Below are 115343 nucleotides of genomic sequence, written 5' to 3' on the forward strand. Positions count from 1 at the left end.
TGTCCCCGACACTGGTGATGACACCGGTGCTGATCGAGAAGACTGAGGCGATCCTCCGGGAAAGCATTGAGACCGTTGTGAGCGAGCTCTAGGGCCTCACCATTTTCCCTTCGAATTCGTACGAGAGAAAAAGAATGCATGACACATTCAAAGCCTACGTGATCGAAAAGCATGAAGACGGCCGGTCGCAATCCTCCTCTTGGCGCGAAATGCGCAGTTTGGATCTCATGGAAGGCGATGTGACGGTTCGCGTCCGCAGCACGACCATGAACTACAAGGATGCATTGGCTGTTACCGGAAAAAGCCCAGTGGTCCGCCGTTTTCCAATGATCCCCGGCATCGACTTTGCTGGTGAGGTCATCGCCTCTGCTAGCCCAGATTTTGCTGCTGGTGACCAGGTCATCCTGAACGGGTGGGGAGTCGGCGAAACTCATATGGGCGGCTATTCGGAGATCGCTCGGGTTCGCTCCGACTGGCTGTTGCACAAGCCCGATGGCCTGAGTTGCACCCAGTGCATGGCCATCGGCACCGCCGGCTATACCGCTGCGTTGTGCGTGTTGCGGCTGCAGGAGCATGGTTCTACCCCGGACGAGGGTCCAGTTCTGGTCACCGGTGCGTCGGGCGGTGTCGGCTCATTTGCGATAGCGCTACTGTCGGCGCTCGGCTTCGACGTCATCGCGTCCACAGGCAAAATGTCGGAGGAGGCTTATCTGAAGGGGCTAGGCGCTGGCACTATCGTGGACCGCGCCGAACTTTCGGAAAAGGGCCGCCCTCTGGGCAAGGAACGGTTCGCCGCAGCCGTCGACTCGGTCGGGGGCCAGACGCTGGCAAATGTTCTTGCGTCGGTGAAGTACGGTGGCATTGCCGCGGCCTGCGGGTTGGCACAGAGCTATAATCTGCCGGCTACCGTCATGCCGTTCATCCTGCGGAACGTCACGCTGGCAGGTGTCGATTCCGTAATGGCCAGCAAGGATCAGCGCAAGGCAGCTTGGCAGCTGCTGACCGATCATCTCGACCTCGATCATCTCGCCTCAATCTCGCGGAAAATCTCGCGAGAGGAGATCGAAGACGCTGCTTCCGCAATGCTCGATGGCAAACTTCGCGGACGGGTGGTCATCGACATGAGCTGAAGTTGGTCGTGAGGATGTCCGACACCTGAACTAGCCGCGCGTTCGCGAAGGCCTGAAATAATTACCAGTAGTAAAAAATGGAGAAACTCAATGAACGGTATCGATCTCAAAGCGCTCGGCGAGGCGAGAACAGCGGTGGCGGCAAACCGCCCTGAAGGGATCACCACCTACAGGCTGGCGATGACCTGGATGGGCGGCGTTAAGATGAAGGCCGAAACCACCGGCATGCAAATCGGGTCGCAGAAGATCGACCGCGAATTCAGCTGGATTGTTGACGAACCGAACGAGCTTTTGGGCGAGGCGAGTGCGCCGACCCCGCAGGAATTCCTCATGTCCGGCGTCGGCGCGTGCATCATGGTCGGCTTCGTGGTTAACGCGGCGGCTAAGGGCATTGAGCTGCGGTCGCTGAAGCTGAACATGTCGGGCAGCCTCGACCTTGCCGGTTTCATGAACATTGGCGATGACGCCCAAGTCAAGATGCAGGGGCTCGACTACCAGATCGAAGTCGATTGCGACGGCAATGAATCGGACTTGGAAGAGGTCGCCAAGGCCGCGGTGGAATTCAGCCCGAACGCGATGACCGTCAAGAATGGGATCCCGATCAACGGTGCCCTGAAAATCATCGCCTGAACGTGACCGGACCCGTCCGGCCGTCGCGGTCAGACGGGTTCTAACCTAGGAAAATGAGATGGGCATTCAAAGCACAATGCAGCACGGGAACCTGGGCGTCGCGCAACTCTTGCGACAGGCGCTGAAGTACGGTTGCAACGCCGAGCTGACATATGAGAGCGAAGGTGGAAGACACCGGACGACGGTGCGGGATACCGCAGTCCGGGCCGCGCGGCTCGGGGCCGGTTTAGCCGCGCGCGGGGTCGGTCCGGGTGCGGTTGTCGCCACGCTATGCAATGCAGAGGTCGAACATTTCGAAGCCTATCTCGGTGTGCCGGCGCGCGGCATGGTCCTGCATCCCTTGAATGTCCGCATGCACGACGGTGACCTCGCGGAAGACGTTCGCGAGATCGGTGACAGTGTTCTGATCGTAAGCCGTGGCTATCTAGAGCGGTACGAGCAACTTGCCCCGATGCTGGCAGGCAGTCAGGTGCGTCTTGTCCTGATTACCGGAAAGGGACCGGTCGCTCCCGCCAAAGGCCTACCAGTCGAAACCATGTCCTACGAAGAATTCCTGGCGGATGTACCCATGCCGGCAGCAGATGCGCTGACGGACCCCGAGGAGACGTCTGCGGCGACGATCTGTCAAACCGGAGGTACGACTGGCCGGCCAAAGACCGTTGTTTATTCGCACCGGTCGGTCTGGCTGCAGGCCCTGAGCCTAACCAGCGCCAACTCTCTGGGCCTGTCGCGCCGTGATACCTTGCTACCGGCGGTGCCGTTCTTTCATGTGAACGGTTGGGGCTTGCCATACGCCGCCGTCATGGCTGGCACCAGCCTCGTGCTGCCGGGGTCGGATTTCAGCGCTGCCGCGCTCGACACCTTGATCGAGGACTATGGCGTGACCATCGCTGCTGGCGTTCCGACCATCTGGACTGACCTGTTGCGGCTGCGCGATACGTCCGGGGCCGCGCGATTCAGGTCCCTCTCCAGGTTAGCGACGGGAGGGGCGATCATCCCGGACTCTCTTGTTGCCGGCATGACTGAGAGGCAGATCGAAATCATTCAGGCATGGGGGATGACGGAGACTTCCTCCATGTCGGTTCTGGGGCGCGTGCGCCGTCACACGGCTGATACCGGTGCAAAAAGCCAGCCCCCCGTCGGCTATCCCATGCCCGGGCTGGAACTGCGCGTCGTAACCGCCGATGGCGCAGCTGTGGAACCAGGCAACGGACAAGCGGGGGAAATTCAGATCCGCGGCGCCTGCGTGGCGCGATGCTACCACGGGATCGAGGCCGCAGAGGCATTTGACGGAGAATGGCTGAAAACCGGCGATATCGGAACCATCGACAGGCTTGGGCGCCTGACCCTGACCGACCGGCTGAAGGACGCGATCAAGTCCGGTGGCGAGTGGATCGCGGCCCCGGTGCTCGAAAATGCCCTACGCAACCTAACCGGTATTCTCGACGCTGCCGTGATCGCGATGCCGGATGAGCGTTTCCAAGAACGGCCGCTTGCGGTCGTGGTCTGCAAAAGCGGCGCATCGCCGGATATTGCTGCCTGCCGAAAAGGATTGCGGGAGCTGGTGCCCTCTTGGTGGGTACCTGACTGCTGGGCTGTGGTGCCGTCAATACCTCTTACGGGGCTAGGCAAACCGGACAAGGCCGTTTTGCGCCGGCTGCACGAAACGGGCGCGCTGAATATTCAGCGCGCATCCTCTGAAACCTTGCCGACTCAAATCAACGAACAACCGGAGACGACACATGAAAACTGATGTTTCACAAGACGATATCCTGCTGAGAGAAGTCCGCGACGGCATCGGCTGGATCACGCTTAACCGCCCGAAGAAGATCAACGCCCTCTCTGCCGAACTGGTCGCCGCAGCGCGCGCCCAAGTTGAGGCATTCGAAAAAGACGATGCGGTGAAAGTTATCGTAATCACTGGTGCCAACGGAAATTTCTCGGTCGGCTATGATATCGCTCAAGAGGTCGAGATGGGCCTGTCCCGGCCGGAGGATTGGCACGCGGGGCTGACCAACAATGTCGGACTGTCGATGGCGGTCTGGTCCTCGACCAAACCGACGATCGGGGCAGTAGACGGCTGGTGCCTGGCGGGCGCCTGCGAGTTGGCCATGGCCTGTGACATGATCATTGCAACCGACCGCGCGAAATTCGGTGAGCCGGAAATTCGCTTCGGCTCGGGCCCCGTCACTCTTCTTATGCCCTTCGTCCTCGGCCAGAAAAAGACGATGGAACTGCTTTTGACCGGCGACACGATCGAAGCTGCCGAGGCCGAGCGCGTGGGTATGATCAACCGCGTCGTTGCACTGGGTGAGCTTGAGGAAGTGGTTCAGAAACTGGCACAGAAGATCGCGCTGACACCGATGGTGACTTTGCGTCTGACCAAGACGGCGCTGACCCGCGCCTACGAGGCGATGGGGCTGCGCAATGCGGTAAACGTCAATCTCGACTTGGCGGCAACGCTCAATGCCGCGGAAGCTCCGGAAAAAGCGCAGTTCGTGGAACTGGTCCGCTCCGAGGGACTGCGCAAGGCACTGGACTACCGCGACAAGCGCTATGGTGCGCTGACTTAATGCTGAATAGCAGCGGGAGGACGAGACCAATGCATGCGAAGAAGTTCTATATCGATGGGGCTTGGGTTGCGCCGAGAACAAACGCAACATTGCCGGTAATCAACCCAGCCACCGAAGAGCCGTTCGCCGAGATTGCCATGGGCGGGGCTGAGGATGTCGAGGCCGCGGTCAGCGCTGCGCGCAGGGCGTTTCCCCGCCTTTGCGGCGACGTCGGTGGCCGAACGGCGTGCATTGCTGGAACGTATCATTGCCGAATACGAGCGCCGCAGCGACGATCTGGCGGCGGCGATGTCGCAGGAGATGGGCGCGCCGATTGAGTTTGCGAAGGCACCTCAGGCGCTGATGGGCACGTTGCATTTCAAGCAGATGCTGAAGACGATGGACGGCTATGAGTGGGTGCATGACCGAGCGGGTACGCGGGTGATGCGCGAACCCGTAGGGGTTGTTGCGATGATCACCCCATGGAACTGGCCGATGAACCAGATCGCTTGCAAGGTCGCTCCGGCGATTGCTGCGGGCTGCACAATGGTGCTGAAGCCAAGCGAGGTTTCACCACTATCGGGCCTGATCTTTGCCGAGATTATGGATGCTGCCGGCACGCCGAAAGGTGTCTTCAACCTAATCAATGGTGACGGACCGGAGGTAGGTGCGCCGCTCTCTGCGCATCCCGAGGTTGACATGGTCAGCTTTACCGGGTCCACGCGCGGCCGGTGTACTCGTGGCCCAAGCAGCCGCACCGACAATTAAGCGGGTCCATCAGGAACTGGGTGGAAAATCAGCCAACATCCTGTTGCCGGACGCGGATTTCCCCGACCGCTGTCTCCGAAGGGGTCGCCGCCTGTTTCGGAAATTCCGGTCAGTCATGCAACGCGCCCACCCGCATGTTCATTCCGCAGGCCCGGCGCGACGAGGTCGCCGACCTGGCTATCGCTGCGGCCCGAAACTTCATCGTCGGTTCGCCCGACGATCCGGATACAAACCTCGGACCTGTGGTCAGCGACGTGCAGTTCAACAAGATCCAGTCACTGATTGAAACCGGGATATCCGATGGTGCAACCCTGCTCTTTGGCGGTCCAGGCCGACCCGAAGGTCTTAACTGTGGCTACTACGTGCGTCCGACCGTCTTTGCCGATGTAACCCCGCAGATGACCATCGCGCGCGAGGAAATCTTCGGCCCTGTCCTGTCGATCCTGACTTACGAGACGGAAGAGGAGGCCATCGAGATGGCCAACGATACTCCCTACGGTCTGGCCGGTTATGTACAATCGGCAGATCTCGACAGCGCGCGGCGTGTCGCCGAGCAACTGCGTGCCGGAACGATCTATCTAAACTACCCAGATTGGGACAGTGCAGCGCCTTTCGGGGGCTACAAGCAGTCCGGCAACGGTCGTGAATATGCCGATTTCGCTCTTGATGATTTCACAGAAATCAAAGGCATCGTGGGGTGGACGGCCTGAGGCGTGGATTGCGCTCTAGTATGACCCTCGGGGGGGTATTCCGGCAGGGATTGAGCAGATGATAATCTGATCACAGCAGACCGGTCACTCTAAAGAAATCAGTAGGAACCGGTTCGAAGGGGAGAAAAATGAACACAGACGCACAAATTGCTATCGATGTCCGCGACTCGGTGAAACGCTGCGGCGAACCCATTGCAATAAGCGAAAGAAGCACTGACATGCCAATTGCAATTGATGTTCGCGACGCGGTGAAACGCTACGGCAATTTCACCGCTTTGAAGAAAATTTCCCTTTCGATCAAAGATAACGAGTTCTTCACGCTGCTTGGTCCGTCTGGCTGCGGCAAGACCACGCTCTTGCGAATGATCGCAGGTTTCGAAGAGGTCACAGAAGGAGAGATCTACCTTTTCGGAGACGAGATCGACAACTTGCCACCCGACAAACGTCCGGTGAACACCGTGTTCCAGAACTATGCCTTGTTTCCGCATATGAGCGTTCTGGACAACGTCTGTTTCGGGCTGGAAATGCGAGGCGTCTCGAAGGCGGAAGCCCGCCGCCGGGGTGGTGAAATGCTCGAGCTTGTCCAACTGGCGCAATTTGCATCGCGAAAACCCTCTCGGCTCTCCGGCGGTCAGCAACAGCGTGTCGCCTTGGCGCGGGCTCTCGCGCCTGCACCGAAGGTGCTGCTTCTCGACGAACCGCTTTCCGCGCTGGATCTCAAGCTGAGAAAGGCGATGCAGATCGAGTTGAAGCACCTTCAGCGGGAGACTGGCATCACCTTCATCTTCGTCACCCATGACCAGGAGGAGGCGCTCACCATGTCCGACCGGATCGCAGTGATGTCCGCGGGTGAACTGCAGCAACTGGGCGATGCGCGAGACATCTATGAACGGCCGCGCAACATGTTCGTTGCAGACTTCATCGGCGAGACCAATCTTTTGGAAGTAACGGTCGACCAGATCTTGAATGGGCGGGCCATCTGCCATCTGGATGGCGGCCACGAAATCACCTGCAACGCGGTCGACGAAATCAATCCAGGTTCACGTGTGCATATGTCAATCCGACCCGAACGGCTGTTCACTTCCGACGCGCCCGCGGCGTCGGAAAGCCTGAAAGGAACCGTCAAGGAAAACATCTTTATCGGGACTGACCTGTCGACGATCATTAAGCTTGATCAAGGGCCGGACTTTATCGTGCGCACGTCCAATTCGGAGCGTGGCAACAAGCGGATATTCGAACCGGGTGCATCGGTTTTCGTCAACATGGAGATGGGGGCGGTGCGCCTCCTCGTCGACTGATGGCCGGGGGTGCAACAAGCGGCAGCGGCGTCAAATCCGAAACCTATGCCGGCACGCGTCACTGGCTTCTCGCTCCATCCTGGCTGGTCCTTTTGATCGTGGTCGTCGGTCCGCTGTGTATCATGCTGATCTACTCATTTCTTACAAAGGAGTTTCGCGGCGGTGTCGTTTGGGAATTCAACCTGGCGGCTTACGACAAGTTCTTTTTCGACCGCGGGCTGTTTGGAGATGAAGCGCCACGAATCGAGTGGACGTATATGACCATTTACGGGCGTTCGATCCTGCAAGCTGCAATCGCCACTGTGATCAGCCTGCTTATCGGTTTTCCGACCGCGTATTTCATCGCCACGCGGCCGCAGAATACCCGTGCGCTCTGGGTGTTTCTGATTACCATTCCCTACTGGGTGAACCTGCTGATCAGAACGGTCTCAATGAAGTTTCTGCTGCGCGACCAAGGGCCTCTGAACGCGTTCCTGATGTCGGCCGGAATCACCGACCAGCCGCTGACCATAGTCAACACGGACATCGCGGTGCAGCTTGGCCTATTCTACAGCTACCTGCCGTTTATGGTGCTGCCGATCTACGCGGCGATTGAACAATACGACCATCGCCTGTCCGAAGCGGCGGCAGATCTGTATGCCAGCCGCTGGGTCGCGCTGCGGCGTGTCATCCTGCCGGTAGTGAAGCCGGGAGTGATGGCGGGATGCATCCTGGTCTTTGTCCCTTCGCTGGGGTCGTTCTTGGCGCCCGATCTACTTGGCGGAGCACGCAACTTCATGATCGGCTCGCTCATTGAAGACCAATTCAAAGGACAGGCCGGCGATTGGCCGTTCGGCGCGGCGGCGTCGATGATCCTGCTGACCATGGTTTTGATTGTGTTGATCGTAGCCGCCCGCCGCCAGGCGCGGGCCAGTGCCGAAGGAGAGGGATGATGAGTTCTGTGAAAAATGATGTCCGGCGCTATCCGGGCTTTCTGAGCATCACTTTGCTTTGCCTTCTGGTGCTTTACGCTCCGTTGGTGATCGTTGGTATCTACTCCTTCAACGCCTCGAGCTCGATCACAAGCTGGGACGGTTTCAGCTTACGCTGGTACGTCGATGTGTTTACCGGGCCGGAATCCGAAAAGTTCAAGGTCGCGGCGTGGAACTCGCTTTCGATCGCCATCATCGCGGCAAGCTGCGCCACGGTCATCGCTTTCCTGGCCGCCATGGCGATCATCCGGAGCGGAGAATACCGGGCGCGCCGGTTTTCCCTCGGCCTCGTCAGCCTGCCGCTAATGGTGCCCGAGATCGTCACCGCTGTCGCAACGCTGATTTTCTTCAACGCAATCGGCTTCAGCCGGGGCCACATGACGATCATCATAGCACATATCGCGTTCTGCATCCCGTTTGCCTACATGCCGATTGCGGCGAGGATGCAGGGTGTGGAGGATAACTTCGAGATGGCAGCGCTGGATCTCTATGCCTCGCGTTTCCAAGCGTTCCGCCGGATCCTCCTTCCACTGATGATGCCGGGTATCATCTCGGGTTTCCTGCTCGCCTTCATCATCTCGATGGATGACTTCCTGATCACTAATTTCGTGAAGGGCGCCGGTGTAGAAACCCTCCCTACGGCAATCTTCGGTGCGGTTAAACAAGGGATTAAGCCAAACATCATGGCGATCTCGACCATGCTGCTAGGCTTCTCGATTGTCCTCGTCTCACTCTCGTACATCTTAAGCAAACTCGACAGCAGCAAATAAATCCATAGGGAGGAAAAATAAGATGAAACAAACGCTTAAACACTGCCTGGCAGTAGCAGCCTTGACCGGCGCTGTCAGCTCGGCGGCCAGCGCCGAGGATCAGGTCGTCCTGTATCACTGGTTCGAATACATTCCGCAAGAATTGCTGGAAAAGTTTACCAGCGAGACCGGGATCAAGGTTGTCATGGATACTTTTGATTCGAACGAGGCACTGCTGGCGTCGCTCAAGGCCGGCGCCATCGGCACCTACGATCTCGCGGTTCCGGGCGACTACATGGTCGAGATCCTCGCGAACCAGGATCTTCTGGACAATTTCACTCCCGATGAGCTGGAAAACTTCGGCAATATCGCCGACAAATGGTTGAATGTCGATTTCGATCAGGGGCGGAAGAGTTCGATCCCTTACCAGTGGGGGACCACAAGCTTTTCAGTCAATCGCGACGTTTTCCAGGGTGATATCGATCAGCTGTCGATACTTTTCGACCCGCCGCAGGAGTTGAGCGGAAAGATCAACATGCTGGATGCACAGAACGATGTGCTGGCTTTGGCGTCGTTCTATCTGGACATTCCGCAGTGCAGCAATGACCGCGAACAGTTGAAAGCGCTCAACGATTTGCTCCAGTCGGCGAAACAGCATTGGGTCTCGTTCAATTCGGACACCACCAAGGATATCCTGGTTTCGGGTGATGTTGCCACCAGCATGATCTGGAACGGATTCGGCGCGCGGGCGCGCATCGAAGGCGCCAATATTGAATATGCATTCCCCGACGATGGCTATATCGTCTGGATGGACAACGTTGTGCTGCTGAAGGATGCGCCAAACCGCGAGAACGCGCTGAAGTTCATGGATTTCTTGCTTTTACCCGAAAACATCGCCGCAGTCAGCGACTATGCGCGTTACGAATCCGGCGTAAAAGGTGCCAAAGAGCATGTCTCGGATGAACTGCGTGAAATGCCGGAACTCAATGCACCGGAAGATGGTGAAGGCCACTTCGTGAAGGTCTGCGACGCCGAGACACAGGCTGTTTATGACCAGATATGGACTAATCTCAGGAAATAACACCATGAAATCGGGGACCGCGGATCAAAGCGGTGCCCGCTACTCGTTACCGGTGGAGTTGGCGAGGAACTAAATTCCTCCGGCAGTCTGTCCGTCTGAAAAGCATGATTTTTCCGATATTGCACGTGCCCTTGGTTCCACCAAGTCCACACGGCGATCTTGTCGGTGTCAGTGGCCGCAAGTGGATCGCTGATAGGTAGCGGTCCAGCGGAAGCTGAATCAACTGCGGCAGGCCGCAACCTGAGCAAAGTACTCCAAGCTCTGGCAGAAGATTACTTGCCAGCCTACGACCACTGCAGACGTTTCCGCCGCACCTGCGCTGTCGCCTTTAGCGGCCCAACAGCCCGTCTATCTTGTGGGCCACTTTGTCCGCAGCTCTTTCTAGAAATCCGGCGTCGAGGTGCGCGTAACGCTCGGTGCTGCCCGGTGACCTGTGGACAAGCAGCTTGTCTGTCATGTGGAGGGTTTCGCCCGACATGATGGCATGCGAAGTGTATGAGTCGCGGAGATCATGCAACCGGATTCCTGCGGGCAAGTCAGCCAGATTCTTAAACGTTTGCCAAGCATGATCGACTGACGTGCGGTTCGGCTTCTTTGTACGCAGGGCCGGGAATATTTAATTTGACCGGCTGTGTTTGCGCAGCCGGTCAAGGTGCTGGATTGCTGCATCGCTCAGGTTGACTACGCGTGGGCCCGTCTTGGTGCGCCGGAGGGCGAGCTTGTCTTTCCGGACTTCGCCTCATCTCAACCGCAGGATTTCGCCTGAGTGGCAGCCAGTTAGCAGCATCAGCCAAATCGCATCCGCAGCGTCACTCTGCCTGGAGGTTGCGGAGTTCAGCACGGCGGCCAGCTGCCGGAGCTGGTTGCTGCTCAGCATGCGCCAGCGCGCCAAGCGCAGGTTGAAACGCATTGGCGCTGCCGGCTTGGGCAAGTCCGCCAGAAGGTGGCCTGCTTCCCGGCCCCAATTCAGAATTGTCGTGAAGTGCCCAAGCGCCTGGTTGGCCCCGCCCGGCCGCGAACGGGAATAGGCATAGAACCATTCGGCTGTGATCCGCGTAATTTTACTCCGGCTAAAAGCGGGCAGAAGCTGCGTATTCAGATAGTAGCCCAGTGAGGAAAGCGTGGAATTGACATAGACCCCGTGCTTGGCATTCAGGGAGGCGGTGCAGAGCGCCGAGAAGGTGAGCGTGTTTCGCTGCTCCGGGGCAGGGGGTCGCTGTCCTGTGCCTCTGTGCGCATGGAAGGCTTCGCGTGCCTCGCAGATTTCCATGTCCTCAAAACGCCCCAAGGTGACACGCCGGGTTTTCCCCGCGTCCTGCTGCCAGCAGACCAGGACTTGGCGCCGCCGGGCTGGACTCGCAGGGCCAGGCCGTCGCACTGTGCATGATGAAGCACGTATTCCTTCTTGCGCGGATAGTGTCCCGGGAAATGGTGTAACTTTGCTCCTCGGCCTTGGCTTGGCCGCAGTTACAGGGCGGCGATAGTCGCCGGGTCCATGGGTGTAGTGTCGCAAATGGCAGCGACGGTTTCCAGTGTCATGTAGCGCCGCGTGATCGCCCACTCATCGTTTTGCTCCAGCATCAGTGCGCCAACCAGGCGCGTGACCGCGGCCTCGTTGGGAAAGATTCCGACCACGTTGGTCCGGCGCTTGATCTCCTTATTCAGGCGTTCGATTGGGTTGGTAACCGGTATGAAGATCCTGGTGCCGATGTTCGGCCCCGATTCTCGGATCAGGGTGTATGCTGCGAGCATCCGGGACAGAGGCACTGGGAGCACGAAGGTGCGGGCAGGCCGTTCTTACAGCATGAGCCGAGAGCTCGAGTTAGTAGCTGGCCGCCTCTGCGACTCGCCCGGTTGCGCCGAGAGCGCGAATCCGTAGTTGTCGTGTCGCCCGCCGCTCCCGCTTTTTTGTCACTGGCAAGGGAGGCACGCATGCGACGCGTGATCGGCATCGATATCCACCGCACCTTTGGGGAGGTGGTTATCTGGGAGAATGGTCTGACCCGGCACGAAGGCCGGGTCGAGATGACACGCACGGCCCTGGAGGGCTTCGGCCGGCAACTGAAGAAGACGGACGAGGTGGTGATCGAGGCGACCGGAAACTGCATGGCGGTGTCCCGGGTTCTATCGCCCCATGTGAAACGGGTGGTGATTGCCAATCCGCTTCAGGTCAAGGCGATCGCCCATGCCCATGTGAAGACCGACAAGGTCGACGCCGGCACGCTGTCCAGCCTGCATGCGGCCGGCTACCTGCCGGAAATCTGGACCCCGGATGCGGCGACGGAACGGATGCGCAGACTGGTGGCGCGCCGCTATCAGGTTGTCCGGCACCGGACCCGGATCAAGAACGAGGTGCATGCCATCCTGCACGCGCATCTGATCCCGAAATGCCCGCATGCCGATCTCTTCAACACGCGCGGCCGCGACTGGCTGACCCGCCAGCCGGTGCCGGAGGACGAACGCGCCGCCATCGCGCGTCATATCCGCGAGCTTGACCGGCTCGAGAAGACCTTGCCCAACTCGACCGCGACATCGCCGAGGACTCCTTGGACGACGAAGAAATTCAGCGCCTCCTGACAATCACCGGGGTCAATCTGGCGGTCGCCGCGGGGCTGATGGCGGCGATCGGCAGCATCGAGCGGTTCAAGTCGCCGCAGAAACTGGTGAGCTATTTCGGGCTGAACCCGCGTGTGCGCCAATCCGGTCTGGGGCCTGCCCACCATGGCCGGATCAGCAAGGCCGGACGCAGCCATGCCCGCGCCATGCTGGTCGAGGCGGCCTGGGCCGCGGCGAAAGCGCCGGGTCCGCTGCGGGCCTATTTCATCCGCATCCGGTCGCGGCGCGGACATCAGATCGCCGCCGTTGCCGTGGCGCGCAAGCTCGCCACGCTGTGCTGGTATATGCTGACGAAAGGCGAGGACTATCGCTGGGCCCGACCCAGCCTGGTCGCCCACAAGTGCCTTGCCATGGAACTGGCGGCCGGTCAGCCGCAGAAGAAGGGCAATCGGCGTGGTGCAACCTATGCCTACAATGTGAAGGAGTTGCGCCACCAGGAAGCCAAGATCGCTGAGCAAGCGGAAAGAGCTATGAGCACTTCGTTGCCGCGTGGCGGACGCGTCCTCCGGAGAGGGCAGAGGTGTGCGGCCGCCTCAAACCGGCAGGGACTGAATAGGCCGCCCGGTGACGCTTCCAGCCGACACGCCACGCTTCGCCCCGAGGTCGACCGCACTGCCGAAGATTAGAGGAATCCGGCAGAAAATGTCTTGTCGATCTCATCCGTGCTGTGGATTTTCGCCCAGTGTTCCTTGGGGAAGCTCTTGTAGGCCAAGACGTCGTCCTCGGCGCGGCGCATCAGCTCGGCGAGCTTGGAATGGCGCGGTTCGAACGCGTCGGTCAATTTGGCCCAGTGCTCTTTCGATGCCGTGAGCGTGTCCTGGTCGAAGGCGGTTTTGAGCGCGGCGGTGACGATCGGGCGGTCCTTCTTGCCGACGCAGGCCAGCGCATTTCGCATGAAATGGACGCGGCAGCGCTGAACGGTGGCACCGAGCACCTTGGCCGCGGCGGCCTTCAGCCCCTTGTGGTCGTCGGCGATGATCAGACGGGTTCCGCGCAGGCCTCGATCGGCGAGAGAACGCAGGAATTCGTCCCAGAAGACCTCCGCCTCGCTGGGCTGGACGGCGATGCCCAGAACTTCGCGGCGGCCGTCCAGGTTGACAGCGACAGCCACTATGGCCGCGACGCTGACGATCCGGCCAGAGCGACGCACCTTGATGTAGGTGGCGTCGAGCCACAGGTAGGGCCATTCGCCTTCCAGCGGACGGGTCAGGAACGCATCAACCTGTTCGTCGATCTCGCCGCACAGGCGGCTGACTTGGCTCTTCGACACCCCGGTCATGCCCATCGCCTTGACCAAGTCGTCCACCGAGCGCGTCGACAGGCCTTGGACATAGGCCTCCTGAATGACCGCCGTCATCGCCTTTTCCGCCGCCCGGCGCGGCTCAAGGAACTCGGGAAAATAGCTGCCCTTGCGCAGCTTCGGGATCTTCACGTCGACCGTCCCGGCGCGCGTCTCCCAGGCTCTGGAGCGGTATCCGTTGCGCCGGTTCACCCGTTCGACGCTGCGTTCGTGCGCCCCGGCGCCGCAGAGCCGATCGACATCCAGCGCCATGAGACGGTCGGCGACGAACCCGAGCATCTCGGCAAGCAGGTTGGTGTCAGATGTCTCAGACAAAAGCGCGCGCAAGGCCGCTGTCTCTGATAGGCTGTCCTTGGTCATGGTTGATCTCCTCGGTCATAGGTCAGGTCGGCAAACCAAACCTTAGCCGAAGAACAACCGTGGCCGCCAAGCGGCCCGCGCGGGCCTCGCTTCGCTACCCAAAGGCTCCGCTCAGCCCGCGCTACCGGCGGGAGTTACACCAACCGTTGGGACACTGCTCTTGCGCGGCTTGAGAGATGACAGGATCAGCGGGGTGAGGAGGGTAACCTGCACCATGAAGGCGCCCTCTTTTGGGGGCGCCAGCTATTTTGAGAGGGCGTTACAGTGCTGGGCGGGCGATTTACTGCAGCGTATCCCGAGAGCACCGCATTGCCTTAGCTGCTTTTGCAAGGCTGACTTCATGGGGTGCGGGCAATTCCCATCTTCACACGCCGGATTGGTATCGAACTCTCGATGTTTGAAACGCCTGAAATCTTGGTCAGCTTCCCTGTCAGGAACGTTTCGAAGGTGGAGAGGCTTCGTGTTGCGATCCGCAGAAGATAGTCGCGGTTGCCGGTCATAAGCCAACAATCCACCACTTCTGGCATCAGTTTCACCGCCGCCTCAAATTCCTCGAGCGCTTTGTCGATCTGTTTGTCCAGTTGAACTGAGACAAACACGGAAACCTCAAAACCGAGCGCGGCTTCGTCGATAAGCGCGGTGTAGCCTGTGATAATTCCCCGTTCTTCAAGATGTCTGATCCGGCGAGCTACAGGAGTCGGGCTAAGGCCTATACCTTCACTGAGCTCCTGAATGGAGATTCGCCCCCTCCCTGCAAAGAATACGGAGGATCTGATCTTCATAGCGGTCAATCTGAGTGGAATCCAATTCACATCCCCTGAAGTGTGGAGGCATCCACTCAATTAAGACCAAAACATGAGCGTAATCGCAAGGTTCCACTCCATGCGCTTGATTATGCTCACCAAGGACTTTTGCGGGAGGAAGGAATGACTACCACACATCTGAAGACCATAGAGCAGCGGCTTCTGTGGCTGTCGCACTGGATGATCCACCACGCCAACCACGTCCGCCCCAAGGCCGACGGGATCAAGACCGGCGGCCACCAGGCCAGCTCCGCTTCGATGGTGTCGATCATGACAGCGCTCTATTTCTCGGCGCTGCGGCCCGAGGACCGGGTGGCGGTGAAACCCCATGCCTCGCCGGTGTTTCACGCAATCCAGTACCTGATGGGCAACCAGACCCGCGAGAAGATGGAGAACTTCCGTGGCTATGGCGGGGTGCAAAGCTACCCGAGCCGCACCAAGGATGTGGACGATGTGGACTTCTCCACTGGCTCGGTCGGGCTTGGCGTGGCCATCACCTCCTTTGCCTCGCTCGTGCAGGACTACATCGCGGCTAAGTCCTGGGGCGATGGCGCGCCGATGGGCCGGATGGTGGCGCTGGTGGGCGACGCCGAACTGGACGAGGGAAACATCTATGAAACCCTGCAGGAAGGCTGGAAAAACGATCTGCGCAATTGCTGGTGGATCATCGACTATAACCGCCAGTCGCTCGACGGTATCGTGCGCGAAGGGCTGTTCGAGCGGATTGAGAAGATCTTTGACGCCTTCGGCTGGGACGTCGTGCGGGTGAAATACGGCGCGCTGCAGCGGGCCGCCTTTGCAGAGCCCGGCGGCGATAAGCTGCGGGGCTGGATCGACGCCTGCCCGAACCAGGAATATTCGGCGCTTACTTTCATGGGCGGCGCGGTCTGGCGCAAGCGTCTGCTGGACGATCTGGGCGACCAGGGTGATGTCTCCGCACTGATCGAGCGGCGCAGCGACGCGGAGCTCGCCGAACTGATGGAAAACCTCGGCGGCAACTGCGTTGAGACCATGGCGGACACCTTTGCGGCTATTGATCACGACCGGCCCGCCTGCTTCCTCGCCTATACGGTCAAGGGCTGGGGCACGCCGATTGCGGGCCACAAGGACAACCACGGCGGTCTGATGAACTCGACCCAGTTTACCGAGTGGCAGGAGCATATGGGGGTGGAAAAGGGTGCGGAATGGGACCCGTTGGCCACCGTTAGCGATGTGTCCGCGCTGAAATCCTTCCTGGCCGAAGCTCCGTTCTTTTCCAAAGGTATCCGCCGCTACTGCGACGATAAGCTGCCGGTGCCCCCGGTCACCTTCAGTTCCGACCGGGAAGTCTCGACCCAGATGGCGTTCGGCAAAATCCTCGACGATCTCGCCAAAGGTAGCAGCGATCTGGCCGCGCGGATCATGACCACCTCGCCGGATGTGACCGGTACCACCAGCCTTGGGCCCTGGGTCAACCGTCGCAAGCTCTTTGCCCGCAAGGAAATGGCGGATGCCTTCATCGAGCACCGCATCCCCTCGACCGCCAAATGGGAGTTCACCCCAACGGTCAGCATGTCGAGCTGGGCATTGCCGAGATGAACCTGTTCCTGCTTCTGGGCGCCGCGGGCCTGTCGCACAGCCTGTTCGGCAAGCGGCTGATCCCCATCGGCACGGTCTACGACCCCTTCGTCTGCCGCGGCCTCGATGCGCTGAACTATGCCTGCTACCAGGATGCGCGCTTCATGATCGTGGGCACGCCCTCGGGCGTGACCCTGGCGCCGGAAGGCGGTGCGCATCAGTCCATCGGGACGCCGCTGATCGGCATGAGCCAGGACGGGCTGGCGGCCTTTGAACCGGCCTTCGCCGATGAGCTGGCGGTGATCATGGAATGGGCCTTTGACTACATGCAGCGCGATGGCGACGGCGACCCGGACGAGCGCACCTGGCTGCGAGATGAGACCGGCGGCTCGGTCTACCTGCGGCTCACCACCAACCCGGTTGAACAGCCCGGCCAGCGCCAAGACGACACCTTCCGCCAAGGCGCCATCGACGGCGCCTACTGGCTGCGCAAGCCAGGACCGAACTGCGAGGTGGTAATCGCCTATCAGGGCGCCGTGGCACCCGAAGCCATCAAGGCCGCCGGGATGATCGGCGAAGGGCGCCGTGACATCGGCGTGCTGGCCGTCACTTCTGCAGACCGGCTGAACGCAGGCTGGACCGCCGCGCAGCGCGCCCGCGCCCGCGGCAATGCGTCGGCCCAATCGCATGTGGAACGGCTGATGCAGGACTTGCCGCCGCATTGCAAGATTGTCACGGTCATCGACGGCCACCCGGCCACCCTGTCCTGGCTCGGCTCGGTGGCCGGCCACCAGACCATCCCGCTGGGTGTCGAGCATTTCGGCCAGACCGGCACCATTGGCGATCTCTACCGGCACTTTGGCATTGAGGCGGAAGCCATAGTGCAAAAAGGTGAATGGCTTGACTGCGGGGCGCACGGTGCCCCATTTCGCAGCCTGAAAACGTGCTGAGCTGACTGGCAGCCCTCTTCTATCGATTAGAGGGCTGCTGCCTTATTATAGTAAGCTTTTCAGTTCAAAGCCACTGTCTGCCACTTGCTCAGGGGCAGGTGAGGAATTCGCCTCGATCAAGCGTTTTCCGATCATGTAATTTCGCGGGTCATTCATGGCATCCACTGCCAGCAGATTTCCATCTCTAAAATACCAATGAGAACACGTGCGTGTCGAAGAACCTCGCCTGACAACGACCTGGTCGTAGCCGGAGTTGAGACCGGCAATCTGAAGTTTAACATCGTACTGGTCTGACCAGAACCACGGTTTCGGAGTGTAGCGTTCCCCCGCACCCATGATATTTGCCGCTATTGTTTCTGCTTGGTCGACAGCGTTCTGCACGCTTTCCAAACGGATGAGGTCGCTGCGGTATTCAAACGTTGTACAGTCACCTGCAGCCCAAATCCTCGGGTCGCTGGTTCGCCCATGGCTGTCAACCAAAATTCCGTTGTCGCAATGAACACCGGCGGCAAAAGCCAGCTGATCATTGGGGATGACGCCAATGCCAGCGATTACGAAATCGACCTCTTTGGTGGAGCCGTTGGTCAGCAAAGCTTCTATAGTCTCTCCGCCAAGAAGGCGCTGCAATCCGACATTTTCGAGTATTGTCACGCCATGCTCCGCATGCAGATTGCGGAAGTATTCCGACGTCTCTCGCGACGCCACTCTCTGAAGTATCCGGTCAGCCGTTTCAATCAGGGTAACGTTCAGTCCCAGTTTGGCGGCCACGGCAGCCGCTTCCAGACCAATGTAGCCGCCGCCTACAATCAGTACCCGCCGGCCGGGTTTGAACTCGGGAGCAATGCGGTCAATATCCCTAAGAGTTCTAATTGCATAGACACCGTCCTGGTCTCCTCCAACCGCTTTGGGAAGAGCTCTGGGCGAGGCCCCGGTTGTCAAGGCGAGCTGGTCGTATGCTAGAGTTTCCCCGTGCAACTCCAGCTTACAGGTTTCGCGATCAATTGCTGAGACATGCTTGCCGCGAACGATCCTGATATCGTTTTCCTTGTAGAACCGTTCAGGGCGCAAATAGAGCCTTTCTAGTTCCATTTCTCCCAGCAGGTATTTTTTGGACAGGGGAGGACGTTGGTACGGCAGCGCGGGTTCATCACCGATCAGTGTGATTTGACCGCCATAGTCAAGATTGCGCAATTTTGCTGCCAGAGAGGCTCCAGCCTGTCCAGCGCCCACAATTACCGTATGTTTCAAGATGAGCTCCCTCCCAATATTCGTTCAAGCCACGAGGTGTGGCGGTTCCCGCCGCTCGAAAAACGCTTCGAGGTTGTCCAAGGCGGTCATGCCCATACTTATTCGTGCCTCTTCCGTGGCGGTTCCAAGGTGAGGCAGCAGGACTGTGTTTTCTAAGGACCGAAGCTCTTCCGGTATCACCGGTTCATGCTCATAGACATCAAGGCCGGCGCCTGCGATTTTTCCGCGTTTCAAAGCCCAGATCAGTGCAGCTTCGGAAACCACCTCTCCTCTGGAGACGTTGATCAGATGCGCTGTTGATTTCATGCGGGCCAGGCGGGCTGGATTTATCAAATGCCGTGTTCTTGCTCCTCCTGGAACTGCAATGACGACAAAATCTGCCGCCTCAAGAACTTCGGCCAGTTTCTTCTGCCGAGCAGGCAGGCCTTCCACGGTCCGCGGCGAGCGGTTGTGGAATATGACGTTCATGCCGAAGCCAAAATGCGCTCTGCGCGCTATTGCCTGGCCGATCCTTCCCATCCCGATGACGCCCAGCGTCTTACCGCAGATGTGCTGTCCAAGCATCTGAACTGGGTGCCATCCTTCCCAGTTTCCGGAGCGTACCAAGCGATCGCCTTCGACCGCTCTGCGCGCACTCATAAGGAGGAGTGCCATAGCAAGATCTGCTGTCGGTTCAGTCACTGCGCCAGGGGTGTTAGTTACGGCTATCCCAGCGGTTTGTGCCGAAGAGAGGCTGATATGATCGGTTCCAGCGCCAAAGTTGGCCAGGATCCGGCACCGGATGTTTGGTGCGTTTGCAAACACATCGCTCGAAAAATCATCCCCTAACGAGGGAATGACTGCATCATAGTCGGATAGTGCCATTTGCAGGAAGCCGCCATCCGTTCGGCCTGTGTCTGCGCGCATGTCAGTGTTGAACAAGCTTCTGGCTCTCTCAAGAACCGCTCTGGGAACGGGGCGTGTGATAAGCAGCCGCGGCCGCATCGGTTCTCCTCCTTTTGTTTCATGTCCCAGCATTCACCCTCGGGCAACGGCGATTCGCCGGTATGAGCGGAGATACAGAGGGAAAACAAGAGTGTTTTAAAGATGTTAAAAAAACTTACCAAATAGTTTGACCGATTGCTATGATTTTGTTCAACTGAAGATGGGAGGAGAGCGCAATGATTGAAACTTTTTGTCCGACCCTGTGCCGCGACAGTCAGAGAGGCCGCAGATGAAGCGATTCTGGGCCGATTACTCCAGCCGGGAGTTTGCAGAACTCGACAGAGAACGCCTGATTGCCGTTCTGCCAATTGGCGCAATCGAACAGCACGGGCCGCATCTTCCGATGTCCGTCGACACCTGTACCGTCAACGGTGTCGTGTCGCGCTTGGCAGCTCGCCTGCCGGACAGCGCGCCGGTTCTGTTCCTGCCGCCTCAAGCCGTCTGCAAGAGCAATGAGCACGTCGATTTCCCGGGAACGCTGACGCTTTCTCCGGAAACGTTGATCAAAGTTCTGGTCGAAACCGGGGCCAGTGTGGCGAGGTCCGGCGTGCGCAAGCTCGTGTTCCTCAATGGGCATGGCGGCAACATTCCGGTGATGGACATTGCCGCGCGCGAGCTAAGGATTCACCACGGCATGATGGCGTTCTCGGCCAATTGGTTCGGGTTTGGAATGCCGGATGGTCTCTATTCGGAGGCCGAGCGGTCACATGGGATCCACGCAGGCGACATGGAAACGTCGGTGATGCTGGCCCTGGATCCGGCAAATGTGAACATGTCCGCTGCGCGGGACTTCCGGTCGAATGGCCAGGAGCTTTCCGAGCGTTTCCGCCATTTGGGATTGAGTCAGGGGGCCAAGCCCGCCTGGAAAACCCAGGACCTCAATAAATCCGGCGCATGCGGCGAGGCTCATTTGGCGACTGCCGAAAAGGGCAAAGCGACACTGGACTACGCGGTTGAGCGCCTCGTCTCGGCCTTTTTTGAAATCGATAGCCTGCCGCTGGCGTGGCTTGATGGCAAGCCGGAGTGGTAACCCATGATGGAACAGAAAATTCTCCCGGAAGCTCCTGTCCAAATTGAGATGTCGAATGTCGACAAACGGTTTGGAAACAACGTCACGGCCGTGAAGGGTATGTCCCTGCAAATCCGGGAAGGCGAATTTGTAAGCTTCCTGGGACCGTCGGGCTGCGGCAAAAGCACGGCTTTGAAGATGATCTCGGGTCTCCTGTCGGTGTCCTCCGGAGCGATCTCGGTCAATGGCCACCCTGCGGGCCAAAGCATTGACGGTAACGACGTCGGCTACGTCTTTCAGGAAGCGACGCTGATGCCCTAGGCAACGGTGTCCGACAATGTCTACCTGCCGCTGAAGCTGCATGGCCTCAGCCGCAACGAGGCGGCGCCGCGTGTGCGTGAAGCGCTGGAGATGGTCGGGCTGGCGAAATTTTCGGAGTCCTACCCGCGGCAATTGTCGGGCGGCATGAAAATGCGGGTGTCGATTGCGCGGGCTATGGTGACGAAGCCCAAACTGCTGCTCATGGATGAGCCTTTTGCGGCTCTGGACGAGATGACCCGGTTCAAGCTGAACAACGATGTGCTGGAACTGTGGAAGTCGCAGGGGCTGACGGTGATTTTTGTGACCCACTCGGTATTCGAGTCTGTCTACCTGTCAAACCGGGTGATTGTGATGGCTGCGCGCCCGGGGCGCGTTGTTCACGATATTCCCCTGCCCGGAGGATATCCGCGGACCGGAGAGTACAGGACCACCGCTGAATATGCCGAGAACTGCCGCTTGGTAAGCAATGCTTTGGAAGGGACCATGGACCATGTCGACATCAACCATTGAGCGGAAGACCCAAGGCGCAAAGGCAGTGAAACCTGCCGATCCGGCCCTTCAGCAGATGCAGCGTGAACGCAACCTGCGCATCATCATGCCAGTTGCCTCCATTCTTGCGGCGCTGGGACTGTGGGAATTCCTGGTCTGGTACAATGATGTGCCGCATTACCTGATACCTGCACCCAGCCTCATTGCCGAAACACTGATCAAGGACTGGGCAACTCTGGCGCAAAGCGCCTGGTTCACGGTCAAGCTGACCCTGCTGTCCTTGTCGCTCGCGATTGCCGGCGGCGTGTTGCTTGGCATGCTGTTCGCGCTGTCCCGGACTGTGGAGATAAGCTTGTTTCCCTTTGCGGTGATCCTTCAGGTTACACCGGTCGTCGCGATTGCGCCGCTTATCCTGATCTATGTGGAGAGCACGTTCTGGGCCTTGCTGATCTGCGCCTGGATCGTCGCCTTCTTCCCGATCCTGTCGAATACGGCGATTGGCCTGCGCAGCGTGGACCACAACCTGCGCGATATGTTCCGCCTCTACCAAGCAACGCCCTGGCAAAGACTCCGCTACCTGCTGATCCCTTCGGCGCTGCCATATTTCATGGCGGCCCTGAAAATCGCAGGAGGATTGGCGCTGATCGGTGCAGTTGTCGCCGAATTCGTTGCGGGCACCGCAGGCCAAAACACAGGGCTGGCGTCGCGCATTCTCGAGTCGAGCTTCCGCAACGAGATTCCCAGGATGTTTGCAGCGCTGTTTCTGGTGTCGGTTCTGGGGATCATCATTTTCCTGGCGACATCCTGGCTGTCGCGTGCGGTGCTTGGGCACTGGCACGAAAGCGAAATCAAGCGGGAACGGTGATGCCGATGCGGGACTATGGGATCAAAACCATCGAAGGCGCAGGGCTGGCAGGGCGTGCCGGGCGCTGGGACCTGTCCATTGCCGGAGGGCGGATAACCACCCTGCGCGCATCGCAGGCCAGCGGTGGTGGAGTGATCCTGCCCTTGCTCGCGGATATTCACACGCATTTGGACAAGACTTTTACATCTTGCCGGATGCCCCAGCGTGCTGAGTCCCTTTTCCATGCGATCGAGATGATGGCTGCCGATACCAGGAATTGGAGCGATGCCGACCTGCGTGAACGGGCCGGAAAGGCGCTTGCCCGCGCCTACGCCAATGGCACCGGGCTGATCCGCAGCCATCTGGATTGGCATGGCACGCAGACGCCGAAAGCGTGGCACGTGCTGACGGAGCTGGCGCAGGACTGGCACGGACGAGTTGACGTAGAGCTTGCTTCACTGACACCGCTTGACGATCTGGTTGTTCATGGAGAATCCATTGCCGCCGCGGTCAAGGCAAGCGGCGGGGTTCTTGGGGCCTTCGTGTACCGCAATGCAGATCTGGCCAGCAAAGTGGCGCAGGTCTTCGATCTGGCCGAACGCTGCGATTTGCACCTGGACTTCCATGTCGACGAGGGGCTTGAACCGGAAGCGTGCGGCATCGATGCGATCATTGCGGAAACCCGCAAGAGAGACATGCAGGGCAGGGTGCTTTGCGGGCATGGCTGCGCCTTGTCGGTCCGCCAGCCTGCTGAAGTAGCGGAGCTTCTATCCCGCGGTGGCGACGCCGGTATCGGGCTGACGGTGCTGCCGGAATGCAATGCCTACCTGCAGGATGTGGAACCGGGCAGAACGCCCCGCCTGCGGGGGCTCGCCCCATTGCATGAAGCGCGCGCGGCCGGGATAAAGGTCATGTTTGGTTCCGACAATGTGCGCGACGCCTTCTACCCCTATGGCGACTACGATTTGTTCGACGTTTTCCGGACTGCGGTGTTGTCCGGCCACCTTGCGCCAGGTGACTGGATTGATGCCATCAGCGAAGCCCCTGCCAATTGGACAGGACGGAGCATGCGCCTGCGTGAAGGCGGTCCCGCAGACTTCATCAGGATTGCCGCGGCAGATTTGGATGACGCGGTCAGCCGTCCTCGCGCTGCGCGCCAAATCTGGCGCGGCGGGCAGATTCTGGCAGAACATCAAGGAGACTTTACATGACCACTTCGCACGACTGGGAGGCCTTCAGGGCTTCGCTCAGCGGCATCCGCTGCCACGATGATGACAAATTCCTGGCGGCCCGGTCCCGCGACTATTTCTGGTACAGCCCGATCCTGAATGAGCAACTGGATGGTGTTACCGGTGATTTGCTGGTGGTTCCACAGAGCGTGGAGGACGTGATTGCAGTCGCTGCCGCCGTTGCGCAATACAAGATTCCGCTTACCCTGCGTGGCGGCGGAACCGGCAACTACGGCCAATGCGTGCCGTTGGAAGGCGGCGTCATCATGGATTTGACGCGCCTGGACAAAGTGCTGGAGATCACTGACGGGCATGTGAAGGTTCAAGCCGGAGCGCGTATTTCGCGGCTTGATGATGCTGCCCGGGAGACCGGGCAAGAACTGCTCATGTATCCTTCCACCCGCCAGATGGCGACCATTGGCGGGTTCATTGCCGGTGGGTCCGGCGGTATTGGTTCCTTGCGCCATGGAATGCTGCGTGACCCTGGCAATGTCACCTATCTGAAAGTGGTTACCGTGGAACCAACCCCTCGGCTTATCGAGCTGACGGGGGATGAAATCCAAAAGGTCCAACACGCATATGGCACAAACGGAATTGTCGTCGAGGTTGGGCTCGCTCTGACGAAATCGACGGATTGGATCCACACCGCAGCTCTGTTCGACGGTTACGGGGAGGCTTTGCGCTTTGCTGCCTCGGCCCAGGAAGAAGGGCTGGATTGTTATCTCCTGACCGCAGTGGAGCGGCGGTTTTCGCCCTACTATACCAAGTTCGGAAAGCTCTTCCCCGCCGACCGCGATGCGGTTTTTGCGATGGTTGCACCTGGCGAAATGCCGCGTTTTACAGCCAAAGCGGAGGAAATGGGCGGCCGGATTTCCTTTGCCAAGACAAAACCCGAAATACGCGCGGCGGGGCTTCAGCCGGCGTATGAGTGCGGATGGAACCACACAACCCTGCAGGCCCTGAAAGTGGATAAAGGCTGGACCTATCTACAGGTTGCCTATCCTCAAACTTTCGACCCTGAGCTGGTGGAACGCCAGATGGCGCGTTACGGCGACGAAATTTTCTGGCACCACGAGATGGCGCGCATGGGCGGGCGGATTCAAATCTTTGCGCTGCCCCTGGTGCGTTACCGCGGCAAGGACGCAATTTACCGGTTGATTGCTGAGCTGGAGGACAAGGACGGGTGTACGATCTTTGATCCGCATGTCGTCACCATCGAAGACGGCGGCATGAAGGAAATTGATACGGCACAGATCGAGTTCAAAAAACTAGCTGATCCATATGGGTTGATGAACCCGGGAAAAACCCGGGGCTGGACTGCGGACATGGCCCGCGTTGACTGAAACCAAACAGGGAAAACCAACATGAAAACCTTCAGAACTGCACTTGCAGCCCTGGCTGCTACTGTCGTCGCAGGAGCGTCATGGGCATCGGACAAAGTGGTCTTCGGAACCAACTGGCTGGCGCAGGGCGGTCACGGTGGCTTTTACCAGGCGCTGGCCGACGGCACCTACGAGAAATATGGCTTGGATGTGGAAATCCGCATGGGCGGGCCGCAAATGAACAACAGGCCGATGCTGGCTGCGGGCCGCCTGGATTTTCTGATGGCGGGTAATCTGCTGCTGTCCTTCGACAATGTCCGCAACGGCATTCCAACCACCGTTGTCGCGGCCTTCTTTCAAAAGGACCCGCAGGCCGTGATGGCGCATCAGGGCCATTACGCTGACTTTGCGGCCCTGACGGAAGCGCCAACCGTCCTGGTGTCGAAAGATGGCCAGTTCAGCTTCTGGCAATGGATGGTTGACGCCCACGGGTTCCGCGATGAGCAGATCCGCCCCTACGGCTTCAACCTGGCCCAGTTTCTGGAAGACAAGGACCTGGTGCAACAGGCCTATGGCACCGCGGAACCGCTGTATGCCGCGGCGCAGGGTGCGGAGGTCGATACCTTCTTGCTTGCCGACCATGGCTGGAACACCTACTCCACCACTATCGAGACCCGGCAGCAGCTGATCGAGGAGGATCCGGAGCTGGTGCAGCGGTTCATCGATGCGTCGATCGAAGGCTGGTACAATTTTCTCTACGGCGACCGGACCGCCGCCTATGAGGCCATCATCGCTGCCAACCCCGAGATGACAGCCGAAAAGCTCGACAAGGAAATCGCGCAGTTTGAAAAACTGGGCATAATCGACACTGGCGACGCGCTGGAAATGGGCATTGGCGCTATGACCGATGCACGCATCAAGGCCTTTCATGACCTTGCTGTGCAAAGCGGGATCATTGAAGAGGGCACTGTGGAGCTGTCGAAAGTGGCCGATACGGGGTTTGTCAACAAAGGGCATGGACTTGACATCAAGTCCCGCCTGACCGGCGGCTGACGGAAGGGGGCGGCGTGAGAGTATTGATTGTGTTCGCTCACCCCAGTGAGGAAAGCTACAGCGCCGCCCTATTGGCCGCTGCAAATGAGGCGTTGGTTCAGAATGGTCATGATGTGCAGGTGATCGATCTGTATCGCGCGAAGTTTGATCCCGTACTCAGCCTTCAGGACTGGAATGATTATGCCTCCGATACCGGCCGGTTGATCGAAAAGGTGTCCCCGCATGTAGAGGCGATGAAATGGGCCGAAGCCCTGGTGTTGGTCTACCCGACCTGGATGTATGGCCCTCCGGCTATTCTGAAAGGGTGGCTGGAACGCGTATGGCTGCCCGGTGTGGCGTTCGACATTCCTGAGGGTTTAAAGAAGCGGGCCCGCGGAAAACTCCAGAATATCAGGAGCTTCACGGTTATCACAACCTCCGGATCGCCATGGTGGTGGTTGAGGCTGATCCGCGACCCAGGCCGTTCGATGCTGGCGCGCGGGTACCGGGTGCTGTTTCACCCGCTCTGCCGCATGCGCTGGCTGCAGTTACATGATATGAACCATCGCTCTGACAGGGATCGGGCGAAATTTCTCAAACGGGTCAGCCGCACGCTGGCGCGTTTGTAGGTAAGGTGAACTGAGAGGAAAGAATGACAGCTGCGGAAAAGAAACGGCGGGAGATGCGTGAAGCGATCCGCGACGCCGCAATTCGGGAATTTGCCCGGAACGGTCTTGCGGGGACATCGACGCAAGCGATTGCGCAGGCGGCAGGAATAACCAAGGCACAGCTGCACTACTACATCTCTTCAAAGGAAGAGCTGTACCAGGATGTGTTGCGCTACATTGTTGAGCAGTGGAGAGAAATATTCTTTCTGGCCGCATCCCCGAATGACCCCGCCACCGCGATTGCGACCTACATCGAGCGCAAGCTGAGGCATGCTTTGGAGTATCCCGACGTATCCAGGTTCTTTGCTCGGGAAATGGCGCGTGGTGCTCCGGAAATGCCGCCTCACTGGCGTGGACTTCGGCAGGCGGTGGGCGAGGCCAGCGCCGTTATCGAGAAATGGATCGAGTGCGGGCAGATTGATCCGGTCGATCCCTTACTGTTTCAGATCAACATGTGGGCTGTCACACAGCATTACGCCGAGTATGAGGCGCAGGTACGGGTGTTGATGGACGTGGAGTCAGAATGCCCGCTCGACGCTGACAGGATAATAAAGGAGGCTACGTCGCTGTTTCTGCTGCGGTGCGGGCTTGAAGAAAGGAGCAAGGTGTCATGAAAGCTCTCAACCCCGCGAGCGTCGCGCCGCCGTTCGGCAATTATTCTCATGGGATCGCGTATGGGAATCTTGTGGTGACCTCGGGTCAACTTGGGCTTTCGGTAAATGGCAATGTTCCGGATACAATTGGCGCACAAGCAGAGATTTGCTTTTCCAACATTCACGCGATTCTTGCGCAAAGCGGTTTGGATTTCTCCAACGTTATGCGTTTCAGCGCTTTTGTGACCAGGCAGAGGGATATGGCGCCTTACATGGCGGTCCGGGACCGGGTGCTTTCCGGGCTGGAGGTGAAACCCGCATCAACTCTGATGATCGTATCCGGGTTCACGCGGCCAGAGTTTCTCGTGGAAGTCGAGGCGATTGCCCTGAGGGCACAATGAACGAGGTCTGAATCCATGGCTATGGTGAAAATCACATTTGTCGAACCTGACGGCAAGGAGAAGCTTATCGAAGCACAGACAGGGATGACGTTAATGGAAACCGCTCGCAATGCAGGGATACGTGGGATTGATGCCGAGTGCGGAGGTGCGTGTTCTTGCTCGACCTGCCACGTTTACGTCTGCGGCGACTGGTTCAAAAGGCTGCCTGCAGCTTCCGACATGGAATATGACATGCTCGACTTCGCCTTTCTGCCTGAACCAAATTCATCAAGGCTATCCTGTCAAATCGCAGTGACAGATGACTTGAATGGGCTGCGTGTGCATCTTCCTTCGCGCCAAAGCTGATCCGTTTCGAAAGCCATCGTTGCTTGCCACAAAAGAAACTGTGAACTCGCGCTGCTGCGTTGCGGGCTAGGTAGCGTGGAATTTGGGCGAAGATGCCGACTGACGGGCAACGACCCGATCGGCCGTCGGTGTGTCGGTTCCAGCTTTCCGTATCATCTTAACTCCGTGACGGTTCAGATGAGCCGTAAGCATGCGGCGAAGACCGCGGTAGCGAATGGGCCGCCAGGCCGGACGGCCATCGTCATAGATTTGCGCGACGTGATCGCCACGTATGGCGAGGTCAATGCCTATGGTTCGGTGTTTCATTGTCGACCCTTTCCAAAACGAGAACCAACGCCGAGACCACAGTCAGGTGTGTCATTCTTGGCCGTCTGTTCATCCTCCATGAGGAACAGTAGCCACTATCATGTTACTCTGGTCCCGTCGGCGCGGCCGGGCCGGGCTGACAGCTTCACGGTCGCGAGACGATCTTCGGATCTCTCAGGGTCTTTGACCCGAACCGGCCTGGTTTGCGTAGACACTTTGATCCGCGATCACGTCGTCGAGGCAGTTCCACATCGACTTCCCTGTGGCATCCGACCCGGCGCGCTATCGATACCTGGGTCTTGCCAGTGCCGCTGGGACCAAGGGCGATGACCTTCTCGCAGCGGTCAATCCATTCACAGCGCGCAAGCTCCAGCACCTGCATCTTGTTGAGACTGGGGATCGCGGTGAAGTCGAAGCTGTCGAGGCTCTTGGTGACCGGGAATTTCGCTGCCTTGATCCGATGTTCGACCATCCGCCGCTCCCGGTCGATGAGTTCCAGCTCGACCAGGCGGGCCATGAACTGGACATGGTCACGACCCTCGGCAGTACAAAGCCGGGCCTGCTTGTCGTATTCCCGCAGAATGGTCGGCAGCTTCAGCTTCTTGAGTTAGTGGTTCAGCAGGATCTGGGGCGCTTCTGGCATGTCGCGCCACCGGTTGTCAGGCACATATAGCTGGCAGGAGATGTCGTCTTCACCGTAGCCCTTGGCAGGAACGGGTTGACATCCAGATCGAGCCTCGGTGGCCGCCGTTCGATCCGGCACAGCACCAGATGCTTAACCGCATCAAAGCTGATGGCACCTATCTGGAGGACGGTTTTCACACCGCCGCTTACAGGTAGATGAAATTGGAGCTGGCGAGTTTGAAGTTCAACCGGTGTTATGTTTCCAACCGATCAAGAAGACCGTTCTGGATCCCTTGAGGAAGTCTCCCTCGGCTGCTCACTCTTTCCGTCTAATTCCGCAGGCGCTCGACGCTTGGAAAGCAGCAGCCAATATTGCCTAATCCGACAGCCTACGCGCCTTTGCCGCCCCACAGGAAGTTAATGTGACAAGGCGGCCAGAGCACCTTTCAGCATTTCGCTGCGCTCGCGAAATTAGTGCGGTCGGCTAAAGGTTTGCGAGCAATTCCCAGATAAATTGGCGACAGAACCCATCAGTCTGCTGGCAAGTAGGCTACTGAGATAATTTCGATGCGCACACCTGACGGCGCGCTAGCCAGCGCGGCCCCGCCGGTGGCGCGGGCGGGTGGATTCTGCGGGTCGACCCAGGCGTCCCAGGCGGTGTTCATGCCGGCGAAATCATCCATGTGATGCAGCCAGATCTGCACCGAGACGAGATCCGACTTGCTGCCGCCCAGCTCGTCTAGAAGCGCGTCGATCTTGGCCAGCGTCTCCGCGGTCTGCTCCTCGATGCCCGCGTCCCGCTGATCCGGGATCTGGCCTGCCAGATACACCATGTCCCCGGCCCGGACCGCCTGGCTCATCCGGTGGTTCGGTTTGTGACGTGTCAGCGTCATGTGTCTTTCCTTGTCTTTTGATTCACAGTTCCGAGCGGCTTTCCCACTCGACCAGTTTCATGCGGCCACTGACGCCAAGGCTGAGGAACGGATCCGGCGGCAGCACCGACGGTTTGCCGCTGACCGCGATGATGTCTTCCAGCGCCTCGGAGTTGCGCCCGGCGGCTAGGTCGACCAGCAACCGCCCTGAACTGGCGCCGCGGGTCATTCCCACGCCGTTGTAGCAGTTGGCCGAAAACACGTTCGGGGCCATCTCGCCAAAGAAGGTGGCGTGGTTGCCCGACAGGCTGACGACACCGCCCCAGGTCGAGGTGATCGGCAGATCGCCCAGGCTGGGGAAGCGCTTTTCCAATCCTTCCTTATGCACCTCAGCCACCTTGGCCAAATAGGCGCCGTCCGCCTTGTACTTGGGCGCGTGACCGTAATGGTTGCGGATCAGCAGCCGCCCGTCCGCGGTCATCCGCAATGTGGTGCCGCCGGCATCCGCCGGGGTCAGGCCCCAGTTCATCTGCCCGGAGTAGCGGCCGCGTTCTGCGGCGGTCAGCGGGCGGGTGATGCTGGCATAGGTGATGGTCGGTAGGATCCGGTTCCGCATATACCCGAACTCGCGGGTATAGGGGTCGGTCGCCAGGATCACCTTGGCTGCGGAGACCGTGCGGGTGTCGCCGCCCGGCAGGCGCAGCTTGGCCTCGGCCCTGCCGCTAGTGCCGGAAAACTCCACCACCGCCGCGTCATCGCGCAGCATCACGTTTTCCGGCAGGTTCCGGGCCAGGCCGCGCACCAGCAGCAGCGGATCAATCAGCACCGAACCTGGCGTGAACACCGCACCGGCATAATACTGCGTGCCCATGATTTCGGCGCAGCCCTGCCGGTCCAGCACCTCATAGCGCTCGCCGATCTTGTCCAGCGCCTCGCAGAACTTGGCCATCATGCCGGTGCCGCGTTTCTTCACCGCCCCCTGCAGCTTGCCCACTTCGGACCAGTCGCAGGCGATGCCGAACTGCTGAACCTGTTCCTTCAGCACCCCGATGGCGCTGCGGTTCAGGGTCATGATCTTGCGGAGCCGCGACGCATCCGGATGGTCAAGATCGAACTTGTGGGGCAGGTCCAGGAGAAAGCCGGAGTTCCGCCCCGATGCCCCCCAGCCAACCGGCCGGGCATCGACCAGCAGAACCTTGTCCTGCGGGGCCACTTCGCCCAGCCGCATGGCCGCCGACAGACCGGTGATCCCGGCGCCGACAATCAGCCAGTCATAGCTGGCCTCGATGCTGCCACTGACATTGACCGGAACCAGTTCGTCCATCGGACGCCATCCGGTCGGCCGGTCCAGCGGCGGCAAGGCGGGGGTATAAGTCGCGCTTTTCATTCTGCCCTCCTTTTAGGGCCTTGGGGTAGGCCCGGCGTCAGTAGACGCCGAGCAAACGCGGGATCGCCAATGAGACGAACGGAACAAAGGTGGTGACCAGCATCACCGGCATCCCGACACAGAGGATCAACCAGACCGCTGGCATCACCGCGTGGTGGATCGAAACCTGGCCGATCCGGCACGCCATATAAAGGATAGGCGCCACCGGCGGGCTGTTGGCGGCAATCACCACCGAACAGGCGACGATCGTGCCGTAGTGCAGCGGATCGACACCGGTGCTGACCACCAGAGGCATCAGCAGGGGCGCAATCACCACGGTCACCGACAGGTCGTCCATGATCATGCCGGCCGCGATCAGGAACAGGTTGACCAGCACCAGGATCAGGATCGGATCCTTGACCAGCGTGGTGATCGCCTCGGTCAGTTCCTGCGGTACGCGCTCGGCGGTCAGGATGCGCCCGATCATGAAGGAGAACAGCAGGATCAGCATGATCGTCCCGGTGGTCTCACCCGCGGCCACAACGCTGTCCTTGAGGTGCTTCAGCGACATTTCCTTGTAGACGAACAGGCCGATCAGGATCGCACAGACCACGGCGATCGACGCCGCTTCGGTCGGGGTGCTTATGCCGCCATAGATGCCGCCCAGGATGATCACCGGCAGCATCAGCGCCGGAACCGCGCTGCGGAACGCCTTGAACCGGGAAACTGGGGTGCCCTCGGTGCCGCTGGCATAGGTTTCTTCGAACTTCCGCCCCACCAGGAAACGGTTATATAGGATCAGCCCGATGATCAGCAGCAGGCCCGGGCCGATCGACGCCGCAAACAGCGCGGTGATCGACTGGCGGGTGACAACGCCAAACAGGATCATGGTGATCGACGGCGGAATCAGGATGCCCAGCAGCGAGGAGATGCCCAGCAGCGCGCTGGCATAGCCGCGCGGATAGCCGCGTTCGGCCAGCGGGGTTATCATGATGGTGCCGATCGAGGCCACCGCGCCGGATGCGGTGCCGGAAATCGCGCCGAAGATGCCCGAGGCCATCACCATCGAGGCGCCAAGTCCGCCGCGGCGGCCCTTGACCATGCCTTCGATGAATTCGACCAGCCGCCGGGCGATGCCGCCGCTTTTCATCAGGTAGCCGGCCAGCACGAACAGCGGCAGAGACAGCAGGATCAGGTGATCAAGGGAGCGGAAGCCCTGCAGCAGCAGCGTGGTGGTGTTCACGTCGAACACATAGACCAGATAGGCCAGCACCACGGCAAAGGACCACGCCACCGGCACGCCGATGGCCATCAGCAGGATTAGCAGCAGAATACCGAGTGCAGCCATCACAATTCCTCCGGCTCTTTAGGATTGTGGCAGGCTTTGCCGGTGACAAGATCGCGGATCGCGTAGGCGAAACAGACGACACTGGCGAGCGCAACCGCGCTCAGCGCGATCAGTTCGGGAATCCCGAGGCCGGGCGTTTCCTGCGGGCGCTTGATGGCAAAGCCCATCATGTCCCAGGCCAGAGAGATAAAGAAGATCGTCGCACCGGTCATGATCAGCGCTACGACCCGCTGATGCAGCTTCAGCAGGCGCGGCGAGGCCAGCCGTTGCGGCAGGAAATCCACGACCAGGTGCTCTGCCCGGCGGCTGGCGACGATGGCGCCCACCATATACAGCCAGATGGCGGCGACCAGCGCGATTTCGTCGATCCCGACGATCGACATTTCGAGCACGTAACGCGCAATGACCAGGAAAAAGACGAGGCCGACGACCATAGCGCTGGTGATCAGCACGAAAATGTCGCTCAGCCGCGCCACGGTCCTGTCGAGAATTGAAAAGAACTGAGTCATTTTCTTCTCCAGATAACTGGGGGCGGGGTGAGGCGCCGCGCCAGGCCCGGCACCTCTTTGCCGGTTACGGCTGGGGGGCGAATTCCTTGACCTGCTCGACGATCTCGGCGCCGAGCTCTTCTTCCATCAGCGGCCAGACCTGCTCGCGCGCGGCGGTGGCAAGAGCGCGGATTTCCTCATCGGTCGGCTCGATGTATTCCATGCCGGACTCGATGGCCTTTTCGACATAGTGCTGGTCGCGGGCGCGGGCGTCCTCGAACTGCTTTTCCATCACCGCCAGCGCCGCATCGGCAACCGCCTGCTGCTGTGCTTCGTTCAGGTCATCCCAGGATTCCTGGTTCATGGACAGAACGCCGGTGGCAAAGGTGTGCTTGGTGCGGACGTAGTAGTCCAGCACGTCGCGGAAGTATTCGTAATCCCAGTAGATCACGTTGCCCGCGTCGCCATCGACCACGCCGGTCTGGATCGAGGTGAAGGTTTCACCCCAGGCAATTGCGCTCGCCTGGTAGCCCATCGCCTGCATGGTCTGCGGGTTTGGAAAGTTCGAAGGCACGCGCACCTTCAGGCCCTTGGCGCCTTCAATGGTGGTGGCATATTCACCGCGGGTGGCAACGCCTCCAAAGCCTTCCGGCCAGGCGCCGAAGAATTTCAAGCCCTGATCATTGTGAACGTCGTCATAGATCTTGTTGAGCCAGCCGCCGGGGCCGTAGGCATCAAACGCCTGCTCCCAAGTGAAGAACATATAGGGCATATTGCGCAGGCCGAGGCGCTTGTCATAAGAAGTCAGCGGCCAGTTCAGCATCATGTCGACTTCGCCGACTACGAAAAGGTCAAACACCTCTTTCTGGTCGCCCAGCTCGTCCTGGTAGAAAACGTCGATCTTGATCTCGTCCTCGGTTCCGGCGGTCTTTTCCTCTACAAGGCGGGCCCACATTTCAATTGCATCGCCAGCGGGTGACCCCTTGGGTCCGGAATCGGTCGCGATCTTCAGTTCCACGGAATCCGCAAAAGCTGCCGTGGTGCAGGCAAAGGCCGTCAGGGCCGCTGCAATGGTTGTACGCAGTTGGATCATTTTTTTCCTCCTCACAGGGTCAAAGGATGTCCGGCCAGCGCCGCGGCGCACCGCGGCTCTTTCGGTTCAGCTTGGTCAATCCGGTGTCTTGCCGGGCTGCTCCCAATAGGTTCCCAGGCGGCGGCTGTTGGCCTCCGTCTGGTTGATCCTTTCCTCTGCCGCGGGTCCCAGCCGCGCCGCCAGCATGCCGATCATGGCTTCCAGCAGCACCATGGTCGGTGCGTAAGACGGAAAGAAATACGGGCTGTCCAAGGACAGAACAAAATATTCATCGGCAAAGGACAGCGCCGGGCAGGTATGGGAATCGGTGATCACAACCACATATACGCCCTTCTCTGATGCCAGCTGCGCCGCTCGGACCGGTTCGGCGGTGAACAGCGACTTGGAGATCAGGATCAGCACATCCCCCTCAGCAGCGGAAGACACCGCCAGCGACAGGGACGTGCTGCGGTCCTCGACCAGCCGCCAGCGGTCGGAAATCCAGCCGACCGTCTCATTGAGGTATTTCGCCACTCCCTGCGAGGTGCTGCCGGCCAGCACCTGAACCTTCCGCGCCTGCGCCAGCCGCTCGACAACGCGCTCGGTCTTGCCGATGTCGATGGTGCTGACCAGCTCCTCGATGTTCTTCACATTGGCCGCCGCCTGCTGAAAGAACAGCGCGCCCAGCCCACTGCCCTTGTCGGCCTGCGACTGCAGCTCCCGGGCCTTCCTGGCAAAGCTCATCCCCTGTGGGGTCAGCGCCAGGCGGCACAAATTACGCACTTCCTCATGGTTTTTCAGCCCCAGGGCGCGGCTCAGCCGTGAGAAAGTGGCCGGAGAAATTCCGCTTGAGGCTGCAATCGATCGAAGGCTCTGCGTCGCCACCTCAATCGGGTTTTCGACAACATAGTCAGCCGCCTGCTGCAGGCCTTGTGTCAGCTCTCTGTACTGAGCGGACACAAGATCCTTGATGGTGGCGGCTGCAGACATCGAATCGGCGTCCCTTAGCAGGTGAAATCTGCAGCTGAATTACATTTGTTTCACGAAGGGTCAACTTGTGAAACGTTTGCGCCACATCGGAAGGGCTCCGTTGCGAACTTGGCGTGGAGTCTGAGGAGCGGCTTTTCGCTTCCAGTCTTCACGCCTTGGTCCGTTGCATTCGCGCGAATTGTCGGCGAGTTTTCGTTTGCATCGAGGCATGGAGGCAAGGACGGCACGTCGTAACCCGTTCAAACGGCGCCAGTTTCCGAAGGACGTCATCCTTCTGGTGGTGCGCTGGTACTGACGGGGATGTCCGCGACAAGCTGGCCGGGCGTGGCATCACGATAGATGCTTCGACGATCCATCTTTGGGCACGCAAATTCGGTGCTGAGATCCGCAAGCGTGTTTGTGGGTCGCATCGCACCCAGTCAGGCCTGCAATGGCATACGGACGAAACCTATGTCCGTGTCGGCAGTCGCTGATGTTATCTGTGGCGCGCCATCGACCAGTTCAGCCAACTGATCGATTTTCGACTGACGGCACGTCGGAACGCCAAAGCGGCAAAGGCTTTCCTGCAGCAGGCGCATGAGACTGTGCGCCTTGGTCAGCCCTCTACAATCGTAACTGGCAAGACACACAGCTATGCCAAGGTCATCGGCAAAATCAACCGGCGGCTCGGGTCAAATTGTGCAATTTGACACGTGACCCGGAAGCACCTGAACAACAGCATCGAGAGCGATCATGACCTGTCTTTCTTGGAGCGGCAATGCCTACGAGAAACCGCGATTTAGGCTGGGTCAACGACGTGGCTTTCGATGCCTTCTGCGAAGCGGGCCCATTAAATCCAGAACCCGCCCAGTCCGGCCTCCTGGATCACGATAACTGGGACAACCTGGCCGGTCCGGCGGCGGACATTTCGTTGCGAATCCGAGAACCGTGCAAGCAGGCCAGGCATGCCACCGGCCTGCACTTGGTACCTCGACATCTTGGATCCTACGGGTCCCGCAAGGGCGGTCAGCAGCCACATAGAGCGAAGGAGTTTCAGGGAAATGAAGATTGAAGCGCATTCAAAGGCCTCAATCGCTTGCGTGGTGGTTAGTCTGGCAGTTTGCATGGCAAAGGCCACCATCAGGAATATCAGCGTCCCGACTCTTCCAGAGCCAAGGGAATGCGTCGCCTCCTCATGGAAACCTAACGAAACAGATCCGGCGGGGGCCATATATGTCCACAAATGACAATCCCGGCAGGGCGGAAACAGCGCCGCCATGCCGGCCTAGGCATGGCGTTCGCCCCGGTAAGTGCAAGGTCGGTAGCAGCGCGAGGCTCAAGCAGCTTTGGCATCCCGCTGCACGACGCTGCCGCTCAGCGGGATGCCGCGCGCGACGGTCATCGCATTAGGGCTGAATTCGACTGCGGCCTTTTCGATTTCCGCAAGCACCGTATCATCAACGTCAGCATCCACCGAAATCTCGTACTTAATTCCAGACATCTCGACTTTGGCATCGTCGCGCAGGTTGAGAAAGCCCGCCAGGTCCAGACCGCCAGTGATCTTGACGTCAAGGCTGTTGATTTTGACGCCTTTGACGCTGGCATTGACGACGAAACCCACCATTATGCAGGCGCCTACGCCCGACATCAGGTATTCCTGCGGCGTTGGCCCGGCACTTTCGCCCAGAAGTTGCGGCGGCTCGTCCACTACCCATGAGAATTCACGGGGGATCTCCTCGCCGCCAAGGGTCATCGGCAGGGTGCTGACATTGGCACGCACGCCGTTCTGCCAGGCAAGATTGACGCCATAGGTGGCGATGCCCGCCGCGGGGGTTTCGCGGATGGCATCGCGCGCGCCGGCGAGAGCCTCTGTATCCACTTTATTCAGCATGTCGTTTCTCCTCTGTTTGACATGAAATCGGGTTTGTTCCGGGCCGGATCGGCTGGACTCCCCTCCGAGCCGGTCGTTTCAATCGGTAAGTGCGCCGTAGCGCGCATCGCGGAAATTGAGCGCCTCACGCAGGCCCTTGGTGCGCACAAGCTCCTGGAATTGCGCCTTTTCTGGGGCTTCGGCTGCGTTCAGCGTCGCGGCAATGTCGAGATTGACGTTAACCGCGTTACGCAGGCCCATCGCCTCGTAGGCGCGAACCAGCGCGGTCTTGGTCAGACGCAGCACTACCAACGGAGTCAGGGCGATCTTTTGTGCCAGCCGCTCAACCGAAGTTTCGAGATCTTCTGGCGGCACCACGCGGTTGACAAGACCGGCGTCCAGCGCTTCTTTAGCGCCGATGGTATCGCCGGTGAGCAGCAGTTCCATGGTCTTTTTCTGACCCAGAATGAAGGGCATCAGAAGCGTCACTGGGCCGGAGCCGAAACGGATTTCCGGCTCTCCGAACTTGGCGCGGTCGGTGGCGATGATCATGTCGCAGGCCATCGCCAGCTCGCAGGCACCGGCAAGGCACCAACCGTCGACCGCGCCGATTGTGGGTTTGGTGCAGGAAAACACCGCCATGCTCAGGCCGACGTTGTTGGTGAGCGCAGCGTGCCAGTCTTCGGGGCGTGATAGGCCCATTTCGACCTCCTGTGCGATGTCGTAGCCGACGGAGAAATTCCCCTCGGCGCCACGCAGGACGATAACCTTCACAGCGTCGTCCTTTTCCATCGTGGCGACCGCCTCATGCGCTGCCGCCACCATTTCGGCGGCTAGCGCGTTGAGCTTGCGGGGCCGGTTCAGCGTGATCCAGCCAATACCGTCTTCAATCTTAGTTTCGACAACGTTCTGTTCGATATTGGTGTCCACTATGTTCATTTTCTTCTCCTTTTTCATGATGTTATGGGCTTGGGGGAGGCGGATGAGGTCAGCGACAGATCCGAGAGCTGCCCTGCGGCCAGCATCGCGCGCAAGCGCACCTTGTCGGGCTTTCCGAGTGTCGTCTGCGGCAGGGTGGAGACCTGGCACCAGTCATCGGGAAGCCACCATGAGGGGACGCGGGCGCGCAGCGTGCTGCACAACTGATCGAGGTCGAAGCGCGCACCGGATTTGAGCACGACAACCGCGAAGGGGCGTTCCTGAAACCGCTCGTGCGGACGGGCGATCACCGCTACGTCCTCGATCCAATCGACAGTGCGGATCGTGTCTTCGAGCGCCGGAGCGGGGATCCATTCGCCGCCCGATTTGATGGCGTCCTTAAGCCGGTCGGTCAGACTGAGGGCACCATCGGCGGAAATCACCCCGATATCGCCGGTCGGCAGCCAGCCCTCCGCGTCGCAGGCCGGGACCTCGCTGTCCAGATAATGCCGGATCACGCAGGGGCCGCGCACCTGTATTTCGCCAGGCATGCCCGGTGCATTTGCGGTTCCCTCCACCGGCGAACGGCGCAGTTCGACTATCGGCCCCGGATGGCCCACCGCGGCGGGTCTGGTGCCGGGGGTGGCGCGGCCAACGACGGACATAGAGGAGGTTTCGGTCATGCCCCAAGCCTGAAGCAGAGCGACGTCTGCGCGCACAATCCGCTCGGCAAGGCGTTCGGGCACCACCGAGCCGCCGGTGGCGATTCGTGTCAGCGTAGTTGGAACTTCGGTGTCATTGGCGTCCAGGTGGCCAAAGTAATCGCCCCAGATCGTGGGCACTCCCGCCGCAAGTGTGACTTTGGATCCGGTCATCAGCCGGTGAAGTACCGCCGGGCGAAAGCTTGCTCCAGGCAGGGCCAGTCCGGCGCCGCACATCACAGCTGCATAAGGCAGGCCCCAGCCGTTCACGTGATAGAAGGGCACCGCCAGCAGCGCTGTATCCGCGCGCGAGAGAGCCAGCGAATCCGCCAGACACAGGCTCAGCGCCTGCAACCAGACCGAACGGTGCGAATAGGCTACTGCCTTGGGTTCTCCGGTCGTACCGCCGGTATGGCAAATCGCGGCGGCGCTTTCCTCGGGGGGATCGGTGAGCGCCATTACGTCGGGCAGGGGTGCCGCTTCGATGAACGTGTTGTAGGAGATCACCTCGATACCCGCGGTCGGGCTTTCCGGCAGAGGCCCCGCCCCGGCCAGCAAAACAAGGTCCAGCATGCTGTGCCTCAAGGCGGGCGCCAGAGCCACAAACCGCTCCCATTGATCGCGGTCGAGGATAAGCACCCGGTCGCCGCAGTCGCAAAGCATCCTCGCGATATCTGCGTCGGCCATCCGCAGATTGAGTGAATGCAGGACGAACCCCCGGGAGGGAACGCCAAGGTAGGCCTCGCAATGTTCCAGCGTCGCGGCACAGAGCGTCGCCACACGGTCGCCAGCGGTTAGGCCGCGTGCGGCTAGCGCTGCCCCAAGCCGCATGGCGCGTTGCGCGGTTCGCTGCATGTCGGTGGTAACGATCGTGTTGCCGTCCCAGACATGGACTGGGCGCGCCGCACCAAACCTTGCAGCACTACGAAGGATGCGGGAGACACCGAGTGCCTCTCGTTGCATTGTACTTTGCATGGGTTTTTCTCTTTCCGGGTCAGTCCACCTTAATCAGAAGCCGACCGCGGATCTGACCATTGAGCAGCTTTGGCGCCAACGTCTCAATTTCCTTAAGTTCGGCCTCTTGGGTGATCTCGTTTAGAGCCGCGCGGTTGAGCTTCTCTGACAAAAGCGCCCAAGCCCGTTCCCGCATCTCGCGCGGCGCCATGACACTATCGACGCCGGCGAGGGTCACACCCTCGGAGGATGAACGGCATGACTGTAGCCGGCAGGTCATGGCCCTGTGCTAGTCCGCAGGCCGCAACTGTACCACCGTATTTCACCTTGGACAGCACGTTCGCCAGCGTTTGGCTGCCGACAGAATCCACCGCCGCTGCATAGGTTTCGCGGTCCAGGGGCCGGCGGCCCTTTTCCGACAGCGTGGCGCGGTCGACGATCTCGCTGGCTCCGAGCGCCTTGAGATAAGCTGCTTCCTCTGGACGCCCGGTCGAAGCCGCGACGCTGTAGCCCAGTGCCGAAAGCAGCGAAATTGCGAATGAGCCAACGCCGCCCGATGCGCCGGTGACTAGCACCGGGCCATCTTCCGGTTTGATGCCCTGCTCCTGAAGCCGCAGAACGCAGAGCGCTGCAGTATAGCCCGCGGTGCCCACCGCCATGCACTCGGCGCTGCTTAACCCGTCAGGCCGGTGCAAGAGCCAGTCGCCTTTGAGTTGCGCCATCGGGGCATAGCCGCCCCAATGCACCTCACCCGCGCCCCATCCATTGAGGACGACTTCGTCGCCGGGCCTGAAACGTGGGTCGGTTGAGGCTGTGACCTCGCCGGCGAGGTCGATGCCGGGCACCATGGGAAACCGGCGTACCACGGGGCTCGTGCCGGTGATAGCCAGCGCGTCCTTGTAGTTCATTGTGGTGTGGAGCACACGGACGGTGACCTCACCTTCCATCAGATCATCAGTCGAAACGGTCTTCCAGCCGCGCGACTGTTCATTTGTGTTCTCGTTGCGTTCGATGACATAGGCTTGAAATTCTGCGCTCATGCTATCTTTTCCTTTATCGGTTGATCTGTTTCGGGTGCGGCGCGCAGGCGGGCGAGCCGTTGCATTGCCTTCACGCCGAGAAGCGGTCCTGCGCCGAAGAGGGCCAGCGTCAGCGGCCAGCCAAGACCGGCTGCCAGGAATGGCGCGGCCTGTACCGTGATCGCGGTGAGTGCGAAGCCAAACGCAGTCTGCAAGGTCAACAGGCTGCCGGCGTGCTCGGCGGGGGCGTGATCGGCGACCAGTGCAGAGAATTGCGCGCTGTCGGGGATCACGCAGATGCCCCAGGCCAGCGCCAGCGTGATGACCAGCACGGGCGGTCCGCCAAAGCTCGCTGCCGTTGCCAGCGCGAGCGCGCCGCTCAGCCCCATTGCGCATCCGGCCACTTGCGCCTTTCCGATGCGGTCGGCCAAGGCCCCTGCCGGCAGGCAGGCCAGCCCGCCAAGACCGATGGCGGCGAAGCTTGTCCAGCGGGCGGCAGTGGCTGGGTCAGCAAGCCCCGCGAGTGTGAAGGAGGCGGTCAGCGCGACGCCGATCCAGGCCCAGAAGGCGTAGAGCTCCCACATGTGGCACAGGTAGCCGGCATAGGCCAGGCGCACCGGGCGCAACCTCCAGGCGAGCCGCAGGGCGTCCCGGTCGAAGCGGGCAGCGCCGGCGTGATGCGGTCCGGCGCGGGTGAGCAGGATCAGCCCGGCGGCGGCGGCGGCTAGAAGGCTTGCCAAGAATACAGTACTGCGCCAGTCCGGCCCGCCGATCAGCGACAGCCCGTGCGGTGCGGCGGAGCCCAGTGTAAGTGCCCCCACAAGCAGCCCGACCACTAGTCCGCGGCGCCGCAGGGTCCAGCCGACGGCGATCTTCATGCCCACCGGATAGACCCCGGCGAGGCATAAGCCGGTCACGCCGCGCAGCAGGATCTGAAGGTCTCCGCCGGGCGGCGTGACGACAAGCGCGGCATTGGACAGGGCCGCGATCGCTGCGGCGGAGGCAAAGACCCGGCGCGGGTCGTAGCGGTCAGAGGTGCCATTCACCGCTAGAACCAGCGCCCCGAGAACGAAACCCACTTGGACCGCACTTGACAAAAGCCCTGCGCGCCATGGCCCGATCCCGGCTTCGCGGGTCAGCTCGGGCAGGATCGCCGACGAAACGAACCACAGCGACATGCCGCCGATCTGGGCCAGCACCAGCAGCGTGAGGTTGCGGCGAATGCCGGGGGCAGGGGATGTCTGCACGGTCATGTGGCAGCGGCGGCGGAGATGCTGCGGCGCAGGGCGGTTCTGTCGGCCTTGCCGGTGGCGCCCAGCGGCAGGGCAGCGGCGAAATGCACCGCATCGGGAAGCTTGAAGCGGTCGATGCGGTCGCGCGCCCAGGCGAGAAGTGCCTCGGCACCCAGCATTGCGCCGTCGCGCGGTACGACAAGCAGATGAATCGCTTCCCCGAAGCGAGGGTCGGGTACGCCAGTGGCCAGCGTGGCGCGCACCGCGGGGTGCTTGGCAAATACGGCCTCTACTTCCAGAGGCGAGACCTTGTTGCCGCCGCGGTTGATCAGCTCTTTGAGTCTTCCGCGCAGAAAAACCTCGCCATCCGGAGCAATCAGGCCGAGGTCGCCGGTGCGGATCCAGCCGTCCTGCAGCGTGTCGCGGGTGAGGTCAGGCCGATCGAGATAGCCTAGCATGGAATAGGGGCTGCGAATGAGCAGTTCCGAGGTCTGCGGATCGGTCGCGACGCCGACCCCGGCGGCGGGGCGTCCGAGGCTATTGCCGGTATTGGTGGTGGACTGGCTTCGATCACTGGCCCGGTCACGCCGGAACAGATCGCAGGTGCCGGTTTCGGTCAGCCCGTAAATGCCATGGATGGTGGCCGCTGGCCAGCGGCTGAACACTGCAGCGCGCAGATCAGCGCTGACCGCTTCTCCGCCGGTCAGAAAGTTCAGAGGGCGGACGCATGGGGTGCCCTTGCCCAGCATGCGCAGCATTGTCGGCACCGCGGCGAAATGGGTGAGCGGGCGGCCGGACAGAAGGCGCTCGGCCCAGTCGGGCGAAAATCGCGCGGTCATGTGCACCCGCCCGCCCAACATCAGCGGCAGGAAAGTGGCCCATTGGCCGAAACTGAACTGCAATTGCAGGGGCACGGCGGTCTCGGGGCCGCCTTCCATACCGATTTCCGCACGAATGGCGGCGAGTTTTGCGGATATACGCGAGCGGGACAGGACGACGCCCTTGGGGGTGCCCGTGGAGCCGGAGGTGAAGGTGATCATCGCCGCGCCGTCCAAAATGTCTCTGGACGTCGGCGGCGCGGAGGCGCGTCGCGTCACTTCGGGCACCGCGCGCCGAGTGGCTTCGGTGGGAACGAAAGCGAGCCTCGCGCCGGTGGCGGTTTCAAGTTGCGCGCGCGTGGCGGGGTGGGTCTTGCAGTGCAGCGGCACGGCGGTGCCGCCGGCTCCGATCACCGCCAGGATCGCGGCAACGTCCTCGGCCCGTCCGCCGACCGGAACCAGAACGGGCTCCTGCGGGATGAGCCCGGCGGAGAGCAGCGCCTGCGTCCCCTCCTGCGCCATCTGCTGCAGACCGTCGAGCCCCAACCAGCCGATGTCATCCGAAACACCGCCGCCTTCAGGCGCTCGCATAATGGCGTCGTGGAAATCCTCGAACGGCTCGGTCATGGCGCGAACCTCCGGTCCCGCCAGTCCAGAGCCACGCGCAGTCCGCCCGACCGCAGGACATCGAGAAAGGCGGCCTTGTCGCGGCTGCCTTCGCCCTCAAGCTCAAGGTCGATTTCGAGCGCCCGCTCAAGCCCGCGGCCCATGCCGGCGCTTTCCATCGTCTCGTTGATCTGCTGTTTGGTGCGCCGGATCACCATCGGGTCGACCACGGCGATCGCCCGCGCCATTTCGAGCGCGGTGGGCAAGAGGTCGTGATCCGCGACGACACGGTTGATCATGCCCATCTCTCGCGCGGCCTTGGCCGGGATGCGGTCCTGCCCGAGAAACGCAATTTCCTTGGCCTTCTTCGGCCCGGCCAACCAGGGCAGGAGCATCACTACGATGCCCGCACCGAATTTCACTTCAGGTTCGCCGAAGGTCGCGGATTGCCCCGCAAGGGTGATGTCGCAGGCCATAGCAAGCTCGCAGCCTCCGGCCAGCGCCGGGCCGTTGACCGCGGCGATCGTGGGCTTGGAGAGCCCATGAAACCGCATCACCGTGTCGAAATCGCGGCGCAGCACCGGGCGCCATTCGTCTATGCCCCGTGGTGTCGCCGCGGCCTGATCCTGCAGGTCGAACCCGGCGGAAAACGCCTTGCCGGCGCCAGTAACCACGATGACGCGGCAAGCATCATCGGCCTCCATCGCGTCACAGGCGGCGGCCATCTCGGCCAGCATCTTCTGGCTCATCGCGTTGAGCCGGTCCGGCCGGTTCAGCCGGAGGAGCCGCACCGGCCCCTGTTCCTCGATGGTGATGGTGTCGAATTTCATAGTATATTGCCCCCGTGAATGGTCACTGCACGTCTTGATCGCTCATTCGGCCCATTGCGCGGATGCCGCCGACGACAAAAGGAATGAGCACCTCCTGATAGGCATCGTATTCGGCCATCCCGCCATCATCCCCGAGCAGCGAATTGATCCGCGTGTCGTTGGTGGTGGCGCCGTAGAGGCTGGCCAGCAGAAACTGAAAAGCGCGCACGGCGGCCTCTTCGGAAAGACCGGGCAACGCAGTCCGCATGGCCGCGATGAAACGCACCGCGGTCGGGTTGAAGGCTTCGGAGATCACCGCTGAAAGCTGCCCGTTCCAGACGTTGCGACCGATGAAGAGCGCATAGCTGCGCCAGCCGGGATCCTCGCCGCGCAGCCGGGCAAAATAGGGGTCGATGAAGGCCCGCACGACCGGTTCGAGCGCCACCGAATCGGCACCGACGAGCTGTTCGTAGGATTGCAGAAGCTGCATCCGCTCGTCGCTGATCACCCCGGCGCGGCGCAGGACCACGTCCCGGATCAGCTCCTCCTTCTGGCCGAAGTGATAGACGATCTGCCCGACATTGGCATCCGCCTCCAGGGCGATTTCCTTCAAGGTCACGGTCTCTATCCCGTTTTCCGCAAAGAGCCTTTCCGCCGCGTCAAGAAGGCGGCCGCGGGTGGCAACGTTGTAGGAGCTGGATCTTTTCGTACTGCTTGCCACCTCAGAATTCCCCATCTCAGAGCTAAATTCGATATAATGTATCTAATTTGGCCGCAAAAAATATGTTTGACAAGTGGTTTATTTTCAAAAATCATTATGGCATTACGAAATTTGTCGCCGAACGGGAGGTCGGTTGTCGAATTTCAGGTCGGGAGGGAACATGCGAATACTGAATTGGATCGACAGCCTCAATCTGTGGATCGGGAGGCTAGTCAGTTATGCGGTCTGGATCGGCGCGGGTGTCCTCGTTTTCGAGGTGGTCTCGCGCTATCTCTTCAATAGTCCGACAGTCTGGGCGCATGGCTATACGCAACGCATCTTCGCCGTCTATTTCATCCTGATCGGCGCCTATACCTTTTTGCGTGCCGGCCATGTGCGCGTCGACCTGCTGCTGCAAAACCGCAGCCCGCGCGCCCGGGCGCTGCTTGATGCGCTGTGCTACCTGCTCTTGATCGTCTGGTGCTTCGGGCTGGCCTGGGAAGGCTGGAATTTCTTCGACGAAGCGCTGCTCTGGCAGGAAAAGGACGACAGCGCGCTGGCCCATCCGCTCTGGCCGGTCAAGTTCGCCTTGTTCGTCGCTGCGGCGCTTTTCGCGCTGCAGGCCCTTGCCGCCTTCATCCGTGCCGCCCTGGCGGTTTTCACACCGGAGAACGGCACCGGCGCAACCTGCGGGAACAACACCTGCAACGCCCCCAGCGGAGACCCTGTCCATGAGTCCTGAGCTTCTCACAATCGGTATGTTTGGCAGCCTCATCATTGCCATTATCCTCGGCGTTTCGCTGTCCTTCGCGATGGGCGGAATCGCGGTGATCTTTACGCTTCTGATGAGCGGCCCGCAGGGTCTTTATTCGGTGGTTTCCAGCACGTTCGGCAACATGTGGTCGATCCTGCTTTCGGCGATTCCGCTGTTCATCGCCATTGGCATCGCGCTTGGCCGTTCCAAGATCGCAGACGACCTCTATCGTGCCTTCTATCTCTGGTCGGGGCGGCTCAACGGCGGGCTTCTGGTAGGGACGTCGGGTTTTGCCGCGGTCCTGTCGGCGATGACCGGCAATTGTTCCGCCTCGACAATCACCACCGGGCTGGTTGGCATTCCGGCCATGAAGCGGCACGGCTACAATGACAGATTCGTGCTGGGCACCATCGGCGCCTCGGGTACGCTGGGCATCCTTATCCCCCCGTCAATCACCCTGATCATTATCGGCATGATGACCGGGCTTTCAGTGGGAAAGCTGTTCTTTGGCGGGCTTATCGCGGGGCTTTTCATCCTCGCAGCCTTCATCCTCTATATAGGGATACGGGCCTATCTGCGCCCCGATCTTGCACCCGCTGCCGAAGTTGCGGCGCCGTTTCGAGAAAGGCTGGCGGCGTTGAAGTCAGTGATCCTGCCGCTTCTGATCGTGCTTTCGGTGCTGGTATCGATTTTCCTCGGCATTGCGACCCCCACCGAAGCCGCGGCCGTGGGCGTGGCGGCGGTGCTGTTTTCGGTCTGGCTGCGCGGCGAGCTGAGTTTCGAATTCCTCCGGCAGGTGAGCCATGACACAGCCTCTGTCACCGGCATGGTGGTCTGGATCATCTTCGGCGCGGGCGCCTTCGTTTCGATCTATTCCAGCGGCGGCGGGATCAGCTTCATGCTCGACTTGCTGCGCGATACAGGCCTGAGCCCCTGGATGGTCATCATCCTGATGCAGGTCGCGGCGCTGGTACTGGGCATGTTCCTCGACCCGGTGGGCATCATCCTGCTGACGCTGCCGATCTTCTTTCCGATCGTGCAGGAGCTGGGCTTTGATCCGGTCTGGTTCTGCGTGATCTTTCAGCTGAACCTGTGTATCGGCTACATCACGCCGCCCTTCGGCTACAACCTGTTTTACCTCAAGAGCCTGAGCCCGGAGACGCCGATCTCGCACATTTACAGCGCGGTGGTGCCATTTCTCGCGATCATGCTGCTGACCGGCGCCTTTCTGATGGCGGTGCCAGGGATCCTGATCAACCTCACGGCCTACATGAACTGATTTCCGGACGGCGACGGCCGCCCGAGACTTGAGCCGCAGCCGCGGTGCCACGAAATCAACAAGGAGGAGACTACCATGACCACCAATACAATTGGCTGGCGCCAGCTACTGAAGGGCAGCGCCGTTGCAATGGGGGCCACGGCGCTTTCGGCACCGGCGGTCCTGGCCCAGGAACAGATCAAGTGGCGCATCCAAAGCCACTGGACGCCGGGTGTGGAATACTACGACTCCATTTATCTGGAATTCGCCCGCTGGGTGACGGAGGCCACCGATGGCGAGATCCAGATCGAGGCGGTGCAGGCCAATACCGTGGCGCCCACCAACGAGGTTCTCGGCGCCCTGCGCCGCGGGCTGCTCGACGCGGCCTTCATCTTTCCCGGCTACTGGATCGGGCGCATTCCCGCCGCGGGGCACCTTAACGGCAACCTCGCCACATGGGAAAACCATGAGGAGATGCAGTTTTTCTTCTATGACATGGGTGCGCTCGACGTGATCCGCGAGGCTTATGCCAAATACGGCATCTATCAGGCCGGGCCGATCTCCTTTGCCGGGCTGGCGGTCTTTTCCAAGAAGCCGATCGAGACCATGGAAGATTTCCAGGGGTTCAAGATCCGCTCTACCGGGACGCCGGGCCGCGTTTTTGAGAAGATGGGCGCAACACCGGTCTTCATCCCGGGCGGCGAGCTTTATCAGAGCCTCCAGACCGGCGTGGTAGACGGCGCGCATTGGGGCTGTGTCGCGACCGGCTGGGGGATGAACCTTCAGGAGGTGACGAGCCATATTGTGACCCCGGATTTCCTCAGCCACTCGAACGGCGAATTCATCGTTGGCATGGAACAGTGGAACCGGCTGGGCGAGGATCACAAGCGTATTGTCAACAGCGCCGTGCGCGCGATGAGCGCCAATGCGAGCGCCCATTTCCGTCATCTCGACTTTTTGCGGATGAAGGAATTCACCGAAGAGATGGGCAAAGATATCGTAACGGTCTCGCCCAGTGTCATGGCCGAACTAAGGGACAAATCGCTCGAAGTTGTCGATGAATATTCGAAAGGAGACCCGGAGTTCTCAGGGCGCATCGGCGAGAAGCTACATGAGTTCATGCGCCTCACTGGTAAGATTTGAGCCGCATTTGTCTAGCGAGCCGACGGCGCGCATGAGTGGCCACCCGCGCCCATATCCGTTCAAGCGGAAGGACATGCGGGGCTGATCTCACTGCTTTGCGGTCTTTGCAAGGCTAGAAATGTCCCGATCCGACCCTAAGCCGCTGACCGGCAAAATAACGTGCCGGTCAGCGGCTCCCTATCTCATTAAAGTCAAGACCAGTCTAGGCGTTCAGTCCCGGCATCTGGCGGATCAGATTTAAGATGAATCTCTGGCTCTGACGTTCAAATTTTGCAGATGTATTCGTATGGCGTGAGGCCACTGAGGGCCTCGAGCCCGCGGGCAAAACTGTAAGCCGCGGTGAAGTCGCCGAGGTGCGTGCGAAGCTGCTGGTGGTTGGTAACCGCCCGATTTGAACCGCCTGCTCGTGTGTCCTGGAGATTGCTAAGAGACGTCCATAAAGACGTCTTTAATGACGTCTCCTACAGGGAGGGAGGCAGCTGTGCGGGGCGAAATTCTTGGCTTGGAGCGTCGGCGCCGCTGGAGTGACGACGAGAAGTTGGCGATTGTGCTTTCGGTCGGGGTGAACGGCGCGACCGTGTCGCAGGTCGCACATCGCCACGAGATCAGGCGGCAGCAGATCTATGCCTGGCGATACGAGCTGAGGAGGAAGGGGCTTCTGACGCCGGACGACGCGACGCTATTCCTGCCCGTCGATATTACGACGCCGCCGGAAGCGTGCGCCCCTGAAGCGAGCTTGGCGTTGATTGAGGTGGTTCTGCGCAATGGTCGCAGCTTGCGGGTCGATGCCCATGTGGATGCTGCGGTGCTGACCCGTTTGATCCAGGCGGTGGAGGCGGCATGATCGGCCCGGGCACCGGCATTCGCGTTTACCTGGCCTGCGGTCACACTGATATGCGCAAAGGTATCGCGGGGCTTTCAGCGATCGCGCAGGATGTCTTGAGGCAGCGGCCATCGAACGGTGCCGTGTTCGCGTTTCGAGGGCGCCGCGGCGACAGGGTGAAGCTTCTGTATTGGGATGGCCAGGGCTTTTGCCTGTATTACAAAGTCCTGGAGAAGGGTCGTTTCCCATGGCCTGCGGCGCCGGATGGCAGCGTGCGTCTGACCGCCGCTCAATTGGCCATGCTCTGGGAGGGGATCGACTGGCGCAGGCCGGATTGGGGCGCGCCACCAGCCCGGACGGGCTGATTTATCTCTCTGGAATCGTTTGTTTTTATGGCGTCCGATCTGGGAGAATGGTATCCACCATCATGTCCGTAGAAGCCACGCCTCTCCCCAATGATCCCGCCGTTCTGAAGGCGATGATCGCCGCGTTGCAGGCGGAAAACCAGAAGATGTCCGCCAGTTTGCGGGCGCATGATCTGCTGGTTCAGGCGCTGCGCGTCCGGATTGCCAGATTGCAGAAGCAGAAATTCGGCTCCAGTTCGGAAAAGATCGAGCGGGAGATCGAGCAACTGGAACTGGCGCTGGAGGACCTGCAGGTTGCGCTCGCCGAGGCGGATGAACTGCCGCCGGAGGGCGACGATGAGCCGGAGACGGACAACCAGACCCCGGAACCAGCCGAACCGCGGGAGTCGAGGCGCCGCCGTCCGAAGGTGTCGCAGGACACGCCGCGCGAACGCCGCGAGCTTGACCCCGGCGACAGTTGCCCGGATTGCGGGGGCGATCTGCGTGTGGTCGGGGAGGATGTCAGCGAGCTGATCGACATGATTGCAGCCCAGCTGAAGGTCATCGAAATCGCGCGTATCAAGAAATCCTGCCGGCGCTGCGAGCGTATGGTTCAAAGCCCGGCGCCCAGCCGTCCGATCCCACGGAGCATGGCGGGCCCGAACCTTCTGGCTTATGTGCTGACCTCGAAGTTCGACGACCACGTGCCGTTGTATCGTCAGAACGAGATCTTCGCCCGCATGGGGGCAGACATCCCTGACACGACCCTGGCCGGCTGGTGCGGCGGGGCAATGAAGACGCTGGCGCCGCTGATCGAGAAGATCGAGGCCGAGATCATGGCCAGCAATCTTCTGCACGCAGATGACACGCCCATCCGGGTTCTCGATCGCGGCCGCCGCGACAAGGGGCTCGGAAGGGCGTCAAGAAAGGCCGGATCTGGGCCTATGTCCGGGATCAGCGCCCATGGGCGGGCACGGCCCCGCCCGGTGCGGTCTATCACTTTGCCCCGGACTGGAAGGAAGAGCATGTCCTCGCCCATCTTGGCGAGACCAGCGGCATTCTCCAGGCTGATGGCTACAAGGGGTATGCCAAGCTCTATGCCGCGGACCTGGACGGCAAGAGCCAGTTCCGGGAGGCCGCGTGCTGGGCGCATCTTCGCCGCGGCTTTCACGATGTCTGGACCGCGACGAAATCCGCAATCGCGCGCGAGGCGCTCGACCGTATCGGCAAGCTCTACGACATCGAACGGGAAATCAGCGGCAAGCCTGCCGAACTGCGGCTGGCCGTGCGCCAAAAAGGAAAGCAAGCCCAAGGTTGATGCGTTCCGGGACTGGGTCGAAAGGCAGCTCACCCGTATTCCCGGTAAGAGTGATCTGGCCAAGGCGTTCCGCTACGGGCTGAGCCGCTGGGCTTCATTCACGCTGTTTCTGGAGGACGGGCGCGTGGCCATCGACAACAATCCCGCCGAGCGCGCGCTGCGGCCCATTGGCGTTGGCAGGCGGAACTGGCTATTCGCGGGTTCGGATACCGGCGGTGAAACGCTCGCCCGCGCCATGACCGTCATCGAGACGGCAAAGATGAACGGCCTCGATCCGCAGGCCTACCTCGCAGATGTCTTGGACCGTATCCACGATCACATGGTCAACCGGCTGGCCGAATTGCTCCCTTGGAACTGGAAGCCGGCAGATCAGAAACGCAGCGAGGCTGCGTGATGGCAGCGACGACCTACGTCTGCTCCATCGCCCATGTCGCCAGCCTGCTGGGCGAGGATCCTGGACTTCTCGAGGCCATCGTCAGCAACGACGACAACCTCTCCTACGGCAACATCGTCAGCGTCCACATCGGACGGGACGACTACATTACGGCGCTGACCGACGAGGGCATCGACGAATTGCGCGACATGCTGGCATCAGCACGAGTGTCCGTTGAGGCATGGCACAGCTTCCTCGAAGACTTCGTCGCTGAGCCCGACATCATCGCCCGCGTCAACAATCAACCGCTGCGGTAAAAATCGGGCGCTTACGGTGGTTGTCGTAGTGAAAGTGCTTAACGGTGGCCTCCTTGATCGTACGGTTCATGCGCTCAATCTGGCCGTTGGTCCAAGGATGGTTGGGCTTGTCCGGCGTGTTCGATCTCATTGGCCGCGCAGATCATGTCGAAGCGCATCTGCCGGGAATAGGCAGTATTCCGTTTCTTGGCCTAGTCGGCGAACTGGATCCCGATATCAGTCAAGATCGTGTGGATCCGGTAAGGAACCACCTCCAGAAGGTGTTCGAGGGGCACCGTAAAGTTAATGCGGCTGGCCGCGTAAAATGCGACATGGCGGCATGACCGACGCCCGTCTCTATCGCCGCCACCGTTTCCCGCCCGAAGTGATTGCTTACGTTGTCTGGCTGTATTTCCGGTTTCCGCTGAGCCCTCGGATGGTTGAGGATCTTCTTGCCGAGCGCGACATCATCCTATCGCATCAGACAGTGCGGGCCTGGGCCGAAAAGTTCGGAAGGGAATTCGCAAAAACAATCCGCCGCCGGTCGGCTGGCAAGCTCGGCGACAAGTGGCATCTGGACGAAGTTGTCGTCTCGATCGGGGGGACGCAAGCATTGGCTTTGGCGGGCCGTTGATCAGGAAGGGTTCGTGCTGGATGTCCTGGTCCAAGCCCGCCGCGACCGGCGGGCTGCTCTCCGCCTGATGCGCAAGCTGTTGACCCGGCAAGGCCATAGGCCGCGTGTTTTGATCACCGACAAGCTTCGCTCATACCCAGCGGCAAGGCGTGCGATCATGCCGGGGGGTTGAACATCGCTCGCACAAGGGTCTGAACAACCGGGCCGAAAACTCCCACCAGCCTATCCGAAAGCGTAAACGCATTATGAAACGCTTCAAGTCGCCTCGGCAAATGCAGCGCTTCGTCTCCATCCACGATCCGATTGCAAACCTGTTTCACCTGCCCCGCCACGAGATGACATCCGCAGAATTTCGCGAGCTCCGCACCGCCGCCATGGATGTGTGGCGCGATATCGCTAATCTCCGAGCCGCGTGAACATCGCAGCCAGCCCCAGCTTCGGGCAAGGCCGGTTAACTTTACAGTGCCTGACCGCGAGTTGTCCGACCTACCGCCGGGGCTGCGATGGCGCGAATGGATCCGCCGGATCGAGGCGGTCCTCTTTGCCTCTGCCTCCCCTGTGCCGCGCGAAGACCTGGCGCGGGTCGTGGGGCAGGGGGGCCTCGGTCGACCTGCTGGTCGAGGACCTCGCCGCCGATCTGGCGGGGCGGGCGTTCGAGATTGCCCAGGTCGCTGGCGGCTGGATGTTCCGGACGCGAGCCGCATACGTGCCCGTGATCCGCGCGGTGGCGGATGTCAATGATCAATTGCTGGATCTGAGCGAGTTCGACGTCGCGGTGCTGGCCGCCATCGCCTACCATCAGCCGATCACCCGCGAGGGGTGTCAATGGCATCTCAAATTTCCCCAAAACGTGGAGTGCGCCCCTGCGGGTGGACCGCGAGACCATCTGATTTCCCCTAGCCGGGGCCTTCGGATAAGGAGGTTCCATGACCAAAAGAAAACACCGCCGCCATAGCATTCCATTCAAGCGCATGATCGTTGAAGCCTATTTCAACGGCACGGCGCTCAATGCTCTCAGCGTCGAACACGACATCTGCCGGCACCTGATCCGGACCTGGATCGACAAGTACGAGAACGGCGAATACGATACCGAGACCGCTCAGTCAGAGCAGATCCCCGAGTACGAGGCCCGGATCGCAGCGCTTGAGAGGCTGGTTGGCCGCCAGGCGCTCGAGATCGAGTTTTTAAAAACAGCGCGCATGCGCATGGCCTCCAAGAGCAAAGAGAACTCATCCATCGTTACAGGTCCGCCGGGCTCTCCGTCCGACGGGGATGTGAACTGATGGGTCTGCCGCGTTCCACATTCTATGCAAAACCTGTTGCAGCCGGAGAAGATCCTGCCGTTGCCGAAATCCACGATATCGTCACGACGTTCAAAGGTTACGGGTATCGCCGCGTGACGGCCGAGCTTCGCCACCGCGGCATGATTGTAAACTCCAAGAAGGTCCGGCGTATCATGCGGGAGAACGGATTGAATCCAAAGCGGAAACGACGCTATGTGTTTACGACGGACAGCAATCACGACAGCCCGATCTATCCAAACGTCGCGCGCGGCTTCGAGGTCCATGGCCCCGACCAGCTTTGGGTTGGCGACATCACCTATATCGCCTTGGAAACCGGGTTTTGTTATCTCGCTGTCATCCTGGATGTCTGGTCACGCAAGGTCGTGGGCTACGCGCTCGGCAAACGGATCGACACGCGCCTCACGGTGGCGGCCCTGAACTCCGCGATCAAGAGCCGGACCCCCCTGCCGGGCTGTGTGTTCCACTCCGACAGAGGCGTGCAATACGCGGCGAGCTCGCATCGGAAGATCCTGAAAGCTCGCGGGATGTTTGGGTCCATGAGCCGCCGTGGCAATCCATATGATAACCCATACGCCGAGAGCTTCATGAAGACACTCAAGGTCGAGGCCGTTTACGTCACAGAGTATGAAACCTTCGAAGACGTGGCCGCCGATCTGCCACGCTTCATCGAGGCAATGTACAACGAGAGGAGACTGCATTCCGCTCTGGGCTACACCAGCCCCAACCCCTATGAAGAGATACACGCCCCGGATTGGACAAAGTCAGCAGCTTACGCGGTCCACCCGCAGGGGCGCACTCCAACTTTTTGGGGAGATTACGGCTGCCACTAACAAGGGGCTCAAGGACATCTTCGGCAAGGAGATAGGAGATCAGCCGTGACCTGATCGGGCGGCTGTATGCGCGCGACCTGATCGGAACCGGGCCGCGGTCGCCACGCCGCGGTGCGCCCCATACCTTTGTGACTACGGAGCAGTTCCTTGTCGCGTTCGGGTTGGAGAGCCTTCGCGATCTTCCCGATCGGGAGCAGCTGGTGGATGCGGGGGTTGTGGGCGAAGCACCACAAGTCGATTTCGGGTAAAAACTTGCCGATCTTGTTGAACGATAAAACATTGAGACAACTTGATTTTTTCGCCCGTAGCCTCATATCTTGCCGGTCTCCGTTGCCGATGCCTGACGCAAACTCGGTCGTTCTGCTTATCGTTTCATCTGCAGTGCAACGATTCATGAGGGGTCCCAGAAATATTCATGATTTCAAGGTGATAATCGTTTCGTCCTTTTGACGAAGGCGGCTTTGGCGCTCCTAGCGCCTTAATCATTGCAAAATCCGTGAAACGAAAACTTGCGCCGAGGAAAAATGTAGGTGTATCAATATCCTAATCGTTTCACACTTGCGGGATATCGTTTCATGGCCTTGTCGGATCAAGACATTCTCGAATTTGTCGGCGAGAACCCGGGCGCTGGACGCGATGCCATCCGGAAGGGCGTTGCAAGGGATGTGAGCGAAACCACCATATGGCGTCTCTTAAAGCGCATGGTGGAGGAGGGTCGCCTCGAAGTATCCGGCAAGGGCAGGGCGACGGGATACAGGATTGCCGGGGGCGCGGTCGTCCGGGCGCATTTGTCGACGCCATATAACAGGCGAGCTCCGGTATGTTGGACACCTCCGATAACCCGCCCAACTGCCTCTGGTCGCCGGGGATATCGGCCTGATGCGTCCGCTACCGCTGCAGTTTTGGGTTGATGGTTGGGTTTTCGGTCCGCGTTGGCGTCAGGCGGGCGCACCTCGGCTGATAAGCCACCTCAATCGGCCCATGTTGTAGACCATGTTGGCCATCGTGATCGTCGCCTTGGCACGAGCCAGGCCAATGGTCCGGATGGTGAGGCCCATACGATCCTTCTGGTGCCCGAAGACGTGCTCGACCTTCGAGCGGACGACCGACTTGCGGCCGTTCGCCCGGGATGTCGGTTTCGACATGGGGCGGCCCCGGGGCTTCTTGCGGTGGATCTCGCTCACCATGCCGTTGGCTGTGAGCCAGGCTTCGTTTTCGGCGGATCGATAGGCGGTATCCGCCCAGACCTGGCGCCCGGTGTTGCCTGTCTGGATCAGACCTTCGCGCAGACGGGCACCGTCATGCTGGGATGCGTCGGTGATGATCTGTCGGCGGATGATGCCGTTCTGGCGGTCAATGGAAACGTGGCTCTTGTAGCCGAAGGTCGGGATTGCGAGGTCCACGGGCTTGCTACCGTCCGCACGCGCCTTCGCCTTGGAATACTTGACGGTCCAGCGCGCGTTCGTGTCCTTCTGCGCTGCCTTCGCGGGCTTGTCCGGCCAGATCTCCTGTGCCGTTTTGCCCGCCTTAATGGCCGCCTTCTCGCCGTCAGAGTTGCGCTGGCGCGGCGCCGCGATGAGGCTGGCATCAATGATCTGCCCGGCGCGCGGGGATGAACCCCGCCTGGTTGATGGCCCGGTCCAGCTCCTGGAACAGCGCATCAAGTGCGTCGGCCTTGATCAGCGCCTCGCGGAAATCCCATAGCGTGTTTGCATCCGGTACAGTGTCGGCGATGCCCAGCCCACAGAAGCGCATCCAGCTGAGCCGGTCCCGGACCATGCGTTCGGTCGCCTCGAGGCTCAGACCATGCAGGCTCTGCAGCACCAGCATCCTGAACTTGAGCACCACGTCCAGCGAGGGCCGACCGCCCTTCGGACTGCGTGCGCTGCCTGCCGCGCGTTTCAGGATCGGCCGAAAACGCTCGAAATCCACAGTCGCGTTCAGGGTCTCCAGCGGATCGCCCCCCGCCGAGATCTCCGCCAGCCGGTCATCGACACTCCAGAACCCTGCTTGTTTCGCCATGATCCCCTCCACCCGTCACGAGCAGTGAATCACGACAATCGCTCGTCAACCAGAGGTTTCCGGAGGCGTCCTTCTATCGACCGGAGTTTCTCGACGCATACGTACCGGGAAAGACCTGGTATCTGTCTGCACCAGACCGCGAAAGACTGTTGGAGGCTGGCCTGTTGATTTCCGCTTCTCTATTCGGCGGGTTCAAGTCAAGCGTCATCGAAGAAGGTTCCGAGGCGGTAATCTTTGTCTTCCGCGGGGGTCTCGCTTCTCTTCGGGATCGGCACACGGGCCCTCCCATGATGGGATAAGAGGAACAAAGCGGCTCAATCTGAGAAACGTCCTGGCGGCATGGGCGCCGCCGGCACTGCGGAAATCGCGAGCTCACTCCATCCACCGTCCCGCGAAGGACGTCTTGCCGCCTTGGGCGGACCTCAGATGACAGTCGTTATTCGGCCATTCAGGCAGCCGTCTTCAGGCTTTTCCTTTCCCAAGTAATGAGCGACAACCACCCTGTCCGGTGCCGACAACCATGTTGGTCGCTGCCTGGAGCCGAAGGGAGGGCGTAGCCCGACCGTAGGCTGCAGGCAGCGGCTTGGCCCTCTGAGCGTGGGGGATTTGGTGGGGTGCTGGCCGCTGCGGACCGGTAGGGTCGAGATCTCTATTTCCAAAAGGAGATCCCGCCGTGCCGGGCAAACCCGTCACCGACCAGGCTTTCAGCCAGGACCACTTCCTGACCCGGGTGAGCAGAACCTGAGCAGCCTCGTAAAGCAGTGTTCGCATTGCTGTATCGCCGCATTGTGAAATGCGGCCGACGCGCTTGCTTTCACCTGATTGATGGAGCACAGGCGTCAGCCCGAGGGCTGCCCCCACGGCTCGTGAATTCCGGAAGCGGGCCGGGATATCGATTGTGCTGACAAATGCCACGGCGGTGACAGGCCCGACACCCGGGATCGTCATAAGGCGGTTGCAAGTTTCATCCTGGCTTTGTCAGGTTGTTGACGCGCGACCATACCTATGGGTGACTTCCTGTAATCAGGCGGTCAGTTTTGCGGCATAGCCAGCCCAGAGGCCGAGCGCATCGGACCTCGCATGGCGATAGGATCTGGCGGATAGGCGGTGGCGTTTGGGGCGGAACAAGTTGGCGATCTGATCGTGGACGGATAGAAATCGCTGTGCCTGGCGCGGCGATTTGAAACGGCCCATGATCTTCTCGCGCCGCCGCGTGTGCCGATGGGACGCCTCGCTCCTGTTGTTTAACCCTTTGTGCTGACGGTGTTCTACGCCGGGCGCGATCTGTGCCTTGGCGGCGCCGTAGGATCGCAGTTTGTCCGTCACCAGAACACGGGGCTGGCCCCATCGTTTCATGAGTTTGCGTAGGAAACGGTGGGCCGCGGCCTTATTGCGCCGCGATTGGATCAGGATTTCGAGCACATCGCCTTTGGCGTCGACGGCCCGCCAAAGCCAATGGCTCCGGCCCTTGATCCGGATCACGACTTCATCGAGATGCCATTTGTCCGCCGGCGCTGAACGGTCCCGGCGGATCTTTGCGGCAAACTGATGCCCGAACCGGTTCACCCAGTCACGGATCGTCTCGTACGAAACTGCGGCACCGCGTTCCGCCAATAGATCCTCGACGTCGCGCAGGCTCAGAGAAAAACCGATGGTAGACCCAAACGGCGTATCCAATCACACTCCGCGGAAACCGGAAGCCTTTGATCCGGGGCAAATCTTCGATGTCCAGCATGGCAGCGAGAACTACCCAGCTGCTGCGGCGGCAGCAACCTGACAAAGCCGTTCGCGGCGCTGGCAGGATAACTGTGTCCAGCAAAACGCTTGCGTTCAGCCTGCGGATATATTTGCGACACAACCCGGCTGGGAAGCGATGGCGTTTGTAGCTGATAGTCGTCGCCTGCATGCGCGGTCACTACGCCAAGTTTCCAACTCTTCCAAGTGAATCGAGTTAACGTGAAATCTCCTCCACTTCAGACCGGCGGCATTTTTTCGGGGGGGATCGGATCGACATAGGGCATGCTGCCGACCGTTTCAATGAACTCCTGCCGTACCTTCTCCAGCCGTGCCGTGTTTTCAATCAGCTCGGCTGCGGCCAGCGCCATCACCGTTGCCGCATACATCATGCCCTTGTGCCCGATGCTCATGCCGCCCGATGCGACGACCCCCCAGGAATGCGGCGATGCGTTCAGGGGCCAGCAGGTGGTGCGGATCATGCAAAGCGGCGTTCTCCAGCCGACCTCAGCCACGTCGGTGGAGGCATGGTGGATTTTGCCGGTATCGACCTGATCGTATGTCTCCCAAATTAGCGGCGCATAGTTTGACGCAGGGGGCAGGTTCAGGATCCGGCGCTGGAAATCGGCGCCACCGGGCGGATAATCTGAGTTGATCTTGGCGGCGAATTCCATTTCCGCCTCATTGAAATCAATCGTACCAAGCTCCTGCATCTTCTCATATTGCAGATCGGCCAGTGCCTGATTGTTGATGAGGCAGGAAGTGCCGCTTTCCACCTCGGCCTCGAAACGGGTGCCGGTCATCAGCGCGGCACCTTTGGCGATATCGTTCAGCCGAGACACCAAATCCTCGACCTCCGCCGGGTAGAGCGATTTGGCGAGGTAAAGGACGGATGCGGTATCCGGCACGATATTCGGGGACTTGCCGCCATCGGTGATCTGGTAATGCAGGCGCACATAATCCTCGACATGTTCGCGCAGGTAGTTCGTGCCGATATTCATCAACTCCACCGCGTCGAGCGCGGAGCGTCCCAGATGCGGCGCGGTGCCTGCATGGGAAGCCCGCCCCTTAAACCGGTAGTGGATCGACCGCGCGCCCAGGAAGGTGCCCCGCACCGGGTAGTTGGACCAGCCGGGGTGGAAGTTGAACGCCGCGTCCAGATCGTCAAAGGCGCCGTCGCGGGCCATGTAAACCTTACCGAACCCCACCTCTTCCGCAGGGCAGCCGTAATAGCGGAGCGTCCCTGTTTGCCCGGTGGAAATCATCCAAGCCTTCAGCGCCGCAGCAGAGGCAAGCGCGCCCGTGCCGAGTAGGTTGTGGCCACAGCCATGACCGTTTGCGCCGTCCTCCAGCGCCTCCTTCGACTGCTGAATTTTCTGTGACAGTCCCGGCAGTGCGTCATATTCGCCGATAAATCCGATGACCGGACCGGATCCGTTGGACCAGCTGGCCACAAAAGCGGTGGGCAGTCCGCCCGCACCCCAAGTGATGTCGAACCCGTCCGCTTCCAGATCGTCAGCCTGGATCTTTGACGATTTGATCTCCTGAAAGCAAATCTCCGGGGTCGCCCAGATATCGTCAGCTACGCCGATGAACCGACTGCTGTTGTCGATCAGCCACCGGGCGATGTCATGTTGCTCGGTCATGGGGCCTCCCATCTGTTTTGGCCGGTATTCGATGTCTTGCCAGCCTGCCTCCAATGCCAGGCAAGTGCCAGCCCTGCGAGAATCAGAGCAGCAATCTGTATCTCGTGCGTTTTGAATAGGACGGCACCAGCTACCGCAAGACGGAGCCAGATTTCCCAGCGCGCCAGCTTTGCCCGCTCGAACCCTGCCAAGGCGCTGGACACCAGATAGAGCGCCAGTACGAGACGCAGCAGCAACCACACCAACGACAGGGTGTCGATCGTTCCGTCATAGCCGTCGAGATAGACTGAACCTGTCTCCGATCCCGTCCCTGGGGCAAGCTGGGCATAGTCAATCAGTAGAATCTCAGGGTAGAAAGCGAAAACAAAGGGAATGGTGAACACGACAATGCCAGCGCGGACAGCGGCGATGCCGGTGGCCATGGGCTCGGACTTCGAAATGGTTGAAGCCGCATAGGCTGCGATGGCCACTGGCGGGGTAATGGCCGAGGCGACAGCGAAGTAGAACACAAATAGATGCGCCGTGAACACCGAGGTCCCAAGCGCCACCAGCAGCGGACCGACCAGCAAGATAACGTTCACATAGGCGGGCAATGTGGGCATCCCCATACCCAGGAGGATGGTCACGCACATCGCTACCACAAGAACCAACATTAGATATGCCGACCCCCCCATATGGACTTCCAGACCGAACACTTGGAACACATCTGCGGTTTTCAGCCAGTTCAGCACGTCGATTGTCAAAAGCCCTGTGAAGTTGGTGAAGTTGTTGCAGATGTCGATCACCGTGACTGCGATCAGCAACAGATACATGCGTGCGGCCAGAATCCCCGCCTGCGACAGCGCGTCCAGCAATTTGGCCGGGACGGCCCGGACACCGGGGTCAAGGAACAACAAGCCGAACAGCACGACAACCGCCCAAAATCCTGTGCTGTCTGGGTCTCCGGCTCCGTTGCGGATCAGTTCGAGAATCCAAGGCATCGGCGCGCCAGAAGCTGCATCATAGCCGATCAAACGAGCCAGAAACCCAGTGGAGACCTCGTCCTTGCCGGTCAGTAGCAGGAACAGGATGATCAGGATCGGCACAAAGATCATCACGAGGTTAAGCAAGTCCTGCCGGTTGATTTTCTGATCCTCGGTGAGCTCTCCAATGGCCTCAATCCCGGATTTGCGGGCCTGGAACATCACGGTCAGAAACATGGACAGGAAATAGGCAACAGCGGGTAGGAATGCTGCCACGATCACTTCGGAATAGGGAACGCCTGACAGCGAGGCCAGAACAAAGGCCGCGACCCCCATGACCGGTGGCATGATCTGGCCGCCGGTTGACGCTGCGGCTTCGACCCCGCCAGCAAACCGGCCAGAGTAACCTGCCTTCTGCATCATCGGAATGGTCAGGGTGCCTGTACCCAGCACATTGACCACTGGTCCGCCCGAAATTGTCCCGAATGCCGCCGATCCGACGATGGCCGCATGGGCACTGCCGCCGCGCAGTCGGTATGTCGCGGCCACCGCCATCCGGATCAATGACTGCCCGCCCGCCGATGCACCGAACAGAGCACCCAGGACGATGTAGGGGAAGACTGTGTTGACAATAATGTTCAGGAACTGGCCCAGAACACCGTTCGATTCAAGTATGATCGCATTGCGCGCCGCCGCGATCGCAGTGGAATAGCTGCGTTCTTCCTCAATGGCTGATCCGATGGCGGTGGTCAGGTATGGATTGTCCGAAAGGCCGAAATACCAGATCAGCGAGGTGATCACCGTATAAGCAAGGGCCAGCAGCGCCACGACCACGATGGGGAAACCCCACATCTTGATGATGAACAGGAAAAAAACCGCGGTGCAAACTAGGAAAAACGGTAGAATCCAGTTGCCCAGTGTGGTCACGCATTCCGGCATGTCTGCGACGGGGTCGGTGCCGAACAACTCCCGGTACTCCTCGGCGCGCGCCAGGTTTTCCGCCATCAACCGCGCCCGTTCACCGTTCAACTGGTCGATCAGGCAGATATCGGGATGCTCGATCCAATATACGAGACAGAGCGCCACGGTGGTGACAAACATCAGCGTATCAAGGAAGACCCCCAAATAGAATTTCGGACGCGACTCAAGGCGCCAGGAGCTCGAAAAAGAGCTAACGGTCAGCGCAATAATCATCATCAGGAAAAAGACCATCGGAAAGAACACCGACGGATCGAATTTGCTGATTTGCTGAATGTCGGCGAAGCCCGGAATGGACCGGACAAGGTCAAGCAGGCCGGGAATATTCGGCAAGTTGTTGACCATCACCAACAGAACCAGAACCAGGCCGAGCCAAACCGTAATCCGTCTCTCGTTAAACTGCCCGCCTTCATCAAGAACCGTCATGGCACGCCTTTCTGCATCAGGGTAGAGCCTTTGCCAAGGTCTCCACAATGGACTGTCTTAAACAGCGACGGTGCCGCCGGTACTAAACAAAGAGGGTGCATACTGGGACGCACACCGCCTTTTTTTTGTAGCTCAGTTGTTCATAACCGGCCGATCACGGCTTGGCGCAATCCGGCACGTCGAAACCGGCTTCTTCCCAGGCCATGAGCGCACCGGGGTGCAGTTTGATTCCGGCATTGCAAATGCCCATGGTTTCGTTGTCGATTTTGCCATAGCGGTTGCCCGGCGCCCACGGCGTTTTGGCCAGCAGTTCGGAATTGGTTTCGATAAAGGCCGCCGTTAGCGCCTTTGCCAGATCGTTGGGCATGTCCTTGTGGACGGTGTCGCCACCGGTTGCCGCAACAGCCCGGAACATATTGTCTTCCGAGATGACACTCACATCATCGCCATAACCCATCTCCGAGATCGCCATGATCATCGGAGATTGACCGGGGCCCTTTGCCCATTTTTGGAACGCTTCACTTTCGAACGTGGCCACGGGCACCGAGACGATGTTCATGCGGCCTGCAGAAGAATAAAGCGGCATGAATTCGGCCGGGAAGGTCGCGTTGCGAACGGCCGCATCGACACTGCCATCCATGAACAGCGAATCCGCCTGCCCCCAAGCAACCTGCTTGCCATTATAGTTTTCGCCATCCTTCAACCCGGTCGTCAACTGGATCATGGTGCGCGCCATAGTCAACGCGCCACCACGGGGCGGGCCGTTGAACACGTTGCGACCTTCCAGCTTGTCCCAGCTGTCGATCCCGGTGCTTTCGTAAGCAAATAGCTGGAACGAGCTGAAGTGGTATGGGTAGAGCAGTCGCAGGTTGGCGGCCAGTGCAGCGCCCTTTTCCTTGCCCAGCTTGCCGTAAGGCCCAAGGCCCCGCGACAAGAGCGCATAGAGAACCAGCGGCGTGCTCACGATGTCGGTCTGGCCCTCGGCGACCTGCTGAATCGATTTGGTCAACGTCTTACCGGTCTGAACCTGGATAGTGGCAATGCCGCGTTCAGCTGCGACCTCGGCCATATGGCTTGCCACCAGACCGCCAGCGCCCGTCGGAGTCGAGGTTTCCAGGGACAGCGTGATAGATTGTGCGCCAACCTGCGCCGGGACAAGCCCTGCCGCCAACACGCAGGCCATCAGAGTGGCTTTGAACTTTGATTGCATTGGCTTTCTCCCTTTGGATTTGTTGTATCGCAGATTCTGCCGGTTAAGGTTTCACACATGGATCGTCAGCAGATCCTTTGCGATCTGCACCGGCCCGCCATAGGCCTCGCGAATGTTTTCCACGACCTTGTCTAGCTGGTCCGGCCCCATGACCTCTACCGGCATATGTTTGGATGCCAGATTTCGCACTATCGGATTGGTGCTGTCCCAATGGCCGATATGCGTTGGGACCAAGAATTTGACCCCGGCATCCCGGGCGATCCGGCCCAATTCGCGTGGGCTGGTATGGGAAAAGGTGCCGATGCCGTTCTTGGAACGGAATTCGATGGCGGCTTCGTGGAACGTCGCCTCGTGGATCAACACATCGGCATCTTTGGCAAAATCCACCATTTCCGGTAACGCGGTCGTGTCGCTGCTGAACACCAAGGTCTTGCCTTCGCTTTCCAGCTTCAACCCATAGCATTCGCAAGTCTCGGGCGGAATGTGGTCTACCGGCATCGCGGTGACCTTCAGCCGGTCGTCCACAAAGATCACGCCGGGTTTGATCGTGTGGACATCCGGGCGCAGCACTTCCAGATTGCCCTGTCGCTGCGGGTATTTCGCCCGCGCTTTGATATCGGTGTCAAATGCGCCATCTTCGAACAGGTGTGCAACCGACTCCGACGTCCCCGGGGGGCCGTAGATCGGGATCGCTCCTTGACGATCAGCCATCCAGGACCCGATCACAAAAACCGGTAGGTCCGCCGTATGGTCGAAATGCAGATGGGTCAGAAAGATGGCCTCGACGGACAGCGGGTGGATGGCGCTCTCGATCATCTTCCGGGTCGCACCCGTCCCCATGTCCAGCAGGTAGGTCTTTTCCCGGATCTGAACGGCAATCGACGTATGCCCCCGATCCGGATCAAGTAGCGCTGCGCCGCTGCCAAGTATCGTAATTTTCAAAGCTCACCCCTAAATGTGCATATACACATTGTTTACTCATTAAATTTACGCTACACTTGTTGGAGATTCTATGCAACCCCGGGGGCGGCGTGACGACTTGGAAGCAATATCTGGAGGATCCAGAACAGTTCGAAGGCGCATTCCGCCTGTTCGATTTTCCAATGCACTACTTTGCAGCCATCCAGAAACGTAATCAGGTCAATCTCGGGCGCAAACTAGAAATGATCGGGCTGACACCGCTGGACTGGCGCATCCTCGCCGCACTGCGGGAAAACGGCTCCATGGCAATCAATGATCTTGCAGAAATAACCGTGTTCGACCGCTTCAAGGTCAGCCGGGGGGCCAATGATCTGATCAAACAGGGGCTTGTAGTGCCAGATCCAAGCGCCCGCGATGGCCGTAAACGGCGCTTGATCCTGTCCGAGAGCGGGCAGAAGAAATATAAAGAGGCATTTACCCTTGTCGCTCAAGTCTATCTGGCGAATTTCGAGGGGCTTTCAGACGATGAGTTTGAACAATTGATGCGACTTGTCAGGCGGATCAGAGACAATGTCTTCACGTTGAGAAATACTAGGATCACGCAAATCCGCCGGTCGGATGACCCACTCCCAGCAGAGTTGCCATTTCCAGTGTGGTCCCCGTGCACACCAGCCCCGTTCAATCCGGTCATGTCCGCGCACGTTCTCTAATCGCCTTGGTCAAGTGCTGATCTCCATTCGCGTCATCCTGCGTGCCGGGCTCTGAGGTTCTCTCCACGGTCGCCGCGTGGGGCCGCATGTTTGCGTTCAGGGTCGGGTGGTCGAAGTGGTGTGCGCGGTCGTTGCCGCATTGTACGGAGCGATCTCACCCTCGCCGCGCGTCCCGGCTGGTCGCATTCGGTCGCGCTGAGTAACAGCGTCAGGTTTTTTCTGTCAGGCCATCGGCACCTCTGCGCATTCCGACGTATTCGGCCACTGAATCCGATTTTATCCGGCCACCTGTACCGAAGTATTCGGCCACCTTTGACGCGTTGCCGTGAGGCATAGGTTTCGGGGTATCAGGTCTGAGGTGTTACGTCATCCTTTTCGGCGATGGTTTTGCGCATGGACTGCCCCTCAAGTTGGAGGCGGTAGGCATTGTGGACGATGCGGTCGAGGATGGCGTCGGCGAAGGTGGGTTCTCCGATAAGGTCGTGCCAGGCGGAGACGGGCAGCTGGCTGGTGACCATGGTGGAGCCGCGCTCGTATCGCTCTTCGATGATCTCCATCAGATCGCGGCGCTGCGGTGCGGTCAGCCGGTCCGGCCCCCAGTCATCGAGGATCAGCAACTGGGTTTTCGTGAGACTGCGGAACAGACGGGGGAAGCGGCCATCGCCATGGGCCATTTCGAGCTCCTCGAAGAGGCGCGGCATGCGCTTGTAGAGCACAGTGGTGCCATCGCGGCAGGCGGCCTGCGCCAGAGCGCAGCCCAGCCAAGTCTTGCCGACCCCGCACGGGCCGGTGATGATCAGGCTGCGCTTGTCGGCGATCCACTTGCCCGTGAGCAGGCTCTGGAACAGCGCTTTGTCGAGGCCGCGGCGGGCGCGGTAATCGACATCTTCCGGGCAGGCGCCCACATGGCGCAACCTGGCCGCGCGCATGCGCGCGTCAAAGCGCTTGGTCTCCCGGCTGGCAGCTTCGCGGTCGGCAAGCAGGCCCAGCCATTCGGCGTGGGTCAGACCGGCGGCGCCGTCCTGCGCCTGCAATTCGGCAAAGGCTTCCGCCATGCCATCAAGGCGCAGGGCTTTCAGGCGGTCGAGGGTTGGATGGGTCAGCATGAGTATCCTTTCAATGGAAATAGTCGGCGCCACGGATGTTGGGATGGGTGATTGCAGGCTCCTCCGCGGCGCGGGTGCGGGGCTTGCGCTCCAGCCCGTTCTTCAGGATCGAATGGACCGATGAATATGAACGGGCGTTGATCTCGAGCGCCCGCTTGCAGGCGGCGTCGAGGCGGTCCCGGCCGAACTTGTCGGCCAGCCGGATCACGCCCAGGCAGGTGCGGTAGCCCTGTTCCGGGTGCTTGCGCCCGCGCATCACCACCTCGGCGAAGATCGCCGCATTCGGGCCCACCTGGGCGGCCTGGGCATGGATGCGCTGCGGCGTCCAATCTTCGCGGAACCGGTGATGGGCGGGCATATGATCCCGCTGGGTGGAGTGCTGTCCGTTGCCGGAGGTGCGGACATGCGAAGCCACGCGTTGTCCGCCGTGGAAGGCCTCGACGGTGCGGGCGGTGATGCGGGCCCACAGCTCTTTCTTCACCAGCTGGTGCGGCACGGAATAGTAATGCCGGCCGATTGCGATGTGGTAATCGATCCCCGCGCGGCACTTCTTCCATTCGGCATAGACGTAGGGCTCCGCCGGCAGCGGCTTCAGGGCGGGCCTGTCCAGCTGATCGAACAGCTGCCGGCGGCTGGCGCCAAGGTGGCGGGAGGCCTTGCTGTTGAGCCTGTCCAGCAACGGGCGGATGGCGGCGTTTACTTCCTCGAGGCTGAAGAATTGCCGGTTGCGCTGCCTCGCGGGCACCACGGCAGTATCGTAATGCGCGGCCAGATCCGCGTAGGTGCGGTTGAGCTCGGGATCGTAGAAACAGGCCTTGGTGACGCCGGGCCCGAAGATTATCGGGTACAACTTGAGCGGTCACGCCGCCAATAAAGGAAAAGGCCCGCACGTGGCTGGAGATCCAATCCGGCAGCGTCTGGGTCCAGGTCGCCTCGGCGAAGGTGAAGTTGGAAGCACCGAGGGTGGCGACAAACAGCTGCGCCGCGCGCACCTCGCCGGTCTTGGGGTCGATCACGTCAATTGTGGCACCGGCATAGTCAACGAACAGCCGCTCTCCTGCGGGATGGCGCTGGCGCATCACCGTCGACAGCTTACCTTCCCAGCAGGAATAGAGGTCACAGAAACGGCTGTACCCGTAGCCATCAGGATGGGCCGCGCGGTACTCTTCCCACAGCAAGCGAAGCGTCACGCCTTTGCGCCGCAATTCCCGGTGGACGTATGCCCAGTCTGGCTGAAAGGCGCGCCGCGCCGCCTCCCGGGCAGTGCGCGGATAGAGGAGCCGTTCAAGCTCGCTGTCCGACATCTCCGCTGGCAGCGGCCAGCTTAAGCCTGCCTCATGGGCGCGATCCAGATACCCTTGCAGCGTGGTGCGGCCGATCGCCAAGCTCGACGCCATCTGGCGGGTCGACAGGCCCTCGGCTGAAAGTCGCAGTACGTCTCGTATCTTCCGCATCGGCAATCTCTTCATCGGGCTTCCTTCGGTCGGGGAAAACCGAAAGGTAGCGAGTTGAAAGATGCCTCGCAGCAGGGCGTCAGAAGGGTGGCCGGATGTTCCGGAATCAGTGGCCGGATAAAATCGGAATCTGGAGGGTTCTGTGAGGTCCGCGGGCAGAACGCCGATGCCGCCGCACAGGTGTCGGGCGGACCTCATTGAAGCCGGATTGAACAAACTCTCGGGCCGGTTTTGCGCTATGGGGATTGCGGCACTGGCATTGGCCTGGCGTTATAACCAAGGGGGCGTACGTGCGGATGAATGGTGCCGAACAGTCGGCTGATGGCGCCATGGCTGGTCGCGAGGGACCGCTGAACCGGTCCGGTTTGCGGGCCGGTGGTCTCCCGGAGCGACCAGGACCGGCGTAATCGGGGCCTTGGCCCGCATACCATCTTGCCGGCCCTCGTGCGGATCGGCTGCGGATCGCGTGGCGGTGGTTTGCCCCGAGTGCTCATGAGCTGTCATTCCAGAACGGTCCGGTGGGTGGTGCCTGACCATGATACCAGACGGCGAGTGTGACCATCGGCCGGCCGCAGCAGGGGCAAGGACGCGAAACAGGTTCGGGGCTTGTTGCGGGTCGAACGCGGTCGGCTGCCTCCGGTGTACCGGCAGCCAGCAGCGCCCGGCAGGTTGTGAGACGGGCAGCGCGCTGTCCGTTTGCGAGAAAGCCGTAATGACGGATGCGATGAACGCCGTCCGGCAGGGTATGCAGGAGGAAACGCCGGATGAACTCACCGGCGTCGAGGGTCATCCTTCTGGGTCTGCGGCCACGACGATAGTCGCGCCAGCGGAAGGTCACCCTGTCGTCCTCCATGCTGATCAGGCGGGAGTTGGCGATGGCAACGCGATGCGTATAGCGGCTGAGATAGGCCAGCACCTGCCCTGGTCCGCCAAAGGGTGGTTTGGCATAAACGACCCAGTCGCGGCGGCTTACCGAAGTCAGCATCCGGGCAAAGGCTGGCGGGTCGGCCAATTCTTCAATCTCGCCGAAGAACTGCAACTGCCCGACCTCGAAGGCGGCGCGCAATGCTTCCAGAAACAGCCGTCTGAACAGGCGCGACAACACCCGGACCGGCAGAAAGAAATTGGGACGGCAGGCAACCCAGCGGCTGCCGTCCGGCGATGGGCCCCCGCCCGGTACGATGCAATGGAGATGGGGATGGTAGTTGAGGGTCTGGCCCCAGCTGTGCAGTACCGCGATGAGACCGATCCCGGCGCCGAGATGTCTGGGGTCGGCAGCGATGATGCGCAGGGTCTCGGCCGCCGCCCGGAACAGAATACCGTAGACACGCTTTTTGTTCTGGAAGGCAATGGCTGCAATCTCTTCGGGCAGCGTGAAGACCACATGGAAATAGGGCACCGGCAACAAATCACCTGCCCGGGCCTCCAGCCAGTCACGCGCCGCCGCCCCCTGGCACTTGGGGCAGTGCCGGTTGCGGCAGGAATTATAGGCGACACGCACCGTGCGGCAGGTCCGGCAACCCTCGACATGGCCGCCAAGCGCAGCTGTCCTGCACAGTTCGATCGCGCTCATTACCCGGCGTTCGACACGGCCCAGATGTCCGTCATGGGCCTGCCGCCACGCCTCGCCATAGCGACGGAAAATATCCGCCACCTCCACGGCCGGGCGCATGGCGCGCGCCTCAGCCGGGTGGCACCACCTCCAGGCTCAGGCGATCAAACGGGCTTTGCGTCTTCGCGATCGTCGTTGTGGCAACCTGCGTGTAGCGCGCAGTGGTCGACAGGTTCGCGTGTCCGAGCAGCACCTGGATCACCCGGATGTCGACACCGTTCTCCAGCATATGGGTGGCGAAGCTGTGTCGCAGCGTGTGCACGCTGACCTTCTTGGTCAGTCCCGCTGCTTTGGTCGCGGACCGGCAGGCGGAATGCAGCACCTGCACATCAATCGGTTTGTCGCCACGGCCGGGAAACAGCCAGTCATTCGGATGCGCCAGGCGCCAGTAAGTCCGCAAGATGCCGAGAAGCTGCGGCGAGAGCATGACGGTCCGGTCCTTGGCGCCTTTGCCATGACGGACCTGGATCAGCATGCGATCGCTGTCGATATCCGTGACCTTCAAACTGACTACCTCGGAGGCACGCAGGCCCGCGGCATAGGCCGTTGTCAGTGCCGCGCGTGCCTTCAGCGACGGCACCGCCTCAAGAAAACGCACGACCTCGTCGGCACTCAAGATCGTTGGCAATTTGCGTGGCGTGCGCGCATAGGCGATCCGTTCGGGAATCTCTGCCCGGTTCAGCGTCACGCCGTAGAAGAAGCGCAAGGCACAGACCGTCTGGTTCAAAGCTGGCCAGGAAATACCCTGCGATACAAGGTAGACCTGAAAGGCGCGGACATCCTCCAGCCCCAGTCGATCCGGCGAACAGTCGAAATACCGACTGAACTTTGCAACGGCATGAAGATAGGATCGTTGCGTGGCCGGCGACAGGTTGCGAAGCGTCATGTCGTCGATCATACGGCGGCGCAGCGGGCTTACCGCTGATGTGGCATCAGCCATGGGATGGTCTCCTGATAAAGGTTGGTCTCAGCAACCAAACCTTCCCATCAGGAGGCCATTCCCACCAATAGCTACACCCCTCCCGCGTCAGCGGGTTCGTTCAATCAGTGGCCGGATGTTTTTGGAATAGGTGGCCGGATCACACTGGAATACACAGGCACCTCCATGAAGGGGGTGTTTGTGCGCCACACCGCGTGAAGGATGACCGCCAGTTTTCGGGCCAGCGCAACTTTTGCCTTTCGCGGCCCAGTGCGTTCTGCGATCGCCTTCGCCCAGGTTCGCAGGCGTGGCCCGCCGAGGCTTCGGCAGAAGATCGCGTTCGCCGTCTCGTACAGGCATTTCCGGGTGAACCCGTCGCCCCGTTTCGAGACCCGCCCGTTCCGGCTGATCTTGCCGGATTCGTAGCGCCGTGGGGTCAGCCCGAGCCAGGCGCCAGCACTGGACAACCGTCGGAAACGGGAGGCATCGTCGAACGCGGAGACCACCGCCGGTGGGGTGATCGCCCCGACACCCGGAGCCGTCATCGGCAGGCGCACCGTTTCATGACGTTTGGCAATCGCCCGGATCCGGCAGTCGAGCCTGGCAATCTGTGCCAGCACATCGCGCCGGGCCTGCATGAGCGCTTCGAAGATCGGCAGTAGCTCGGGAGCGACTGCCAACTCGCCTTCGATGATTTCCTTGGCACGGCGCCTGAACCCGCCAACCCGCTTGCCGAACATGATGCCGAAGGGCATTGCCAAGTTACCGGACTTGGATTGCAATTTGGGGTAGTCCGCGCATTCAGGCCGATAGTTCGGTTGCATATCCGCCCCACAGGTCGAATGCATCATCTCTGGCGTGGCGGTAGGAAAGAGCGGAAAGGCGATAGCGGCGGGGACGGAAGATCGTGCTGATCTGGTCGTGGGCAGCGAGAAACCTTTGCGCCTGGCGTGGAGACTTGAACCGGCCCATGATCTTTTCCCGCTTCCGCGTTGGCCGATGTGCCCCTTCGATCCGATTGTTGAGGCCCTTGTGCGCTCGATGGCCGGCCCCAGACGCGAGGGCCTGGATTGGCTTGGTATAACTGCGCAGTTTGCCGGTGATCACCACGCGCGGTTTGCCATAGGCGGTGACCAGACCGGCGAAATGACGCTTTGCGGCTTTGGCGTTGCGGCGGGGCTGACTTAGAATGTCGAGACCGTCTCCGTCGGCATCGATGGCCCGCCACAGTCAATGTTTCACTCCGTTGATCGGCCCAACGACCTCGTCCATATGCCATTTGCCGGCTGGCCTGGGCCGATCGCGCCGGATACAAGCCGCAAACTGGGAACCGAACCGGTTCACCCAGAGACGGATGGCCCCGCGACTGACGATGACGCCACGCTCTGCCAGCAAATCTTCGACATCCGCCGTGCTAAGGGCAAACCGATGATACGCCCACACTGCGTAGGCGACGACTTCACGGGGAAAACGAAAGCCCTTCAGGCGTGGCATCGAGGTGGGTATCGTCATGGCACCTCGCTATCCGAGAAGCGGAATGCGATCAACTTGGCAGTGCCGCTTGGCTTGACTTACTTCTTCATCAGTCATGACCTCGCCGTGGTACGTTACCTTTGCGACCGGGTCGCTCTGATCTACCGCGGTGAATTGGTGGAAGAAGGCGACACGGATCAGATCTTCGACCACCCCGAAAGTGAATATACGAGAATGCTGATCGGCGCGATGCCTGAGGTACAGGTTCCGCAATCAGCAGGGGATCGCAAAGTTGCCGGCGTGTGATTGAGTTGGGTGAGGCTTTTGTGTTTCGGGCTGCCATTTCGACAGCATAGCCAGTCCAAAAACCAAAAGCATCGGCCCGATTGTGACGGTACGAAACTGGAGCAGTATTCGGCGCGCGGGTACGGGCGAGATAAAATTTGTTTGCCTGCGTCTCGGCCAGCCGCTGCGCCGCATCCTTCACGGCCTGAAAACCTGGCGTTTGCCCGTGCCCGTCCTAGAATACACTATCGGTCGGGTTGAGTGCGTTTGGCCGAAACTGCCGATGACTAGTTACGTTGCGCCCGCACATAGGTGCTTGCTGCATAGGCATTCAGCTTGACCGACACCGCCCTGGCCGAAGAAAACGCCCGTCTAACGGCCCGCCTCCCCGAGGTGGAGAAAACTTGGGACTCAGGTCACAGGATTTATCGGCGCAACGCCAGCTGCCACACCCCGCAGCATGCAGATCAAGTCCTGGACGGAGGTCTCAACGTCAGGTTCTCCGTACTGACGCAAATGCGCCAATGTCTCCTCAAGCAGGCTCACCTGTTGCAGCAACAGAAACGCATGATACTGGTCCGGTTGCCGGGAGATATTATCAAAAAAATCAACTTGCGCCCCGCTATCATAGAGCGGAGGAAGGACAATATCACCTTCCTCTTCCCACCCTAAGATACCGCAGGCATCTGCAAGCCTGGCAAGATCTTCCAGCGCTTGCTTGTACCGCCACGCCAAGGCCGATGCTTTCGACCTCTGGAACGGCTATGCTGCCGAAATATGCGCCTGACAGTCCGAGGTCTCGCCTTTCTCAATCACACCCAAACAACTTGGCAATCCCGGTTGAGGGGATAAGCCCCGAACAACTAGACGTCTGTGTCGGGGTGCTCCAGCAGATGCTGCAGAAAATCCGGGTACACGACCTGTAGCGGAGCTATTGTCAAATCTGGTGTTTGGGCGGTCATCAAGCGGCGGCCTGATCTTGTGTTGATGGCTTGATGCCGTTGATGAAATCGACGCCTTCGATGACGTCTGCGAGATGAGCGAAGCCGCGCAGCTTGCGCCAGCTTTTCTCAGCGCATTGGCCGAGCTTGAACATCATGTGGAGCATCCCGTCCCGGCTCAGGCATCCCTTGGTGCGTTTCGTGCGGTGGCGGATGGTGGCGAACGCGCTCTCGATGGGATTTGACGTCCTGATGCTCTGCCAGTGCTGGGCGGGGAAGTCGTAGAAGGTCAGCAGTTCGTCGCGGTCCTTGACCAGGCATTCGACCGCCTTGGGGTATTTCGCTTCGTAGGTGCCGACGAACAAGTCAAACTCCTTGCGGGCATCTTCACGGGTCTCGGCCTGCCAGATGTCGTGCAGCGCCTTCTTTGCCTTGGGCTGACTGCGCTTGGCAGATAGTTCAGAACGTTGCCCGTCTTATGCACCCAGCAGCGCTGTTGCCGGGTGGAGGGATAGACTTCCTCAAGAGCCGCCCAAAATCCCATGGCCCCGTCGCCGACCGCCAGTTTCGGAGCGTTGAGGCCGCGGCTTTTGAGCCCCAGCAGGACCTCGCGCCAGCTTTGGGTGCTTTCCGCACGCCGTCCTCGATGGCCAGGAAATGCTTCTCGCCGCGCGCATTGACGCCGATCACGACCAGGGCGCAGAGCCGGTCATCTGTGCCGCGCAAGCCGCTGTAGATCCCGTCGGCCCAGACATAGACCCATTCATCACGGCCAAGATCGGCCTTGCGCCAGGCGTCGTACTCCTCCGCCCATTGCGCCTTCAGCCGCGCCACTGTCTTGGCCGAGAAGCCGGTCGCGTCCGGGCCCAGGAGCGCCTTGAGTGCTGCGCCCATCTCGCCCGTAGAGATGCCCTTGAGGTACAGCCAGGGGCAGCGCCGCCTCGATCGACTTCGCCTTGCGGACGTAAGGCGGGACCAGCGCCGAGCGGAACGCCACAGGCGCGCCCGTCTTCGAGCGCACCTTCGGGATCTGCACCGTGACCGGGCCGATCCCGGTCTGCACGGCGCGTTCGGGGTGGTGTCCGTTCCGAACAACCGCGGCCCGGCCCTCCGGGGTGCGGTGTTTCGCAAATTCGGCCAGAGGAAAGCGTCCAGCTCCGCCTCGACCGCCGTTTGCAGAAGCTCCCGCGCGCCCTTGCGCAGAAGATCCGTCAGCGGGTCCGACACGGTGTCTCGACCGGCAAATTCGATGATGGTAGCGTCATTCATGGTGGTGCGTCCTCGATGGTTGGTGGTTTGTTTGGCGACATCAAACCAACCAGATGCACCGCCAGCTTTCAAACCGCCCAAACACCAGATTCAGCCATAGCTGTTCTGTGACCTCTATTCCTGCTGGGAAGGTAAGCTGTCGCCGGTGATGCGTCAGCGCCATCCCGCAGGAGAGCGGCTGTTCGTTGACTATGCCGGTGCCACGATTGACGTGATCGACCCCAAGACCGGCGAGGTGCGCGCGGCGCAGCTGTTTGTCGCCACCCTCGGTGCTTCCAACTTCACCTTCGCCGAGGCGACCTGGACCCAGACGCTGCCGGATTGGATCTCCAGCCACGTGCGGGCCTTTTCCTTTATTGGCGGTGTGACCGCTCAAGTTGTACCCGATAATCTTCGGGCTGGCGTCACCAAGATGCCGTAATGGGGCTCGACGCGAATCGTTGCCGTTACGGCTTGTTGCGGAGGCAGGAAAGAGGTGTTGTTGCCCTTGGCACGCATAGCGTGCCGACGGGATCGTGCCGTGAGGCACGTCCCAATTCCCCGATAAGAAAGAAGGACAACGACATGCACATGTTTATAGGTCTCGACGTCTCGCTGGCAAGCACTGCGGCCTGTGTTCTCAGCGAACACGGCAAGGTCATGAAGGAAACCAAAGTCGACAGCGAACCGGAGGCGCTGATCACCTTCCTGCGCAGCCTGTCCGGCTCCATGATAACCATAGGTCTCGAAGCGGGTCCGCTGTCGCAATGGTTGCACAGGCACCTCACGCAAGACGGTTTTGAGGTCATCCTGATGGAGACACGCCAGGTGAAGGGCGCGCTGCAGGCCATGCCGATCAAGACCGATCGCCGGGACGCTGAGGGCATTGCCCGGCTTCTGCAGATGGGCTGGTTCCGCCCGGTCCACTGCAAATCGATCTCAGCCCAGGAGATGCGCGCGGTGCTGACCGCACGCAAAGCGGTGCAGAAGGCGGCCCTCGACATCGAGTTGTCGCTGCGCGGGGTTCTGCGCAATTTCGGCCTGAAGATGGGCAAGGTTGCCAAGGGGCGTTTCGAAGCCCGCGTCCGAGAGCTGGCCGCAAGCAACACGATGCTCGAGGCTGCGGCCGAACCCATGCTGCGTGCCCGGGCCGAGTTGCGCGGGGAACTCGCGCGGCTGGAGAAGCTGCTGAGGGATCTGGTGAAGGTCGACCCGATCTGTCGGCTGATGATGACCATGCCCGGCGTCGGCGCGGTTGTGGCCCTGACCGTGCGCGCGGCCTTCGATGATCCGGAGCGGTTCCGTTCCTCGAAGGACGTTGGCCCTTGGGCCGGTCTGACCCCCAGCCGTCACCAATCGGGAGAGCGGGATGTCGTTGGGGCCATTACTCGGGCGGGTGATGCTGGCCTGCGGACGGCCCTCTTCCAAGCCGCCACGGTCATGCTGCATCGTGGCGCAAAGAACTGGCTGACGGCCTGGGCGCTGCGGGTGGCGCAGCGGCGTGGCAAGAAGCGTGCAACGGTCGCCTTGGCGCGCCGGATCGGCGTGGTGCTGCACCGCATGTGGCGGGACAACACTGAGTTCCGCTTCACCCGCGACGCCGCCATGGCGTCTTCCGCGGCGTGATCGCCGAATCTTTGTAGGAGCTTTTCCGGAACGAGGAATTGGCCAAGCTTGATCGCGCTGGCTCTCCGAAGTCCCAGCCGGGACGCGGTCCCCGATGATGCCGAAAGCAGGCCAGTTGTCAGACATTCATGTCTGAGTACGCCGCCAAGATGGGCACGCGGGTATCGCTATTGAACCTAGCATGATGTAGCGGCCGTTGCGCCGACTACGGACGGAAGCGCATTCCGGCTCGGGATAACAGCTTGGAGCCAAGCCTCTCTGGCGGTTCGCTGAAACGTTCGAAAACCGAGACATCGGGTCGGTGCTGGCGCCGCTCCCCGCCTTGACATCTCCGCGACGCCAGCACTCCTATTCCGCGATAGGTCATGCGTATCGCGCTGTTTCCACGTGCCAAATTCGACCTTGACATAAGGCGCCCCATTACGGAAGGCCTGTTTCTACAATCCCGAGCTCAACCGCACCTACGCGGATCTGGCCGCGCATTATGACACCGCCGTAGTGCCCGCGCGGCCGCGCAAGCCCAAGGACAAAGCCAAGGTCGAGAGCGCTGTCCTGCTGGTCGAACGCTGGATCCTGGCGCGGCTGCGCAACCGGCAATTCTTCAGCCTTGAGGAGGTGAACGCCGCCATCCGACCGTTGCTGGATCGGCTCAACGACAAGGTCTCCCGCCACCTTGGCGCCAGCCGCCGGCAGCTGTTCGAACAGCTGGACAGGCCCGCCCTGAAGCCGCTGCCGGCGGAGCCCTACGTCTATGCCGAATGGAAGAAGTGCCGCGCGGGGATCGATTACCACATCGCAATCGGCCGGCATTACTATTCCGTGCCGCACCAGCTGGTGAAGAAAGAGCTGTGGGCCCGCATCACCGCCCGCACCGTCGAGGCTTTCCACGGCGGACAACGCGTGGCTTCGCATGTCCGCACCTCCGGCAACGGACAGCACTCCACCCAGCGGGATCATATGCCCGCCCATCACCGGTTCCGCGAAGATTGGACGCCGCAGCGCATCCATGCCCGGGCCGCCCGGGTGGGCCCGAATGCGGCGATCTTCGCCGAGGTGGTGATGCGCGGGCGCAAGCACCCGGAACAGGGCTACCGCACCTGCCTGGGCGTGATCCGGCTGGCCGACAAGTTCGGCCGGGACCGCCTCGACGCCGCCTGCAAGCGGGCGCTCGAGATCAACGCCCGTTCCTATTCATCGGTCCATTCGATCCTGAAGAACGGGCTGGAGCGCAAGCCCCGCACCCGCGCCGCGGAGGAGCCTGCAATCACCCACCCCAACATCCGTGGCGCCGACTATTTCCATTGAAAGGATACTCATGCTGACCCATCCAACCCTCGACCGCCTGAAAGCCCTGCGCCTTGATGGCATGGCGGAAGCCTTTGCCGAATTGCAGGCGCAGGACGGCGCCGCCGGTCTGACCCACGCCGAATGGCTGGGCCTGCTTGCCGACCGCGAAGCTGCCAGCCGGGAGACCAAGCGCTTGACGCGCGCATGCGCGCGGCCGGTTGCGCCATGTGGGCGCCTGCCCGGAAGATGTCGATTATCGCGCCCGCCGCGGCCTCGACAAAGCGCTGTTCCAGAGCCTGCTCACGGGCAAGTGGATCGCCGACAAGCGCAGCCTGATCATCACCGGCCCGTGCGGGGTCGGCAAGACTTGGCTGGGCTGCGCTCTGGCGCAGGCCGCCTGCCGCGATGGCACCACTGTGCTCTACAAGCGCATGCCGCGCCTCTTCGAGGAACTCGAAATGGCCCATGGCGATGGCCGCTTCCCCGTCTGTTCCGCAGTCTCACGAAAACCCAGTTGCTGATCCTCGATGACTGGGGGCCGGACCGGCTGACCGCACCGCAGCGCCGCGATCTCATGGAGATCATCGAAGAGCGATACGAGCGCGGCTCCACCATGATCACCAGCCAGCTGCCCGTCTCCGCCTGGCATGACCTTATCGGAGAACCCACCTTCGCCGACGCCATCCTTGACCGCATCGTTCACAATGCCTACCGCCTCCAACTTGAGGGGCAGTCCATGCGCAAAACCATCTCCGAAAAGGATGACGTAACACCTCAGACCTGATACCCCGAAACCTATGCCTCACGGCAACGCGTCAAAGGTGGCCGAATACTTCGGTACAGGTGGCCGGATAAAATCGGATTCAGTGGCCGAATACGTCGGAATGCGCACACGTCTATCGTCGCGGAGCTATCTCGTGCTTTGACGCCTCCAAGCTAACACGGCCCCCGCAATATCCGACTTCGGCATCTCACCCCCCCAATGGTCCCAGAATTCTATAGTTGCGCTATTCGGTTTGTTTCGCGGCTCTCCAACTCGAACCCTGGTTGGCAAAAGGCTTGCATCACCGACGACCAATGCTTCACCGACATCAAGAACGGGCAGCAGATCACCAAATCCGCCTAGGCTATCTGGCAAGAGCCTTCGGATAACGTTCTGGTCATCGCCATTCGTCAAACGCATGGCGACCACGTTGTTGCACTGACTCAGGACAGTCTTGTTTACTTCGGACGGACGTTGACTAATGACCACAAGGCCTACGCCGTATTTCCGACCTTCTTTGGCGATGCGTTCAAAAATGCCAACAGAGATGTCATCTACCCCTTCGCGACCCGCTCTCTCTGGAATGTACAAGTGCGCTTCGTCGCAGAACAAAGCTATTGGATGACGCCGTTCCACTGGTGTCCATTGGGTGATATTGAAAACCAGCTTTGCAAGCAGGCTGACCATCAAGGGCAGGATGTCGGATGGAACCTCTGAGAAATCAATGATCTTGATGCCACCTCGACCACTTTGTTGCGCCCCGCTGCTGGCTGTCAGCGCGTGGGCCAGTCTTGATAGCCAATCCATTTCCATACATTCAGCGTGTGGCTGAAATAGGAAACCAAGGCGGCGGTCGAGATGCTTAGCCTCAAAGCGGGCGATAAGGCGGCTCAGCTTGCCATTGAAGTCCCCAGCTTTGTCCGAGCCTGCTCGCGCGCCGGGAACTCTCTCAGTATCAAGGTGCTTAAGGCGGTCGAGGATTTTGTCCAACGGGAATGGCACGGGGCTGTCGACGGTGAAATTGGCCAGAACGTCCGCGTGATCGCCGTCGGTGAGATACTTTCGTTTTGCCTCTGTAATTGTATTTGCCATAACCATAGCTTGGTTGGGCGCATTCTGATCTGATCGATCTACAAAGAGAGAAACCATGGCTTCATATCCGAGCAGCCAATAGGGCAGGTAGAGGACCCCATGATCAAGACCGTGATTTTGCCCAAGGTCGCCTGGACCGGCTACTCGCAAGTGGCGAAACTCCTCGCCATCCAATGTTTTGTACTCACCGTGGATATCAAACAAGATGGCATTGGCCTGCGCCAAAGCTGCGACTTGGTCTAAAACCCGTGCTGTGGTGTAGGACTTGCCTGAACCTGTGCTTCCCACAATCACGGCGTGTCGCTGGAACAGCCTGTTTCCATTGAGAAACGCGGTAGCTTTGTCATCGAGGGTGTACTTGCCAAGCTCTAGTTGCGGTCCGTCGCCAGTAACATTTGAAATCACCTGCATGAAGTTAGTCAGGCGCTCACCCTCTAGTGCGAAGCAGTTTGCATCGATTTCGGGAACCGTTTCGAGAGTTCTTCTGAAGACGTTTTCATCCAGCCCCAACTTGTCGATAAGAGTGCCGATAAGTGAGACGCGAACCAGATTGTTCTCGGGCAACTCTGCTATTTCATCTGCATCGGGCTGCGGGTCTTCAGGCGAAGTATTTGGCGCTTTTCGAGTGATGCGGGAAACTACGCCCACCAAGTGCTGACCTGCTTTGCTGCTTTGGAGGGCGACAAGCCGATTGACCTGCACGCGCTTCAATCTTTCAAGTTCATCAACGCGAACCACGACGACCGCGGTATCGACTGCAATGATCTTTCCAAGTGCTTCGGCATCCTCGTAATCAAAAATCGGCATCTCGATCCTCACATAACCATTTTGTTGAAACTATCGAATGACCAAAGGTCGGGCTTTTCAATGTGTACGCCGTCTGGATGTTCCGGCAAAAATGCCCTTGTCCCGTCACCATCCCTCTCTAGCGCCAAATAGGCTTTGCCCGCATTTTCTGCCAAGAAGTTTTTGGCCTCCTCGGTGAGCGTGCGAGCCAAGATCACGATGGGTACGTTTTGCTGCCTGCACCTGTCGACAATCTTCGGCTGAATGTGCCGATCTCGAAAACCGTAGCCCACGCAGAGAAATGAAGCAGCCTGTTCCAACGCCCTGTCGGCACCTTGGATTGCCGATCGAAATGGCTCATCGTGCGTGCGCTCGTATTTGCTCACACCAGGCGTCACAATCAGCGGCTCAAAGCCTGCCGGAAGAGCGTTAAGTATTGGCAAGGAAACAACACGACCAGCGGCGTCGGCAAACCAGTCGAGAGAACCGTGAACCTTCCAGATCCTGACGGTTCTTGCCGTCTGGCTTCCCCGGCGAACTGAAACCGGATTGCCACCTTCGCGCGGTCGGATAATGCCAGGCGCAAAGCCCGTCGCGTGGAAATACCCCGCCATATCAGACGCATACTCTGCGACGCGATCATAATTCGGTGTCACGATATTTGTGACCATATGGGTGCTCTTGAACATGCCACGAAGCAAGTCTGCTAGGTCGAAATGCTCTACTCCCATAGCGGCTCGCCCCATCACCGCCAGGTCATCTTCTGCGATCGCTTGCCAGGTCAGCGCGACGATTTTTGCGACAAGGCTCAATGGCGCGGCAGTTTTTAGTAGAACCTCCTCAAGGCCGTCGCCCTCTGACAAAGCTGTTCTAATTAACAGCCACGCATCAGCTTCCTCACCTTCGTCTGGTTGGATTTGGTCCCTAAGATATTGGGCCAATTCACCCATACCTCGTAGTCCATGAACGACGGATGCACCGCTCCCCAGAATAACAACTGGATGTTGCTGAAAGCAGCCTTGGGCGATTGTCGCGATCTTCTCGGTAATTTTTTCCACTTCGCTCATAGACCAATCTCCGCATCGGGGTTTCCGGCGGCCAGGGCGTTCATGTAGGCGAGGCATAGCTCGCAAGAGCGGTGTTTGCCGCCATAAGCAGCCTTCTCGTCGCGCTCTACGATCGGGAAGGTCGAGTAAATGTAGCGGATGTCGTCGCGGTCGGTGATGCCGTAGAGGTGGAAGAAAACGGCATCTAGCTTGGCCCGCAGAATAAGGCGGCGCTCTTCGTCCCAGACGAAGGGGGGCCTTACGCCTCCGGCCTCGTCCACATAGCCAATATCCTGCGCAAACCGTGCCATACCATGGGCGGTATAGGTGAGCTCAAGAACGGTCTGCCGGACAACCTCAGCCGCACTCCTCACGCCAAGGGCGTTCCACTCCGAAACGCCTTGAAACGTTTCGGTCAAAAAGTCGGATGTAAACAGGCTGCCCTGGCTTGCGATCTCACTGCTCAAATCGAGATTCCCTCTTCTTGTCGCCGAAATAACAGTTGCTGGAATGCAGCGCAGCACAAATGTGAAGAGACGAAGCTTCCCAATGTCTGCCTGAACCGACTGCAGCGGTGGTGTTTGTTGTCGTAGCGAAAGCCCGCTTCCCGCCCGTTCTCAACAGAATGCGAGCCAATTCCACTTATCTCTCGCTGGTGCGCAGGCAGACGTTTCCGCCTGCCTGCGCTTGCGCCCCTAGCTGCCCCAAAGCATGTCTATCTTCCGAGACACTTTGTCCGCGGCTCTTTCGGAAAATCCGGCATCGAGGTGCGCGTAACGCTCGGTGCTATCCGGTGACCTGTGGCCAAGCAGCTTGCCAGTCATGTGGAGGGTTACACCCGACATGATCGCGTGTGAAGCGTATGTGTGACGGAGATCGTGCAACCGGATGCCGTCGGGTAGGTCAGCCAGGCGTTTGAACGTTTGCCACGCATGATCGACTGACGTGCGGTGCGGCTTCTTTGTGCGCTGCGCCAGGAACACGTAACTGGACCGGCGCTGTTTTCGCAGACGGTCAAAGTACTGGATTGCAGCATTGCTCAGATTGACTTCGCGCGGGCCTGTTTTGGTGCGCCGAAGTGTGAGCTTATCTTTTCCGACCTCATCCCATCTCAACCGCAGGATTTCGCCGGAGCGGCAGCCGGTCAGCAGCATCAGCCAAATCGCATCCGCAGCGTCCCTCTGCCTGGAGGTTGCGGAGTTCAGCACGGTGGCCAGCCGCCGGAGCTGGCCGCTGCTCAGCATGCGCCCGCGCGCCAAGCGCCGGTTGAAACGCAATGGCGCTGCCGGATTGGGCAAGTCCGCCGGAAGATGACCTGCTTCCCGGCCCCAATTCAGAATTGTCGTGAAGTGCCCAAGCGCCTGGTTGGCCCCGCCCGGCCGCGAACGGGAATAGGCATAGAACCATTCGGCGATGTCGGGCGTTGTGATCCGCGTAATTTTACTCCGGCCAAAAACGGGCAGAAGCTGCGTATCCAGATAGTAGCCCAGCGAGGAAAGCGTGGAATTGGCATAGACCCCGCGCTTGGCATCCAGGAAGGCGGTGCAGAGCGCCGAGAAGGTGAGTGTGTTGCGCTGCTCCGGGGCAGGGGGTCGCTGTCCTGTGCCTCTGTGCGCATGGAAGGCTTCGCGTGCCTCGCAGATTTCCATGTCCTCAAAACGCCCCAAGGTGACACGCCGGGTTTTCCCCGCGTCCCGCTGCCAGCAGACCCAGGACTTGGCGCCGCCGGGCTGGACACGCAGGGCCAGGCCGTCGCACTGGGCATCATGAAGCACGTATTCCTTCTTGCGCGGCTTGAGAGATGACAAGATCAGCGGGGTGAGGAGGGTGACGGTTTTCATGCTCGCGCCCTCCGGCCTCGGTGCGCCGAACGCCAAGCCAGGAGTCCTTTGCGGAACGTGGCTGGGTCGATTCCGTTTTCATCGCAGAAGGCGCCGATGGAGAGCCGTGAATTGCAGAAGCGCTGGTAAATCGAACTGTCCCGGACGCGGCCCGTAGCGGGAACCTTGACGATCTTTTCCAGATGCGTTCCCACCCGCTGGCTTGCAGCCTTGATGGTGCGGTCCTCCAAATGCGCATAACCTTCGGTGGTTGCGAGATCGGAATGGCCCAGCAACCCGCCGATCACGCGCAGATCCAGCCCGGCGTTGATGCCAACTGAGGCAAAGCTGTGGCGCAGATCATGCAGGCGGACCCCGCTGAGTTTTGCGCTTTGCCGGAGCCTGCGCCAAACTCTGTCAATCCGGTGGTCCGGCATTGGGTCCTTGCCCTCGCCGAACACGTACAGGTTGTTGCGCGGAAAGGAGGCCAGAACCCGTTTTGCGGGACGCCCGAGCCAGATCGCGCGCGGTCCGGACTTGGCATCTGGCAGAGCGCAGCGCGGCCCGTCGATCATGTCCCACCGCAGCGCAAGCGCTTCCCCTTTGCGGCAGCCGGTGAGGGCGAGAAAGCGGAAGCAGCCCGCCTCACGCGGGTGGGTTTCCTCCAGCCGCCGCAGAGCAGTTCCCAGCCGCGCCCACTGTGCCTCGGAGAGGTAAGTGGCCGTGAAACTTGTCTTGCGGCGCCTCAGCCCCTTGCAAGGGTTGCTGCCGGGCGGCTGCAGACCAAGCAGTTCCGCGTGGCGCATCATGCCGGACAAAACGGCGAGTGCGCGGTTGCCGCTGGCGGCACTGCCGGGCAGACCGTCTTTCCAGGAAATCAAATCTGCCCGTGTCACCTGATTAAGCCGCTTGCTGCCCAGTTCAGGAATGATGAGGTGTTCAACGTCATGTGCGTGGGCGCGTTGCGTAGCCGCTTTCCAGCTCGGGGCGAGATCCTTGAGATAGCGGCGGCTGAAGGCGGCCACCGTCGGGGCGGCGTCCGGAGCTGCCCCTGCAGTTACGCCGTCGAGCAGCGCACGTGCCAGCTCGCGGGCCTGGGGCAGGGGGATCGCATCGGCCCGCCCGAGTGTCTGCTTCCGGGTCCTGCCATCGGCACGCCACTGCACGATCCAGGAGCTTGTGGTGCCGCGCTGCCGGAGGCCCAACTTGGGAACCTCGGTGTCCCATTGAACGGTCTCTGACCGTTCGGAAACTGGACGGGTATTGGCGGTGTTCAGAGCGGATTTACGCATGGCTGTTTTCCTTCTCAGCTTCAGGAAAAATTCCACGCAGTTTCCCGGGAAGCGGCCAGGAAAAGCGGGGAAGCAGCATAGTTCAGGAAGGAAAACCGCCGCCGCGGCCCGTTCCGCAGGCGGGAAAGCCAGTCGGTTGAATGGCTTACCAGGTGCCTTGGAACGCCGGTTTCGGCCCGGAGGCCTCAGATTTGTCCCACACCTCACGCAGCAAAGCTGCAATCAGCGCAAGGCGCTGATAAAATTGCCAAAATTGGCATTTTGTCAATTGGGGGGTGGCAGCACCTTGTGACGCCCTATTTTCAAGGGCCGAAATTGCCTCTGGCCCAGCTGTGGCCCGGCTCTGGCCCAGCGTGGCCCAGGCTGCGGGCCAGCTCTGGCCCGGCAAAATCGGGGGAGTCCGTGCCTCGTTCATCGCTCGATCTCCACCTCTGCCTCGCGCTCCAAGCCGTCGCTGCCCTGCTGCATATCGCGCCGGATCGCATCCTGGAATGCGGCCTCCTGACTGGCAAGGTTTGCGTGCTCTTTTTCCAGGACTAGGCTGGTGTCACGCCGCAACGTCTCCACCGCGTCGGTAGCAAATGCGAGGAGCTGTTGCTGGCTGGTGTCGGACTTCGACATAAGGGAGGCGATGAGCAAACGGATCATCTGCATCTCTTTCATAACAGAGAACCGCAGCGCAGAAAGGAGTGCACCCTGTTCCTCTATCCGGCTTTCCAGGCCCTGCAGTTGTTCCGGGCAAAGGGCTTGACCAGCGCTGTCCTTGGCGCCTCTGACGGCCCGTTCCTGAAGGTCCAAAATAGCTTGGTCCAGAGCCTCTTGCCGATTTTCATTGCTGCCTTCAATCAGGGCGCTGGCAACCGGGCCAAGCCGGACACGAAGGTTCTGTGGCTGTGTCTCGCTCATCGTTCAATTTCCTTATCTCGCTGCAGGAGGATTTCTGCCTGCTTTTCAACTTCTTTAAGTTTCTCGTCGAAGAGACCGGGCAGGGGAGGGGTCTCCGGCTCTTTGTCCTTGGTTTCTTTTTCCTTCACTGCCTCAGGCTTCTCTTGTGGTTCTTCGCGGGCTTTCGCCTTCTCCGGCTGCAGGGAGCCTGCGCCTGCGAGGCGGCCATCCAGCCAGGCATCAAGAGCGGTCTGGCGGATGCCGGTCTCCTTCTCGATGGTCTTGGACAGCCGGTCCGGATCTTCAGTCAGCAGCATTGCTTCATCGCGCGCCCGGCTGATTTCAACGTAGAAACTCTTCTGGGTTGCGAGCCGTTCGGTGGAGCGCATAGCCACGATTACGCGATCCACAGACTCCCCCTGAACCGCGTGCGCGGTGGCGGCGTAGTCGTGTTCCAGGCCGCGGGCTGCGAGGCTGTCAGCGGGAATGGCGATGCGCGATCCTTCCAGCGTTTCGGCCTCGATTACTCGACCCTTGGTAGATTTGATTTCTGCCCGCAGACCGTTCTTGATGCCGCTTTCCGGGTCTGTGATCCGGAACCGCACCTGGTCGCCTTCAGCCATGCCACGGGCCTCGCGCTCATAGGCCACGAGTGCCTTTCCAAGCTCCCGCTGATTGAATTTCGCAGCCAGTGGCAGGGTGGTCCGGGCACCGGTTTCCTCATGCTCAACGGTCAGCTTATTGCCCCTGTGATCGGCTTCCCGGACCACATAGAGACCGTTCTTTTTCAGGCCGTATTCCTTGCTTGTCGCCACAGACATGACGACATCGCCGGGGGCGTAGCTGCGGGCGTCGGCAAGCATTGCCTCGGTGAGCTGGCGGTTCAGCAGGCCGTTCACTTTGACCTCATCGGAGGCGATGCGGCCTTCCTGCCGGAGGCCTTCGCGCACTGCCTCATTGATTTCCGCGCGGGCCGCGTTGGTGAGGGTGAGGATCCGGGTGCCCTGCCGCTCGGCCGGGGTGAGAGCGAGGAACCTTTCTGCAGCTTCCTGGCGGGGATCATCGACCTTCAGCACATTGTCCTCCAGCCGACCAAAGGCAGATGTGATTTCTCCACGGATCGAGTGGTAGACCGCTGCCTTCAGATCATCGTTCCGCTGGCGGCGGATCTCATCCATGACCGCGGTGCGCATGCCTGCTTTCTGCATCTGTGCGAAGGGCTGACCGGCGGCAACCGCATCAAGCTGCTGGACATCCCCTACAAAGACGACACGCGGGGCGCCGGTGCGCTCCGCGTAGTCCATGAAGCTGCGCATGTCCTGGGCGGACACCATCGAGGCTTCATCGACAACCAGGATGGTCTTGCTATTGTCCACGTCCTGCGGGTGGTGGCGCTCGGCCGTGACCACCTTTGCCAAGGTCTCGGCGCTCCCCAAAACCTTGGTCAGCTCATTCACCGCCTGGTGGCTCGGAGCGTAACCCTTGACCTCATACCCGTTCTGACCAGCATAGTGTGTCATGCGGGTCAGGGCTTCCTTTGTGCTTTCCAGCATGAAGGTCTTACCGGTGCCTGCATAGCCCTGGATTCCGACGTAGCGGCCTTTACCGGTCAGGGAGGTTTCGATGGAGGCGCGCTGGCCGTCGGTCAAGGAACGGACAACGCTCAGTCTTCGGGCCAAAAGACTGTCTCCGGTGCGCCCTTGTTCTGATGGGAGTTCGAGGCCGCCGGTCTTCTCCGCCTTCCGCCAAGTGGCCAGAATAGAGCGTTCCAGATCTACAGATGCCTTGTCGGTCAGAATCTGACCGCCCTCACCGCTTTCAAACAGCCGGCCTGCCTTGATCTGCCGGCCGATTTCCGCGTCCACAGCCTTGAAGTCTGAACGGTAAGCGAAGTGCATTGCCGCCACCGTGAGATCTGATCTGCTGTAGGCGGACTCCCGTTCACTGATGTGCTCGACGGCGCGGTTAACGGCCTGCCGGGGGTCAGTCTCCACGCGTGCCACGGCTGCGGCACTGGACAGCATGGCCTTGGCCTTCTCGAACATTCCGGACGGCTGGCCGGTTTCCCCAAGGGGGTCGATCGGGCGCTGCTGGTCGAGCGGTATTACGGGCTGCGGGGCTGCGTGACCCACCCGGCCAAGGTCCAGCTGATCCCGGCCAAGACCGGCTGCGAGTGCGTCTGCGCGCCAGGTTTCCCGCAGCGCGTCCCGGTCCAGATTTTTGTGCTTGGCCGCACGGGTGGCTAATGCCGCTTTGCTCGCTGTTTCCGGCGAAACATCCATTCCCTTATTGTCGATTGCATTCAGAATTTCCTGCCGCCGCTTTGAAAAGGCTTCGGTCACCTCCTGAGAAATTCCGGAGATATTCACTTCTCCAAATCTCCCGCGTTCCGTGGCAATGCCCAGGTCGGCCATCCGGTTCTCAAAGTCGGAGCGGTAGATTTCCGTAATCAGTTTTTGGTTCTTGTATACAGCTTCATTCCGAATTGCTGAATATCCGCCGTTTTCGTTTTTCACCATATTGGCAATGACGGCGTGGCTGTGCAAATTGGGATCAAGCGCGCGGGAAGTGTCGTGACGGTAAATCCCGGCAATAATGCCTTCCCCGTTTTTCGTGACGATTTCCCCGTCTTGCTGGAAGCGCGTTTTAATAAACCGTTCCTCCACCACTGTCATAGCCGCGCGCACCGCGGCGTCATGGGCTTCAATAATGCGCTTGTCCCCAATCACCAGAGCGGCAACTGAGGCCGATTTGGATGCGGAAAAGGTGAGGTCGAGGCCGGGCCGGTGCTGGCGTTCACCATCCACGTAGCGGCCCATCAGCTTTCCATCCGGTGCTTCACCATCGAGCAGCTGCGCAAAGTGCCTGTCATCGACATAGCCGGTCATGCCGTTTTCTTCCGCGGCCTTGCCGAACCAGGTGGCGGCCCTTTCGCCTTCCTCGGTTCCCGCTTTGTAATAACCTTCCTGCTTGTAGTAGCCGCTTGCGGCCGCCCCGGCCGAGACGTTTGAAATCGACATCATGTCAGGAATCCTCCGCGAAGGCAGTTTCAAGGTTCAGAAAGGCTGCTGCGGCATCGCCCGCAGGTCCCGCTTCAGGGCGATCCGGCCGTTTCGGTGTTCTCCTGTCAGGCTGGATCTGACCAACTGCAGGATGGGCACGAACAGAGAGGGGGAGTGGGCTCTTAGGTTGTGCCGGCGCGTTTACCGGCTGGCCCTGGCACCATCTTTCAAGCTGGTGAATGCCCTCCGGAGACAGCCCCTTTGAACCGTCCGTCAGAATGAGGTAGGGCCAGTCCGCATCGAACAGGCTGGCGTCATCATCGAGCGCGACATAGCTTCCGATCCCATAGGACTTCGCCCAGAGGTCTATTTCCATGCTGCGGGATGGAAGTTTGTTCTCAGGCAGGGTGGTGCCGAGAATCCGGTTGCGGAGGCCGTCACTGAACAGGCGTTCCAGATAGTCTCTGTCTGCAGACCGCCAGCTGGAGGCAATGACCACATCGACATCAGGATTCTTGTGCAGAAAAGCCTCCAGCAGCGGCAGCTTGTTGAAGGTCTCCGTTGTTCTCTTGTGCAATACGCCGTCGAAGTCCAGGAAGATGGCTTTTTCCCGAGGTTTCCGCCAAATGGGCTGGCCGTGAACAATCGGGGGGACGGGACCGGCAGATACTTCCGATGCCGGTTCAATCTCTGAAGCTGCTGTTGCAACCGCCGGTTCAGGCTGTGCCGGCGCGGTGCCAGGGTAGGGGAGCGCGGCGGTTTCGCGGGCCTTGGCGGTGCCGTTGCCTGCGAAGCCTGCATAAGGGTCCGGAGGGCCGATCTCTTTCACACTGAGGCCGCGCACCCGCGCGGTGGCAAAGTGCTGCCAGTACCAGTCCCGTTCCGAGGTATTGGCGGGATCCTCGATCTGCGACGCACCTTCTGGGCGCACACGGTCCAGGAAGCGGAAAAATTCAGCCTTCTGATCGTCGGGCTTCAGGGCGGCAAAGCCTTCCTCTGCAGTTTCGCCCTCCTGGATCTCCACATTCACGGCTGCAACCTGCATTCCGCCAGCGTCGAAGCCGTTGCCCTTGTAGGGTATGAACTTTTCCGCGGTGGCCGTGGTCGGCACCGGCTCAAAGCGCACTCTGGCGGTCGGTGCGTCATAGGCCGGGCGGAAATAGGCCACAAACTGCGGCAAAGACTGAATTTCCGCCGGGGTGACAATCGCGCGCTGAGTGCGGCGGCCGACAATGCCCACGCCATCGCGGGTGTCATGCGCGCCGAGGGTGATGTTTTCCTGCTGCTCGATCACATCCTCCTCGCCAAGAGAGCGGGAGGAGCGCTGCGCGGTATTGTAATCAGGGGTGTTGAAGACAACCCGGTTGTTCAGAACGCCGGAAATCGTCTCCGCCGCTTTGTCGCCGTAGATGTCCTCCAGCTGGGAGAACACCTGGTAGCCGACGACGAAGGCGCCGCCGAACTGCCGGATTTCCGCAAGGCTCTTGGGAAGGAAGGGCATCTTGTTGAGGGTGGGAACCTCATCGAGGAAGAACCAGACCTTGGGGTCGCGGCTTTCCTCTGTCGTCATCAGCGCGTTTGCGGCAACTTCAAAGACGGTGGAGACGATGTTGCGCACCGCGGCCGACTGTTCCGCGTTGCCGGTCAGGAACACAAAGCCGGGCCGGTCATTCACAACCCAATCGCGGATAGAGAAGGGGTCGGCATCGTCGCGCAGGTATTCCAGGAACCGCAGTTCGGTGATCATGTTGGCGCGGATCGAGCCGGAGGTTTTCGCAACATGCTCCCCGAAGAAATGAGCACCCGGCGTCGCTGCCACCAGTTTGCCCAGCTCCTCGGACGGGATGTTCATGATAGCCTTGCGAAGATCTGCGTTGGTGGTCTTTCCGGCCTTTGCCAGCTCACGGGCGGCGTACTGGAAGACAAGCCGCGCGGATTGGGTCCAGAAACTGTCCATGGAACCTTGCTGATCCGGGATCATCACCTCGGCAATCTGCGCGAAGCCTTCCGGCGAAACCACCTCGTTGAAGGGAGACCAGCCCACAGAACGCTCATCGAAAGGGTTGAGGATGATGTCTTTTTCCGGGTCGTAGTGGTCCCGCAGCAGGCCGCCCATGCGGTCATAGATGATGGCCCGGCCGTCAACCGCCCGGATGGTGTTCAGCAGCTCGTGCATGGCATTGGTCTTGCCGACGCCGACGGTGCCGGTGATGCCGATCTGCGCTTCTACAGCATTGGGAGGGAATTCGATCCCGGCCAGCGTGTAGCGGGGGCCTGTCTTGGAGCCTTTGCCAAAACGTTTTTCGTATTCGCGCCATTTCCGCTTGGACCAGGCTTTCAGTTCCTTGGCGGTGACCAGGCGCGCGCCCCGGATATGTTCCTCCTCTTTCAAGGACCGGCCGACCATACCGAAGATGGCGAAAACGAAGACGAAGGCTGCGGCGGCAGGCAGCAGCGAGAAATAGAGGAAGCGCCAGGCATTGGCGGCATAAAGATCGTAGATCTCGCGCAAGCCGGGGTCTGCATAGATCTGGCCTGCGGTGCGTGTCACACGCTTTCCGTCGAGATCCATGTAGTGCAGTTCCCGCAGTTCAGTGCCGCGCTGTTCGACATTGAACTCTGCAATCCAGTAGATGCCGGTGAGGCGCACCTTATCCATTTCGTAATTCTGAGCGACCAGGACCAGAAACGTGATGGTGAACGCTGCAGCAGCTACCGAGGTGCTGTACTTGAACACCTGAGTTGCCATGCGGGTCCAGTGTTGTGTCGTCTGGCCGCCTCTGACAAGCTGGGTATGTCCTTTGTTGCGCACGGGCGTTTCCCTCGTTCCTTTTGCAACGCGAGCAGTCCGACAACAGCTCGGGACACCCGCGGCACTTCGCAAATTGTTGTTTCCAAACGGCAATAGCCGGGGTGCCGCGGCCCGGATGTCTCCTGGTCCGCGCTGTTTTCATTCACTGAGAAAATCGCTGTGGTCAGCTGGGCGGATAGTAGGGGCTGGCTGGACTGAACCTCACGCCGTCTTCCTCGAAGAAACCAAGACGGCCGGCCGCCCAGGCCCGATGAAACTCAGAACGCGCAGTCAGCCTGCGCAGGAAGCGAGGCATGATCCATCCGCCGTATCCAGCCAGGTAGAACCATTGGCAGATGGTGGTCATGCCGCCTTCCTTTCTGTTCTTTTGAGTGTTTCCTGGTTTTGTCAAAAATCCGATTGCGCTAGAAAAGCCTGCCTGCCTGACCTGAATTCCGCCGCCAGGCGTGCGGCTGGCTGATGCAGAATTGACGGCAGGCAGCGGTCTCCACGCCTTTGGCCAGCGCCGGTTCCCGGCTTTGCGCAGGGTCAAATCCCTTGTTCCTTTCTTCGTTTCAGATGCACAGAAATAACCCGCGGGTCCGACACCGCGGGATCTCGCCCATTGCAGGCGAAATTCAGAATGTTCATGATGTTTGGGAAACTGAACGCATGCCCGGACACGCGCACGCGTCGAGCACTCGTTTCCGGCGGGGAGGTTGCGGCACTGATTTTGCGCCTATTTTCAACGTCAGCTGCAGAAAACAGCGGCCGCCCGGTACCGCGGTTAGCTTTCCGCCGCTGTTCTGTTTTCGCCGGTTGTACTGAGTTCAGCCTTGCCGTCAGGGCCGACCATCCAGGTAGAGATGGTTTGATCCTCCGGGTTGAAGACCAGCATTGAACCGTCGCCGTATTCCAGGTGGTGCTTTTTGAGGATACCGGGCCAAAGGTTGATCTGACGTTCCTCAACAAAGCCGCTTGGTCTGGCATTAGACGGGACCAGAACGTGCTCCTGACCGTCCACAATGTAAATACAATTGTACGCCGGAGCACCGCTGTTCACCCCTGGTTTTACCAGGTCATACCGAACTTGAAAAACCTGTCCCGCTTTCTTCCAGCTGCAAACGCCAGCGATCGTGACCAAGGATTTGTAACGTTCTATCGGCATGTGTCGTCCCCTGTTGGCGACGACTTCCTAGCAAGATGATTGTTTGACGAGAAGCCATGGCATCCCGTATTCGATGTTTGACACGAATATCAAATTCGTGTCAATGCGGATATTGATGCGGTGTTGCTATTCGAGCGAAGCGGAGTCCGCGTTGGTCGTTGTCCTTGTTCAACTTAGGTCCGGCTCCATTTGGTTGGGGTGGATTCCGGCATGGGCAGGATCGTATCAAAAGGGATTGCTGACCTTCGCTGCATCCAGCACGAACTGGAAAAGAGCGGGACAAACCGGACTTATGCAGCTACCGCTACTGCTGACGCAGCAGTTGTTCGCATGTGCAGTACTCTCTTCGCTGCTGCGCGGCGGATGTCGTCTGACCGGCCATTCGCGGGCTTGACTTTGACCATAACCGAGACTGTGCTTTCGCCGCACTCGGTTCCTGCGCGAAGGTCGCGGGACTAACCTGCCTTTCGCCGTAGACCCGCGATCCTTGCTGCATTTGCGAAGACATCAGAAGGTCGTGCAGGAAGCGGAAGCTCCCTGCGGCACGAGCATAGCAGAAAAACTTGGAGGCTGACATTCATCCGGCTTGGGTACAGCGCCTGATGTTGCGTTGCCGAGTGATAAAAGAAAACCGGAAAGTGATTTCCTTAATTTTCAAAAACGTTATTCTCCGGACATGCATTTGAAGCTTCGTCATTTGGAAGTCTTTCACGCCGTAATGGAAGAAGGCTCGGTCTCTAAGGCGGCGGAGGCGCTTAACTTGAGCCAGCCCGCGATCAGCACGGCGCTGACCCGGCTCGAAGAAATGCTGGGGTATGGGCTGTTCTTCCGATCCAAGGGGCATTTCACACCGCGTCCGGAAGCATTTTTGCTCCATGCAGATGCTGAGTTGTCGCTCATGGCAGTCGAGCAATTTTCGGCGCGCGCACGGCTGATCGGCCAAGGGCGTGCAGGACTTATCCGGGTGGGATCGATCGGGGCGGCGGCAATGAGCATTCTGCCCGAACTGGTATCGTCATTCACCCGGGACAATCCGCTGGTGGAAATCGATCTGCAGGTGCGCAGCTCGAACCGGATCTCGTACTATGTGAGCAACGGGCAGCTTGATATCGGCCTGATAGAGGCCCCCGCGGCAGCGGCCGGGATTTCGTCGATTGAACTGCCGGTCCCTTGCGTCTGCATCTTCCATGAAAGCTCTGAACTTGCGCAGCACTCCGTGATCACACCCAAGGACCTTGCCGGGCAGAGACTGATCGGAATTCAGAACGGGCATCAGGTGGACCGTCAGATCATCGATGTCTGCTCTCAGGCCGGGGTGGAGCTGGAAATCACTGTGCGGGGATTCTTCTTTGCGGTGGTTCGGCGCATGGTGTCCCATGCCGGGGGCGTGGCCATCGTGGATGCGCTGAACGGGATGCAGCCATTTGGCGATGGCGTGCTTTGGCGCCCCTTTGAGCCGGGGATCAATTACCGCATGGCGCTTATTATCAAATCCGGGGCCGCACCGGCAAAACCTGCGGCGGAGTTCGCCGACCGGGTCAGGCTGGCATTAACGCAGGCGGCCGGAATGGGCGGCGGTGCTGATGTATAAGTTTTCCAAAATTACTCTTATCAAAAATCAATTTTCCTAATAATCGGAAATCGCTGACACTCCCGGGACACTCAAGCTGAGGGTCACAATGTTGCGTTCCACCACACCGCCCGCGTCCCTGGACGCATTGTTCACGCCAAAATCCATCGCTCTGGTAGGCGTATCCAACAAGCCGGGATCCTACGGCCAAGCCATGGATACGATGTGCCGCAGCGGGGGCTACGCGGAGCGGATCATGCGGGTGAATCCCCGGCTGGCGCAGCCTGGGGCCGGAATCTATGCCGCGTTGGCGGACCTGCCGGAGATCCCCGATCATGTTGTCCTCGGCGTCGCCACCGACCGGGTCGAGGCTGCCACGGACGAGGCCTTGGCGTCCGGCGCGCGCGCAATCACGATCTTTGCAGAATGCCCCGATACCGCCATGCGCCAAAGGCTCGGCGACAAGGTCCGGGCGGCAGGTGCTGTGCTCTGCGGCCCCAACAGCATGGGGCTGCATGAACTGACAGGCGGTCTGCGCATTTCGCCTTTCCCCGCGCCGCTGGACCGCAAGGCGGGAGGAATCGGTCTTATCGCGCAATCGGGCTCCATTCTTGGGGCGCTGGTGAACAATGCCCCCCAGCTGCGGTTTTCCCAGGCGGTGAGCACTGGCTCGGAAACCGTGACCACCGCAGCGGATTATCTGGGCTGGATGGCCGCGCGCCCGGAAACCACATGCATAGGACTTTTCCTTGAAACCGTTCGCGATCCGGATGGCTTCATGCAGGCATTGCAGACGGCGTCGGGGAAGGACATTCCCGTTGTGATCCTGAAGGTCGGGCGGTCCGCGCTGGGAGCCCGGATGGCGATTTCTCACACCGGCGCGATGGTGGGGGACGACGCCGTGTTCCGGGCGATGGCCCGGCGCCATGGCGCGCATCTGGCCGGGACCGTTGACGAAATGGCCGCCATGCTGGCGGTGTTTTCCCAAGGGCGCAGAGCCCCGGCAACCGGACTGGCCTCGATCCACGATTCCGGGGGCGAGCGCGAACTGATTGCGGATCTCGCCGAAACAGCCGGGTTGCATTTTGCGGATCTGAGCGCCGCCACCCGAACCGCCATGCAGAAGGTTCTCGAACCGGGTGTGGCCGCCGAAAACCCGCTGGATGCCTGGGCCACGGGACGTAATGCGCAAAGCAGTTTTGCCGGGGCTACGCGCGCCATGATGGCAGATCCCGAAGTGGGAGTCGGGCTGTATGTGCTGAACTGGCGGGACAATTACGAGCTGCACGCCATGCATGAGCGGGCGCTCTCGGCTGCCTTTGCCGGGGTGGACAAGCCGCTTTTCGCCGTCTCCAATTACGCCTTGAGCGATCACAAGGCGCTTGCCGCCCGCCTCGCCAGCCATGGGATTCCGCTGATCGGCGGGCTGCAAAATGCGCTGTCCGCGGTCAAAGCTCTGGTTTCTCATCAGCCGATGGCCGCGCGGGCACTCCCGCCGGAGTCCAATCCCGCTGCCGAGGGCTGGCGGGACAGGCTTTCTGCTGCTGAGTGGATTGGTGAGGCTGAGGGCTACGCGTTGTTCGCAAGCTACGGGATCGCTGTTCCCCGTCATGGACTCGCCCGCAGCCGGGAAGAGGCGCTGGCAATTGCGCAGGACATTTCCGGGCCGGTCATCCTCAAGACGGCGAAACCCAAACTGTCGCACAAATCCGACGTGGGCGGCGTGCGCCCGGGGCTGGCCACGCCCGAGGCCATTGCCGCCGCCTATGACGACATGGCGGAGCGGTTGTCGCCTGATGCGCTGGTTGCGCAGATGCTCGCGCCGGGCAGCGAATGGTCGCTGGGCGCAGTGAACGATCCGCATTTCGGCCCGGTGGTCCGCATTGCGCCCGGCGGCCTGCTGGTGGATCTCATGCCGGAACAGGCGTTGCTGCTGGCCCCGTTCTCCGCCGAAGAGGCCCGCGCCGCCATCCTGTCGCTGCGCGCGTCCATCACCCTCTCCGGCTACAGGGGGCAGCCGCCCAAAGCGCTTGACGCGCTGGCACAGAACGCCGCGGCCTTGTCGCGGCTGGCCTGGGACCTGCGCGACGTGCTGGCCGAGGCCGAAATCAATCCGGTGATCGTGGGAGAAGCCGGAGCAACAGCTGCTGACGCCGTCATTCGGACGCGCAACGCCTAATCAGTCAGAAATCAGGGAGGACACCATGAAATTCTACAAATCCGGACAGGACAAGCTTCCGGCCGCGCTCAAACGCATGAGGCGCGAGGCACAATACTCGGATGACGAGATCCATCGGCGCGAGTTTCTGGCCCTGGCCAGCGCCTTTGGCGCAACGTCCGCCACGGCTTATGGCATGCTGGGCATGGCCCGCCCGGCAATGGCGGAAACGCCGAGCCGGGGCGGCACCCTGCGTGTGGGTCAGCCGCTTTTGGCAGGCAAGGACCCGCGCACATGGGATGGCATCAATATTCAGGCAAATGTTGCCCGTGGCTGGCTGGAATACCTGGTGCGCTACACCCATGACTACACCTTTGAGCCTTATCTGTTGGAAGGCTGGGAACTGTCCGAGGACGCGACGACCTATGTCTTGCGTGTCCGCCCGGGTGTCACATGGCACAACGGCGAAGCGCTGACCGCCGCCCATGTCGCCGCCAATATCGAAGGCTGGTGCGATGGCACGGTCGAGGGAAATTCCATGGCGTCGCGCCTGTCCAACCTCGTCGATCCCGACACCGGCAAGGCTGCCGCAGGCGCGATCGAGGTTGTCGATGACATGACCGTGCGGCTGAACCTCCGCGCCGCCGATATCTCGATCATCCCCAGCATCTCTGACTACCCGGCAGCGGTCGTGCATCCCAGCCGCATCGGCGCCGATCCGTTCTCCGACCCGATGGGCACCGGACCTTACAAGCTGGAAGAATTCTCAGCCGGCGATCGTGCAATCGTGGTGCGCGCCGAGGGCCATACCTGGTGGAAGGAAGGCAATGGCGCCTGGCTCGACCGGGTGGAGTATATCGATTACGGCACCGACCAGAACGCGATCCTCGCTGCGTTCGAATCCGAGGAAATCGACATCAATTACGAAACCAGTGGAGACTTCGTGCCGCTCCTCACGGGTGTCGGGCTGGTTGAGCACGAGGCTGTAACGGCCTCAACCATCGTGATCCGCACCAACCAGAAAACCGAGGTGGACGGCAACCGCCCCTATGCAGACGTGCGGGTGCGCAAGGCGCTGGCGCTGGCGGTCGATAATTCGACGATCCTGGAACTGGGTAATGCAGGTCTCGGAAAGCCTGCGGAAAACCACCACGTGGGGCCAATGCATCCCGAATTTTCCGAGCTGCCCCCGGTCGGCCGCGATGTCGAGGCTGCGCGCGCACTGATGGAAGAAGCTGGAATGCTGGATTACGAGCATGAGCTGATCTCCCTCGAAGACGGGTTCCGCCGCGACACGGGCGATGCCACGGCAGCCCAGCTGCGCGATGCAGGTCTCAAAGTCAGGCGCACAGTGGTCCCCGGTGCAACTTTCTGGAATTCCTGGGCGGAATTCCCGTTTTCCGTCTCCGCGTGGGGGCACCGTCCGCTGGGCGTGCAGATCTATGCGCTGGCCTATAAATCCGGGGTTCCATGGAACGAGACAGGCTTTTCCAATGCCGAGTTCGACGAGGGCCTGACCAAGGCGCTGGCCACAGTGGATATCGAAGAGCGCCGGAAAATCATGGCCCGCCTGATGCAGATCATGCAGGATGAAGGCGTGATCATCCAGCCGTATTGGCGGTCAATCTACAATCACACGCGGCCGCATGTGAAAGGCGCCAGAATGCATCAGGCCTTTGAGCTGCATCTGGATCAGATCTGGGTGGAAGGCTGATCACACCCAGGAATGCATCTATAAGGCGGGGCGCGGGAAAACTGCGCCCCTCTCTGTGCCTGTCTCAGAAAGTGCCTTGATCTTGCCAAACAGCGAGCGGCAGGTTCGTCCTGCCTTTGGGTCTGCAGACAATTGCAGCCGCTGCGCCCGAAATGAATGTCAGAAATTACGGGCCGCGCTGCAGTATTTAGCAGCCGCAGCGAAATCGCGCGAGTAATGTCGGCCCTTTGTGGACATTTATCGGATATCGTTGATGCCGCACCGCGGCCCGTCATAGGAGACCTCCACTGTGCGTACGAGATCTGTCGTTTTGGATCTGCTGCCACCAGCGATAGGTGAATTTTCAGAAAACCAAGGCTAACTTCCGGTTGCAATTTTCTGCGGGGCAATCGAGCCACATAAAGGTTAGCTGCCAGAGTGGCGGCATTCCTGGATTTGGCCGTCGTAAAACCGATGCCATTGGTCAGGAATTAGCCTCCACTCGCCCCGGGCACATTCACATAGAGGGCATATACCGACCGGCTGGCGGCCATGAACAGTCGGCTGTTGGCGCGGCCGCCGAAGCAGAGGTTGGCACAGCGCTCTGGCAGGGCGATGCGTCCGATCGGGGTGCCATCCGGTGCAAATATCATCACGCCGTCCAATTCGCTGTCACCCATGCCCCAGCCGCACCAGAGGTTGCCGTCGGCGTCCACGCGGAACCCGTCCGGAGTTCCCGCGCCCGCATCGATCAGAACCTGCTTGCCGGTCAGCGGCGCGCCGGCCTCCCCGACATCATAGGCCAGGATCTTCCGGGCCGGGACACCGCGGGATTCGACAATGTAGAGCTTTGATTCATCCGGCGAAAATGCCAGCCCATTGGGGCCAAGAACGTCATCGGCCACAACCGACAGCTGCCCGCTATCCGGATCCAGCCGGTAGACATTCTGCCCCAGTTCCGGGGAGGCCTTATGACCTTCGTAATTGCCCTGGATGCCAAACGGCGGATCGGTGAACCAGATGCTGCCATCGGACTTGACGATGACATCATTGGGCGAATTCAGGCGTTTGCCGCCAAAGGCGTCTGCCAGCACGGCAATCGTGCCATCGTATTCGGTGCGCGTCACGCGGCGGCCGCCATGTTCGCAGGTAACCAGCCGACCCTGCCGGTCCCGGGTCTGGCCATTGGCGAAACCCGACGGCTCGCGGAAGGCCGAAACCTGGCCGGTCACCTCGTCCCAGCGCATGATCCGGTTGTTGGGAATATCGCTCCACAGAAGGTAGCGCCCGTCGCCGAACCAGACGGGCCCCTCCGACCAGCGGCAGCCGGTTGCCAGCCGTTCAACACCGGCCAGTGGCAGCTTGTATTTGTCGAACCGCGGATCAAGCGAAATGACCGAAGGGTCGGGATAGCGCGCTGCCGGGCGCCAGCCGGTCGGGTCGTCGTGGATGCCGGACATGGGCAGTCCTCACTTCTTGAGCTGTTCGGGAAGCCCCTATGTGACGGGACCGGGGTTAAACAGGGCCAGCTGGTTGCTCACGCCGAGTGTTTCCGCGCAGGTTTTTTCGCCGCTGGCAACAGTGAGAATCCTGTCGAAAATTGCCTGTCCCATGGTCTCGACCGTTTCGCCCGCGGTGATAATCCGGCCGGCATCAATGTCCATTAGGTCATGCCAGCGCCGCGCCAGATCGCTGCGTGTGGCCACCTTGAGGACGGGAACTTCGGACAGGGAATAGGGTGTTCCGCGCCCGGTGGTGAAGACATGCACATTCATGCCCGCCGCCAGCTGTAGCGTGCCGCAAATGAAATCCGAGGCCGGTGTGGCGGCAAAGAGCAGCCCCTTGCCCGCAGCACGTGCGCCGGGCGGGACAACACCGCTGATCGGCATGGAGCCGGATTTGACAATCGATCCCATGGCCTTTTCGACGATATTCGACAGACCGCCCTTCTTGTTGCCTGGCGAAGTATTGGCGCTGCGGTCCGACTGGCCGGCCGCAAGATAGCGGTCATACCAGGCCATCTGGGTGATCAGATCTGCGGCCACTTCCGCAGAGGCAGCGCGGCTCACAAGCTGGTCGATCCCGTCGCGGACCTCGGTCACTTCGGAGAACAAGACCGTGCCCCCGGCCCGCACGATCAGGTCAGCGGCATGGCCCAGGGCCGGATTGGCCGTCACACCGGACAGCGCATCACTGCCGCCGCATTGCAGCCCGATCACCAGGTCCGATGCAGGGCAGGTTTCCCGCCGCCGCCGGTCAAGCTGCGTCAGATGCAACGCCGCAGTTTCCATGATGTGGCGCACCATAGCCTCAAAACCTATGTGGCTTTCATCCTGAAGGGTGACAAGGCTTGGCCCGCCGGGCTGTGCAGAGCCGCCGAAGGCTTCGGGGAACAGCAGCTTGGGCTGCAGCTTCTCGCAGCCCAGGCTGACAACCATTGTGGACCCGGCGAAATTGGGGTTGCGGGCGATGTTCTGCAGCGTCCGGACCGGGACCTCGGCACCGGGGGCGTTGATCGCTACGCCGCAGCCATAGGTGTGATCCAGCGCCACCACGTCATCCACATTCGGATATCGAGGCAGCATCTCCCGCCGGATCCGCTCAACCGCATGCCCCACCACACCTGATACGCATTGAACGGTGTTGGTTATGGCAAGAATGTTGCGGGTGCCTACGGTGTCGTCGGCATTTTTGAAGCCCTGGAAGGTATACCCTTCAAGCGGAGCAACTTCGCCTGTTCCGCCTGCCTCGGCCACCAGGCTGCCCAGGTCCGGCGGCGGCGGCATATCCAGGGAGGTCTCGTTGATCCAGGCGCCCGCCGGGATCAACGCTTTGGCATAGCCGATCACCACCCCGTAGCGCCGCACCGGCGCGCCCGATGCGTGATCCGTCAGGGCAACCTTATGCGCTTGCGGCACGCGGTCCCGCAGCGTCACCCCCTCAACCCTGGTTCCGGCCGGCAGCCCTTCCGCATTGGCAACAATGGCCACAGTATCGGCGGGATGCATCCGGATGAGCCGTGCGGCACCGCTCATGGCTTACTCCTCTGCAACGCGATGGTTCGACATCAGCTCAAGCGCGCGCACCATGGCCGAATGGTCCCAGGCGGCACCGCCGTTTGCCTCGCAGGTGTTGAACAGCTGCTGGGCCGAGGCTGTATTGGGCAAGCTGACCCCCAGCTGGCGGGCGCTGGACAGCGCAAGGCCAAGGTCTTTCTGGTGCAATTCAATGCGGAAGCCCGGATCGAAGGTGCGCTTGATCATCCGCTCGCCATGGATTTCGAGGATCTTGGACGAGGCAAACCCGCCCATCAGCGCCTCGCGGACCTTGGCCGGATCGGCACCGGCCTTGGCGGAGAACAGCAAGGCTTCGCTCACGGCTTCGATGTTCAGGGCCACAATGATCTGGTTGGCTACTTTGCAGGTCTGGCCGTCGCCGACACCGCCTACCCGGGTGATGTTCTGCCCCATCAACTCAAAGAACGGCAGCACCCGGTCAAAATCCTCCGGGGAGGCGCCGCACATGATGGTCAATGTCCCCGCCTTGGCCCCGACTTCGCCGCCCGACACGGGGGCATCCACATAGCCGCAGCCCAGATCGCGGATCTTTTGTGCAAACTCCTTGGTGGCAATGGGCGAGATAGAGCTCATGTCGACCACGCATTTGCCGGCGGTCAGCCCGCTGGCGACGCCGGTTTCGGAGAACAGGACGTCTTCCACATGCGGCGTGTCGGGCACCATAAGGAAGACCGTATCAGCCTTTGCGGCCACCTCGCCGGGGGTAGCACAGGCGATGCCTCCGGCCGCCAGTAGGTCCTCGGGTATGCTGCTGCGGGTGTTCAGAAAAACTTCGTTCCCTCCTGCAATCAGCTGCCCTGCCATTGGGGCACCCATAATGCCCAGTCCGATGAAACCAACCTTACTCATGTTGCTCTCCTGTAATCTTGAAAATTTCAGTATCCGGCACTGTCCTGCACCGCACCGCTACTGCGCATCGCCGATAGGATCTGCTGCGACCCGGCGGCCATGAGCCGCGCATCGGAGGAAACAGTGACGAACTGGAACCCCATTTCGATCCGCTTCAGGGCAGCCTCAGGCGTGCCATTGTGAACACCGGCAATTTTGCCGTGTTCCTTTGCCTTGGCAGCAATGAATTCGATGGCCTCGGCAACCGGCGGATCCACATCGTCGAATGTGGGGCGGCAGCCAAGAGCCAGGGACAAGTCCGACGGGCCGATATAGACCGCATCCAGGCCTGGCGTGGACAGGATCTCTTCGAGGTTGTCCAGCCCGTCGCGCGTTTCGATCATGGCGAAGACCGCGACGGTTCCGTTTGCCTGTTCCGGATAGTCCGCACCGCCATACAGCAAGCCGCGGATCGGGCCGAAGCTGCGCGTGCCATGCGGCGGGTAATGGGTCCAGGCTACAAGCTTTTCGGCATCTTCCCGGGAATTGATCATCGGGCAGATGATCCCGTAGGCACCGGCATCCAATGCTTTCATTAAATGCCCCGGATCCAGCCAGGGAACCCGCACGACCGGGACCGTATCGGTCGTCGAAACCGCGGTCAGCATCGGCACTGCCGATTGATAATCAACGACCCCGTGCTGCATGTCGATGGTCAGGGAATCCCAGCCCTGATGCGCCATGGTTTCAGCTGAAAACCCGCTGGGCACTGCCAACCAGCCATTGACTGCCGCCCCTCCGGAGGCCCAGATTTTCCTCAAACGGTTTCCCCGCATGTCGCTGCCCTTTCCTTGTGGTCACCTGACTGCCTGCCCGGATCTGCCAGGCACAGTGCTTCAGTCCTCGTGAATTACATCGGTGCAAAACAGCCCGCCCTGATAGATGGCGTCTGCTTCGTCATGTTTCGGTGGTGTCTGTTCGGCATCCAGCTTGGAGCGGAACTGTTCCGAGCTGTCTTTCGGACTCCAGCCGAGATAACCGGCGGTGCTGTTGTCCCACCAAGTCGAGGCGTTGTCCGACACACCGTACAGCACCGGGCAGCCCAGTCGCGGGACGTTGAAAATACGCTCCGCCAGTGCAACCATATCATCCGCGCTTAGCCAGGAAGACATCATCCGGTGGCTCGAGGGCTCCGGAAAGCAGGAGCCGATGCGCACGCTGGCGGTCTCAATCCCGAACTTGTCGAAATACATGCGCGCCAGGGCTTCGCCGAACACTTTGGACACCGCATAAAGCCCGTCAGGCCGCACCGGTGATGTTTCCGCATTGAGCCGCGCCGTCTGTCTGTGAAAGCCGGTCACGTGGTGCGAGCTTGCAAACAGTATCCGCGGGCGGACCGAGGATTTGCGGGCGCCTTCATACAAGTTGAACATGCCTTCGATATTGGCAGCCTTCACGGTCTCCCAGGACCCTTCAACCGCCTTGCCGCCCATGTGGATGATGCCATCGCAGCCTTCAACCATTGCCTCAACCGCCGCCTTGTCGTCGAGGTCGCAGAACACGAGCTCTTCGTTCGGGCCTGCTTCGCCCAGATCCCTTCGGGCACTGACGCGGACGGTTTTGGCCAGGTGGCCAAGCCGCTGTCGGCAAATCGATCCTAGGCTGCCGTTTGCTCCGGTGATGAGCAGTCTTTCCAACATAGAATGGTCCTTTTTAATGGGGCGCCGCGCCGTCAGTCCTCCGGCAGGCGAAAGTGCGGCTGGGCAGAGGCGTCCCCGCCCAGCCTGGCTTCAGGCCGTTACTTGGTGTCTTGAACCGCCTTCAGAACTTCGCCGCCGTGCTTGGAGATGAAGTCTTCGTAGACAGGTCCCATACGTTCGGCGAACGCAGCGACATTGGCTTCGTTGATGGCCATGCCTTTGGCCTCCAGTTCCTTCAGCGCAGCATCTCCAACTTCGGCGGTCAGTTGGATTTCATAATCCTGGAGAGCCAAGGCCTCCTCGCTTAGGACGGATTGCTGCTCGGCGGTCAGACCGTTCCAGGTACTCATGCTGATGGCCACAATGCCCGGCGGGCGGAAATGCTGGGTCAGGGACAGATAGCTGCTGACTTCGTAGAACTTGTCGTTCACAACGTTGCCGGCCGCGTTTTCGCCGCCATCCAGCACACCCTGTTCCAGAGCGGTGTATAGTTCGCTGTAGGACATCGGAGTTGCAGAACCGCCCATTGCATTCACAGTGTTCACCATCAGCGGGCTTTCCATCACGCGGATCTTCAGCCCGGTCATGTCTTCCGGCGTGACAACCGGGCGGACCTTATTGAACACGTTGCGGTAGCCGTTGTCGAACCAGGCTAGAATCTTGAAGCCGCGCGCTTCGGCCAGCTCACCGTATTGGGCACCGACCGGGCCGGAGACCACCGCTTTGAAATGATCCGTGTCGCGGATCAGATAGGGCAGGCTGAACAGGTCAAACTCCGGAATGAAGCCGCTGACTGGTGCCGTCGACACCTGAGCCATCTGGATGCTTCCGAGCATCATGCCCTCGATATAGTCGCGCTCGCCGCCCAGCTGCGCCCCGTCCAGAACCTGGATGGTGAGCCCGGCATCGCGCGCGGCAACGCGGTCTGCGAACCAGCGAAGCGATACGTTGTGGTGGTGCGACGGGCCGGTGACGGACGCCACCCGGATCGTCGTTTCCGCTGCTAGAACGGGCTGCGCGATTGCGCCTGCCAGCAGGGCAGCTGCCCCGCCAATGGTTGAAAGAACTGTTCTGCGATTTAGCATGGTTTTCCTCCCTTTCATACAAGTCGATCTTCTTGTTTTCTTGCGCCGCTTGATGGCCCGCGCGGCGCAAATCTTTCCGCTCCTCTCGGTTTGGATCTTCTTGTGCCAGCGCTTACCGCTGCACGGCGAAGTCATCCGGTTCGGCCAGAACCAGCTTGTTCAGCGGGCGCACACCGTCCTCGGTCACAGCAACCACGACCTCGATCCGGTATCCGCCGCCGATCAGATCGTGCAGGTCCAACTTGACGGCCAGTGTCATACCTGCTTCCAGTTCGAAATCGCTGTCCGAGCTCAGGTTCGGAGGCTCCACCACGTCAAGGCCGACAGCGTGGCCGACGCCGCGCAGGCCTTTGGCATACGGTGTGAAATTGTCGGCGAAGCCGTGCGGTTCAAGCTCTTCCAGCAGGGTGTCGAAGATCGATCGCGCCGTGATACCCGGACGGATGGTCGGGATCACCTTCTTCAGGGCGCGGTGGCCGACAACCAAGGCCCGTTCCTGTTCAGGATCCGCGCCGGGCATCAGAATGGTGATACCGCCATCGTTGCAGTAGTGGCCAATGGCCGGGTTGAAATCGAGCATCACAAACTCGCCCGGCTGGATTTTCCGGTCGGTGGCGCGCCAGGCCGGGTAATTGGTGTTCGGGCCGGACATGACCACCGTGGCCGAGCCGATATCGGCGTTCATTTCCCGGGCAATGCCTTCGGCGAGACCGGCGACCTGGATCTCGGTCATGCCAACCTTGACCTCCTTGGCTGCGCGTTTCAGCACCGCATCGTTGATCTCGGCGGCCTGTTCCATCAGCTCGATCTCGGCCTCTGTCTTGATCTTGCGCAGGTCAAGCATGATGTCGTCGCGGTTTTCGATCTTGGCTTCCGGAACCGCATCCACCAGCTGCTCGTAGATTTCGAACGGCAGAATGTTCTTGCCGATCAGGCCAATTTTGCTGGCGCGGCCAACAATGGGGGCAAAGACCTGCGGGAAGTCGGAATAGGGGCGGTGAATACCGCGCACATCCTCAATCCAGCACATGTCCTTGGCGGCGTAGGCATTCAGGCGGCCCAGGAAGACAACCGGCTCATTGTCGCCGACAATCAGAACCAGCTGGGGTGATTCCTCGATCACGTTGATCGGTTTGTAGTTGGTCACATAGGTGGAATGGCCCGAGCGGTATTCATCCGAATAAATGATCAGCGCGTCATAGCCTTCCTCCTTCATCCGGCGGCGGAGGTTTTCAGTTCTTGTTCTCAGTTCGTCGGTTGAGATTGCCACAATGTAGCTCCTTATTTTGATTGGGTATTATTGGTCAGTGACCGAACAGGTTCGGGACGGTCATGACCAGGTCGGGGAACACGGCCACCGCAATCAGGACAGCGACCAGAACCGAGCAGAACGGGACGAGACCGCGGAATGCTTGGGAAATCGTGAGCCCTGCGATCGAGCAGCAGATGTATGTGAGGATGCCAACGGGAGGGGTGACCGAGCCGATCACAACCGCCATTACCAGCACCACGCCGAAGTAGACCGGGTCGATGCCAAGACCGAGGATCACTGGCAGCAGAACCGGGGTGAAGATGATCAGAATCGGGATGCCTTCGATGAACAGACCTAGCAGCAGGATGAAGACCAGGATCAGCAAGACCGCAATCGTCGGGTCCGACGACATACCGCCCAGCACCCGCAGGACCGCCGCGCCAAACCCGCCCCATGCCAGGATCCAGGCAAAGGATGTTGCCATCGCGATCAGGAACATGGCAGCGGCAGTGGTTACCGCGGCATCAACCAGTAGTTCGCCGACCAGCTTGAAGGTCAGAGTGCGGTAGACGAAGGTTCCGACAAGCGTTGCATAGGCAACCGCGACCACGCCGGCTTCGGTCGCCGTGAAGGCCCCGGAAAAGATCCCGCCTAGAATAATGACCGGCATGGCCAATGCCCAGAGGGCGTTGCGGAACGAAGGAAGCACCTTGGGCAACTCGCTCCGCGGCGGCGCCGGGTAGTTTCTTTTCTTCGCAATAACATACGCCATTGCCATCAGGCCTAAAGCGACCATCACGCCGGGCACGAAGCCGCCCAGAAACAATTGCGCGATGGAGACATTGGCAATGGAGCCGTAGATGACCATCAGGATGCTGGGCGGGATGATCGGGCCCATGGCGCTGGCCGAAGCATTGACAGCAACCGCATAGTCCGCATCAAAGCCGTTTTTTTTCATGGCCGGGATCATCATCGACCCAAGCGCTGAGGCATCCGCCGTCGCCGACCCGGAAATTCCGGAGAAAAACATGTTCGACACGATGGTCACATGCGCGAGCCCGCCGCGGATATGGCCTACAAGAGAGCGCGAGAAATTGACGATACGCTCGGTGATGCCACAGGCGTTCATCAATTCGCCTGCAATGATGAAGAAGGGGATAGCCAGCAGGGTGAAAGAATCTACCCCGACAAAGGCGCGCGTGACAATGCCGTTCAGTGGCAGCGTGCTGTCCAGCGCCAGGGTGACTGCCGATGCGATACCAAGCGCAAAGGCGATGGGCATATTGATCAGCAGCAAGATGAAGAATGTGGTGAAGAGAATGGCCAGCATCGACATGATCAGCCCCGTTGCTGCGTGGTCTGGCGCAGAATTGCGACGAAGCGTTCGACCGAGATCAGGGCAATCAGCCCCATCGAAATCGGGATCGCGATATAGATCCAAGCCATCTGCACGCCCAAGGCCGGTGAGCGCTGCATCATGTTGATGCTCAGGACCGGCAGGCTGGCGTAGATCACCGCTGCCGCAAAACAGGCGATCAGGACACAAGTCACCGCTTCAAGGCTGCGGCGCATCCGAGTCGGCAGCATGTTCGCAAACAGGTCGACACCCAAGTGAAAGCCCCGCGCCAGGCCGATTGCGCCTCCTAGGAAGACAATCCAGACAAAGCAATAACGTGCCATCTCCTCGGACCAGGGCAGCGGAGCCGCGATCACGTAGCGGAAGATGACTTGCGCAAGCGTGACAGCAACCATCACCACTGAAATCAATATTATTGCAGCCCTTGCGCCCGCAAGAAGGGTAGAAAGTACCCACGAGCTCCTCTCTCCGTTCAATTGCATGATACCTCCCGAAAATCAGTGCAGTTCCTTTGAAATCGATTTCACACGATGGCCGGTGCAAAGTCAATGTTTTTCTGTACAATCCCATTTTGCCCATATAATATTGGTCAAAAGTCTCGAGAAGGAGGATTTTGTGGCGGGAAATTTGAGAAAACGATTTCACGAAACGCCGCCTCGTGTGCGGGTAACCGATGTCGCGCGGCGGGCAGGCGTAGCGGCTGCGACGGTATCCCGGGCCATCAACAACCCGGACAAAGTCTCGCCGGACAAACGCGCCAAGATCGAAGCCGCCATGGCCGAGTTGGGATATGTACGCAACCATGCGGCACGGGCGCTGCGCTCGCAGCGCTCCCACATGGTCGGAGTTCTGATCCCGACTTTGGACTACGCGCTCTACGCCAGCCTGGTCGGAGCCGCTGGCAGGCAGTTTTCAGCCGCCGGCATCTCCACATTGATTGCCACTTTCGACTACGACCTGAAAACCGAGTTCAAAGAGGCCAGGCTGCTGCTTGAACAGGGCGCCGAGGCGCTTATCCTCATCGGCCAGGAGCATGACAGTCGGCTGTTCAGCCTGCTGGAGCAGTTCGATGTGCCTTTCGTCAGCACCTACGTCACGGATCCGGATGGCAAACTGCCAAGCGTGGGGTTCGACAATGCGGCGGCGGCTGCAAGCGTTGCCCGGCACCTGGTTCACCTGGGCCACCGGCGCATCGGCGTGATTTCTGGCAACACGCAGGACAACGACCGGACCGCCAAGCGGCTGCAGGGTATCCGGGACGAGTTGCAGTGCCATGGCATAGACCTCAACGACTCGATGGTGCTGGAGCGAGGCTATTCCATCGCAAACGGGAGGGAGGCCTGCGCCGCAATCCTGTCGCGGGTACAGCCGCCGCCGACGGCGATCATTTGCGGCAACGACGTTCTCGCACTGGGGGCCATCGTTGAATGCCGGGCACGGGGCGTCCGGGTGCCGGAAGATGTTTCCATTGCCGGGTTCGACAATATCGAATTGTCCCAGCACTCGAATCCGCCGCTTACGACGGTCGGCGTCCCGGCTGAAGAAATGGGCGGAACCGCTGCCACTTTCCTGCTGAACAAGTTAGAAGGCCGAGACGCCCCGCCGCACACATCGGTTGAAGTGCAGCTTATTCTGCGGGAGTCCACCGCGCCCCCGGCCGCCTGATCCGGCTGTGCAGGCAAATACGAAATGTCAATGCCGGGAACGGCCTGAAGACACCCCGGGGAGATCAAAAATGCGAGACCCAAGGGCAATCGCCCGATCCATGTTCAACGCCGCGGTTCGCCGGGCCGATCCGGCCGAGGCCCTGCGCAGCCACCTTCAGCCGCAGGCCGCAGAAAACGGCAGGTGCTTTGTCGTAGCCGTAGGCAAGGCGGCAATCCCGATGATGCGAGAGGCCCTGCAGCTGCTGCCCAGGGTGGATGCGGCCCTGGCGGTGACCAATCCGGAAAACCTGTGCGCGCTTGAAGGTACCACTGTGATTGCCGGCTCTCACCCGCTGCCCGACGCTTCCTCAGCAGCCGCCGGAAAGGCGGTCGCAGATCTCCTGCGGCAGGTAGAAGCCGAAGACCGGGTTGTGGCCCTCATTTCGGGCGGCGGCTCCTCGTTGATGGTTCAGCCCGAGGAGGGTATCGCACTGGAGGACCTGACCCGGGTCAATGCGGCCCTTCTGGCCAGCGGGCTGAGCATCGGCGGTATGAACCTGGTGCGGCAGCAGATAGACGCCCTCAAGGGCGGAGGGCTGTTGCGGCTGGCCTTCCCCGCCACGGTCGAAGCCTACGTGCTGTCCGATGTCATCGGTGACGATCTGCGCGCCATCGCCTCCGGACCGACGGTGTCGCCGATCGGCACGCGGGCAGATGCGGCACGGCTACTGAAGGGTGCGAACCTCTGGCCGGATCTGCCCGAAAATGTCCGGGCGAGCCTGTCAGAGCCTGCGGACCTCGCCCCGCTTCCTCCGGCGGAGAATAGGATCATCGGCTCAAACCGCAGCAGCCTGGAGGCCATGAGAGACGCTGCGCCCAAGCACTATCCTGCCCGGATCGTGAATGACGGGCTAATCGGCAATGTCGCCGAAGCGGCTGAAACAATTCTTCAATCGGCAAAAGAAGCGGAGGGTCCGGCAGCCTTGATCTTCGGTGGGGAAACCACCGTGCAACTGCGTGGCGGCGGACGCGGCGGGCGCAATCAGGAACTGGCCCTTCGTGTCGCACGAGGAGCCGAAGGCCTCCTGGATCCTGGCTGGGTGTTCCTGTCAGGCGGTACAGACGGGCGTGACGGCCCGACTGAAGCAGCGGGGGGAATCGTTGATGCAGGCACATTGCCGAGATTAATGAAGGCGGGCGGCAATCCAGAGCAAATGCTGCAAAACAACGACAGCCACACCGCTCTGAAGCTTGCCGATGACCTGCTGATGACCGGTGGGACCGGCACAAATGTTGCTGACGTCCAAGTGTTCCTTCGGCCAGCATCCTAGCGCCACGACGGCTAAGGCCGACGCAGTTCTGCATGCCTGATCGAGTTAAGCTTCGAAGAACCTGGGTCCGCTTGTAAAAATGCGCGCCCCGAACCCCAATGACCATGTAGCTGTCTCCGGCAAGTGTGATATCGCCTATTCTGTTGCAAAGGGCCATACTCACAGCTCGGGAGAGATGCTCTAACGTTTGCGGCGAAAGACCGCCACCCGCCGGTTCCGTGGAAGACACCCGTTCGCGAACGCAGGATTCCGACGCTCCAGCGATGCGCGCGCCCTTCTTTTTTGGCTTTTCGTCTTTGCTGCGGTGAGGGAAAGGTCTTTGCCAGTTTCCGGAGGTTCTGGGCGGTGGCGGCGAGGAGAAATTCGTCGTTTGCGCCACATGGGCCGTGTTGACCGCGCCTTCCGAGGCCGAGGATGCACTTTAGGCGCGAGAAGAGCATCTCGATTGTCCCGCGCCCTAGTCATTGGCCGTTGAACATCGCTGCGCTTTGCCTGAATGGCCGAGTTTCTCTCTCCTTTGCAGAAGTTTTTTTCGGCAGTGCAGCGGTGCGGCGTACAGAGTGCGCGCGCAGAAAAAATTTTTCACTTCTGCTTTGGGCTCCGACCGGGCGTTCGCCGCGCCAGGCGTGAATGACGGCAGGCAGCCCATGTTGCCAATTGCGCCCCGCGCAACTGTACGTGGTGCCGCCTGCGATAGCCCAACAAATGAATTGCTGCTTCAGATCTCAAGATCCTCGAGGGGCTTCCCAGCTTCCAAAGCTTCGTGGACCCAAGCAGGTTTACGCCCGCGGCCGCTCCAGGTTTGGGATCGGTCAGCTGGATTGGCGTATTTAGCAGGTGCCTTTGCGCTTGACTTACGCCCCTTTCCGCCATGCAGAGCAATAGCCTCTTCAAAGGCCACGCCATGTTTTTCCGCAATGGCCAGCATTTCGGCATAAGCGCTTTTCTTTGCCTCGTCCTCTACTTCCACTTTGCGGACTTCGATTTCCTTGGCCAGCGCTTCCAATTCAGCGGCACTCAGCCCCTTTAGATCAATTGCCATATTTCACCTGTGTTTTCAGTTGTTCTCGGTCAAAGCAGATATACCCTTCTGAGGCAAGTAGCTGGCCACAGCGGTGCGGTATCCGTCGCAGTCCGATTTGGGGCCGGAGGCTGCTGATCGCACCTGGCGTTTGAACTGCCCCCTCCGGCTTGGCGGTTCACTACACCGCTCCGAGAAACCATATACAACGCATGCACCACGACCTTGACCATTTCGAGAGGATCGCTCGCGCCACTATAGCTTCCCTGCCGAGGGCCTTCAGGCCAGCTGCAGATAACGTCATTCTGCGCATTGCCGAATGGCCTGCGCCGACCATGCTGGACGAACTTGGTTTTGCAGATCCATATGAACTGACGGGGCTCTACGAGGGAATACCTATGACCGAGAAATCGGTTCTCGATATGGCGCCACCTCCGGATGTTGTCTGGCTCTTCCGACAGCCGATTTTGGCGGAATGGCGTGACCGCGGTGATGTCGAACTGAACCAGTTGATCGCGCATGTTGTTATTCACGAGTTCGCCCATCATTTCGGATGGACTGACGAGGAGATCGCAGCCATCGACCAATGGTGGGTCTGAACCGCTCTTCAATGCCCAGGGGAAGTTGGCATTCGAGCTTACAGGTGATGTTGCCAAGACGATGGGGTGCCGCGAGTGCAGTCGACGGTTCGCAGCCGGCATCCGACATTGCGATAGTTGCGAATTATCAATCCCGCAGCTAAAAATTCCCGACATCGCCGGGAGAAGTCTCATGGGCCAATCACATCAAGAGCTTGATCGCCTCAACGCGCTGCTGCATGCGCTGCCCGTCGAAAACATGCCTATGTCGCTTAGCGAACTTGATGGCTACGTGACCGGCATTCTTTCTTGTAGTGACATGATCCCGCCCTCGGAATGGCTGCCCCATGTCTGGGGCGAGACCGGCGAAGCACATTTTCCTGACCAGAAAGCCGCAGAAGAAACGATCGGTGCAGTCATGGCGCATTACAATTCGGTGGCCGACGCGATGTCCCGCTCGTTTTGGATCGAGCCTGTCTACGAGGTTGATCCCAACAGCGATGAGACGATGTGGGAGCCTTGGGTCGATGGCTTCACCCGCGCCATGGGCTTGCGGCCGGAAGCTTGGGAACGCCTGCTCGATCAGACCGACGAAGAGACGCGGGCCACGATGATCTTTTTGATGGCGTTACAAGACATCTACACTGGCCAAAGCAAGTTCACGGACGACGAAATTGACCAGATCGACCTTGAAGCCCCCGATCTGATCCCGAATTGCGTAGCGACAATTCTGCACCAGTCACGTCCTGAACTTTCCCGCCCTGAGCCTGAAATTCTTTCCGGCATGCCTTTCAAGGCTGGTCCTCGACCAGGTCGAAACGAACCGTGCTCCTGCGGGTCGGGCCGCAAATACAAACAGTGTTGTGGTCGGAACTGACTGATCTCCAAAAATTTCATAGCAACCACCCGCAGAGCGAGGCACCGGTCTAATCGGGGAGGATCTCGCAAACCGACCTGTCATCGGATCGGACCGCATGGGGCGGATCGGCTGCACCCAGCCCGGAGCGGTCATTGGCGGGGACACTATGCAAAAGATGCTGCCGCTGCAAAAAAATCCTCGCCGGCTTCCGAAAAGCAGTCGTTGAACCGCCTTGGCGCGCTGCCTTCAATGCTGCAGTCAGCACCAGAGGTAGATGTGCGCAGGAAGCGCCCTTTGCAAACACGGCCGTTTGACGCAGCCAGCTGAGGCTTTCTGCTGCGGCGCAGCCCACTGTTCCTGCCATTCGCTGCGACTGCGAGATTTTGGAACCGGTGCGCCCACAAAGCCGGACGGAGCTGCCGCTTTCACTGAAGAAACCAATGGCTGCACTTGGTGCTTCCGCACGACAAGTTCGAGTTTGTGCTCAACAAAAGAGCTTTGACAATCTGGTCGTGTCGATTCCCTTGCAAACCAACCCCTCGGGCTTGAAGGACGGCGTGTCTTCTCCTGCGACAATTGCATTCACAACGGATTCTTCCACGCATTCGACAGCTGCAAGGTAAAAAGGATCAAGCAACTCCATGTTGAGTTCGGTGCGCGTCGTCAGCGCCGTTTCCATCTGCGGCATGCGCTGTTCGTTGGCGACGGAAAGCGCCAGGAAAATGTCGCCCGAATTGTTCCCCCCCGGGCTGCCCCCACGCCCGATGCCGATAGCTGCCCTTTTGGCGACCTGCCTCAGTGACAGGGCGGACAAGGGAGCATCGGTGGCGAGTATGACGATGATCGATCCGGTTTCCTGTTCGAGGATCCGGTCTTCGGGCATCATTTTCCCGACTGGTTTTCCAAGGATGTTGAGCCATGGCCGGATCCCATGGTTGGCCTGTACGAGTGCGGCCACGGTATAAGTTTCGCCCCCGATTTCGATCCGCCGAGAGGCGGTTCCTGTGCCCCCTTTGAACTCATAACAGATCATGCCATTGCCGCCGCCAACAGCACCTTCGGCAACCGGCCCGGATGTGGCGCTGTTCAGCGCGGCGATCGCATGCTCGGAGGTGACATGTTGGCTATTGATGTCATTCAGAACGCCATCATAGGTTTCTGCCACAACCGGCATGGCCCAGGCATGCTCTTTACAGAAATAGTCCTTATAGGTTTCAATCATCCAGCGGGTTGCCCCATGATGGGCCATACCGACAGAATGGGTATTGGTGATGCAGATGGGGCCCGCGAAGTAACCGGCATCGTTGATCCAATGGGTGCCGGTCATCTCACCATTGCCATTGAGGGCATATTGACCGGCCCAGACCGGCATGGGTTCCGATGCGTCCCCGCGCGGCAGGATTGCCGTCACGCCGGTCCGGATATTGCGGGATTGGTCCGTCAGCGTTGTGAACCCGACCTTCAAACCTTTGATATCTGTGATGGCATTATAAGGGCCGGTTTCACCGTTAAACGGCAGGCCCAGATCGCGCGCACGAGGTTTTACGTTCATGATTTCGCTCGTCTGTCAGTTTCGGGGAGCAGCCCACCAGGAATCCCCGGCAGGCAATCCGGCTCATTTTTTCAGGTTTGTCCAAATTTGGTCATACACAGCCTGAGTTGCTTCGTCGCACGCTTCAACAAAAACCGGTGTACCTGCGGTCGCAGGCGGATTCGCTTCCGGCAGCGTTGCCAGCTCGGGATCAAGGAATGCCTCGGCCTCGGACACGCCGGTGCCATAGCGCGCATAGTTGGAAACGACTGCAATGTTTTCAGGCTCAAGCAGGAAGTCCATGAATTTCAAAGCATTTTCACGGTTTGGCGCATCTTTCAGCAAAACGACATTGTCCATCCAGACAACATATCCCTGCGTCGGGAAGGCATATTTTAAGGTTTCTTTTTCAGCGCGAGCCTTGGCGGCGAAGCCGTCGGTAATTTGGCCGACGGCCACATCACCCGACACAAGCACTTCTCTTGCGGTGTCCGAATTGAAAGAGGTCCAGTGCTCTTTAGCGCTCATCAGCATATCGTTCAGCGCTTTCAGCTGCTCGCGATCCGTTGAACATTGGGGGAAACCCATATGCAGGGCTGCCAGAGCAAAGAGATCACTCTGACTGTCCAGCAAGTTAATTTTGTTGGACAGTTCCGCTGGTGGGTTGAACAAGATATCCGTTGTATCAATGTCGCCGCCATATTTCGCGGTATCAACCATGAACGACGAGGACCCCCACTGATAAGGAATTGAATGCGTTCGCCCTGGATCAAAGATGGGGTCTGCCCATTCGGGCGATATGTTTGACTTGTTCTTCAGCTCTCCGTCGGCAATGGTGTCCAGCAGGCCATCCTGGCTCATGATTTTTACCATGAAATCTGTGGGCACAGCCACGTCATAGGTGCCAAGCGCGCCTGCTTTGAGAGAAGCCAGCATCGCTTCATTCGAGTCGTAGGTGTCCATTGTCACCGTAACACCGGTCTCTTCGCTGAACTTGTCCAGCAGCGCCTGCGGGATGTATTCGAACCAGTGATAAATTACTAATTCCCCCTCAGCGAATGCTGAGGAAGCTGAAAGAGCAAGCGCAAATGCAGATGTGGTAAGGCGTCTCATGATTTTCCTCCAAGTTGTTTGTTTTGCCTTGTCAGGCTCAAAGACGCGGGCGTGAAACTACGGTTGCACGCACCTGGCAGATCGCACTGAGCCATTTCCGGAAACCTTGCATGAAACTGGCAGTTATAATAGCAAATGATGTGAATGACAGAAAGATAACACAAATGGATGCAAACCCTGTATTCAAGAACATTCGCGCGAATTTGCCCCGGCTGACCAAGTCGGAGGCGGGCATAGCCCGGTATATTCTGAACAACGAGGCGCGCATCGCGCTGGAGACCGGCGCATCTCTAGCTGCGGCCACACGGGTCAGCGAAATCACCGTCAGCCGCTTTTTGAAGAAGCTCGGCTATCGCGGCATCCGTGATCTCAAGGAACAGCTGAAAACCCAAGCCCCCCAGACGCAGGTGGACAGCACTGAGCGTTTCATGCGACTCCTGTCCAGCAGCGACAACATGATCCTGGAAGCGGAAAGCGATGCAATCCGCAAGCTCTCCAGTCAGCTCGCCCGCGAGGAGTGGCCGAGCATGATTGCATCCGTCCACCAGGCGGAGAGAGTGTTTGTGACCGGTTTTCAAACGGTGCGCGGCATGGCGGAAGACTTTGCCCGTCGGCTTGGCATCGTCAGGGATGCTGTCCGTCATCTTTCCGTCCACGAAGGCGGTTTGGTGGAATGGGCGCCTCCGGCACCCTCCATCCAGGATACGAAAAACGTCCTGATTTTGATTGACATTCAGCCCTATGCCCGGGAAGCGGAAAAGACCTGCAGGATCGCCAAGGGGATGGGTTTTCAAATTGTCGTTTTTACGGATGAATTCAATAACTGGGCCTATGGCTACACCCAACATGTCTTTCACATAGAGTCCAAAACTGGCCTGTTCCTTGAATCAACGGCTGCATTGAATTCGATGTTGAATTTCGCAATACATGCAGTCGCGGAACGGGAGCCCGAGATATCACGCGCTCGGATTGAGAATTGGCTCGAAATGACGAAAGAGCTAAATCTCTTTAGCTGAACCCCTGTCAGATTTTCTGCCCTCTGCTGAAAGTCACGGCGCTCATCACAAAATAATTCCCGCAAAACCTACGCATCAGGATGAAAGCGCTTCCTAAGCTGACATTAATACACTTTGCAGCAATCAGTACTCTGGACTCGGAGCTGCCTTGCGGCAGCGCAGCGGGCTGGTCACCGGCTAGACGGTTACCCTCGCTGTCGCTGGTGACCACAGGCAGCGTGGGGATGAGCACACAATCGGTGTGATTGGCCGCCGCAACGTACTATTCCGGTTTCACAGGAAGCTTCTACCTGAAAACGGCGGCATAGCGTGGCGCGAAGAACTTCGCAAAGGCCTTTACTTCGGGGCGCCGATACGCCTCTGGCGCGATCAGCATCAAGTGCTCCGAGTTCATTTCTTCCAGCGGGGCAAAGCATTGGATGAGCGTGTCATCGCTTTCGGCAAGTTTCACGTTCATGATGCCAAGACCATGACCCGACCGGATCGCGGCATGCATCAAATCTATCTCGGAATAGGTTTGCTTGATCTGATCAGGTTCCGCATTGCGGATCAGCCAATCGTGATAGGCTGATGGCACACCTTCACGCAGGAAGCTGACAAACGTATGGTTGAAC

At 60.1% G+C, this 115343-nt stretch carries 89 protein-coding genes and 24 pseudogenes (2 of these 113 cut by a window edge); 49 read left to right on the top strand and 64 right to left on the bottom strand.

Features of this window, described 5'->3' with window-relative positions; translation table 11 throughout:
* From OKQ63_RS22950 to OKQ63_RS22995, 10 genes and pseudogenes are all read left to right on the top strand, one after another.
* On the top strand, positions 1-92 hold the 3' portion of the coding sequence (locus tag OKQ63_RS22950; protein WP_350356321.1) for an aminotransferase class III-fold pyridoxal phosphate-dependent enzyme. Its footprint begins 1267 nt before the window's first position; 92 of the gene's 1359 nt are visible here — the last part of the coding sequence; its start codon lies off the left edge, out of view; it ends in the stop codon at positions 90-92.
* A gap of 42 nt (positions 93-134) precedes the next feature.
* Positions 135-1130, top strand: a complete 996-nt coding sequence (gene acuI, locus OKQ63_RS22955; protein ID WP_264214376.1) for an acrylyl-CoA reductase (NADPH) — start codon at positions 135-137, stop codon at positions 1128-1130.
* Between the two features lie 90 nt (positions 1131-1220).
* Complete coding sequence (locus OKQ63_RS22960) at positions 1221-1760, top strand: OsmC family protein (RefSeq protein WP_264214377.1); 540 nt, start codon at positions 1221-1223, stop codon at positions 1758-1760.
* A gap of 58 nt (positions 1761-1818) precedes the next feature.
* A complete protein-coding gene (locus OKQ63_RS22965) occupies positions 1819-3513 on the top strand; it encodes an AMP-binding protein (protein ID WP_264214378.1) in 1695 nt (564 codons plus the stop codon).
* On the top strand, positions 3503-4333 hold the full coding sequence (locus tag OKQ63_RS22970; protein WP_264214379.1) for an enoyl-CoA hydratase/isomerase family protein: 831 nt from the start codon (positions 3503-3505) through the stop codon (positions 4331-4333). Before OKQ63_RS22965 ends, OKQ63_RS22970 begins: the two co-directional genes overlap by 11 nt.
* Positions 4333-5790, top strand: a pseudogene (locus OKQ63_RS22975) (aldehyde dehydrogenase family protein). Before OKQ63_RS22970 ends, OKQ63_RS22975 begins: the two are co-directional and overlap by 1 nt.
* A gap of 218 nt (positions 5791-6008) precedes the next feature.
* Entirely contained in the window at positions 6009-7088 is a 1080-nt protein-coding gene (locus tag OKQ63_RS22980) for an ABC transporter ATP-binding protein (protein WP_264214418.1), read from the top strand.
* Positions 7088-8020 carry an ABC transporter permease gene (locus tag OKQ63_RS22985; RefSeq protein WP_264214380.1) on the top strand — a complete coding sequence of 311 codons (933 nt, stop codon included), beginning with the start codon at positions 7088-7090 and terminating at the stop codon, positions 8018-8020. The genes OKQ63_RS22980 and OKQ63_RS22985 overlap by 1 nt, the downstream gene beginning before the upstream one ends.
* Positions 8020-8829 (top strand): ABC transporter permease, encoded by an 810-nt coding sequence (locus OKQ63_RS22990; RefSeq protein ID WP_264214381.1) that lies wholly within the window; start codon positions 8020-8022, stop codon positions 8827-8829. Before OKQ63_RS22985 ends, OKQ63_RS22990 begins: the two co-directional genes overlap by 1 nt.
* Positions 8830-8851: 22 nt before the next feature.
* Positions 8852-9889 (top strand): extracellular solute-binding protein, encoded by a 1038-nt coding sequence (locus OKQ63_RS22995; RefSeq protein WP_264214382.1) that lies wholly within the window; start codon positions 8852-8854, stop codon positions 9887-9889.
* Positions 9890-10217: 328 nt separating this feature from the next.
* Here OKQ63_RS22995 and OKQ63_RS26195 read toward each other — a convergent pair whose 3' ends face one another.
* The 3 genes and pseudogenes from OKQ63_RS26195 to OKQ63_RS23005 all read right to left on the bottom strand — a co-directional run.
* Positions 10218-10505 carry a tyrosine-type recombinase/integrase gene (locus OKQ63_RS26195; RefSeq protein ID WP_350356323.1) on the bottom strand — a complete coding sequence of 96 codons (288 nt, stop codon included), beginning with the start codon at positions 10503-10505 and terminating at the stop codon, positions 10218-10220.
* 123 nt (positions 10506-10628) lie between these two features.
* Positions 10629-11177: a site-specific integrase gene (locus OKQ63_RS23000; protein WP_264214383.1), complete on the bottom strand. Its 549-nt coding sequence runs from the start codon at positions 11175-11177 to the stop codon at positions 10629-10631.
* 179 nt (positions 11178-11356) lie between these two features.
* Positions 11357-11572 (bottom strand): annotated as a pseudogene (locus OKQ63_RS23005) (transposase); the annotation flags it as partial.
* Between the two features lie 267 nt (positions 11573-11839).
* Between OKQ63_RS23005 and OKQ63_RS23010 the strand changes: the two are divergent.
* Positions 11840-13061 (top strand): annotated as a pseudogene (locus OKQ63_RS23010) (IS110 family RNA-guided transposase).
* 90 nt (positions 13062-13151) lie between these two features.
* Here OKQ63_RS23010 and OKQ63_RS23015 read toward each other — a convergent pair.
* Both OKQ63_RS23015 and OKQ63_RS23020 read right to left on the bottom strand, forming a co-directional pair.
* Positions 13152-14165: pseudogene (locus tag OKQ63_RS23015) on the bottom strand (IS256 family transposase); the annotation flags it as partial.
* A gap of 338 nt (positions 14166-14503) precedes the next feature.
* Positions 14504-14947 (bottom strand): Lrp/AsnC family transcriptional regulator, encoded by a 444-nt coding sequence (locus OKQ63_RS23020; RefSeq protein ID WP_264214384.1) that lies wholly within the window; start codon positions 14945-14947, stop codon positions 14504-14506.
* Between the two features lie 144 nt (positions 14948-15091).
* On the opposite strand from OKQ63_RS23020, the pseudogene OKQ63_RS23025 reads away from it, so the two are divergent.
* Positions 15092-17464, top strand: a pseudogene (locus tag OKQ63_RS23025) (thiamine pyrophosphate-binding protein).
* Positions 17465-17520: 56 nt separating this feature from the next.
* Here OKQ63_RS23025 and OKQ63_RS23030 read toward each other — a convergent pair.
* Entirely contained in the window at positions 17521-18723 is a 1203-nt protein-coding gene (locus OKQ63_RS23030; protein WP_264214385.1) for an NAD(P)/FAD-dependent oxidoreductase, read from the bottom strand.
* Between the two features lie 24 nt (positions 18724-18747).
* Positions 18748-19707, bottom strand: a complete 960-nt coding sequence (locus OKQ63_RS23035; RefSeq protein ID WP_264214419.1) for a 2-hydroxyacid dehydrogenase — start codon at positions 19705-19707, stop codon at positions 18748-18750.
* A gap of 229 nt (positions 19708-19936) precedes the next feature.
* On the opposite strand from OKQ63_RS23035, the gene OKQ63_RS23040 reads away from it, so the two are divergent.
* The 10 genes and pseudogenes from OKQ63_RS23040 to OKQ63_RS23085 all read left to right on the top strand — a co-directional run bounded on the left by OKQ63_RS23040 (position 19937) and on the right by OKQ63_RS23085 (position 27960).
* Positions 19937-20737 carry a creatininase family protein gene (locus OKQ63_RS23040; protein WP_264214386.1) on the top strand — a complete coding sequence of 267 codons (801 nt, stop codon included), beginning with the start codon at positions 19937-19939 and terminating at the stop codon, positions 20735-20737.
* A gap of 6 nt (positions 20738-20743) precedes the next feature.
* A pseudogene (locus OKQ63_RS23045) lies at positions 20744-21547 on the top strand (ABC transporter ATP-binding protein).
* A 55-nt stretch (positions 21548-21602) separates the two neighbouring features.
* Positions 21603-22391 (top strand): ABC transporter permease, encoded by a 789-nt coding sequence (locus tag OKQ63_RS23050; RefSeq protein ID WP_264214420.1) that lies wholly within the window; start codon positions 21603-21605, stop codon positions 22389-22391.
* Positions 22391-23581: an amidohydrolase family protein gene (locus OKQ63_RS23055; RefSeq protein ID WP_264214387.1), complete on the top strand. Its 1191-nt coding sequence runs from the start codon at positions 22391-22393 to the stop codon at positions 23579-23581. Before OKQ63_RS23050 ends, OKQ63_RS23055 begins: the two co-directional genes overlap by 1 nt.
* Positions 23578-24942 carry an FAD-binding oxidoreductase gene (locus tag OKQ63_RS23060; RefSeq protein WP_264214388.1) on the top strand — a complete coding sequence of 455 codons (1365 nt, stop codon included), beginning with the start codon at positions 23578-23580 and terminating at the stop codon, positions 24940-24942. Before OKQ63_RS23055 ends, OKQ63_RS23060 begins: the two co-directional genes overlap by 4 nt.
* A gap of 21 nt (positions 24943-24963) precedes the next feature.
* Complete coding sequence (locus OKQ63_RS23065; protein ID WP_264214389.1) at positions 24964-25974, top strand: ABC transporter substrate-binding protein; 1011 nt, start codon at positions 24964-24966, stop codon at positions 25972-25974.
* A gap of 14 nt (positions 25975-25988) precedes the next feature.
* Positions 25989-26582 (top strand): NAD(P)H-dependent oxidoreductase, encoded by a 594-nt coding sequence (locus tag OKQ63_RS23070; protein ID WP_264214390.1) that lies wholly within the window; start codon positions 25989-25991, stop codon positions 26580-26582.
* Positions 26583-26605: 23 nt separating this feature from the next.
* Positions 26606-27235 (top strand): TetR family transcriptional regulator C-terminal domain-containing protein, encoded by a 630-nt coding sequence (locus OKQ63_RS23075; RefSeq protein WP_264214391.1) that lies wholly within the window; start codon positions 26606-26608, stop codon positions 27233-27235.
* A complete protein-coding gene (locus tag OKQ63_RS23080; protein WP_264214392.1) occupies positions 27232-27615 on the top strand; it encodes a RidA family protein in 384 nt (127 codons plus the stop codon). Before OKQ63_RS23075 ends, OKQ63_RS23080 begins: the two co-directional genes overlap by 4 nt.
* 21 nt (positions 27616-27636) lie before the next feature.
* Entirely contained in the window at positions 27637-27960 is a 324-nt protein-coding gene (locus OKQ63_RS23085) for a 2Fe-2S iron-sulfur cluster-binding protein (protein WP_264214421.1), read from the top strand.
* Positions 27961-28549: 589 nt separating this feature from the next.
* Here the strand turns inward: OKQ63_RS23085 and OKQ63_RS23090 are convergent.
* From OKQ63_RS23090 to OKQ63_RS23125, 8 genes and pseudogenes are all read right to left on the bottom strand, one after another.
* A pseudogene (locus OKQ63_RS23090) lies at positions 28550-28864 on the bottom strand (ATP-binding protein); the annotation flags it as partial.
* Positions 28865-28881: 17 nt separating this feature from the next.
* A pseudogene (locus OKQ63_RS23095) lies at positions 28882-29088 on the bottom strand (hypothetical protein); the annotation flags it as partial.
* 332 nt (positions 29089-29420) lie between these two features.
* On the bottom strand, positions 29421-29783 hold the full coding sequence (locus OKQ63_RS23100) for a RidA family protein (RefSeq protein WP_264214393.1): 363 nt from the start codon (positions 29781-29783) through the stop codon (positions 29421-29423).
* Positions 29784-29805: 22 nt separating this feature from the next.
* Positions 29806-31149, bottom strand: coding sequence for an NAD(P)/FAD-dependent oxidoreductase (locus OKQ63_RS23105; RefSeq protein ID WP_264214394.1), 1344 nt, complete (start codon positions 31147-31149; stop codon positions 29806-29808).
* A 37-nt stretch (positions 31150-31186) separates the two neighbouring features.
* Positions 31187-32476 (bottom strand): TRAP transporter large permease, encoded by a 1290-nt coding sequence (locus OKQ63_RS23110; protein ID WP_350356322.1) that lies wholly within the window; start codon positions 32474-32476, stop codon positions 31187-31189.
* A complete protein-coding gene (locus OKQ63_RS23115) occupies positions 32476-32985 on the bottom strand; it encodes a TRAP transporter small permease (RefSeq protein ID WP_264214396.1) in 510 nt (169 codons plus the stop codon). Before OKQ63_RS23115 ends, OKQ63_RS23110 begins: the two co-directional genes overlap by 1 nt.
* A 64-nt stretch (positions 32986-33049) precedes the next feature.
* Positions 33050-34057, bottom strand: coding sequence for a TRAP transporter substrate-binding protein DctP (dctP, locus tag OKQ63_RS23120; RefSeq protein WP_264214397.1), 1008 nt, complete (start codon positions 34055-34057; stop codon positions 33050-33052).
* A 75-nt stretch (positions 34058-34132) separates the two neighbouring features.
* On the bottom strand, positions 34133-35026 hold the full coding sequence (locus OKQ63_RS23125; RefSeq protein ID WP_264214398.1) for a MurR/RpiR family transcriptional regulator: 894 nt from the start codon (positions 35024-35026) through the stop codon (positions 34133-34135).
* Positions 35027-35550: 524 nt separating this feature from the next.
* On the opposite strand from OKQ63_RS23125, the gene OKQ63_RS23130 reads away from it, so the two are divergent.
* On the top strand, positions 35551-35715 hold the full coding sequence (locus OKQ63_RS23130) for a DDE-type integrase/transposase/recombinase (RefSeq protein ID WP_264214422.1): 165 nt from the start codon (positions 35551-35553) through the stop codon (positions 35713-35715).
* Positions 35716-36341: 626 nt separating this feature from the next.
* On the opposite strand, the gene OKQ63_RS23140 is transcribed toward OKQ63_RS23130, so the two are convergent.
* The 8 genes and pseudogenes from OKQ63_RS23140 to OKQ63_RS23175 all read right to left on the bottom strand — a co-directional run bounded on the left by OKQ63_RS23140 (position 36342) and on the right by OKQ63_RS23175 (position 44668).
* A complete protein-coding gene (locus tag OKQ63_RS23140) occupies positions 36342-36896 on the bottom strand; it encodes an OsmC family protein (RefSeq protein ID WP_264214399.1) in 555 nt (184 codons plus the stop codon).
* A gap of 78 nt (positions 36897-36974) precedes the next feature.
* Complete coding sequence (locus OKQ63_RS23145) at positions 36975-37814, bottom strand: enoyl-CoA hydratase/isomerase family protein (RefSeq protein WP_264214400.1); 840 nt, start codon at positions 37812-37814, stop codon at positions 36975-36977.
* Positions 37815-37828: 14 nt separating this feature from the next.
* Positions 37829-39469, bottom strand: coding sequence for an AMP-binding protein (locus tag OKQ63_RS23150; protein ID WP_264214401.1), 1641 nt, complete (start codon positions 39467-39469; stop codon positions 37829-37831).
* Between the two features lie 19 nt (positions 39470-39488).
* Positions 39489-40488: pseudogene (gene acuI / locus OKQ63_RS23155) on the bottom strand (acrylyl-CoA reductase (NADPH)).
* The gene (locus tag OKQ63_RS23160) at positions 40485-41720 is read right to left on the bottom strand and encodes an MFS transporter (RefSeq protein ID WP_264214402.1); all 1236 of its coding nucleotides are present in this window, start codon (positions 41718-41720) and stop codon (positions 40485-40487) included. The pseudogene acuI (OKQ63_RS23155) and the gene OKQ63_RS23160 overlap by 4 nt, the downstream one beginning before the upstream one ends.
* Positions 41717-43144: a class I adenylate-forming enzyme family protein gene (locus tag OKQ63_RS23165; protein ID WP_264214403.1), complete on the bottom strand. Its 1428-nt coding sequence runs from the start codon at positions 43142-43144 to the stop codon at positions 41717-41719. The genes OKQ63_RS23160 and OKQ63_RS23165 overlap by 4 nt, the downstream gene beginning before the upstream one ends.
* A complete protein-coding gene (locus tag OKQ63_RS23170; protein ID WP_264214404.1) occupies positions 43141-43953 on the bottom strand; it encodes an enoyl-CoA hydratase/isomerase family protein in 813 nt (270 codons plus the stop codon). Before OKQ63_RS23170 ends, OKQ63_RS23165 begins: the two co-directional genes overlap by 4 nt.
* 22 nt (positions 43954-43975) lie before the next feature.
* Positions 43976-44668: a TetR/AcrR family transcriptional regulator gene (locus tag OKQ63_RS23175; protein ID WP_264214405.1), complete on the bottom strand. Its 693-nt coding sequence runs from the start codon at positions 44666-44668 to the stop codon at positions 43976-43978.
* A 145-nt stretch (positions 44669-44813) separates the two neighbouring features.
* Between OKQ63_RS23175 and OKQ63_RS23180 the strand changes: the two genes are divergently transcribed.
* The 3 genes from OKQ63_RS23180 (at position 44814) to dctP (OKQ63_RS23190) (ending at position 47787) form a co-directional block, all read left to right on the top strand.
* Positions 44814-45374, top strand: a complete 561-nt coding sequence (locus OKQ63_RS23180; protein ID WP_264214406.1) for a TRAP transporter small permease subunit — start codon at positions 44814-44816, stop codon at positions 45372-45374.
* Entirely contained in the window at positions 45364-46665 is a 1302-nt protein-coding gene (locus tag OKQ63_RS23185) for a TRAP transporter large permease (protein ID WP_264214407.1), read from the top strand. The genes OKQ63_RS23180 and OKQ63_RS23185 overlap by 11 nt, the downstream gene beginning before the upstream one ends.
* Before the next feature lie 75 nt (positions 46666-46740).
* Positions 46741-47787 (top strand): TRAP transporter substrate-binding protein DctP, encoded by a 1047-nt coding sequence (dctP, locus tag OKQ63_RS23190; RefSeq protein WP_264214408.1) that lies wholly within the window; start codon positions 46741-46743, stop codon positions 47785-47787.
* A gap of 202 nt (positions 47788-47989) precedes the next feature.
* On the opposite strand, the pseudogene OKQ63_RS26275 reads toward dctP (OKQ63_RS23190), so the two are convergent.
* Positions 47990-48164 (bottom strand): annotated as a pseudogene (locus tag OKQ63_RS26275) (IS481 family transposase); the annotation flags it as partial.
* Positions 48165-48268: 104 nt separating this feature from the next.
* On the opposite strand from OKQ63_RS26275, the gene tnpA reads away from it, so the two are divergent.
* The 4 genes and pseudogenes from tnpA to OKQ63_RS23215 all read left to right on the top strand — a co-directional run bounded on the left by tnpA (position 48269) and on the right by OKQ63_RS23215 (position 50962).
* Positions 48269-48631, top strand: coding sequence for an IS66-like element accessory protein TnpA (tnpA, locus tag OKQ63_RS23200; protein ID WP_264214409.1), 363 nt, complete (start codon positions 48269-48271; stop codon positions 48629-48631).
* A complete protein-coding gene (gene tnpB, locus OKQ63_RS23205) occupies positions 48628-48975 on the top strand; it encodes an IS66 family insertion sequence element accessory protein TnpB (RefSeq protein ID WP_264214410.1) in 348 nt (115 codons plus the stop codon). The genes tnpA and tnpB overlap by 4 nt, the downstream gene beginning before the upstream one ends.
* Positions 48976-49037: 62 nt before the next feature.
* A pseudogene (gene tnpC, locus OKQ63_RS23210) lies at positions 49038-50666 on the top strand (IS66 family transposase).
* On the top strand, positions 50666-50962 hold the full coding sequence (locus tag OKQ63_RS23215) for a hypothetical protein (RefSeq protein WP_264210717.1): 297 nt from the start codon (positions 50666-50668) through the stop codon (positions 50960-50962). Before tnpC ends, OKQ63_RS23215 begins: the two are co-directional and overlap by 1 nt.
* A 16-nt stretch (positions 50963-50978) precedes the next feature.
* Here OKQ63_RS23215 and OKQ63_RS23220 read toward each other — a convergent pair.
* Positions 50979-51096, bottom strand: a pseudogene (locus OKQ63_RS23220) (integrase core domain-containing protein); the annotation flags it as partial.
* Positions 51097-51281: 185 nt separating this feature from the next.
* Here OKQ63_RS23220 and OKQ63_RS23225 point away from each other — a divergent pair.
* From OKQ63_RS23225 to OKQ63_RS23245, 5 genes and pseudogenes are all read left to right on the top strand, one after another.
* Positions 51282-51991, top strand: a pseudogene (locus OKQ63_RS23225) (IS6 family transposase).
* A 46-nt stretch (positions 51992-52037) separates the two neighbouring features.
* Positions 52038-52395: pseudogene (scpB, locus tag OKQ63_RS23230) on the top strand (SMC-Scp complex subunit ScpB); the annotation flags it as partial.
* A 106-nt stretch (positions 52396-52501) separates the two neighbouring features.
* Positions 52502-52858, top strand: coding sequence for a transposase (locus tag OKQ63_RS23235; RefSeq protein WP_264214411.1), 357 nt, complete (start codon positions 52502-52504; stop codon positions 52856-52858).
* A complete protein-coding gene (locus tag OKQ63_RS23240) occupies positions 52807-53709 on the top strand; it encodes an IS3 family transposase (RefSeq protein WP_264214423.1) in 903 nt (300 codons plus the stop codon). Before OKQ63_RS23235 ends, OKQ63_RS23240 begins: the two co-directional genes overlap by 52 nt.
* Positions 53705-53957, top strand: a pseudogene (locus OKQ63_RS23245) (SMC-Scp complex subunit ScpB); the annotation flags it as partial. The gene OKQ63_RS23240 and the pseudogene OKQ63_RS23245, both read left to right, overlap by 5 nt.
* Before the next feature lie 690 nt (positions 53958-54647).
* On the opposite strand, the pseudogene OKQ63_RS23250 reads toward OKQ63_RS23245, so the two are convergent.
* The 7 genes and pseudogenes from OKQ63_RS23250 to OKQ63_RS23280 form a co-directional block, all read right to left on the bottom strand.
* Positions 54648-55731, bottom strand: a pseudogene (locus OKQ63_RS23250) (IS5 family transposase).
* Between the two features lie 690 nt (positions 55732-56421).
* Positions 56422-56700 (bottom strand): annotated as a pseudogene (locus OKQ63_RS23255) (transposase); the annotation flags it as partial.
* A gap of 54 nt (positions 56701-56754) precedes the next feature.
* Positions 56755-57466: pseudogene (locus OKQ63_RS23260) on the bottom strand (IS6 family transposase).
* 238 nt (positions 57467-57704) lie between these two features.
* Positions 57705-59111, bottom strand: a complete 1407-nt coding sequence (locus OKQ63_RS23265) for an amidohydrolase (RefSeq protein WP_264214412.1) — start codon at positions 59109-59111, stop codon at positions 57705-57707.
* Positions 59108-61477, bottom strand: coding sequence for a TRAP transporter permease (locus tag OKQ63_RS23270; RefSeq protein WP_264214413.1), 2370 nt, complete (start codon positions 61475-61477; stop codon positions 59108-59110). The genes OKQ63_RS23265 and OKQ63_RS23270 overlap by 4 nt, the downstream gene beginning before the upstream one ends.
* A gap of 154 nt (positions 61478-61631) precedes the next feature.
* On the bottom strand, positions 61632-62687 hold the full coding sequence (locus OKQ63_RS23275) for a TAXI family TRAP transporter solute-binding subunit (RefSeq protein ID WP_264214274.1): 1056 nt from the start codon (positions 62685-62687) through the stop codon (positions 61632-61634).
* A gap of 51 nt (positions 62688-62738) precedes the next feature.
* Positions 62739-63629 (bottom strand): MBL fold metallo-hydrolase, encoded by an 891-nt coding sequence (locus OKQ63_RS23280; RefSeq protein WP_264214275.1) that lies wholly within the window; start codon positions 63627-63629, stop codon positions 62739-62741.
* An 89-nt stretch (positions 63630-63718) separates the two neighbouring features.
* On the opposite strand from OKQ63_RS23280, the gene OKQ63_RS23285 reads away from it, so the two are divergent.
* Positions 63719-64318, top strand: a complete 600-nt coding sequence (locus tag OKQ63_RS23285) for a MarR family winged helix-turn-helix transcriptional regulator (protein ID WP_264214276.1) — start codon at positions 63719-63721, stop codon at positions 64316-64318.
* Between the two features lie 347 nt (positions 64319-64665).
* Here the strand turns inward: OKQ63_RS23285 and istB (OKQ63_RS23290) are convergent, their stop codons facing one another.
* From istB (OKQ63_RS23290) to OKQ63_RS23315, 6 genes and pseudogenes are all read right to left on the bottom strand, one after another.
* On the bottom strand, positions 64666-65424 hold the full coding sequence (gene istB / locus OKQ63_RS23290; protein WP_264214277.1) for an IS21-like element helper ATPase IstB: 759 nt from the start codon (positions 65422-65424) through the stop codon (positions 64666-64668).
* Between the two features lie 10 nt (positions 65425-65434).
* Positions 65435-66893: pseudogene (gene istA / locus OKQ63_RS23295) on the bottom strand (IS21 family transposase).
* Between the two features lie 475 nt (positions 66894-67368).
* Positions 67369-68550: an IS91 family transposase gene (locus OKQ63_RS23300; protein ID WP_264210863.1), complete on the bottom strand. Its 1182-nt coding sequence runs from the start codon at positions 68548-68550 to the stop codon at positions 67369-67371.
* A 10-nt stretch (positions 68551-68560) separates the two neighbouring features.
* Complete coding sequence (locus tag OKQ63_RS23305) at positions 68561-69430, bottom strand: tyrosine-type recombinase/integrase (RefSeq protein ID WP_222506715.1); 870 nt, start codon at positions 69428-69430, stop codon at positions 68561-68563.
* 104 nt (positions 69431-69534) lie between these two features.
* A complete protein-coding gene (locus tag OKQ63_RS23310) occupies positions 69535-70164 on the bottom strand; it encodes a transposase (RefSeq protein ID WP_264214278.1) in 630 nt (209 codons plus the stop codon).
* Positions 70165-70210: 46 nt separating this feature from the next.
* Positions 70211-70921, bottom strand: a pseudogene (locus tag OKQ63_RS23315) (IS6 family transposase).
* Between OKQ63_RS23315 and OKQ63_RS26200 the strand changes: the two are divergent.
* Positions 70838-71188 (top strand): ABC transporter ATP-binding protein, encoded by a 351-nt coding sequence (locus tag OKQ63_RS26200; RefSeq protein WP_350356316.1) that lies wholly within the window; start codon positions 70838-70840, stop codon positions 71186-71188. The pseudogene OKQ63_RS23315 and the gene OKQ63_RS26200 sit on opposite strands and share 84 nt — an antisense overlap.
* A gap of 390 nt (positions 71189-71578) precedes the next feature.
* Here the strand turns inward: OKQ63_RS26200 and OKQ63_RS23325 are convergent, their stop codons facing one another.
* Both OKQ63_RS23325 and OKQ63_RS23330 read right to left on the bottom strand, forming a co-directional pair.
* On the bottom strand, positions 71579-71902 hold the full coding sequence (locus OKQ63_RS23325; RefSeq protein WP_264214279.1) for a hypothetical protein: 324 nt from the start codon (positions 71900-71902) through the stop codon (positions 71579-71581).
* A 226-nt stretch (positions 71903-72128) separates the two neighbouring features.
* Positions 72129-73377, bottom strand: a pseudogene (locus tag OKQ63_RS23330) (IS256 family transposase).
* 121 nt (positions 73378-73498) lie between these two features.
* Between OKQ63_RS23330 and OKQ63_RS23335 the strand changes: the two are divergent.
* From OKQ63_RS23335 to istB (OKQ63_RS23350), 4 genes and pseudogenes are all read left to right on the top strand, one after another.
* Positions 73499-73789: pseudogene (locus tag OKQ63_RS23335) on the top strand (IS21 family transposase); the annotation flags it as partial.
* 152 nt (positions 73790-73941) lie between these two features.
* A complete protein-coding gene (locus tag OKQ63_RS23340) occupies positions 73942-74982 on the top strand; it encodes an IS110 family RNA-guided transposase (RefSeq protein WP_264214424.1) in 1041 nt (346 codons plus the stop codon).
* Positions 74983-75480: 498 nt separating this feature from the next.
* Positions 75481-76287, top strand: a complete 807-nt coding sequence (locus OKQ63_RS23345; RefSeq protein ID WP_264214280.1) for a Mu transposase domain-containing protein — start codon at positions 75481-75483, stop codon at positions 76285-76287.
* 10 nt (positions 76288-76297) lie between these two features.
* A pseudogene (gene istB, locus OKQ63_RS23350) lies at positions 76298-77053 on the top strand (IS21-like element helper ATPase IstB).
* A 126-nt stretch (positions 77054-77179) separates the two neighbouring features.
* Here the strand turns inward: istB (OKQ63_RS23350) and OKQ63_RS23355 are convergent.
* The 10 genes from OKQ63_RS23355 to OKQ63_RS23400 all read right to left on the bottom strand — a co-directional run bounded on the left by OKQ63_RS23355 (position 77180) and on the right by OKQ63_RS23400 (position 90914).
* Complete coding sequence (locus OKQ63_RS23355; RefSeq protein WP_264214281.1) at positions 77180-78931, bottom strand: ATP-binding protein; 1752 nt, start codon at positions 78929-78931, stop codon at positions 77180-77182.
* A gap of 8 nt (positions 78932-78939) precedes the next feature.
* Entirely contained in the window at positions 78940-79977 is a 1038-nt protein-coding gene (locus OKQ63_RS23360) for an SIR2 family protein (RefSeq protein ID WP_264214282.1), read from the bottom strand.
* Positions 79974-80423, bottom strand: a complete 450-nt coding sequence (locus OKQ63_RS23365) for a hypothetical protein (RefSeq protein ID WP_264214283.1) — start codon at positions 80421-80423, stop codon at positions 79974-79976. Before OKQ63_RS23365 ends, OKQ63_RS23360 begins: the two co-directional genes overlap by 4 nt.
* A 228-nt stretch (positions 80424-80651) precedes the next feature.
* Entirely contained in the window at positions 80652-81797 is a 1146-nt protein-coding gene (locus tag OKQ63_RS23370; protein ID WP_264214284.1) for a site-specific integrase, read from the bottom strand.
* Positions 81794-83104 carry a site-specific integrase gene (locus OKQ63_RS23375; RefSeq protein WP_264214285.1) on the bottom strand — a complete coding sequence of 437 codons (1311 nt, stop codon included), beginning with the start codon at positions 83102-83104 and terminating at the stop codon, positions 81794-81796. Before OKQ63_RS23375 ends, OKQ63_RS23370 begins: the two co-directional genes overlap by 4 nt.
* Positions 83105-83479: 375 nt before the next feature.
* A complete protein-coding gene (locus OKQ63_RS23380; protein ID WP_264214286.1) occupies positions 83480-83974 on the bottom strand; it encodes a hypothetical protein in 495 nt (164 codons plus the stop codon).
* Positions 83971-86976, bottom strand: a complete 3006-nt coding sequence (mobF, locus tag OKQ63_RS23385) for a MobF family relaxase (RefSeq protein WP_264214287.1) — start codon at positions 86974-86976, stop codon at positions 83971-83973. The genes OKQ63_RS23380 and mobF overlap by 4 nt, the downstream gene beginning before the upstream one ends.
* A gap of 1 nt (position 86977) precedes the next feature.
* A complete protein-coding gene (locus tag OKQ63_RS23390; protein ID WP_264214288.1) occupies positions 86978-89767 on the bottom strand; it encodes a type IV secretion system DNA-binding domain-containing protein in 2790 nt (929 codons plus the stop codon).
* Positions 89768-89930: 163 nt separating this feature from the next.
* Positions 89931-90299: a hypothetical protein gene (locus OKQ63_RS23395; RefSeq protein WP_264214289.1), complete on the bottom strand. Its 369-nt coding sequence runs from the start codon at positions 90297-90299 to the stop codon at positions 89931-89933.
* 234 nt (positions 90300-90533) lie between these two features.
* The gene (locus OKQ63_RS23400; RefSeq protein WP_222506626.1) at positions 90534-90914 is read right to left on the bottom strand and encodes a hypothetical protein; all 381 of its coding nucleotides are present in this window, start codon (positions 90912-90914) and stop codon (positions 90534-90536) included.
* 610 nt (positions 90915-91524) lie between these two features.
* Between OKQ63_RS23400 and OKQ63_RS23405 the strand changes: the two genes are divergently transcribed.
* From OKQ63_RS23405 to OKQ63_RS23415, 3 genes are all read left to right on the top strand, one after another.
* Positions 91525-92505: a LysR family transcriptional regulator gene (locus tag OKQ63_RS23405; protein ID WP_264214290.1), complete on the top strand. Its 981-nt coding sequence runs from the start codon at positions 91525-91527 to the stop codon at positions 92503-92505.
* An 88-nt stretch (positions 92506-92593) separates the two neighbouring features.
* The gene (locus OKQ63_RS23410; protein WP_264214291.1) at positions 92594-94663 is read left to right on the top strand and encodes an acetate--CoA ligase family protein; all 2070 of its coding nucleotides are present in this window, start codon (positions 92594-92596) and stop codon (positions 94661-94663) included.
* A gap of 25 nt (positions 94664-94688) precedes the next feature.
* On the top strand, positions 94689-96356 hold the full coding sequence (locus OKQ63_RS23415) for an ABC transporter substrate-binding protein (protein ID WP_264214292.1): 1668 nt from the start codon (positions 94689-94691) through the stop codon (positions 96354-96356).
* Positions 96357-96826: 470 nt separating this feature from the next.
* Here the strand turns inward: OKQ63_RS23415 and OKQ63_RS23420 are convergent, their stop codons facing one another.
* The 9 genes from OKQ63_RS23420 to OKQ63_RS23460 all read right to left on the bottom strand — a co-directional run bounded on the left by OKQ63_RS23420 (position 96827) and on the right by OKQ63_RS23460 (position 106029).
* Positions 96827-97795: an SMP-30/gluconolactonase/LRE family protein gene (locus OKQ63_RS23420; RefSeq protein ID WP_264214293.1), complete on the bottom strand. Its 969-nt coding sequence runs from the start codon at positions 97793-97795 to the stop codon at positions 96827-96829.
* A gap of 36 nt (positions 97796-97831) precedes the next feature.
* Positions 97832-99370 (bottom strand): galactarate dehydratase, encoded by a 1539-nt coding sequence (gene garD, locus OKQ63_RS23425; RefSeq protein ID WP_264214294.1) that lies wholly within the window; start codon positions 99368-99370, stop codon positions 97832-97834.
* A 3-nt stretch (positions 99371-99373) separates the two neighbouring features.
* The gene (locus OKQ63_RS23430; RefSeq protein WP_434086078.1) at positions 99374-100291 is read right to left on the bottom strand and encodes a 2-hydroxy-3-oxopropionate reductase; all 918 of its coding nucleotides are present in this window, start codon (positions 100289-100291) and stop codon (positions 99374-99376) included.
* Complete coding sequence (locus OKQ63_RS23435; protein ID WP_264214296.1) at positions 100288-101076, bottom strand: HpcH/HpaI aldolase family protein; 789 nt, start codon at positions 101074-101076, stop codon at positions 100288-100290. Before OKQ63_RS23435 ends, OKQ63_RS23430 begins: the two co-directional genes overlap by 4 nt.
* A 60-nt stretch (positions 101077-101136) precedes the next feature.
* On the bottom strand, positions 101137-101940 hold the full coding sequence (locus OKQ63_RS23440; protein WP_264214297.1) for an NAD-dependent epimerase/dehydratase family protein: 804 nt from the start codon (positions 101938-101940) through the stop codon (positions 101137-101139).
* Positions 101941-102038: 98 nt separating this feature from the next.
* A complete protein-coding gene (locus OKQ63_RS23445) occupies positions 102039-103025 on the bottom strand; it encodes a TRAP transporter substrate-binding protein (RefSeq protein WP_264214298.1) in 987 nt (328 codons plus the stop codon).
* Positions 103026-103137: 112 nt separating this feature from the next.
* Positions 103138-104295 carry a M24 family metallopeptidase gene (locus OKQ63_RS23450; RefSeq protein WP_264214299.1) on the bottom strand — a complete coding sequence of 386 codons (1158 nt, stop codon included), beginning with the start codon at positions 104293-104295 and terminating at the stop codon, positions 103138-103140.
* Between the two features lie 34 nt (positions 104296-104329).
* Complete coding sequence (locus OKQ63_RS23455; RefSeq protein ID WP_264214300.1) at positions 104330-105613, bottom strand: TRAP transporter large permease; 1284 nt, start codon at positions 105611-105613, stop codon at positions 104330-104332.
* Positions 105614-105615: 2 nt separating this feature from the next.
* Positions 105616-106029 carry a TRAP transporter small permease gene (locus OKQ63_RS23460; RefSeq protein ID WP_264214425.1) on the bottom strand — a complete coding sequence of 138 codons (414 nt, stop codon included), beginning with the start codon at positions 106027-106029 and terminating at the stop codon, positions 105616-105618.
* Here OKQ63_RS23460 and OKQ63_RS23465 point away from each other — a divergent pair.
* Together OKQ63_RS23465 and OKQ63_RS23470 are read left to right on the top strand one after the other, a co-directional pair.
* The gene (locus OKQ63_RS23465) at positions 106016-107299 is read left to right on the top strand and encodes a LacI family DNA-binding transcriptional regulator (RefSeq protein WP_264214301.1); all 1284 of its coding nucleotides are present in this window, start codon (positions 106016-106018) and stop codon (positions 107297-107299) included. The two genes, OKQ63_RS23460 and OKQ63_RS23465, sit on opposite strands and share 14 nt — an antisense overlap.
* A 100-nt stretch (positions 107300-107399) precedes the next feature.
* A complete protein-coding gene (locus OKQ63_RS23470) occupies positions 107400-108611 on the top strand; it encodes a glycerate kinase type-2 family protein (protein ID WP_264214302.1) in 1212 nt (403 codons plus the stop codon).
* 284 nt (positions 108612-108895) lie between these two features.
* On the opposite strand, the pseudogene OKQ63_RS26280 reads toward OKQ63_RS23470, so the two are convergent.
* Positions 108896-109066: pseudogene (locus OKQ63_RS26280) on the bottom strand (IS5/IS1182 family transposase); the annotation flags it as partial.
* A gap of 263 nt (positions 109067-109329) precedes the next feature.
* Positions 109330-109653, bottom strand: coding sequence for an H-NS histone family protein (locus OKQ63_RS23475; RefSeq protein WP_174149235.1), 324 nt, complete (start codon positions 109651-109653; stop codon positions 109330-109332).
* Positions 109654-109844: 191 nt separating this feature from the next.
* On the opposite strand from OKQ63_RS23475, the gene OKQ63_RS23480 reads away from it, so the two are divergent.
* Both OKQ63_RS23480 and OKQ63_RS23485 read left to right on the top strand, forming a co-directional pair.
* Positions 109845-110231 carry a metallopeptidase family protein gene (locus OKQ63_RS23480; protein WP_264214303.1) on the top strand — a complete coding sequence of 129 codons (387 nt, stop codon included), beginning with the start codon at positions 109845-109847 and terminating at the stop codon, positions 110229-110231.
* Between the two features lie 172 nt (positions 110232-110403).
* Entirely contained in the window at positions 110404-111087 is a 684-nt protein-coding gene (locus tag OKQ63_RS23485) for a UPF0149 family protein (protein ID WP_264214304.1), read from the top strand.
* A 466-nt stretch (positions 111088-111553) separates the two neighbouring features.
* Here OKQ63_RS23485 and OKQ63_RS23490 read toward each other — a convergent pair whose 3' ends face one another.
* Together OKQ63_RS23490 and OKQ63_RS23495 are read right to left on the bottom strand one after the other, a co-directional pair.
* On the bottom strand, positions 111554-112621 hold the full coding sequence (locus tag OKQ63_RS23490) for a DmpA family aminopeptidase (protein ID WP_264214305.1): 1068 nt from the start codon (positions 112619-112621) through the stop codon (positions 111554-111556).
* Between the two features lie 63 nt (positions 112622-112684).
* Positions 112685-113713, bottom strand: coding sequence for an extracellular solute-binding protein (locus OKQ63_RS23495; RefSeq protein WP_264214306.1), 1029 nt, complete (start codon positions 113711-113713; stop codon positions 112685-112687).
* A 110-nt stretch (positions 113714-113823) separates the two neighbouring features.
* Between OKQ63_RS23495 and OKQ63_RS23500 the strand changes: the two genes are divergently transcribed.
* Positions 113824-114729: a MurR/RpiR family transcriptional regulator gene (locus tag OKQ63_RS23500; protein ID WP_264214307.1), complete on the top strand. Its 906-nt coding sequence runs from the start codon at positions 113824-113826 to the stop codon at positions 114727-114729.
* A gap of 286 nt (positions 114730-115015) precedes the next feature.
* On the opposite strand, the gene OKQ63_RS23505 is transcribed toward OKQ63_RS23500, so the two are convergent.
* A protein-coding gene (locus OKQ63_RS23505) for a LysR family transcriptional regulator (RefSeq protein WP_264214308.1) crosses the window boundary here: on the bottom strand, positions 115016-115343 show its final stretch. Its footprint extends 560 nt past the window's final position; the window shows 328 of its 888 coding nt (coding positions 561-888); its start codon lies beyond the right edge, outside the window; the stop codon is at positions 115016-115018.

It is taken from the genome of Leisingera thetidis, from assembly GCF_025857195.1.
GTDB lineage: Bacteria > Pseudomonadota > Alphaproteobacteria > Rhodobacterales > Rhodobacteraceae > Leisingera > Leisingera thetidis.

What these genes read in the sequence shown, in the direction of transcription:
- acuI (WP_264214376.1), top strand. Translation starts at nt 135, where the DNA reads ATGCATGACACATTCAAAGCCTACGTGATCGAAAAGCATGAAGACGGC.
- OKQ63_RS22960 (WP_264214377.1), top strand. Translation starts at nt 1,221, where the DNA reads ATGAACGGTATCGATCTCAAAGCGCTCGGCGAGGCGAGAACAGCGGTG.
- OKQ63_RS22965 (WP_264214378.1), top strand. Translation starts at nt 1,819, where the DNA reads ATGGGCATTCAAAGCACAATGCAGCACGGGAACCTGGGCGTCGCGCAA.
- OKQ63_RS22970 (WP_264214379.1), top strand. Translation starts at nt 3,503, where the DNA reads ATGAAAACTGATGTTTCACAAGACGATATCCTGCTGAGAGAAGTCCGC.
- OKQ63_RS22980 (WP_264214418.1), top strand. Translation starts at nt 6,009, where the DNA reads ATGCCAATTGCAATTGATGTTCGCGACGCGGTGAAACGCTACGGCAAT.
- OKQ63_RS22985 (WP_264214380.1), top strand. Translation starts at nt 7,088, where the DNA reads ATGGCCGGGGGTGCAACAAGCGGCAGCGGCGTCAAATCCGAAACCTAT.
- OKQ63_RS22990 (WP_264214381.1), top strand. Translation starts at nt 8,020, where the DNA reads ATGAGTTCTGTGAAAAATGATGTCCGGCGCTATCCGGGCTTTCTGAGC.
- OKQ63_RS22995 (WP_264214382.1), top strand. Translation starts at nt 8,852, where the DNA reads ATGAAACAAACGCTTAAACACTGCCTGGCAGTAGCAGCCTTGACCGGC.
- OKQ63_RS23020 (WP_264214384.1), bottom strand. Translation starts at nt 14,947, where the DNA reads ATGAAGATCAGATCCTCCGTATTCTTTGCAGGGAGGGGGCGAATCTCC.
- OKQ63_RS23035 (WP_264214419.1), bottom strand. Translation starts at nt 19,707, where the DNA reads ATGCGGCCGCGGCTGCTTATCACACGCCCCGTTCCCAGAGCGGTTCTT.
- OKQ63_RS23040 (WP_264214386.1), top strand. Translation starts at nt 19,937, where the DNA reads ATGAAGCGATTCTGGGCCGATTACTCCAGCCGGGAGTTTGCAGAACTC.
- OKQ63_RS23050 (WP_264214420.1), top strand. Translation starts at nt 21,603, where the DNA reads ATGCAGCGTGAACGCAACCTGCGCATCATCATGCCAGTTGCCTCCATT.
- OKQ63_RS23055 (WP_264214387.1), top strand. Translation starts at nt 22,391, where the DNA reads ATGCCGATGCGGGACTATGGGATCAAAACCATCGAAGGCGCAGGGCTG.
- OKQ63_RS23060 (WP_264214388.1), top strand. Translation starts at nt 23,578, where the DNA reads ATGACCACTTCGCACGACTGGGAGGCCTTCAGGGCTTCGCTCAGCGGC.
- OKQ63_RS23065 (WP_264214389.1), top strand. Translation starts at nt 24,964, where the DNA reads ATGAAAACCTTCAGAACTGCACTTGCAGCCCTGGCTGCTACTGTCGTC.
- OKQ63_RS23075 (WP_264214391.1), top strand. Translation starts at nt 26,606, where the DNA reads ATGACAGCTGCGGAAAAGAAACGGCGGGAGATGCGTGAAGCGATCCGC.
- OKQ63_RS23080 (WP_264214392.1), top strand. Translation starts at nt 27,232, where the DNA reads ATGAAAGCTCTCAACCCCGCGAGCGTCGCGCCGCCGTTCGGCAATTAT.
- OKQ63_RS23085 (WP_264214421.1), top strand. Translation starts at nt 27,637, where the DNA reads ATGGTGAAAATCACATTTGTCGAACCTGACGGCAAGGAGAAGCTTATC.
- OKQ63_RS23100 (WP_264214393.1), bottom strand. Translation starts at nt 29,783, where the DNA reads ATGACGCTGACACGTCACAAACCGAACCACCGGATGAGCCAGGCGGTC.
- OKQ63_RS23105 (WP_264214394.1), bottom strand. Translation starts at nt 31,149, where the DNA reads ATGAAAAGCGCGACTTATACCCCCGCCTTGCCGCCGCTGGACCGGCCG.
- OKQ63_RS23110 (WP_350356322.1), bottom strand. Translation starts at nt 32,476, where the DNA reads ATGGCTGCACTCGGTATTCTGCTGCTAATCCTGCTGATGGCCATCGGC.
- OKQ63_RS23115 (WP_264214396.1), bottom strand. Translation starts at nt 32,985, where the DNA reads ATGACTCAGTTCTTTTCAATTCTCGACAGGACCGTGGCGCGGCTGAGC.
- dctP (WP_264214397.1), bottom strand. Translation starts at nt 34,057, where the DNA reads ATGATCCAACTGCGTACAACCATTGCAGCGGCCCTGACGGCCTTTGCC.
- OKQ63_RS23125 (WP_264214398.1), bottom strand. Translation starts at nt 35,026, where the DNA reads ATGTCTGCAGCCGCCACCATCAAGGATCTTGTGTCCGCTCAGTACAGA.
- OKQ63_RS23140 (WP_264214399.1), bottom strand. Translation starts at nt 36,896, where the DNA reads ATGCTGAATAAAGTGGATACAGAGGCTCTCGCCGGCGCGCGCGATGCC.
- OKQ63_RS23145 (WP_264214400.1), bottom strand. Translation starts at nt 37,814, where the DNA reads ATGAACATAGTGGACACCAATATCGAACAGAACGTTGTCGAAACTAAG.
- OKQ63_RS23150 (WP_264214401.1), bottom strand. Translation starts at nt 39,469, where the DNA reads ATGCAAAGTACAATGCAACGAGAGGCACTCGGTGTCTCCCGCATCCTT.
- OKQ63_RS23160 (WP_264214402.1), bottom strand. Translation starts at nt 41,720, where the DNA reads ATGACCGTGCAGACATCCCCTGCCCCCGGCATTCGCCGCAACCTCACG.
- OKQ63_RS23165 (WP_264214403.1), bottom strand. Translation starts at nt 43,144, where the DNA reads ATGACCGAGCCGTTCGAGGATTTCCACGACGCCATTATGCGAGCGCCT.
- OKQ63_RS23170 (WP_264214404.1), bottom strand. Translation starts at nt 43,953, where the DNA reads ATGAAATTCGACACCATCACCATCGAGGAACAGGGGCCGGTGCGGCTC.
- OKQ63_RS23175 (WP_264214405.1), bottom strand. Translation starts at nt 44,668, where the DNA reads ATGGGGAATTCTGAGGTGGCAAGCAGTACGAAAAGATCCAGCTCCTAC.
- OKQ63_RS23180 (WP_264214406.1), top strand. Translation starts at nt 44,814, where the DNA reads ATGCGAATACTGAATTGGATCGACAGCCTCAATCTGTGGATCGGGAGG.
- OKQ63_RS23185 (WP_264214407.1), top strand. Translation starts at nt 45,364, where the DNA reads ATGAGTCCTGAGCTTCTCACAATCGGTATGTTTGGCAGCCTCATCATT.
- dctP (WP_264214408.1), top strand. Translation starts at nt 46,741, where the DNA reads ATGACCACCAATACAATTGGCTGGCGCCAGCTACTGAAGGGCAGCGCC.
- tnpB (WP_264214410.1), top strand. Translation starts at nt 48,628, where the DNA reads ATGATCGGCCCGGGCACCGGCATTCGCGTTTACCTGGCCTGCGGTCAC.
- OKQ63_RS23215 (WP_264210717.1), top strand. Translation starts at nt 50,666, where the DNA reads ATGGCAGCGACGACCTACGTCTGCTCCATCGCCCATGTCGCCAGCCTG.
- OKQ63_RS23235 (WP_264214411.1), top strand. Translation starts at nt 52,502, where the DNA reads ATGACCAAAAGAAAACACCGCCGCCATAGCATTCCATTCAAGCGCATG.
- OKQ63_RS23265 (WP_264214412.1), bottom strand. Translation starts at nt 59,111, where the DNA reads ATGACCGAGCAACATGACATCGCCCGGTGGCTGATCGACAACAGCAGT.
- OKQ63_RS23270 (WP_264214413.1), bottom strand. Translation starts at nt 61,477, where the DNA reads ATGACGGTTCTTGATGAAGGCGGGCAGTTTAACGAGAGACGGATTACG.
- OKQ63_RS23275 (WP_264214274.1), bottom strand. Translation starts at nt 62,687, where the DNA reads ATGCAATCAAAGTTCAAAGCCACTCTGATGGCCTGCGTGTTGGCGGCA.
- istB (WP_264214277.1), bottom strand. Translation starts at nt 65,424, where the DNA reads ATGCTGACCCATCCAACCCTCGACCGCCTGAAAGCCCTGCGCCTTGAT.
- OKQ63_RS23300 (WP_264210863.1), bottom strand. Translation starts at nt 68,550, where the DNA reads ATGCGCCCGGCCGTGGAGGTGGCGGATATTTTCCGTCGCTATGGCGAG.
- OKQ63_RS23305 (WP_222506715.1), bottom strand. Translation starts at nt 69,430, where the DNA reads ATGGCTGATGCCACATCAGCGGTAAGCCCGCTGCGCCGCCGTATGATC.
- OKQ63_RS23310 (WP_264214278.1), bottom strand. Translation starts at nt 70,164, where the DNA reads ATGCCCTTCGGCATCATGTTCGGCAAGCGGGTTGGCGGGTTCAGGCGC.
- OKQ63_RS26200 (WP_350356316.1), top strand. Translation starts at nt 70,838, where the DNA reads ATGATACGCCCACACTGCGTAGGCGACGACTTCACGGGGAAAACGAAA.
- OKQ63_RS23340 (WP_264214424.1), top strand. Translation starts at nt 73,942, where the DNA reads ATGCACATGTTTATAGGTCTCGACGTCTCGCTGGCAAGCACTGCGGCC.
- OKQ63_RS23355 (WP_264214281.1), bottom strand. Translation starts at nt 78,931, where the DNA reads ATGCCGATTTTTGATTACGAGGATGCCGAAGCACTTGGAAAGATCATT.
- OKQ63_RS23360 (WP_264214282.1), bottom strand. Translation starts at nt 79,977, where the DNA reads ATGAGCGAAGTGGAAAAAATTACCGAGAAGATCGCGACAATCGCCCAA.
- OKQ63_RS23370 (WP_264214284.1), bottom strand. Translation starts at nt 81,797, where the DNA reads ATGAAAACCGTCACCCTCCTCACCCCGCTGATCTTGTCATCTCTCAAG.
- OKQ63_RS23380 (WP_264214286.1), bottom strand. Translation starts at nt 83,974, where the DNA reads ATGAGCGAGACACAGCCACAGAACCTTCGTGTCCGGCTTGGCCCGGTT.
- mobF (WP_264214287.1), bottom strand. Translation starts at nt 86,976, where the DNA reads ATGATGTCGATTTCAAACGTCTCGGCCGGGGCGGCCGCAAGCGGCTAC.
- OKQ63_RS23400 (WP_222506626.1), bottom strand. Translation starts at nt 90,914, where the DNA reads ATGCCGATAGAACGTTACAAATCCTTGGTCACGATCGCTGGCGTTTGC.
- OKQ63_RS23410 (WP_264214291.1), top strand. Translation starts at nt 92,594, where the DNA reads ATGTTGCGTTCCACCACACCGCCCGCGTCCCTGGACGCATTGTTCACG.
- OKQ63_RS23415 (WP_264214292.1), top strand. Translation starts at nt 94,689, where the DNA reads ATGAAATTCTACAAATCCGGACAGGACAAGCTTCCGGCCGCGCTCAAA.
- OKQ63_RS23420 (WP_264214293.1), bottom strand. Translation starts at nt 97,795, where the DNA reads ATGTCCGGCATCCACGACGACCCGACCGGCTGGCGCCCGGCAGCGCGC.
- garD (WP_264214294.1), bottom strand. Translation starts at nt 99,370, where the DNA reads ATGAGCGGTGCCGCACGGCTCATCCGGATGCATCCCGCCGATACTGTG.
- OKQ63_RS23435 (WP_264214296.1), bottom strand. Translation starts at nt 101,076, where the DNA reads ATGCGGGGAAACCGTTTGAGGAAAATCTGGGCCTCCGGAGGGGCGGCA.
- OKQ63_RS23440 (WP_264214297.1), bottom strand. Translation starts at nt 101,940, where the DNA reads ATGTTGGAAAGACTGCTCATCACCGGAGCAAACGGCAGCCTAGGATCG.
- OKQ63_RS23445 (WP_264214298.1), bottom strand. Translation starts at nt 103,025, where the DNA reads ATGCTAAATCGCAGAACAGTTCTTTCAACCATTGGCGGGGCAGCTGCC.
- OKQ63_RS23455 (WP_264214300.1), bottom strand. Translation starts at nt 105,613, where the DNA reads ATGTCGATGCTGGCCATTCTCTTCACCACATTCTTCATCTTGCTGCTG.
- OKQ63_RS23460 (WP_264214425.1), bottom strand. Translation starts at nt 106,029, where the DNA reads ATGGTTGCTGTCACGCTTGCGCAAGTCATCTTCCGCTACGTGATCGCG.
- OKQ63_RS23470 (WP_264214302.1), top strand. Translation starts at nt 107,400, where the DNA reads ATGTTCAACGCCGCGGTTCGCCGGGCCGATCCGGCCGAGGCCCTGCGC.
- OKQ63_RS23475 (WP_174149235.1), bottom strand. Translation starts at nt 109,653, where the DNA reads ATGGCAATTGATCTAAAGGGGCTGAGTGCCGCTGAATTGGAAGCGCTG.
- OKQ63_RS23480 (WP_264214303.1), top strand. Translation starts at nt 109,845, where the DNA reads ATGCACCACGACCTTGACCATTTCGAGAGGATCGCTCGCGCCACTATA.
- OKQ63_RS23485 (WP_264214304.1), top strand. Translation starts at nt 110,404, where the DNA reads ATGGGCCAATCACATCAAGAGCTTGATCGCCTCAACGCGCTGCTGCAT.
- OKQ63_RS23490 (WP_264214305.1), bottom strand. Translation starts at nt 112,621, where the DNA reads ATGAACGTAAAACCTCGTGCGCGCGATCTGGGCCTGCCGTTTAACGGT.
- OKQ63_RS23495 (WP_264214306.1), bottom strand. Translation starts at nt 113,713, where the DNA reads ATGAGACGCCTTACCACATCTGCATTTGCGCTTGCTCTTTCAGCTTCC.
- OKQ63_RS23500 (WP_264214307.1), top strand. Translation starts at nt 113,824, where the DNA reads ATGAAACTGGCAGTTATAATAGCAAATGATGTGAATGACAGAAAGATA.